The sequence below is a fragment of the Alcanivorax sp. REN37 genome (genome assembly GCF_041102775.1).
Taxonomy (GTDB): Bacteria; Pseudomonadota; Gammaproteobacteria; order Pseudomonadales; family Alcanivoracaceae; genus Isoalcanivorax; species Isoalcanivorax beigongshangi.
In genome coordinates this window covers 2,345,752-2,458,180 of record NZ_JBGCUO010000001.1, presented here as the reverse complement: position 1 = coordinate 2,458,180, position 112,429 = coordinate 2,345,752, and the positions used below count along the sequence as shown (strand labels likewise).

Annotated in this window: 101 protein-coding genes and 1 other RNA gene (2 of these 102 running past the window's edge); 60 read left to right on the top strand and 42 right to left on the bottom strand. The window is 64.4% G+C overall.

Annotated elements, in window-relative coordinates; all coding sequences use genetic code 11:
• Positions 1-225, top strand: partial view of a class I SAM-dependent methyltransferase gene (locus tag AB5I84_RS11135; RefSeq protein ID WP_369455932.1) — the end only. Its footprint begins 441 nt before the window's first position; 225 of the gene's 666 nt are visible here — the last part of the coding sequence; the start codon falls outside the window, past its left edge; it ends in the stop codon at positions 223-225.
• Between the two features lie 719 nt (positions 226-944).
• Here AB5I84_RS11135 and AB5I84_RS11130 read toward each other — a convergent pair.
• Positions 945-2,072, bottom strand: a complete 1,128-nt coding sequence (locus tag AB5I84_RS11130) for a DUF3047 domain-containing protein (protein ID WP_369455931.1) — start codon at positions 2,070-2,072, stop codon at positions 945-947.
• 363 nt (positions 2,073-2,435) lie between these two features.
• Here AB5I84_RS11130 and AB5I84_RS11125 point away from each other — a divergent pair, with 363 nt between their 5' ends.
• A complete protein-coding gene (locus AB5I84_RS11125; RefSeq protein ID WP_369455930.1) occupies positions 2,436-2,777 on the top strand; it encodes a hypothetical protein in 342 nt (113 codons plus the stop codon).
• A 148-nt stretch (positions 2,778-2,925) separates the two neighbouring features.
• On the opposite strand, the gene nhaA is transcribed toward AB5I84_RS11125, so the two are convergent.
• Complete coding sequence (gene nhaA, locus AB5I84_RS11120) at positions 2,926-4,224, bottom strand: Na+/H+ antiporter NhaA (protein ID WP_369455929.1); 1,299 nt, start codon at positions 4,222-4,224, stop codon at positions 2,926-2,928.
• A 229-nt stretch (positions 4,225-4,453) separates the two neighbouring features.
• On the opposite strand from nhaA, the gene AB5I84_RS11115 reads away from it, so the two are divergent.
• Positions 4,454-5,836 (top strand): Do family serine endopeptidase, encoded by a 1,383-nt coding sequence (locus AB5I84_RS11115; protein ID WP_369455928.1) that lies wholly within the window; start codon positions 4,454-4,456, stop codon positions 5,834-5,836.
• Between the two features lie 55 nt (positions 5,837-5,891).
• Here AB5I84_RS11115 and AB5I84_RS11110 read toward each other — a convergent pair whose 3' ends face one another.
• Positions 5,892-6,269 carry a GFA family protein gene (locus AB5I84_RS11110; RefSeq protein ID WP_369455927.1) on the bottom strand — a complete coding sequence of 126 codons (378 nt, stop codon included), beginning with the start codon at positions 6,267-6,269 and terminating at the stop codon, positions 5,892-5,894.
• 1 nt (position 6,270) lies between these two features.
• Positions 6,271-7,860 (bottom strand): GMC family oxidoreductase, encoded by a 1,590-nt coding sequence (locus AB5I84_RS11105; protein ID WP_369455926.1) that lies wholly within the window; start codon positions 7,858-7,860, stop codon positions 6,271-6,273.
• A 378-nt stretch (positions 7,861-8,238) separates the two neighbouring features.
• Between AB5I84_RS11105 and AB5I84_RS11100 the strand changes: the two genes are divergently transcribed.
• Positions 8,239-8,832, top strand: a complete 594-nt coding sequence (locus AB5I84_RS11100) for an HNH endonuclease (protein ID WP_369455925.1) — start codon at positions 8,239-8,241, stop codon at positions 8,830-8,832.
• A gap of 5 nt (positions 8,833-8,837) precedes the next feature.
• Here AB5I84_RS11100 and AB5I84_RS11095 read toward each other — a convergent pair whose 3' ends face one another.
• Complete coding sequence (locus AB5I84_RS11095) at positions 8,838-10,145, bottom strand: hypothetical protein (protein WP_369455924.1); 1,308 nt, start codon at positions 10,143-10,145, stop codon at positions 8,838-8,840.
• Positions 10,146-10,376: 231 nt separating this feature from the next.
• Here AB5I84_RS11095 and AB5I84_RS11090 point away from each other — a divergent pair, with 231 nt between their 5' ends.
• Positions 10,377-10,769: a DoxX family protein gene (locus tag AB5I84_RS11090; RefSeq protein ID WP_369455923.1), complete on the top strand. Its 393-nt coding sequence runs from the start codon at positions 10,377-10,379 to the stop codon at positions 10,767-10,769.
• 18 nt (positions 10,770-10,787) lie between these two features.
• Here the strand turns inward: AB5I84_RS11090 and AB5I84_RS11085 are convergent, their stop codons facing one another.
• From AB5I84_RS11085 to AB5I84_RS11065, 5 genes are all read right to left on the bottom strand, one after another.
• Positions 10,788-11,747, bottom strand: coding sequence for a pirin family protein (locus AB5I84_RS11085; protein ID WP_369455922.1), 960 nt, complete (start codon positions 11,745-11,747; stop codon positions 10,788-10,790).
• A 58-nt stretch (positions 11,748-11,805) separates the two neighbouring features.
• Entirely contained in the window at positions 11,806-12,210 is a 405-nt protein-coding gene (locus AB5I84_RS11080) for an OsmC family protein (RefSeq protein WP_369455921.1), read from the bottom strand.
• A 114-nt stretch (positions 12,211-12,324) separates the two neighbouring features.
• Positions 12,325-12,759, bottom strand: a complete 435-nt coding sequence (gene trxC, locus AB5I84_RS11075) for a thioredoxin TrxC (protein WP_369455920.1) — start codon at positions 12,757-12,759, stop codon at positions 12,325-12,327.
• A 23-nt stretch (positions 12,760-12,782) separates the two neighbouring features.
• Positions 12,783-14,237: a succinylglutamate desuccinylase/aspartoacylase family protein gene (locus AB5I84_RS11070; RefSeq protein WP_369455919.1), complete on the bottom strand. Its 1,455-nt coding sequence runs from the start codon at positions 14,235-14,237 to the stop codon at positions 12,783-12,785.
• 65 nt (positions 14,238-14,302) lie between these two features.
• Positions 14,303-16,186 (bottom strand): ATP-binding cassette domain-containing protein, encoded by a 1,884-nt coding sequence (locus tag AB5I84_RS11065; protein WP_369455918.1) that lies wholly within the window; start codon positions 16,184-16,186, stop codon positions 14,303-14,305.
• Between the two features lie 129 nt (positions 16,187-16,315).
• Between AB5I84_RS11065 and AB5I84_RS11060 the strand changes: the two genes are divergently transcribed.
• From AB5I84_RS11060 to AB5I84_RS11050, 3 genes are read left to right on the top strand one after another with little or no spacing between them, the layout of a single operon-like run.
• On the top strand, positions 16,316-21,853 hold the full coding sequence (locus tag AB5I84_RS11060) for an alpha-2-macroglobulin family protein (RefSeq protein ID WP_369455917.1): 5,538 nt from the start codon (positions 16,316-16,318) through the stop codon (positions 21,851-21,853).
• Positions 21,850-24,249 (top strand): penicillin-binding protein 1C, encoded by a 2,400-nt coding sequence (gene pbpC / locus AB5I84_RS11055; RefSeq protein WP_369455916.1) that lies wholly within the window; start codon positions 21,850-21,852, stop codon positions 24,247-24,249. The genes AB5I84_RS11060 and pbpC overlap by 4 nt, the downstream gene beginning before the upstream one ends.
• A gap of 56 nt (positions 24,250-24,305) precedes the next feature.
• Positions 24,306-26,135, top strand: a complete 1,830-nt coding sequence (locus tag AB5I84_RS11050) for an ABC transporter ATP-binding protein (protein WP_369455915.1) — start codon at positions 24,306-24,308, stop codon at positions 26,133-26,135.
• Between the two features lie 51 nt (positions 26,136-26,186).
• On the opposite strand, the gene AB5I84_RS11045 is transcribed toward AB5I84_RS11050, so the two are convergent.
• From AB5I84_RS11045 to gatC, 7 genes are all read right to left on the bottom strand, one after another.
• The gene (locus AB5I84_RS11045; RefSeq protein ID WP_369455914.1) at positions 26,187-26,522 is read right to left on the bottom strand and encodes a DUF7709 family protein; all 336 of its coding nucleotides are present in this window, start codon (positions 26,520-26,522) and stop codon (positions 26,187-26,189) included.
• 54 nt (positions 26,523-26,576) lie between these two features.
• Positions 26,577-29,906, bottom strand: a complete 3,330-nt coding sequence (gene mscK, locus AB5I84_RS11040) for a mechanosensitive channel MscK (RefSeq protein WP_369455913.1) — start codon at positions 29,904-29,906, stop codon at positions 26,577-26,579.
• Positions 29,907-29,957: 51 nt separating this feature from the next.
• Positions 29,958-30,365: a hypothetical protein gene (locus tag AB5I84_RS11035; protein ID WP_369455912.1), complete on the bottom strand. Its 408-nt coding sequence runs from the start codon at positions 30,363-30,365 to the stop codon at positions 29,958-29,960.
• A gap of 170 nt (positions 30,366-30,535) precedes the next feature.
• Positions 30,536-31,351, bottom strand: coding sequence for a crotonase/enoyl-CoA hydratase family protein (locus AB5I84_RS11030; protein ID WP_369455911.1), 816 nt, complete (start codon positions 31,349-31,351; stop codon positions 30,536-30,538).
• Between the two features lie 76 nt (positions 31,352-31,427).
• Positions 31,428-32,873: an Asp-tRNA(Asn)/Glu-tRNA(Gln) amidotransferase subunit GatB gene (gene gatB / locus AB5I84_RS11025; protein ID WP_369455910.1), complete on the bottom strand. Its 1,446-nt coding sequence runs from the start codon at positions 32,871-32,873 to the stop codon at positions 31,428-31,430.
• Positions 32,870-34,336 carry an Asp-tRNA(Asn)/Glu-tRNA(Gln) amidotransferase subunit GatA gene (gene gatA / locus AB5I84_RS11020; RefSeq protein ID WP_369455909.1) on the bottom strand — a complete coding sequence of 489 codons (1,467 nt, stop codon included), beginning with the start codon at positions 34,334-34,336 and terminating at the stop codon, positions 32,870-32,872. Before gatA ends, gatB begins: the two co-directional genes overlap by 4 nt.
• Positions 34,337-34,381: 45 nt before the next feature.
• Positions 34,382-34,669 carry an Asp-tRNA(Asn)/Glu-tRNA(Gln) amidotransferase subunit GatC gene (gene gatC / locus AB5I84_RS11015; RefSeq protein ID WP_369455908.1) on the bottom strand — a complete coding sequence of 96 codons (288 nt, stop codon included), beginning with the start codon at positions 34,667-34,669 and terminating at the stop codon, positions 34,382-34,384.
• A gap of 210 nt (positions 34,670-34,879) precedes the next feature.
• Between gatC and AB5I84_RS11010 the strand changes: the two genes are divergently transcribed.
• The 8 genes from AB5I84_RS11010 to AB5I84_RS10975 all read left to right on the top strand — a co-directional run bounded on the left by AB5I84_RS11010 (position 34,880) and on the right by AB5I84_RS10975 (position 45,391).
• Positions 34,880-35,917 (top strand): rod shape-determining protein, encoded by a 1,038-nt coding sequence (locus AB5I84_RS11010; RefSeq protein ID WP_369456086.1) that lies wholly within the window; start codon positions 34,880-34,882, stop codon positions 35,915-35,917.
• Positions 35,918-35,986: 69 nt separating this feature from the next.
• The gene (gene mreC, locus AB5I84_RS11005) at positions 35,987-36,862 is read left to right on the top strand and encodes a rod shape-determining protein MreC (protein WP_369455907.1); all 876 of its coding nucleotides are present in this window, start codon (positions 35,987-35,989) and stop codon (positions 36,860-36,862) included.
• A complete protein-coding gene (gene mreD, locus AB5I84_RS11000; RefSeq protein WP_369455906.1) occupies positions 36,859-37,353 on the top strand; it encodes a rod shape-determining protein MreD in 495 nt (164 codons plus the stop codon). Before mreC ends, mreD begins: the two co-directional genes overlap by 4 nt.
• Complete coding sequence (locus AB5I84_RS10995) at positions 37,353-37,958, top strand: Maf family protein (protein WP_369455905.1); 606 nt, start codon at positions 37,353-37,355, stop codon at positions 37,956-37,958. The genes mreD and AB5I84_RS10995 overlap by 1 nt, the downstream gene beginning before the upstream one ends.
• 47 nt (positions 37,959-38,005) lie before the next feature.
• Positions 38,006-41,818 carry a YhdP family protein gene (locus tag AB5I84_RS10990; protein ID WP_369455904.1) on the top strand — a complete coding sequence of 1,271 codons (3,813 nt, stop codon included), beginning with the start codon at positions 38,006-38,008 and terminating at the stop codon, positions 41,816-41,818.
• Positions 41,818-42,663, top strand: a complete 846-nt coding sequence (locus AB5I84_RS10985; RefSeq protein ID WP_369455903.1) for a carbon-nitrogen hydrolase family protein — start codon at positions 41,818-41,820, stop codon at positions 42,661-42,663. Before AB5I84_RS10990 ends, AB5I84_RS10985 begins: the two co-directional genes overlap by 1 nt.
• Positions 42,647-44,161 (top strand): metalloprotease TldD, encoded by a 1,515-nt coding sequence (tldD, locus tag AB5I84_RS10980; RefSeq protein ID WP_369455902.1) that lies wholly within the window; start codon positions 42,647-42,649, stop codon positions 44,159-44,161. The genes AB5I84_RS10985 and tldD overlap by 17 nt, the downstream gene beginning before the upstream one ends.
• A gap of 501 nt (positions 44,162-44,662) precedes the next feature.
• Positions 44,663-45,391: a nucleotidyltransferase family protein gene (locus tag AB5I84_RS10975; RefSeq protein ID WP_369455901.1), complete on the top strand. Its 729-nt coding sequence runs from the start codon at positions 44,663-44,665 to the stop codon at positions 45,389-45,391.
• Between the two features lie 56 nt (positions 45,392-45,447).
• Here the strand turns inward: AB5I84_RS10975 and yjgA are convergent, their stop codons facing one another.
• Positions 45,448-45,987 carry a ribosome biogenesis factor YjgA gene (yjgA, locus tag AB5I84_RS10970; protein WP_369455900.1) on the bottom strand — a complete coding sequence of 180 codons (540 nt, stop codon included), beginning with the start codon at positions 45,985-45,987 and terminating at the stop codon, positions 45,448-45,450.
• A 48-nt stretch (positions 45,988-46,035) separates the two neighbouring features.
• On the opposite strand from yjgA, the gene pmbA reads away from it, so the two are divergent.
• Together pmbA and AB5I84_RS10960 are read left to right on the top strand one after the other, a co-directional pair.
• Positions 46,036-47,400: a metalloprotease PmbA gene (gene pmbA, locus AB5I84_RS10965; protein WP_369455899.1), complete on the top strand. Its 1,365-nt coding sequence runs from the start codon at positions 46,036-46,038 to the stop codon at positions 47,398-47,400.
• Between the two features lie 41 nt (positions 47,401-47,441).
• Positions 47,442-48,320: a BPSS1780 family membrane protein gene (locus AB5I84_RS10960; RefSeq protein ID WP_369455898.1), complete on the top strand. Its 879-nt coding sequence runs from the start codon at positions 47,442-47,444 to the stop codon at positions 48,318-48,320.
• 41 nt (positions 48,321-48,361) lie between these two features.
• Here AB5I84_RS10960 and AB5I84_RS10955 read toward each other — a convergent pair whose 3' ends face one another.
• From AB5I84_RS10955 to AB5I84_RS10910, 10 genes are all read right to left on the bottom strand, one after another.
• Positions 48,362-48,655, bottom strand: coding sequence for an HPr family phosphocarrier protein (locus AB5I84_RS10955; RefSeq protein ID WP_369455897.1), 294 nt, complete (start codon positions 48,653-48,655; stop codon positions 48,362-48,364).
• Positions 48,652-49,506, bottom strand: coding sequence for an RNase adapter RapZ (rapZ, locus tag AB5I84_RS10950; protein WP_369455896.1), 855 nt, complete (start codon positions 49,504-49,506; stop codon positions 48,652-48,654). Before rapZ ends, AB5I84_RS10955 begins: the two co-directional genes overlap by 4 nt.
• Before the next feature lie 70 nt (positions 49,507-49,576).
• Positions 49,577-50,050, bottom strand: coding sequence for a PTS IIA-like nitrogen regulatory protein PtsN (ptsN, locus tag AB5I84_RS10945; RefSeq protein WP_369455895.1), 474 nt, complete (start codon positions 50,048-50,050; stop codon positions 49,577-49,579).
• A gap of 20 nt (positions 50,051-50,070) precedes the next feature.
• Complete coding sequence (hpf, locus tag AB5I84_RS10940; protein WP_369455894.1) at positions 50,071-50,370, bottom strand: ribosome hibernation-promoting factor, HPF/YfiA family; 300 nt, start codon at positions 50,368-50,370, stop codon at positions 50,071-50,073.
• 70 nt (positions 50,371-50,440) lie between these two features.
• Positions 50,441-51,889: an RNA polymerase factor sigma-54 gene (locus AB5I84_RS10935; RefSeq protein ID WP_369455893.1), complete on the bottom strand. Its 1,449-nt coding sequence runs from the start codon at positions 51,887-51,889 to the stop codon at positions 50,441-50,443.
• A gap of 134 nt (positions 51,890-52,023) precedes the next feature.
• The gene (lptB, locus tag AB5I84_RS10930) at positions 52,024-52,749 is read right to left on the bottom strand and encodes an LPS export ABC transporter ATP-binding protein (protein ID WP_369455892.1); all 726 of its coding nucleotides are present in this window, start codon (positions 52,747-52,749) and stop codon (positions 52,024-52,026) included.
• Positions 52,746-53,270, bottom strand: a complete 525-nt coding sequence (gene lptA, locus AB5I84_RS10925; RefSeq protein ID WP_369455891.1) for a lipopolysaccharide transport periplasmic protein LptA — start codon at positions 53,268-53,270, stop codon at positions 52,746-52,748. The genes lptB and lptA overlap by 4 nt, the downstream gene beginning before the upstream one ends.
• Positions 53,251-53,808, bottom strand: coding sequence for an LPS export ABC transporter periplasmic protein LptC (gene lptC, locus AB5I84_RS10920; protein ID WP_369455890.1), 558 nt, complete (start codon positions 53,806-53,808; stop codon positions 53,251-53,253). The genes lptA and lptC overlap by 20 nt, the downstream gene beginning before the upstream one ends.
• A complete protein-coding gene (locus tag AB5I84_RS10915) occupies positions 53,805-54,311 on the bottom strand; it encodes a KdsC family phosphatase (protein ID WP_369455889.1) in 507 nt (168 codons plus the stop codon). Before AB5I84_RS10915 ends, lptC begins: the two co-directional genes overlap by 4 nt.
• On the bottom strand, positions 54,308-55,279 hold the full coding sequence (locus AB5I84_RS10910; protein ID WP_369455888.1) for a KpsF/GutQ family sugar-phosphate isomerase: 972 nt from the start codon (positions 55,277-55,279) through the stop codon (positions 54,308-54,310). Before AB5I84_RS10910 ends, AB5I84_RS10915 begins: the two co-directional genes overlap by 4 nt.
• Positions 55,280-55,491: 212 nt before the next feature.
• Here AB5I84_RS10910 and AB5I84_RS10905 point away from each other — a divergent pair, with 212 nt between their 5' ends.
• The 6 genes from AB5I84_RS10905 to hisC all read left to right on the top strand — a co-directional run bounded on the left by AB5I84_RS10905 (position 55,492) and on the right by hisC (position 60,906).
• A complete protein-coding gene (locus AB5I84_RS10905) occupies positions 55,492-56,151 on the top strand; it encodes an MlaC/ttg2D family ABC transporter substrate-binding protein (RefSeq protein ID WP_369455887.1) in 660 nt (219 codons plus the stop codon).
• Between the two features lie 55 nt (positions 56,152-56,206).
• A complete protein-coding gene (locus AB5I84_RS10900) occupies positions 56,207-56,461 on the top strand; it encodes a BolA family protein (RefSeq protein ID WP_369455886.1) in 255 nt (84 codons plus the stop codon).
• Between the two features lie 36 nt (positions 56,462-56,497).
• Positions 56,498-57,760 carry a UDP-N-acetylglucosamine 1-carboxyvinyltransferase gene (murA, locus tag AB5I84_RS10895; protein WP_369455885.1) on the top strand — a complete coding sequence of 421 codons (1,263 nt, stop codon included), beginning with the start codon at positions 56,498-56,500 and terminating at the stop codon, positions 57,758-57,760.
• A 26-nt stretch (positions 57,761-57,786) separates the two neighbouring features.
• On the top strand, positions 57,787-58,446 hold the full coding sequence (gene hisG, locus AB5I84_RS10890) for an ATP phosphoribosyltransferase (RefSeq protein WP_369455884.1): 660 nt from the start codon (positions 57,787-57,789) through the stop codon (positions 58,444-58,446).
• The gene (gene hisD / locus AB5I84_RS10885) at positions 58,443-59,744 is read left to right on the top strand and encodes a histidinol dehydrogenase (RefSeq protein WP_369455883.1); all 1,302 of its coding nucleotides are present in this window, start codon (positions 58,443-58,445) and stop codon (positions 59,742-59,744) included. Before hisG ends, hisD begins: the two co-directional genes overlap by 4 nt.
• 103 nt (positions 59,745-59,847) lie before the next feature.
• The gene (gene hisC, locus AB5I84_RS10880) at positions 59,848-60,906 is read left to right on the top strand and encodes a histidinol-phosphate transaminase (RefSeq protein WP_369455882.1); all 1,059 of its coding nucleotides are present in this window, start codon (positions 59,848-59,850) and stop codon (positions 60,904-60,906) included.
• A gap of 59 nt (positions 60,907-60,965) precedes the next feature.
• On the opposite strand, the gene AB5I84_RS10875 is transcribed toward hisC, so the two are convergent.
• On the bottom strand, positions 60,966-62,069 hold the full coding sequence (locus tag AB5I84_RS10875; protein WP_369455881.1) for a trypsin-like peptidase domain-containing protein: 1,104 nt from the start codon (positions 62,067-62,069) through the stop codon (positions 60,966-60,968).
• Between the two features lie 109 nt (positions 62,070-62,178).
• Between AB5I84_RS10875 and AB5I84_RS10870 the strand changes: the two genes are divergently transcribed.
• Together AB5I84_RS10870 and AB5I84_RS10865 are read left to right on the top strand one after the other, a co-directional pair.
• Positions 62,179-62,934, top strand: coding sequence for a Nif3-like dinuclear metal center hexameric protein (locus AB5I84_RS10870; RefSeq protein WP_369455880.1), 756 nt, complete (start codon positions 62,179-62,181; stop codon positions 62,932-62,934).
• A gap of 63 nt (positions 62,935-62,997) precedes the next feature.
• Complete coding sequence (locus AB5I84_RS10865; protein ID WP_369455879.1) at positions 62,998-63,900, top strand: diacylglycerol/lipid kinase family protein; 903 nt, start codon at positions 62,998-63,000, stop codon at positions 63,898-63,900.
• Positions 63,901-63,967: 67 nt separating this feature from the next.
• On the opposite strand, the gene AB5I84_RS10860 is transcribed toward AB5I84_RS10865, so the two are convergent.
• Together AB5I84_RS10860 and AB5I84_RS10855 are read right to left on the bottom strand one after the other, a co-directional pair.
• Positions 63,968-64,561, bottom strand: coding sequence for a Z-ring associated ZapG family protein (locus AB5I84_RS10860; protein WP_369455878.1), 594 nt, complete (start codon positions 64,559-64,561; stop codon positions 63,968-63,970).
• A 206-nt stretch (positions 64,562-64,767) separates the two neighbouring features.
• Entirely contained in the window at positions 64,768-65,946 is a 1,179-nt protein-coding gene (locus tag AB5I84_RS10855) for a serine hydrolase domain-containing protein (RefSeq protein WP_369455877.1), read from the bottom strand.
• 365 nt (positions 65,947-66,311) lie between these two features.
• On the opposite strand from AB5I84_RS10855, the gene AB5I84_RS10850 reads away from it, so the two are divergent.
• From AB5I84_RS10850 to AB5I84_RS10840, 3 genes are all read left to right on the top strand, one after another.
• Positions 66,312-66,965 (top strand): alpha/beta hydrolase, encoded by a 654-nt coding sequence (locus tag AB5I84_RS10850; RefSeq protein WP_369455876.1) that lies wholly within the window; start codon positions 66,312-66,314, stop codon positions 66,963-66,965.
• Positions 66,966-67,035: 70 nt separating this feature from the next.
• Positions 67,036-68,118 carry a cell division protein ZapE gene (zapE, locus tag AB5I84_RS10845; RefSeq protein ID WP_369455875.1) on the top strand — a complete coding sequence of 361 codons (1,083 nt, stop codon included), beginning with the start codon at positions 67,036-67,038 and terminating at the stop codon, positions 68,116-68,118.
• 57 nt (positions 68,119-68,175) lie between these two features.
• Positions 68,176-69,318 carry an acyl-CoA dehydrogenase family protein gene (locus AB5I84_RS10840; protein ID WP_369455874.1) on the top strand — a complete coding sequence of 381 codons (1,143 nt, stop codon included), beginning with the start codon at positions 68,176-68,178 and terminating at the stop codon, positions 69,316-69,318.
• Positions 69,319-69,389: 71 nt separating this feature from the next.
• Here AB5I84_RS10840 and AB5I84_RS10835 read toward each other — a convergent pair whose 3' ends face one another.
• From AB5I84_RS10835 to AB5I84_RS10825, 3 genes are all read right to left on the bottom strand, one after another.
• Positions 69,390-70,010 (bottom strand): YceI family protein, encoded by a 621-nt coding sequence (locus AB5I84_RS10835; RefSeq protein WP_369455873.1) that lies wholly within the window; start codon positions 70,008-70,010, stop codon positions 69,390-69,392.
• Between the two features lie 115 nt (positions 70,011-70,125).
• A complete protein-coding gene (locus AB5I84_RS10830; RefSeq protein WP_369455872.1) occupies positions 70,126-71,166 on the bottom strand; it encodes an aldo/keto reductase in 1,041 nt (346 codons plus the stop codon).
• Positions 71,167-71,218: 52 nt separating this feature from the next.
• Positions 71,219-71,989 (bottom strand): class I SAM-dependent methyltransferase, encoded by a 771-nt coding sequence (locus AB5I84_RS10825; protein WP_369455871.1) that lies wholly within the window; start codon positions 71,987-71,989, stop codon positions 71,219-71,221.
• Positions 71,990-72,334: 345 nt separating this feature from the next.
• On the opposite strand from AB5I84_RS10825, the gene rplM reads away from it, so the two are divergent.
• The 8 genes from rplM (at position 72,335) to AB5I84_RS10785 (ending at position 79,362) form a co-directional block, all read left to right on the top strand.
• The gene (gene rplM / locus AB5I84_RS10820) at positions 72,335-72,763 is read left to right on the top strand and encodes a 50S ribosomal protein L13 (RefSeq protein ID WP_369455870.1); all 429 of its coding nucleotides are present in this window, start codon (positions 72,335-72,337) and stop codon (positions 72,761-72,763) included.
• A gap of 10 nt (positions 72,764-72,773) precedes the next feature.
• Positions 72,774-73,169: a 30S ribosomal protein S9 gene (gene rpsI / locus AB5I84_RS10815; RefSeq protein WP_369455869.1), complete on the top strand. Its 396-nt coding sequence runs from the start codon at positions 72,774-72,776 to the stop codon at positions 73,167-73,169.
• Positions 73,170-73,425: 256 nt separating this feature from the next.
• On the top strand, positions 73,426-74,016 hold the full coding sequence (gene petA / locus AB5I84_RS10810) for a ubiquinol-cytochrome c reductase iron-sulfur subunit (protein WP_369455868.1): 591 nt from the start codon (positions 73,426-73,428) through the stop codon (positions 74,014-74,016).
• A complete protein-coding gene (locus AB5I84_RS10805) occupies positions 74,013-75,314 on the top strand; it encodes a cytochrome b (protein WP_369455867.1) in 1,302 nt (433 codons plus the stop codon). The genes petA and AB5I84_RS10805 overlap by 4 nt, the downstream gene beginning before the upstream one ends.
• Positions 75,314-75,967 (top strand): cytochrome c1, encoded by a 654-nt coding sequence (locus AB5I84_RS10800; protein WP_369455866.1) that lies wholly within the window; start codon positions 75,314-75,316, stop codon positions 75,965-75,967. The genes AB5I84_RS10805 and AB5I84_RS10800 overlap by 1 nt, the downstream gene beginning before the upstream one ends.
• 166 nt (positions 75,968-76,133) lie before the next feature.
• Positions 76,134-76,772, top strand: coding sequence for a glutathione S-transferase N-terminal domain-containing protein (locus AB5I84_RS10795; RefSeq protein ID WP_369455865.1), 639 nt, complete (start codon positions 76,134-76,136; stop codon positions 76,770-76,772).
• 7 nt (positions 76,773-76,779) lie between these two features.
• Entirely contained in the window at positions 76,780-77,187 is a 408-nt protein-coding gene (locus AB5I84_RS10790) for a ClpXP protease specificity-enhancing factor (RefSeq protein WP_369455864.1), read from the top strand.
• Between the two features lie 159 nt (positions 77,188-77,346).
• Positions 77,347-79,362 carry an LTA synthase family protein gene (locus AB5I84_RS10785; protein WP_369455863.1) on the top strand — a complete coding sequence of 672 codons (2,016 nt, stop codon included), beginning with the start codon at positions 77,347-77,349 and terminating at the stop codon, positions 79,360-79,362.
• A gap of 635 nt (positions 79,363-79,997) precedes the next feature.
• On the opposite strand, the gene AB5I84_RS10780 is transcribed toward AB5I84_RS10785, so the two are convergent.
• From AB5I84_RS10780 to AB5I84_RS10765, 4 genes are read right to left on the bottom strand one after another with little or no spacing between them, the layout of a single operon-like run.
• The gene (locus tag AB5I84_RS10780; protein WP_369455862.1) at positions 79,998-80,579 is read right to left on the bottom strand and encodes a BON domain-containing protein; all 582 of its coding nucleotides are present in this window, start codon (positions 80,577-80,579) and stop codon (positions 79,998-80,000) included.
• Positions 80,579-81,166 carry a phosphoheptose isomerase gene (locus AB5I84_RS10775; RefSeq protein WP_439650201.1) on the bottom strand — a complete coding sequence of 196 codons (588 nt, stop codon included), beginning with the start codon at positions 81,164-81,166 and terminating at the stop codon, positions 80,579-80,581. Before AB5I84_RS10775 ends, AB5I84_RS10780 begins: the two co-directional genes overlap by 1 nt.
• Entirely contained in the window at positions 81,163-81,594 is a 432-nt protein-coding gene (locus tag AB5I84_RS10770) for a YraN family protein (RefSeq protein WP_369455860.1), read from the bottom strand. Before AB5I84_RS10770 ends, AB5I84_RS10775 begins: the two co-directional genes overlap by 4 nt.
• Positions 81,557-83,344 carry a penicillin-binding protein activator gene (locus tag AB5I84_RS10765; RefSeq protein ID WP_369456085.1) on the bottom strand — a complete coding sequence of 596 codons (1,788 nt, stop codon included), beginning with the start codon at positions 83,342-83,344 and terminating at the stop codon, positions 81,557-81,559. Before AB5I84_RS10765 ends, AB5I84_RS10770 begins: the two co-directional genes overlap by 38 nt.
• 114 nt (positions 83,345-83,458) lie before the next feature.
• Here AB5I84_RS10765 and rsmI point away from each other — a divergent pair, with 114 nt between their 5' ends.
• From rsmI to lpxC, 19 genes are all read left to right on the top strand, one after another.
• Positions 83,459-84,289: a 16S rRNA (cytidine(1402)-2'-O)-methyltransferase gene (gene rsmI, locus AB5I84_RS10760; RefSeq protein WP_369455859.1), complete on the top strand. Its 831-nt coding sequence runs from the start codon at positions 83,459-83,461 to the stop codon at positions 84,287-84,289.
• Between the two features lie 50 nt (positions 84,290-84,339).
• Positions 84,340-84,698: RNase P RNA component class A (rnpB, locus tag AB5I84_RS10755), an RNA gene on the top strand.
• Between the two features lie 123 nt (positions 84,699-84,821).
• Positions 84,822-85,589: a class I SAM-dependent DNA methyltransferase gene (locus AB5I84_RS10750; RefSeq protein WP_369455858.1), complete on the top strand. Its 768-nt coding sequence runs from the start codon at positions 84,822-84,824 to the stop codon at positions 85,587-85,589.
• Positions 85,590-85,970: 381 nt separating this feature from the next.
• Positions 85,971-86,450, top strand: coding sequence for a division/cell wall cluster transcriptional repressor MraZ (gene mraZ, locus AB5I84_RS10745; protein WP_369455857.1), 480 nt, complete (start codon positions 85,971-85,973; stop codon positions 86,448-86,450).
• 27 nt (positions 86,451-86,477) lie between these two features.
• Positions 86,478-87,404, top strand: coding sequence for a 16S rRNA (cytosine(1402)-N(4))-methyltransferase RsmH (rsmH, locus tag AB5I84_RS10740; RefSeq protein ID WP_369455856.1), 927 nt, complete (start codon positions 86,478-86,480; stop codon positions 87,402-87,404).
• Entirely contained in the window at positions 87,404-87,694 is a 291-nt protein-coding gene (ftsL, locus tag AB5I84_RS10735) for a cell division protein FtsL (protein ID WP_369455855.1), read from the top strand. Before rsmH ends, ftsL begins: the two co-directional genes overlap by 1 nt.
• Positions 87,691-89,421 carry a peptidoglycan D,D-transpeptidase FtsI family protein gene (locus AB5I84_RS10730; RefSeq protein ID WP_369455854.1) on the top strand — a complete coding sequence of 577 codons (1,731 nt, stop codon included), beginning with the start codon at positions 87,691-87,693 and terminating at the stop codon, positions 89,419-89,421. The genes ftsL and AB5I84_RS10730 overlap by 4 nt, the downstream gene beginning before the upstream one ends.
• A 2-nt stretch (positions 89,422-89,423) precedes the next feature.
• Positions 89,424-90,893 carry a UDP-N-acetylmuramoyl-L-alanyl-D-glutamate--2,6-diaminopimelate ligase gene (locus AB5I84_RS10725; protein ID WP_369456084.1) on the top strand — a complete coding sequence of 490 codons (1,470 nt, stop codon included), beginning with the start codon at positions 89,424-89,426 and terminating at the stop codon, positions 90,891-90,893.
• On the top strand, positions 90,890-92,239 hold the full coding sequence (locus AB5I84_RS10720) for a UDP-N-acetylmuramoyl-tripeptide--D-alanyl-D-alanine ligase (protein ID WP_369455853.1): 1,350 nt from the start codon (positions 90,890-90,892) through the stop codon (positions 92,237-92,239). Before AB5I84_RS10725 ends, AB5I84_RS10720 begins: the two co-directional genes overlap by 4 nt.
• Positions 92,239-93,321, top strand: coding sequence for a phospho-N-acetylmuramoyl-pentapeptide-transferase (gene mraY, locus AB5I84_RS10715; RefSeq protein ID WP_369455852.1), 1,083 nt, complete (start codon positions 92,239-92,241; stop codon positions 93,319-93,321). Before AB5I84_RS10720 ends, mraY begins: the two co-directional genes overlap by 1 nt.
• A gap of 17 nt (positions 93,322-93,338) precedes the next feature.
• Positions 93,339-94,670: a UDP-N-acetylmuramoyl-L-alanine--D-glutamate ligase gene (gene murD, locus AB5I84_RS10710; protein WP_369455851.1), complete on the top strand. Its 1,332-nt coding sequence runs from the start codon at positions 93,339-93,341 to the stop codon at positions 94,668-94,670.
• Positions 94,660-95,826 carry a putative lipid II flippase FtsW gene (gene ftsW, locus AB5I84_RS10705; protein ID WP_369455850.1) on the top strand — a complete coding sequence of 389 codons (1,167 nt, stop codon included), beginning with the start codon at positions 94,660-94,662 and terminating at the stop codon, positions 95,824-95,826. Before murD ends, ftsW begins: the two co-directional genes overlap by 11 nt.
• The gene (gene murG / locus AB5I84_RS10700) at positions 95,823-96,899 is read left to right on the top strand and encodes an undecaprenyldiphospho-muramoylpentapeptide beta-N-acetylglucosaminyltransferase (protein WP_369455849.1); all 1,077 of its coding nucleotides are present in this window, start codon (positions 95,823-95,825) and stop codon (positions 96,897-96,899) included. Before ftsW ends, murG begins: the two co-directional genes overlap by 4 nt.
• 13 nt (positions 96,900-96,912) lie before the next feature.
• Entirely contained in the window at positions 96,913-98,331 is a 1,419-nt protein-coding gene (gene murC / locus AB5I84_RS10695) for a UDP-N-acetylmuramate--L-alanine ligase (protein ID WP_369456083.1), read from the top strand.
• A gap of 20 nt (positions 98,332-98,351) precedes the next feature.
• A complete protein-coding gene (locus AB5I84_RS10690; RefSeq protein WP_369456082.1) occupies positions 98,352-99,251 on the top strand; it encodes a D-alanine--D-alanine ligase in 900 nt (299 codons plus the stop codon).
• The gene (locus tag AB5I84_RS10685) at positions 99,244-100,074 is read left to right on the top strand and encodes a cell division protein FtsQ/DivIB (RefSeq protein ID WP_369455848.1); all 831 of its coding nucleotides are present in this window, start codon (positions 99,244-99,246) and stop codon (positions 100,072-100,074) included. Before AB5I84_RS10690 ends, AB5I84_RS10685 begins: the two co-directional genes overlap by 8 nt.
• Positions 100,075-100,076: 2 nt before the next feature.
• Positions 100,077-101,312, top strand: a complete 1,236-nt coding sequence (gene ftsA, locus AB5I84_RS10680) for a cell division protein FtsA (protein WP_369455847.1) — start codon at positions 100,077-100,079, stop codon at positions 101,310-101,312.
• Between the two features lie 115 nt (positions 101,313-101,427).
• Positions 101,428-102,609 (top strand): cell division protein FtsZ, encoded by a 1,182-nt coding sequence (ftsZ, locus tag AB5I84_RS10675; protein WP_369455846.1) that lies wholly within the window; start codon positions 101,428-101,430, stop codon positions 102,607-102,609.
• A gap of 191 nt (positions 102,610-102,800) precedes the next feature.
• The gene (gene lpxC / locus AB5I84_RS10670) at positions 102,801-103,715 is read left to right on the top strand and encodes a UDP-3-O-acyl-N-acetylglucosamine deacetylase (RefSeq protein WP_369455845.1); all 915 of its coding nucleotides are present in this window, start codon (positions 102,801-102,803) and stop codon (positions 103,713-103,715) included.
• Positions 103,716-103,860: 145 nt separating this feature from the next.
• Here lpxC and AB5I84_RS10665 read toward each other — a convergent pair whose 3' ends face one another.
• Positions 103,861-104,295 carry a hypothetical protein gene (locus tag AB5I84_RS10665; RefSeq protein ID WP_369455844.1) on the bottom strand — a complete coding sequence of 145 codons (435 nt, stop codon included), beginning with the start codon at positions 104,293-104,295 and terminating at the stop codon, positions 103,861-103,863.
• Positions 104,296-104,396: 101 nt separating this feature from the next.
• On the opposite strand from AB5I84_RS10665, the gene AB5I84_RS10660 reads away from it, so the two are divergent.
• The 4 genes from AB5I84_RS10660 (at position 104,397) to AB5I84_RS10645 (ending at position 110,465) form a co-directional block, all read left to right on the top strand.
• Entirely contained in the window at positions 104,397-105,329 is a 933-nt protein-coding gene (locus AB5I84_RS10660) for a M23 family metallopeptidase (protein ID WP_369455843.1), read from the top strand.
• Between the two features lie 201 nt (positions 105,330-105,530).
• Positions 105,531-108,257, top strand: a complete 2,727-nt coding sequence (gene secA, locus AB5I84_RS10655; protein ID WP_369455842.1) for a preprotein translocase subunit SecA — start codon at positions 105,531-105,533, stop codon at positions 108,255-108,257.
• Between the two features lie 98 nt (positions 108,258-108,355).
• Positions 108,356-109,552: a bifunctional glutamate N-acetyltransferase/amino-acid acetyltransferase ArgJ gene (argJ, locus tag AB5I84_RS10650; RefSeq protein ID WP_369455841.1), complete on the top strand. Its 1,197-nt coding sequence runs from the start codon at positions 108,356-108,358 to the stop codon at positions 109,550-109,552.
• On the top strand, positions 109,533-110,465 hold the full coding sequence (locus AB5I84_RS10645; RefSeq protein ID WP_369455840.1) for a Nudix family hydrolase: 933 nt from the start codon (positions 109,533-109,535) through the stop codon (positions 110,463-110,465). Before argJ ends, AB5I84_RS10645 begins: the two co-directional genes overlap by 20 nt.
• Positions 110,466-110,937: 472 nt before the next feature.
• Here the strand turns inward: AB5I84_RS10645 and yacG are convergent, their stop codons facing one another.
• The 3 genes in view from yacG to AB5I84_RS10630 are tightly spaced (at most 40 nt apart) and all read right to left on the bottom strand, a layout consistent with a single transcriptional unit that may run on beyond the window.
• On the bottom strand, positions 110,938-111,117 hold the full coding sequence (gene yacG / locus AB5I84_RS10640; RefSeq protein ID WP_369455839.1) for a DNA gyrase inhibitor YacG: 180 nt from the start codon (positions 111,115-111,117) through the stop codon (positions 110,938-110,940).
• A 12-nt stretch (positions 111,118-111,129) separates the two neighbouring features.
• On the bottom strand, positions 111,130-111,729 hold the full coding sequence (coaE, locus tag AB5I84_RS10635) for a dephospho-CoA kinase (RefSeq protein ID WP_369455838.1): 600 nt from the start codon (positions 111,727-111,729) through the stop codon (positions 111,130-111,132).
• Positions 111,730-111,769: 40 nt separating this feature from the next.
• On the bottom strand, positions 111,770-112,429 hold the 3' portion of the coding sequence (locus tag AB5I84_RS10630; RefSeq protein WP_369455837.1) for a prepilin peptidase. The gene runs 216 nt beyond the window's last position; only the last 660 of its 876 coding nucleotides appear in the window; the start codon falls outside the window, past its right edge — the gene reads right to left on this strand; it ends in the stop codon at positions 111,770-111,772.

Genomic DNA, 112,429 nt, shown 5'->3' with positions numbered 1-112,429 from the left:
GATTGCGTCACCGCTGCAGACATCCTCTACGACCGCGACAATCTTGGCCTACTGGCGCGCTTTCGCGCCGGCGCACGTAAGCCGGCAGTGATGCTGGCGGATTCGCGCATCCCCGATCTGAACCCGGACGGTTATACCCGGCTCGGCCAGCAACAGGCGCTGACTTGGCCAGATCTGGGCGAATCACGCGAGTTCAACCAGGTGCGGCTGTTCCAGGCCGGGTGATGCTGTCTCGTAGCAGCCTAATTTTGGCGGTTTGGCAGCGGCGGTTTGCACTGGCCCACCAACTGAACCGGCGCAGACGGGGTTGATCCGGCTTGAACCCGGCAGAATGCGATGGATCGAGCTGAGTTGGACCCGGCCGGGGTGAAGGTGGGGAGCAGCGTCGATCATGCTGCCAGCCTGAGCTGAGCGCTGGAGCGAGCGATCTGCATCGACCCGAACCGCGCGGACTCAGGCCGAGCTGACCCGGCTCGGGCCGCGTTGGACGCAGTTGGTTCAGTTACGGTGGATGGGTCATGTGGAATGGCGCCTACGCAAAACCGATACTGCTGCTGGCGCTAACCCTGAGCTGGATTGCGTTCGTGTGCGATCCCAACTGAATCAGTCCAGACCAGACCAGACCAGACCAGACCAGACCAGACCAAGTCCAAGTCCAAGCCAAGTCCAAGCCAAGTCCAAGTCCAAGCCCAAGCCCAAGCCCAAGCCCAAGCCCAAGCCCCAGCCCAAGCCCAAGCCCAAGCCCAAGCCCAAGCCCAAGCCCGAACGCGACACCACGCCACGCCACGCTGAAGCCAATGGCACCCTGTCTCGATCCACACACTGCATTCCATCGAACAGGACTGGTTTCGACCTACCGACGTCACACCAGCTAAGAACCGCTGCAACCGCATCGCGCTCGTTCTTTTTCGGCATCCGTCCCCACGACCGCCCAAGCGCGGTGTTTACTCCCCATCCTCCAACAGACCAGTACTGCCGTCGGCATCCTCCAGCGTGATGGCGCGGTACTGGCAGCGTCCCGGATTGTTTTGGAACACCGAGTTGGCAATCAGCCAGACCCGCACGATGCGTGCCGGCAGCGGGCCGCCGATGGCGCGGCGGTAATCCTCCAACAGCGGGCGTGATTCGCTGTGCCATTGATGCAGGGCGTGCAGGGCCGGATTGCGCAATACCCAATGGGTTTCGCGCTGGTCCCAATAGGGCAGCGGGCACTGGAAAATGGTGTCCGGCGCCAGCTGGCTGCTCCACATGTAGGTCAGATCAAGGCCGTTATCGAACTCCACCGCAATCGACAGGTAATCGTGGGTGGGCTGGATGTGTTCCGGCAGCGTCGACGGCAGTGCGTCCACCAGCCAGTCCCAGCTCAATCGGCTGCTGTCGGTAAGCGGTCGGTCGATGTCGTACTGCAGGATGCCCACATCGCCATGGGTGTGGCAGCAGATGGTGCCGTCGCACTGATCGAAAATCGCCGCCTCGCCCAGCCGCCACAAATACTGCCAGCCTTGCGGCGCTGTCGCGGTGGGCAGCTCCTGCGGTTGGCGGCTGACGCTGACCTGCAAGCTGCCGGTGATGTGCGGCGGCGCCGGTTCCGTGGCGAGGGTGCCGGCGGGACTGTCGAAGGCGCCCGGCAGCGCGGCTTGTAGATACAGCGGCCCATCGGCATCGGCAATGAAACTGTGGCGTTCGCTGATGCAGCGATTGATGTGGCCGGAACCGATGCGGTACCAAAGGCAGGTTTTGGCGCCGACGCTCACTTCCAGCGCTTTGTTGAGGAACAGGCGGCCGCTGGCGCTGATCAAGATGGGTTCGCCTTTGCTGACGTTAATGCCGGCGTCATGCCAGCGCTGGTCGGCGCCCAGCGACAGCGTGCCGGCGCCGTGTTCTGGGTGCAGTGCGCTGGCGGCGAGGCGGCGCTGCTGGCGCCGTTTGCGTTGGCGGATGAACGGCAGAAACACCCGCAGCGGTGCCGGCGCATTGCGCTGCGGTAGACCGTGATGGTCCTGGGGCTGGCCTTGGTCACCGACCAGTTCCAGGGCTTGGGCAAGACGCAGATGGAGGGCAGGCTTGGGCACGATTTGTCCTTTTTATAATAGGGTGCGCGGCGGCACCGCGGCCGCTCGGAATTCTGAAAGTAGTGCTGCCGCGAAGCTGCCGGCAATGCAACTTTGGTACCTGCCGGTGCCTGCGGCAAGCGCCGGGTCTTTGCAAAAGATCTGAATGTCGGCGCCACTGGCGATCACTTTCGGCGTTTCCGGCAACGCGGCCGACGGCCCGGTCATGCGGCGGTCACCGCCGCACTTCTAGCATGGATGGTCATGGCCCGGTATCGGCGTAGCGGGGGCCGGGCGGCAACGTCATCTAGCCGGCGGGCCGGGTGAGCGGCACCGGCGCCCCTTCATCAATGTTGAGAGGATTGTGCGGTGACAAGACGCCCATTGAAGCGAGCTGCCGGGTTGCTGCTCGGCTTGGGCTTGCCGCTGCTGGCGGCGGCCACCGCGCTGGCTGGTTGCGCGCAGGAGCCGGCACCGGGCACCGCCACAGCGCCGCAATGGGTGCAGAGCCGGGGAGCGTCGGTGGATGAACTGAAGGCGATTTTCCCGACTTTGCAGGGGCGTCATGTCGACCCGGCCACCGGTCAGGTGGTGCTCGACATTCTGGCCGCGGATACTGCTGACAAGGCGCTCAGCGACAACAAGAAAGCGGCGGGAAAACTGCTCGGGGCGCCGGTGCGGTTGTCGGTACTGCCGGCACCGTTGCAGCCGCAGGCCACGCCCTGATCCCTGACGGCAAGGTATTGGAGTGCGCGCCTGCCGAGAGCAGAAAAGCGCACCAAAAGGTGCGGTTCTGTTCCGCCTCAAGCAGCCCAGCCGAGACCAAAAAACGGCGGTGCCAGCAGGCACCGCCGTTTTCCATTATCGCTGCTGATCAGGCGCTGCGCGGACGCGCCAGTCGTCCCCACAGCAACCCCAGCAGCGCCGCAGTCACCGAGGCCACCAGTACGCCGAGCTTGGCGCCGGCCAGCAACCCAGCATCGGCGAAGGCCAGGTTGGCAATGAAGATCGACATGGTGAAGCCGATCCCGGCCAGCAGGCCCACCAGCCACACTGCACGCCAGCTCATGCCCGGCGGCATCTGGCCGAGACCGAGGCGCAAGAACAGCGCGGTGACCAGCACAATGCCAATTGGCTTGCCGACCACCAGTGCCAGCACGATGCCGAGCATCAGGCCGTTGACCTGCGCATCGCCGTGCGGCACCTCGGTCAGTGACACGCCGGCATTGGCCAATGCGAACAGCGGCATCACTAGGTAGGCCACCCACGGGTGCAGTCGTTGCTGAACGCGGATCGCCGGCGGCAGCAAGTCCTGCTGCGCGCGGTGAGCACGGTCCAGACGCGGTAATTCGGGTGCTTCGCCTTGATCCCAGCGGCTCACCTGCTCACGCAGCTGCGTCAGGCGCACGGCATTGGGTTTGCGCACCTGCATCGGTGTCATCAGGCCGAGTACCACGCCGGCCAGCGTCGGGTGGGCGCCTGCCCACAGGATGCCGAGCCACACCAGCGCGCCGGGCACCAGATACGGCCAGGGACTGAGCACGCCGCTGCGCTGCATCCACAGCACTCCAACGATGCCGGCGCCGGCCAGCAGGAAGCCCAGCGGCTCCAGCCCGCCGGAATAAAACAGCGCGATAATCAGCACCGCTAAGATGTCGTCAATGATCGCCAGTGACAGCAGGAAGATGCGCACGCTCGGCGGCCAATGGCGACCCAACAGCGCCAGCACGCCCACCGCAAAAGCGATGTCAGTGGCGGTGGGCACCGCCCAGCCCTCGATAGTGCCGGGGGTATGGTTGAGCGCTAGGTAGACCAGCGCCGGGGCCAGTACGCCGCCGAGAGCAGCGCCCACCGGCAACATCGCTTGGCGCCGATCAGACAGCGCGCCTTGGTGCATTTCACGGCGGATTTCCATACCAACGGCGAGGAAGAAGAACGTCATCACGCCGTCGTTGATCCAGAACGCCAGCGATTGCTCCACCGCCCACGGGCCGAGGCGCACGCCAATCTGGCTGCCCCACAGCGCGGTGTAGCTGGCCGCCCAGGGCGAGTTGGCCCATAGCATCGCTACCAGCGCGGTGAACATCAGCAGGGCGCCGCTGAACGATTCCTGGTGTAGCAAAGCGGTCAGGCGCGCACGAAAAGAGTGGGGAGGGGCATGAATAGAGGTCATGGGCACGGTTTCTCCTGCGTGGCGGCCCGACCTCGCATACAACGGATTAACCTGTCCGACCACCAGCATGACAGTGCGGACACCCGCCGCGAAGTATAGAAAAATTCAGCGCTTGGTTGAACCGCTGCGGCGCTGACCAACGGCTGGAACCCGGGTACGGCCGCCGCGGTCGAAGTCCGGTACTGCACACTGGCAGTGCCTTATTTTGTGGTGTGAAGGAGGAGATCCGGTGTCCGATACAGCCCGTCTGCGCCGTCCTTGGCTGGCGCTTATCTTGTTGCTCCCTTGGCTTGCAGTGCCCGCCACTGCAGCACTTCCGACCGCGGTGGCCGATGGCACACCGCTGCCCTCACTGGCGCCGACGTTAGAGAAAGTCACGCCGGCGGTGGTCAACATTTCGGTGATGGCGCGGGTGCGCTCGCATCAGAATCCACTGATGCAGGACCCGTTTTTCCGTCGCTTTTTTAACATTCCAGATGGCCCGATGCCGTCCCAACGCACCGCCAGTGCCGGCAGTGGCGTGATCGTCGATGCCCGCAACGGCTATGTGCTCACCAATGCTCATGTGGTACGCAACGCCGAAGCGGTGGAGGTGACGCTGGTGGATGGCCGGGTGCTGAAGGCCGAGCTGAAGGGCATCGATACTGGCGTCGATTTGGCGGTGCTGAAGGTGGAGGCCAAGGACTTGGTGGAAATCAGCATTGCTGATTCATCCAACCTGCGCGTCGGCGACTTTGTGGTGGCGATCGGCAACCCGTTCGGGCTCGGCCAGACGGTGACGTCCGGCATTGTCTCGGCACTGGGTCGTTCCGGGCTGCGCATCGATGGCTATGAAAACTTCATTCAGACCGATGCCTCCATCAACCCCGGCAACTCCGGCGGCGCGCTGGTCAACCTGCGCGGCGAATTGGTGGGCATCAACACCGCCATCATTGCGCCGGCCGGTGGTAACGTCGGCATCGGCTTTGCTATTCCCACGTCGATTGCCACCAACATCATGACCCAGCTGATCGAGCACGGTGAGGTGCGTCGTGGCGTGTTGGGGGTGACAGTGCAGGATCTCGACACCGAGTTGGCGGAGGCATTCAAGGTACAGCAGCGCACCGGTGTGGTGATCAGCCAGGTGCTGGAAGACAGCGCTGCCCAGGATGCCGGACTGCGCCCCGGTGACGTGGTCACCCAGGTCGACGGCATCGCGGTGAAGAACGCGGTGGATCTGCGCAATCGCGTCGGGCTGGCGCCGGTGGGCGATGAAATCCGCCTCGACATCGTGCGTGACGGCAAGCGCCACGCGGTGGTGGCGGTGATCCGCGAAACCGGTGGCAAGGCGGCGGACGGCGCGGCTATTTCCAACCACATCAAGGGCGCCCAGTTGCGCGATCTGCGCGATGGCGAGATCGATCACGCCAGCAGCGGCGTGCTGGTGGAAGGGGTGGAGCGTGGCAGCGCCGCCGCCCATTCCGGCCTGCTGCCGGGCGATGTCATCATCAGCGTCAACCGCAAGGATGTGCGCAACATGGACCAGCTGCGGGCGGCAGTGACCGATCCCAAGGCAGCACTGTTGCTGCGTCTCAATCGCCAGGGCGGCAGCTTCTTTGTGGTGATTCGCTGACTATGCATGGCGCACAAAAAAGCCCGCATCACGCGGGCTTTTTTGTGGTTGATTATCAGTTTTCATGGGTGAGAAATGGCGGCTTCTGCGCGCTGTAAAAGCACTCCTGCGGCGCGGGCAGCGGGCCATCGGTTACGCTCCCAAGCCGTAACCGCAGCACGCCGGGCAGATCGTCGCGGTAGGAGTACAGCGGCGTGCCGCAATGGCGGCAGAACACCCGTGCTTTGCCGGCGGTGTGGCGGTATTCGGCCAGCGCGTCGGCGCCATCGTCGAGCTGGAACAGCGCTGCATCCAGCGGACTGTTCCAGGCTCCAAGGCCGCCTTGCGCCTGCCGGCAGTGGCTGCAGAAGTAGACAATGCTGTGGTCGATGCGACCGACAACACGGTAGCGCACGGCACCACACAAACATTGGCCGCGGATCGGCGTCGCCATCTCAGGCCAGGATCTGATCAGCCGCTTTCTCGGCGATCATCACCGTCGGCGCGTTGGTGTTGCCGCCGATCAAGGTCGGCATCACCGATGCATCCACCACTCGCACGCCGTCGAGGCCGTGTACCCGCAGCGAATCCGGTGCCACCACCGCTTGGTCGTCGATACCCATTTTGCAGGTGCCCACCGGGTGGTAAATGTTGTCGCATTTCTCGCGCAGGAATTGGCGGTATTCCTCGTCCGTTTGCGGTGCGTTGGTGGGGAACACCTCGGCGCCGCGCCAGTCGTCCAGCGCCTTCTGGGCGAGGATTTTGCGCACCTGTTTCACCGCCCGCACCATGCGCTCCATGTCGTCGGGATGCGCCAGCAGGGCCGGGTCGATCACCGCATCCTCGCGCGGATCGGCGCTCTGTAGGGTGATGCTGCCGCGGCTCTGCGGCCGCAGAATGCAGACGTGGGCGGAATAGCCCCAGCCCATGGCGAACAGCCGGTTGAGACCGTGGTTGTCCAGCATTGCCGCGGTCAAATGCAGCTGCAGGTCGGGAATGTCTTCATCCGGCGACGATTTGATGAAGCCACCGGCCTCCGCCACGTTGGAGGTCAGTGGACCCTGGCGTTCGCTGAAGTACTGCCACAGTGATTTGAGGTGCTGCGGCAGCGCCAGCGGTGACAGGCTGAGGGTGTCGTGCTTGAGCGAGCGGTGCACCACCAGCGCATCCGGGTGGTCTTGCAGGTTCTGGCCGACGCCCGGCAGCGCATGCTGCACCCGGATGTCATGGCGCATCAGCTCGGCTTGTGGACCGATGCCAGACAGCATCAATACCTGCGGCGAGTTGATGGCGCCGCCGGACAGCAGCGTTTCGCCGGCTTCCACGCGCTCGGCGCGGCCACGACGGCTGTACTCGGCGCCGATCACCCGTTTGCCGTCGAGGATCAGGCGGTTGACCCGTGCTTCAGTGATCACCGTCAGGTTCGGGCGCTCCAGCACCGGGTGCAGGTAGCCGCGCGCCACACCGCAGCGCTCGCCGTCCTTTTGCGTCACCTGGTAGAAGCCGCAGCCTTCCTGCACGTCGTTGTTGAAGTCGTCAGACAGCGGGAAGCCCGCTTCGCCGCAGGCATCGATGAAGGCTTGGCTGACCGGATGCCGGTAACGCAGGTCGGCGACGTTGAGCGGGCCGCCGACACCGTGGAAGCTGTTTTCGCCGCGCTCCTGATTCTGCGAACGGCGGAAGATCGGCAACACCTCATCCCAGCTCCAGCCCTGGTTGCCCAGTGCGGCCCAGTGGTCGTAGTCCCACTGGTGGCCACGGGTGTAGATCATGGCATTGACGGCGCTGGAGCCGCCCAGCGTCTTGCCGCGCGGAATATAGACCTGCCGGTGGTTGAGCGCAGTTTGCGGCGCCGTGGTGTAGCGCCAGTTGCGTCGCCGCGATCCCATCAGTGCAATGATGCCGGCGGGCATGCGCACCATCAGGTTGTCATCGCTGGGACCAGCTTCCAGCAAGCAAACGCGGTGGTTGGGGTTCTCGGACAGCCGGTTGGCCAACACACAGCCGGCAGAACCGGCACCGATAATGAGGAAGTCATAGGACATGGGAACGGGTCCTGTCACACGGAAGAAAAGAGGCGCCGGCACTATGGCCCCTGGAGCAGGCTCCGGCATGGCGGGGCGGTCGTGCCGCTCCTTCGGAGGGTCACGTTAATCGCAAAGCGCGGACGAGGAAAGACCGCGCCGGCAGCAGTGTGCGCTTGTGGAGCCAGTGATCGGCTGGGTATGATCGATCATCTTTTGAGCGCTGCCGTGTTACCCGGGCAGCGCCAGCTCCTCTTTATAGCGGCGGCATCCATCACCTTGCCGCCGCTCGACAGGGCCGCTTCCCGATCGGAGGTGGCCACGTTTGCACGCGGCCTGGGCCGCGCGCGTTGCCGTCGGCCCCACCGGTGCCGGCGGCACCACTGTGAGGACGCTTGGATGGGGGCACGCATTTTGCGGCTGGATATTGCCGGCAAGCCAATGGAGTGGCTGCATTGGCAAGACGCCGCCACGCTCTACGCTCGCGGTCTGGTCACCTGGACGCTGGGCGATGTGATCTACCACGTGCAGGGCGGCTGGTCACGCCGTACCGGCGAACGTTCGCAGCTGTCGCTGCACGCCATCATTGCCTGCGACGGCCGGCTCAACCCGTCACCGCGCCAGGTGCCGCCGCTGACCAACCGCGCACTGTTCCGCCGCGACCAGAACCTGTGTCTGTATTGCGGCCAGCATTTCAACGACGACGCGCTCACCCGCGACCATATCTTGCCCACCTCCAGGGGCGGCAAAGACCGCTGGCTGAATGTGGTGTCCGCCTGTCGCCGCTGTAACCAGCACAAGGGCGACCGGCTGTTGGAGCATTGCGGTATGGAACTGCTGGCGCTGCCGTACGTGCCGAACATGGCCGAGTACCTGGCGCTGATTAACAGCCACCGTATCCGCGGCGACCAAATGGCGTTCCTGCGCAGCCAGTTTTCCCGCAACAGCCGCTGGCTGCGGGACGACGCGCCACGGGTGCGCGCCTCCGCCTGAACCGCTCAGCGGCCCTGTTGCAGGATCTCCAGGAAGATCTCGGCGAATGCCCAAGCGCTGTCGGAATCGAACTGCTGCAACGGATAACGGAAACACAGATGCAGCTGGCCGCCGAGGGTGGCGGTGCCCAACGACAGTCCCTGCGGCGGACGGCACGGTGGCGAGAACCACAGCTCGCGGATGCCCAAACTTTCCAAGGTGGCGGCATCATCCGGCGGTGCCGCGCCCAGGTTGCTCAGCACCGTGGTGGCGGTCAGCCGCTGGCTAGTGAGTGGCAGCAACGCATCCAACCCGCCTCCACGCAGCCACTGCGGCAAGCCATGCAGCTCGTGCATCACCGTCGCCAGCGTGGTCAGGTTGGTGCGCTCCTTCAGCTGGCGGGTCTGCGCCGCCACTGCCGCCAGCAACGTGTCGAAATCGACCCGTTCGCTATCGCGGCTGTTCACGTTCACCCACAGCGACAAATTGCTGGCCACTTGGGCGCGTTCATCTTCGGCGCGCGTGTTCATTGGCATGATCATGTCGATGCGGCCGGTGCTGCTTTGGTGATCGTCGTTCCAACGCTGGATTGCCAGATGCAGGGCGGTGATCAACACATCATTGATGGTGGCGCCATGGCGACGCAGCTGTTGCAGGTTGCGGGTGTGCTCGCTGTTGAAGCGTACCGGCATGAAGCCGAAGCCAGGCAGCTCCTCGCCGCCGGAGGCGGCAATGCGCGCGGGCGGCTTGAAGGTGCTGCCGAGCACCTGCATCAGCCCGCCGAGGCGTTGCAAACCGTCGTCCGGCGGGGTTTGGATGGCCGCCGCGCGGGTCAGCGCCAGATCCGGTTCCGGCAAGTCGCGGGCGGCGTCGCTGTAGAGCCGCAGCGTGCTCATCAGGAAGCTGTACAGGCCGACGCCATCGGTGACCACATTGCTCATGTTCAGCAGCAACAGGTCGTTGTCGTCGCCTTGCGCCAGCAGCGCCCGGAACGGTAGGCCGTCCAGCAGTGGCAGGGGCTGGCTATGGAAACGGTTGCGTTGGCTGGCGAGTTCTTCGTCGTCCTGCACCGGCACCACTTTTAGCGCCACCCGCTCCGGCAATGGCGCGATCTGCCAACGGAAGGTGGCGTCATCACCACTCACCAGCCGTGCGCGGCTCATCGGATGCTTGGCGGTGGCGCCCAGCAGCGCTTGCTGCAGGCGCTCGGCATCGAAGTGGCCGTCCTTGCGCACTTCCAGCTGCAACCCGAGCGGATGACTGGGCTGGTCGAGCCGCAGCAACAGCTCGTCATAGATGTTGAGGTCGAACTGGGTGTCTGACCGGGTTGTCATCGGCATCCCTCCGGTGGCCGCGGCGTCATCATGACGCAGATGGCGCCTAGCTTAGCCGATTGGCTGACTGCGGTGGCAGGTCCAACCGGGCTGGAACGACCGCTCGGGAGGATTTAGAAATTTTGAACAATTGGAACAGTTCCGTGCGCTGTTTCGGTCATCAGCGGCGGCGTAGAGTGCTTCCCGGAACCGACCGGTAGTGTGCCGGCGGTGCAGTGTGCGGGAGCGGCCATGGAACCGATCAGGCAGGCGTTGATGTTGGCAGGACGGGTGTTGCTGGCGGCGCTGTTTGTGCTGGCCGGCTTCGATCACCTCGGCGATTACGCCAGCACCCAACAGTGGCTGTTAGAGCACGGGCTGGCGGCTGGCTGGCTACCATTGGTGATCGCGCTGGAGTTGGGCGCCGGGATCGCGCTGGGGGTCGGGTGGCAGACGCGACGTGCGGCAGTTTTGCTGGCGACGCTGTCGCTGATGGTGGGACTGCGAGTGCACGGCCTCGACGACCCGCTGCAGGAACTGCTGCTGATGCACAACCTGGCCATCGCCGGCGGGCTGCTGATTCTCGGCGCCCAAGGGCCGGGTCGTTTCAGCGTTGATGCCGCGCGCGAGCGGGCGCTGGCCTGAGCCGGCGCCCGTCGAACATCACTTCTGTTTCAGCCGCACATTATCAGCCAGCGGCGGCGCTTTCAGTGAGGCACCCTCGAACCCGACCACGGTGCCGAACTGATCACCTTGTTCCCACTGCTCGATAAAGCCGCGCACCTCGTCGGCGTTGCGGGCGACAAAGTTCCAGTACAGCAGGATGTCCTCGCCGAACGGTTCGCCGCCGATGAGGATGATCTGGCTGGCCTCCTTGATCTCCAGCGTGAAGCCGCTGCGGTCCTTGCCCAAGTACAGCAGGGTGCCCGGTTCCAGCGCGTGCTCGTCCACCTGGGCGGAACCGGTCAGTACCGCAATGCCGTACTCAAAGCCCGGCTCCAGCGGCAGCGTCAGCGTGGTCGCTCCTTGGCTGGTGAGGTCAGCGCCCAGCAGCGGCGTGTGCACCGCCACCGGCGACTGTTGTCCCAGCCAATCGCCCACCAACAAGGTGATGGTGGCGCCGTCCTGCTCCCACTTCGGCAGCGTGGCGTAATGCTCGAACGCCGGCTCGATGAAGCGCTTGTCATCCGGCAGCGCGATCCAGAACTGCGCCAGTTGCAGGGTGGCGGAGCGGGCACTGATTTCCGGTGATTCCTCGGAGTGGGAAATGCCCTTGCCGGCGGTCATCAGATTGACCTGGCCCTGGGTCAGCAGCTGTTTGTAGCCAAGGCTGTCGCGGTGCAGGATCTCGCCATCCACCATCCAGCTGAAGGTTTGCAGACCGGTGTGCGGATGCGGGCCAACGCGCACGCCGGGGCCGTCACTGACGTCCACTGGGCCGGCGTGGTCGAAGAAGCACCAAGCGCCAATCATGCGTTTGTCCGTGTGCGGCAGCAGCCGGCGAATGCGCATGCCCTCACCGAGAATGGACTGGCGCGCGGCCAGCGGAATGGCGCAATGCTGGCGCGGGGCATTGGGGCACTGGGCGTACTCGCCCGGGGTCATGGCCAGATCGGTGCTCATGGTGGTCTCCCTGGTGGCGTCGCCCGGCGGTGGTCAGGCCGCCGGCGACGGTAGTGAATCAGTCGCTACGGCGTTCGGTGGTGATGCTGCTGCCTTGCGCCAGCGTCAGCGTCACCGGTGTTTTGGCGCAGATTTCCAGCAGTCGTTGCCATTGTTCGTCGCTGAGCGGCGCGCTGCATTGCAGGCTGCGGTGGATGTGGGTGCGCTTGTCGGCGTCCTTGGCGAGGCTGATGTCCAGGTCCAACTGGCCCAGCTCCCAGCCCTTGCGCTCGGCATACATGCGCAGCGTCATCAGCGTGCAGGCGGCGAGGCCGGCGAGAATGTAATCGTAGGGCGCCGGGCCGGCATCCTGGCCGCCGGCGCTGACCGGCTCGTCAGCCACCAGAGTAAAACGGCCGCTGTGGATGTCGGTGCGGTAAGCAGTGCTGCCCAGCTGGGCGCGGGCCTGGGTGAGGGTACGCATGACCTGTCTCCGTCAAGTCGGGGGGCCGGGCGGCAAAGCACCCGGGGGTGCTGGCAGCCTTGCACAGGTGCACGGCCATTGGCCACCGCGGTGGCAGCTTTTTGCAATTGCGGCTCAGCCGAGCTGTTCACGCACCCATTGCTGGAACGCCGCCGCCGGCAACGCGCCGGATAGCCGCTGCTGTTCGCGGCCGTGGCGGAACAAGATCAGCGTCGGGATCGAGCGGATCGCAAACCGGCCGGCCAGCGCTGGCTCCGCTTCGGTGTCGACCTTCGCCAACCGCACTTGGGGTTCCAGCGCGGCACAGGCCTGTTCGAACACCGGCGCGAACTGGCGGCAGGGGCCACACCACGGCGCCCAGAAATCCACCACCAGCGGCAGATCCGATTGCAGGTGGGCCTCAAAGTTGCCGGCGTTGAGCACCACCGGCTGCGCGTTGAACAGTGCTTGCTTGCACTGGCCGCAGCGGCCGCCATCGGCCAGCCGCGTGGCCGGCAGCCGGTTGCGTTGGTGGCAATGGGGGCAGGTGATCAGCATCGATTCGCTCATGGCAGCATCCTCAAGCGGGGCAGTCAGGGGGCTTCGGTGTCCACGTCCGCCGGCGCACTGCCGGACATCGACGGGCCGTCGTCGTCAGAGGGTGGCGTCGGGCTTTGTTGCTCCTCGCGGCGGGCATCTTCCTGTACGTCCTCGACGCGCTTCTCGACGCCAAGGTGATAGGCGGCAAAGCCGGTGTGCACCACCTGGTTCTCCGCCATGCCCAGCAGCCGGCCATCGAACGGCGCGATGATGGCACTGCCGGTATTGCTGACCGGGTCGGTGACGGTGCCGAGCACTTCGCCGGCGCGCACCGCTTGGTTCAGCCGCACGTTAGACAGCAGGATGCCGCCCTGCGGGGCACGCAGCCAGCGCGACTCATAGAACACCGGCTGCGGCGTGCGCCACAGCCGTTTGGCTTTGCGCACGCCGAGGTTGTCGAGCAGCGTTTCCAGCGCTTTCACGCCGGCCTCCACCGCATCGTCCTCAAGCCGGTGTGGCCCGCCGGCTTCTAGGGTCACCGCCGGGATGCCGGCGGCCACCGCAGCGTCACGCAGGGTGCCGCTGGCGGCCTTGCCGTGCAGCACGGTGATGCCGCCGAACTGGCGCGCGAAGGCGACAATGTTCTCGTGGCGCAGGTCGCCACGGATTTGGGCATGGTTGATGCGGCGCTGGGAGCCGGTGTGTAGGTCGGCGAGGTAATCGCAGTGGCGGATCACCTGGTCGAACAGGCTGTAGGCAATGCGCCCGGCGGAGCTGCCGTCCTCGGTGCCGGGGAAGTGGCGATTCAAGTCGCGGCGGTCGGTCAGGTAGCGCTCGCCACGGCGAAAACCTTCCAAATTCACGATTGGCACGCCGATCACGGTGCCGGCCAGCTCGCGCGGTTCCAGTTCGAACATCAGCCGCCGCACCATCTCGATGCCGTTCAGCTCGTCGCCATGGATGGCGGCGGTGAGGCACAGCGTCGGCCCCGGTTGGGCGCCGCGCGCCACCAGCACCGGCACCGGGGTGGCGATCGAGGTGAACGACTGCGGCGGGTGCCAGTGCAGGGTGTTGAACTCGCCGGGCGCAATCGTGCCACCAAGCAGCTGCAGTGGGCCGACGGAGGCCGGTGCGTCGCTGTCGGGGGCCGCGTTGTCGGTAGCGCCCGAGTGGTCAGCGGCGGCGGAGGTGCCGAGGCCGGCGTCCGCGATCGAGCGGGAATCCGCGGCAGGCGTTGTGCGGGGTGCGGCATCGCCGTGGGAGGCATTCGCCACCGGGATAATGGGGCCGGCCGGTGTCGCCACTGGGGCGGCGCGATCGCCATCAACCGGCGCCGCCACTGCCACCGGGCCCGCCGGCGCCGCCTCTGGGGCGATGACATCGTTGTCGACCGCGGGCGCCACCACCGCTACCGGCGTGCCTTGGTCAGCAGCGGGGGGCGTGGCGAACGCCAGCGCTGGGCTTAACAGCAGCGGGCACAACCAGGGCAACAGACGCGGGTGGGGCATCGACACAGCTCTCCTGTCAGGGGCGATGGGCGCTTGGAACCTTGCCGCGCGCCAGTGTTCCCCAGTTACTGCCCGTCCAGTTGCTCCCAGCGCTGATAGCGCTCGGCGAGGGCCGCTTCCAGCGTCGCCAATTCGGCGTTGGTGGCCTTGACCAGGTCGGCGTCTTGGTAGAAATCCGGCTCGGCCATGCGGGCGTGCAGCGCTTGTTGCTGGGTTTCCAGAGTTTCAATTTCGGCCGGCAGTTTTTCCAACTCCAGCCGTTCGGCGTAGGACAGCTTGCGCGCCGGGGCGGCCGGCGCGGCGGCTGGGCTGGTGGCCGGTTGCGGTGCTGCCGTCGCTGGCGCTGCGGCGGCCGGCGCGGCGCTGGGGCGTTGGCGCAGCCAATCTTGGTAGCCGCCGACGTACTGATTGATCTGGCCGTGTTCGAACACCAGCGTGCTGGTGACCACGTTGTCGATGAATTCCCGGTCGTGGCTCACCAGCAGCAGGGTGCCGTTGAACGCCAACAGCTGCTCTTCCAGCAGGTCGAGCGTCTCGGCGTCCAGGTCGTTAGTCGGTTCGTCCAGTACCAGCAGGTTGAACGGCCGGGTGAACAGCTTGGCCAGCAGCAGCCGGTTGCGTTCGCCGCCGGACAACGCTTTCACCGGCTGCCGGGCGCGTGCCGGCTCGAACAGGAATTCCTGCAGGTAGCCGATGGCATGCTTGGGCTGGCCGTTGATGGTGAGGATATCGCTGCCTTCGGTGACGTTTTCCAGCACCGTGCGTTCTTCGTCGAGGCTGCCACGCAACTGGTCGAAGTAGGCCACGTCGAGCTGGGTGCCGAGCGTTACGGTGCCGGCGTCCGGCGTCAGTTGGCCGAGCAGAATACGCAGCAGCGTGGACTTGCCGCAGCCGTTGGCGCCGATGATGCCGATGCGGTCACCGCGCAGCAGCGTCAGGTCGAGGCCGTCGATCAGCTGGCTGTCGCCGTAACGGTGCGACAGCCCTTCGGCCTCCAACACCAGCCGGCCGGAGCGCTGGGCATCTTGCATGGTGAGGCTGGCGGTGCCTTGGCGGTTGCGGCGCTCGGAGTACTCCTGACGCAGCGCTTTCAAGGCGCGCACTCGGCCTTCGTTGCGGGTGCGGCGGGCCTTGATGCCTTGGCGGATCCAGGCTTCCTCGCGCGCCAGCTTCTTGTCGAATTCGGCTTGCGCGCGCTCTTCCGCTTCCAGCGCCGCCTGCTTGCCGTCCAGGTACTTCTGATAGTCGCCTGGCCAACTGGTCAGACGGCCGCGATCGAGCTCGACGATGCGGGTGGCCAGCGTGCGCACGAAGGCGCGGTCGTGGGTGATAAACACCAAGGTGGCGTTGAAACTGAGCAGGAATTCTTCCAGCCAGCGGATGGCGTCGATGTCGAGGTGGTTGGTGGGTTCGTCCAGCAGCAGAATATCCGGCGCCTGAACCAGCGCCCGCGCCAGCAGCACGCGGCGCTTCATGCCGCCGGACAGGCCGGCGAACGGCAGGTTGCCGTCCAGCGTCAGCCGTGACAGCACAGTGTCGACCCGTTGCGCCAGATCCCAGGCGCCGCGTTGGTCGATGTCCTGCTGCACCTGCTGGAATTCGTCGAGCACGTCCTCGCCGTGTTCCAGTGCCAGCGTCAGTTGCTGGTAGCGCGACAGCAGCGTGCCTTCGGCACCGAGGCCGCTGGCCACCACCTCGAACACCGAGCCGGTGGCGTCGTGGGGCACCTCCTGCTCCAGCCGCGCCACACGCAGCCCTTGTTGGCGTTCGATATGGCCGTCGTCGGGAATGATCTCACCGGCAATGATCTTCATCAGCGTCGATTTGCCGGCGCCGTTGCGGCCCACCAGACACAGCCGCTCGCCCTTGTCGATCGCCAGCGACACTTGGTCCAGCAGCGGTGCGGCACCGAAGCTGAGTTGCAGTTGGCGGAGGGTCATCAGAGCCATGGTGGGGCACTCACAGTCGGGTGGTGGACGGGGCGCGCAAGTGTAGCAGGATGCGTGATCGGCAGCAGTGCGGCGATTCTGAGCGCTGTGGTATTGTCGGCGCCATTGCCCGCGCAAGGATGATTCCCGATGAAACTGCTCACACTGGCGCTGCTCAGCGCCGTGCTGCTGGCCGGCTGCGACCAGCGCAACGACCCCACTTCGCCTGCCGCCGGGGCGTTGCCAACGCCGCAGGTACAGCCTGCCAGTCTGCCGGTGCCGGAGGGGTGGCAGCAGTGGGTGGCCAGCCACACCAGCGCGTGGGTGCCGGCATCATCGACCTGGACCGTGCGCTTCCAGCGGCCGGTGGTGACCGCGCAGCAGCTCGGCCAGCCGCAGCCGGGACTGGTCACGGTGACGCCGGCGCTGGCGGTGGAAGCCAGCTTCATTTCTGACACTGAATTGCGCATCCGACCGTTGACGCCGCTGGCGGCGGACACCCGTTACCGGGTCAGCCTGCACCCGCAAGCGCTGGCGCTGGAGGGCGTCACCGAGCCGTTCGCGTTTGAGCTGGTGGCGCTGCCGCAGCAACTGGATGTGCAGCTGGACCCGCTGGCGCCGGACGGCGACCAATACCGCTTGGCCGGTCGCGTGACCTTGGTGGACAGCCGCAGCGAGGAGGCGGTCAAACAGGTGGTGTCAGTGCAGTTGGAAGGCCAGCCGTTGACGCTGACCTGGCGGCAGGACGACCCGCGCAATTTCAGCTTCTCCACCTTGGTGCCCAGCGCGCCGCAGGCACGGGCGCTGGTGGTGGACTGGGCCGGCCGCACGGTGGGCGTGGACCAACGCGGCCAGCACAGCATCTCGGTGCCGGCGCAGCAGAGCTTCCAGGTCACTGACGTGCGCGTTGGCACCCAATCCGAGCCGCAGCTGGTGGTCAGCTTCAGCCGCCGGCTGGATCCGCGTGCCAACCGCGCCGGTTTGGTGCGCATCAATGACAACGAAGTGCGTAGCCAGGTGGATGGCCACCAACTGCGCGTGTTCCCACCGGAATTTGCCAGCGGCCAGGTGACGCTGCGGCTGGAGCCGGGGCTGCGGGCCGAGGACGGCAGCCGGCTCGGTAAGCGGTTGGAGCAGAGCGTGACGCTGGTCAGCCTGGCGCCGGCGGTGCGCTTTGTCGGCACTGGCGTGGTGCTGCCGCAACATGAGCGGCTCACGGTGCCGTTCGAAGCGGTGAACCTGCGCGCGGTGACGGTCACCGCCACCCAAGTATTCCGCAACAACCTTGGCCAGTTCCTGCAGCAAAATAACCTCGATGGCGAGGTATGGCTGGAGAACGTCGGCCGGGTGCTGTGGCGCCGCGACATCACCCTGGATGAACTGCCGCAGGACCGCTGGCAGCGTTATCTGCTGGATGTGTCAGAACTGGTGCAGCAGCAGCCGGGGGCGCTCTACCGACTGACACTCAGCATCGACCGCGATCAGGTGCTGTTGGCCTGCGCCGGCGATGGCCCGGTCAATGATCCGCAGCGCCCGCTGGGCAACTGGGATGGCCCGCAAGGCAGTGAAACCAGCGGTTGGGACGGCATCGATTACTGGTACCAGAACAACGGTTATGTGGCCTACAGCGAGCGCCACGATCCCTGCTCGCCGGCTTATTACCTGTACGGCACCGGCAGCAATAAACCGGGCCGCAACCTGCTGGCATCTGACCTCGGGCTGCTGGCCAAGCAGGGCCGTGATGAGGTCATGCACCTGGCCACCACTACCCTCAGCAGCGGCAGTCCGCGCGCCGGCGTTAAAGTGGAGGTGTTCAACTTCCAGCACCAACGCATCGGCCAGGGCACCAGCGACAGTGAGGGGCTGTTGGGGCTGACGCTGGACGGCACGCCGTTTTATGCCATTGCCAGCGACGGCGCTCAGCGCGGTTACCTGCGGCTGGCGCGCACCAGTGCGCTGTCCACCAGCCAGTTCGATGTCGGCGGTGAAACGCTCGATCAGGCCGTGAAAGGCATGCTCTATGGTGAGCGCGATGTGTGGCGTCCCGGCGATGACATCTTCCTGACGCTGGTGCTGGAAGACCGTCACCGCAGTCTGCCGAGCGATCACCCGGCCACGCTGGAACTGTACGACCCGCGCGGCAACAAGGTGCAAACTCGGACCCAGAGCCAGCCAGTGGGCCCGTTCTACACCTTCACGCTGCGCACCGAAGAAGATGCGCCCACTGGCACTTGGCGGGTGCGCGCCCAGGTCGGTGGGCTTAGTTTCACCCGTACCCTGCGCGTGGAAACGGTGGTGCCCAACCGTCTCAGCGTCAGCCTCGGTGACGGCGATGAAGTGTTCTCGGTCGCCCAGATGCCGCAGTTGATCACGCTTGCCAGCCAGTGGCTGAGCGGTGCGCCGGCGGCCGGCTTCCGCGCCGATGTGAACGCGCAACTGCTGGCCCAGCCGACCCGCTTCGCCACCCACGGCGACTTTCTGTTCGATGACCCGGTGCGGCGGTTCCGCGCCGAGCCGGTGACGGTGTTCGAAGGCCAGCTGGACCAAAACGGCGCAGTGCGGTTCCCGCTGCAATTGCCGGCCGAGCCGAATGCGCCGGGCATGTTGCGCGCCATGCTCACCACCCGGGTGTTCGAGCCCGGCGGCCAATTCAGCATTGATACCCAGGCACGCGACTACCATCCGTGGCCGGCGTATGTGGGGCTGCGGCGGCCGGCCGGCGATGCCGCCCGCGACATGCTGTTGACCGACACCGACCACCGTATCGACGTCCTTACGCTCGACACCGACGGCAAACCACTGGCGCGCAAGGCGGTGGAAGTGTCGCTGTTTAAAATTGACTGGCGCTGGTGGTGGGATCAGGGCGGCGAAGACCTGGCCCGTTACGCCCAAGGTGCCGGCCACACCGCGCTGGCGCGCGCCACCATTGCCACCGATGAGCACGGCAAAGGCGAATGGACGCTGCGCCGCGACTACCCGGAATGGGGGCGCTACCTGCTGCGCGCCTGTGATACCGAAGGCGGCCATTGCACCGGCACTATTTTGTTCATGGATTGGCCGGGCTGGGCCGGCCGCGCCAACGAAAACCGCGGCGACGGCGCCAGCCGGCTGACGCTGTACACCGACCAAGAGCGCTATCAGGTCGGTGACACCGCCACCGTGCGATTGCCGCAAGCGCAGCGTGGTCGGGCGCTGGTGAGCATTGAAAATGGCAGCCGCGTGCTGAGCAATTATTGGCTGGAACTGGGCCCGGATCAGACCGAATTCCAGCTGCCGGTGACGGCCGCCATGGCGCCCAACGTCTATGTCAGCGTGACGCTATTGCAGCCGCACCAGCAGCTCGACAACGATCGCCCGTTGCGGCTGTTCGGCATCGTGCCATTGCAGGTGGACAACCCCGATACTCGCTTGCAGCCGCAGCTGAAGGTGGCCGACGAAGTGCGGCCGCAGCAGCCGTTCACCATCACCGTGGCCGAGCAGCAGGGGCGCGCCATGGCCTACACCCTGGCGGTGGTGGATGAAGGGCTGCTGGGCCTGACCGGCTTCAAGACCCCGGATCTGCACGCCCGCTTCTATCGCCGTGAAGCACTCGGTGTGCGCACCTGGGACCTGTTCGACCAAGTGGTGGGCGCCTACGCCGGCCAGTTGGAACGGCTGATTGCACTCGGTGGCAGTGATGCCCTCGGCGAGATGGATGCGGAGGCCGAGCGCCGCCGCCGGTTCCCGCCGGTGGTGAAATTCCTTGGCGCCTTCACCTTGGAGCCGGGCGCCAGCCGCGAGCATCAAGTGACCCTGCCGGCCTACATGGGGGCGGTGCGCGTGATGGTGGTGGCCGCTGACGACGGCCGCTACGGCCGCGCCGACCAAAAAGTGGTAGTGCGTGAGCCGTTGGCGGTGCTGAGCACACTGCCGCGGGTGCTGGGGCCGGGCGAGACGCTGTCGGTGCCGGTGAGCGTGTTCCTGCAAGATGCGTCGGTGTCGGAAGTCGAGGTGGCACTGAGTAGCGACTCGGCGTTGTTCGACGTCACCCAGCCGCAGCAGACGCTCAGCTTTGCCCGGCCCGGCGAGGCGCTGGCGCAGCTGCAACTGTCGGTGAACCAAGGGCTCGGCCAGGGCACGCTGTGTGTGGACGCGCGCGGCGGCCCGCTGACCACGAGGGAAACCACCCACCTCACGGTGCGCAGCCCCAATGCGCCGTCGGTGGTGACCTGGCATGCGCGGCTGGCCCCGGGTGAGCGCTGGCAGCAACAGCTGGCGCTGCACGGTATGGATGGCACCAACATGGCGGAGCTGGAACTGAGCAGCTTGCCGCCGGTGAATCTGGCGGAGCGGCTCGGTTACCTGATCAGCTATCCGCACGGCTGTGTTGAGCAGGTCACCTCCACCGCCTTCCCGCAGCTGTACCTGTCGGGGCTGATGCCGCTGAGCGAGGCGCAGCGCGATGAAACCGCCGCCAACGTGCAGCGTGCCATCGACCGACTGGGCAGCTACCAGCTCAGCGATGGCGGTTTCAGTTACTGGCCGGGCGGTCATCAAGCCGAAGACTGGTCCAGCTCCTACGTCGGCCACTTCTTGGTGGCCGCGCAGCAGCGCGGTTTCAACGTCTCGACTACGCTGCTGAACAACTGGCGCGATTACCAGCAGCAACGGGCGCGCAGCTTTGTCGTCGGTGACAGCGAAGCGTTGCACGCCCAGGCCTATCGGCTGTTCACGCTGGCGTTGGCCGGCGCCGCCGACACTGGTGCCATGAACCGGCTGCGCGAAGCACGGGGGCTGACGGGCATGGCCCGTTGGCATCTGGCGGCGGCATACCTGACGCAGGGGCTCAAGGACGCCGCCCGCGAACTGGTACAGAACGCCGACCTGACGCCGGCGGATTACCAACGCCCGGGCGCCACCTTCGGCTCACCGCTGCGTGATCAGGCGGTGATGTTGCCGGTGCTAATGGGACTGGGCCGTCACCGCGATGCCGACCAGCTGGCAGACCGGGTTGCCGATGGCCTGTCCGCCGACCAGTGGCACAGCACCCAGACGCTGGCGTGGTCGCTGTACGCCATGGCCGCCTATTACCACACCCAAGACGCTGCGCCGCTGCGTGCGCAATGGCAGCAGGGTGATCAGCCGGCGCAGCTGCTGACCAGCGACGCCGCTTTGGTGCGTCAGCCGCTGGCCGCCCGTGCCGGGCCGGTGACGGTGGAAAACCGCAGTGAGGGGCGCCTCTATGTGGTGCTCAGCAATCGCGGCACCCCGGCCGCCGGCCATGAACCGGTGCTGGCAGAAGGGCTGCAACTGAAAGTGGCGTTCGAGGGTCGCGACGGCCAGCCATTGAACGTGGCGACGCTGGCGCAGGGCACCGATGTGCTGGCGCGGGTGACAGTCACCAACCTCACCCAGCGCCGCCAGGATCAGGTGGCGCTGAGTCAGTTGCTGCCCAGCGGTTGGCAGGTGAATCCAGAGCAGCGCACCGACGCCGAGTTGAGCGAGGAACTGGATTACCAGGACATCCGCGACGACCGCGTATACAGCTACTTCAGCCTCGAGCCGGGCGCCAGCCGCCGCTTCACGGTGTCGCTCAACGCCTCCTTCGCCGGCCGCTTCTACCTGCCGGGCTGGCAGGTGGAGAACATGTATGACGGCAAAGTGCGTGGCACCACCGCCGGCCGCTGGGTGACCGTGGAGGCGCGGTGAGCCGAAGCTGGCGCTGGCTGACGCCGGCACTGCTGCTGGGTGCGGCGGTGCTGGCGCTGGCGTGGCCGCTGCCCCAACCGCTGCTGGCGCCGCCCTATGCGCGCGCCTTGCTCGATCGTGACGGACACCTGCTGGCGGCCACCATCGCCGCTGATGGCCAGTGGCGCTTTGCGCCGCTGGCGGAAGTGCCGGAGCGCTTTGCCACGGCGCTGGTGACGTTCGAGGACCAGCGTTTCTTCGTCCATCCCGGCATTGATCCGCTGGCGCTGGCGCGTGCGCTGCGCGACAACCTCAGCCAGCGGCGCGTGGTCAGCGGCGCCAGCACCCTCACCATGCAATTGGCGCGGCAGGTGCATGGCCAGCGGCCGCGCACGCTCACCAACAAGATCATCGAAGCTTGGTTGGCGCTGCGGTTGGAGTTGCGTTACAGCAAGGCCGAACTGTTGGCGCTGTATGCCAGCCACGCCCCGTTTGGCGGCAATGTGGTCGGCCTCAATGCGGCGGCGTGGCGCTATTACGATCGTCCGCCGCAGCAGTTGAGCTGGGCTGAAGCCGCTACCCTGGCGGTGCTGCCCAACAGCCCGGCATTGATCCACCCCGGCCGCCGCCGTGACGCGCTGGCGGCGCGTCGTGATGCGTTGTTGCAGACGCTGCACCAGCGCGGCGTGCTGACCGATCTGGATTTGGCAGTGGCGCTGGCGGAACCGTTGCCGCAGGCGCCGCAGCCGCTGCCGCGTTGGGGGGAACATCTGCTGTTCACGCTGCAACAGCAGCAGCCGCAGCCGCTCTACCACAGCACCTTGGCGCTGCCGCTGCAGCGTCGCATCAGCCAGCTGGCCGCCGAGCATGGCGGGCGTTTGATGGGCGAGGGCATCCAGGATCTGGCGGTACTGGTGGTGGATCACCAGCTCGGCGAGGTGGTGGCCTATGTCGGCAACCACGACGGCGCCGACCGCCAACGGGCCGGCGGCATGCTTGATGTGATTCAGCGCCCGCGCAGCAATGGCAGCCTGCTGAAACCGTTGCTGTACGGGTTGATGTTGGATCAAGGCGAGCTGCTGCCGGGGCAGTTGGTGGCCGACGTGCCGACCCATTTCGCCGGCTATAGCCCGATGAATTACGACCGTGATTTCCGTGGCGCGGTGCGCGCCAACGAGGCGCTGGCGCGCTCGCTCAACGTGCCCTTCGTGCGCCTGCTGCGCCAGCACGGGGTGGAGCCGTTCCACCGCCGACTGCGCGAGCTGGGGCTCACCGATCTGTTCCGGCCGGCGGGGGAGTACGGGTTAGCGCTGATCCTCGGCGGCAGCGAATCAACGCTGTGGGACCTGGTGACCGTCTACAGCCAGCTGATGGTGGCCGCCCGTGATGGCGAGCAGGGCGATTATCGCCGTCCGCGTCTGTTGCAGGATGAGGTGCCGTCACCGCTGCCAGCGCGGCTGTCACAGGGCGCGGCTTGGCTGACGCTGGAAGCATTGCTGGAAGTGGTGCGCCCGGGTGATGACATGCGCTGGCGGCGGTTCAGTTCCAGCCAGCCGATTGCTTGGAAAACCGGCACCAGTTTTGGCCTGCGCGATGCTTGGGCAATTGGCAGTAACGGCCGCTACACGGTGGGGGTGTGGGCCGGCAATGCCGAAGGGCAGGGCGTGGCGACGCTGGCCGGCACTGCTACCGCCGGCCCGGTGATGCTGGATGTGTTCGCCGCCCTCGGTCGTGCCGCCTGGCCAGCGCGGCCGGCAGCGGCGCTGATGGCGGTGGAGGTATGCCGCGATGACGGTTTCCTGTCGGACGGCCTGTGTGAGCGCAGCACCGATTGGGCGCCGCGCGGCAGCCACTATCAGCAGGTGTCGCCGCACCATGTGCGCGTGCACCGTGATGCCGCCGGTGCGCGTGTGCATGCCGGCTGTGAAAACCCGCTCAACATGATCACCGAGGCGTATTTCCAGCTGCCGCCGGTGCAGGAACATTACTGGCGCCGCCAGCACAGTGGACGCCGGATTCCCGCTTGGCGGGCCGACTGTCTGGCCGGGTTGGCGGAGTACACCGATGAGCAGCCGATGGCGCTGGTGTATCCGCAGGATGGCACCCGGGTGTTGCTGCCGGTGGAGCTGGATGGCCGCCTCGGCGCGGTGTTGTTTCGCGCCGTGCACCGCGATCCGCAGGCACGGCTGCAATGGCATCTGGATCGCCGCTACCAGGGCGAAACGCGGGTGTTCCATGACATGGCGCTGCGGCTAGAGCCGGGTTGGCACCGCATCCGGCTGGTGGACCAGCATGGGCGTGCGGTGGAGCAATGGGTGAAAGCGCTGGCGCGCGAGCGCATGCCGCAGGCGGCCATCGAGACGCGGGTGCCGCAGCTCGGTGGACAGGACGCTGGCGGTGGCCCGGCAGCGCGGTAGAATGACCGGCTCCCGCTGCCGTTGTCCGCGACGGCCCATTGCCTGCAAGGTGCCCGATGTTTCGCTGGTTTGAACGCCGTCTTGATCCCTTCCCTGAGCTACCGGTGGAGGCGCCGCCGGCTACGCTGGTGGCGTTCTGCCGCTACTACGCCCGTGGTGCTTGGGGTTGGTTGCTGCTGGCGGCGATGCTGATGGCGGTCACCGCGCTGATCGAAGTGAAGCTGTTCGACTTCCTCGGCCACATCGTCGATTGGCTGTCGGCGCAGCCGGCGGAGGGTTTCTTTGCCCGCGAGAGTCAGCAGCTGCTGGTGATGGCCGGCGTGGTGCTGGTGCTGCTGCCGGCCACCGTGATCCTGCACGGCTTGGTGCAGAGTCAGGTGCTGATGGGCAACCTGCCGATGCGTATCCGCTGGCAGGCGCACCGTTATCTGCTCAGCCAATCGATGCATTTCTACCAAGACGAATTTGCCGGCCGGCTGGCCACCAAGGTGCTGCAAACGGCGTTGGCGGTGCGCGAAACACTGATCAAACTGATCGGGCTGGTGAACTACGTCTGCGTTTATTTTGTCGGCACCGTGCTGATCGTGGCCCAGGCTGACACTCGGCTGGCGCTGCCGCTGCTGGTTTGGCTGCTGGGCTATCTGATGTTCCTGCGGGTGTTTGTGCCGCGCATGGGCCGCATCGCCGCCCGCCAAGCCGATGCGCGCTCGGTGATGACCGGCCGCATCGTCGATAGCTACACCAATATCCAGACTGTGAAACTGTTTTCCCATGCCCAGCGCGAGGCCGATTACGCCCGTGATGGCATGGGTCAGTTCATGGACACCGTGTACCCGCAGATGCGCTTGGTGACCTGGCTGGAAGGGGCACTGTATGGCCTCAATGCGCTGCTGTTGGTGGGCATCGGCGGCCTGTCGCTGTGGCTGTGGCAGCAGGGCGCGGTGACTGTCGGTGCGGTGGCAGTGGCGGTGGGTCTGGTGCTGCGGATCTGGAATATGTCGCAGTGGGTGATGTGGGAAGTGGCGGCGCTGTTCGAGAACATCGGCACCGTGCAGGACGGCATGAAAACCCTCACCCAGCCGCGCCGCATTGAAGACCAGCCGAGTGCGCCGACCTTGGCGTTGACCCGTGGCGCCATCGATTTCCGCCAGCTGCGGTTCCGCTATGACGGCGCGGCCACGCAGCTGTTCGACGGTCTTGACCTGCAGATTGCCGCCGGTGAAAAGGTCGGCATTGTCGGCCGTTCTGGCGCCGGCAAGTCGACGCTGGTGAGCTTGCTGTTGCGCTTCCACGAATTGGAACGCGGCCAGATCTGCCTGGACGGCCAAGATATTGCCACTGTCACCCAAGATTCACTGCGGGCGGCGATCGGCATGGTCACCCAGGACACGTCGCTGCTGCACCGCTCGGTGCGTGAAAACATCAGTTACGGGCATCCGCAGACGGACGATCAGCAGGTGATTGACGCCGCCAAGCGCGCCCACGCGTGGGAGTTCATCCCGGCGCTGTGTGACAACCACGGCCGCCAGGGGCTGGATGCCCATGTTGGTGAACGTGGCGTGAAGCTGTCCGGCGGCCAGCGCCAGCGGGTGGCGATCGCGCGGGTGATCCTCAAGGACGCACCGATTCTGGTGCTGGACGAGGCCACCTCGGCATTGGATTCCGAGGTCGAAGAAGCGATTCAGGAAAACCTGTACGCGCTGATGGAAGGCAAGACCGTGATCGCCATTGCCCACCGGCTGTCCACCATCGCCGCCATGGACCGTCTGGTGGTGATGGACCAAGGCCGCATTGTGGAACAGGGTACCCACGCCGAGCTGGTGGCGCGCGGCGGCCTCTATGCCAGCCTGTGGCAGCGCCAATCCGGTGGTTTCATCGGCGAGTGAGCGCCGCTGGCTCCGCCGGCGCCCTCGTAGGGGCAGGCCTGAACGTTGGCGTCAGTGCTCGCCGTCACCTTGATCGCGGTGCCACTGCAGCGCCAGCTCGCCCAGCTTGCGGCGGCCGGGATTGTCGCCGGCAATCCATTCTTCCGGAGCGAACAGGTCGAACAGCCCGACCTTGAACAGCGTCGGGATTGCCAGCGCCAGCGCTTGCTCCACGCCCTCCCGTTCGCCTCGGTTCCACGCATCAATGTGCTGCAGCATGGCGGCTACGGTGCCGGTCTGTACCCGGCTGCCGTCGCGCAGGGTCACCGCCGGCAGCGTTTCGCCGTCCGCCACAATGCGGCGGTTGAGCTGGCCGAGCGCATCGGTGTTGAGCGGGTCGTCGGTCATGCTGTGCTCCAATCGGACACCGGCGGCACCGCGGGGGTGCGCCGGTGCCACGGGTCAAGGTGCCGGGGCCGGCGGTGTGCCGCGCAGCGCGATTTCGTCGCCGGCACTGTTTTTCAGAATCACATCCAACTGGTTGAAGGCGATGTCGAGTCCAGCCTCCTGCGCCAGTAGATCGATGCGGCGGTTGATCTCATCCAACGCCGGGGTGCGATCGCCCAACTCCTTGACGAAGAAACGCAGCTCGTGATCAAGAGTGCTGGCGCCGAATGCGGTGAACAACGCCACCGGCGCCGGGTCTTTCATCACGCGTGCGTTACTGCTGGCGGCTTTCAGCAGCACCTTACGCGCCAGTTCGAGATCCGAGCCGTAGGCAAAGCCGATGCCGATCACGATGCGGGTGACGCTGTCGGTCAGTGACCAGTTCACCAGTTGGCCGGTGATGAACGACTTGTTGGGGATGATCACTTCCTTGCGGTCGGCGTCGCGCACGGTGGTGGCGCGGATGCGGATGCGGGTGACGGTGCCGGTTTGGCCGTTGACGGTGATGGTGTCACCGATGCGGATCGGCTGTTCGAACAACAGGATCAGGCCGGAGATAAAGTTGGCGAAAATCTCCTGCAAACCGAAGCCGAGACCGACGCCCAACGCCGCCACCAGCCATTGCAGCTTGGCCCACGAAATGCCCAGCGCCGACAGCGTCAGCACCGCGCCGGTGCCGACGATCAGATAGGTGAGCAGGGCAGTGACGGCATAGCCGCTGCCTTGGCGCAGCCGCAGCCGCGACAGCACCATGACCTCCAGTAACCCCGGCAGGTTGCGCGCCAGCACCAGCGTCAGCACCACGATCAGCAGCCCGGTGAACACATCCCCCAGCGAGGTGTTCACCGCCGCGCCACCGTCCTGCGGCTGCTGCCACAGGGTGATCTGGTTGAAGTAGGAGAAGGCGCCAATGATGTCGGCCCACAACCAGTAGATCGCCACCGCGAACAGCGCGCCGATCGCCAGCCGCGATAGTCGCAGCGACTGGGCGTTGACCTTGGCCATGTCCAGCGGCGGTTCCTCCACCACCTCGATCAGCTCGCCGCTGTCATCGCTTTGCGCGCGCTGGGCGCGCAGTTCTTCGCGCCGCGCCAGCGCCCGCTGGTAGGCCAGCCGCCGGGCGGCCAGCACCAGACTGCGGCGGGCGCTGGCGCTGACCAGCAGCCACAGCATCAGCAGGTAGAAAGTGTCGATGGTGAGCCCGAATAGCCGCAGCGCGGTGTAGTAGTAGCCGAGCGCCGCCACCAGCGCCAACGCTAACGGCGTTAACAACAGCACGGTGAGGATCCAGCGCCGCACCGGGCGCCGTTCGGACTCACCTTGCAGGTCACGCGCCACCTGCCAGCCAAGCAGGCTCACCAGCGGTGCGCACACCAGCACCAGCAGCAGGCCGAAACCGTTTTCTGACAGCATTTCCGGCAACCGCTCGGCCACCGCCACCAGCACCAACAGCGGCGCCAGCAGCAGGCCGCCGAGGCTGACCAGCCGACGCAGTGCCGGGGTCGACTCCGCCGGCCAGCGGAAGTGTTTTTCTGCCACTTGCAGTGGCGCCAGCAGTTGACGGGCCAGCGCCACTACCAGCCACAGTAGCGCCAGCTTCTGCAGGGTGACGCCGACCAGTTGTACGTCGGCCAGTTCGTCATAGCGCAGCAGCAGCCCCAGCAGGGCCAGCAGCAGCGGCACCGGTGCAGCCAGCAAGCCGCTCAGCAGCAAGGCTTCCGGCGTGTGGCGCTGGGCATCGCGGCGCAGAATGCCGACGCGCTTGTTGATGTCCTCCAGCCGCCGCCGGTAACGCGGCCGGAACGCGGCCAACGCCAGTGCCAGCAGCACGCTCAAGACCACGGCCGGGGTTTTCTCCACCAGTGTCGTCAGTACCGCCGACCAAGTGCGCGCATCGCGCAGGCCTTGCAGTTGCTGGATCACTTGGCCGGGCATATCACGCAGTGCCGTCAGCGTTAGCGGCCGCGCACTGGGCATCCACAGCAGGTGTTCCTGGATGGTGCTGCGGGTGGTTTCGCTGGCGGTCACTAACTGCCGGTAGGCGCTGTCGCTGCTCAGCGCCAAACTCAGCAGCCGCGCCACTTCCGGGCCCAATTGTTCAAGCAGGCTGCGGCGTGCGCGCAGCAAGCTGACCAGCGCTTCTCGCACTTCCGGGGTATCCAGCTCCGGGTGGCGCGCCAGCTTGCGTGCCGCTTCATCGGGGGCGCTCAGCAGCGCCTCACGGGCCTGGGACAGATCAAATTGCTCCTGACGCAGGGCGGTGATGTCGAGCGGCTGTTGCAGCGACGGGTCCGGTTGCGGCAGCAACCGTTGCTGCTGGTACAGCAACCGCGATAGCAACAGGCTGCCTTGCAGTGAGCGCACTTGCTCGTTCAGAGAACGTTCCAGCTGGCGCGCTTGGTCGAGCCGTTGGCGCAGCGTCAGGTTCAGTTGCAGCAACTGACTGATGTCGCGACTGACGCCCATCAAACGCTCGGCATAGTGCTGATTCTGCTGCAGGGCTTCGTTCAGCACCGCGTTGTCGGGCAGCGCCTTCACTTGGGCGGTGGCGCGTTCAATCGCCTCGCGGGTGTCCTGTTCCCGGCGTTGGTCCAGTTGCTGCTGGATGTGACCCATGCGCGCCACCAGCACTTGGCTGTTGCGCTCCAGTAGGCGGCGCTGCTGGGTGGCGAAATCGAGCATGTCGGCGTTGCTTTCCAGCTGCTTCTGTTCCAGATCCAACTGCGCAGCGGTGACCGCCACCGCCAGTCGCAGCCGTTGCACCGCTTCATCTTGGTCGCCGCTGTCATCGACGCTGCGTCGCATCAATTCGCTGCGCAGACTTTCCTGCTGGGTGAGCAGTTCGCTGATGCGGCGCTGGGCGCGGTCCGGCAGCACCTGCCCTTGGGTGACGGTATTGGTGACCTCCGCCAGCTGTTCCTGCAGCGCCTCCTGCTGCTGCAGGTTGTCGAGCAGGCGCGCGGTGAGTTGGCTGCTGTTAAGCGATGCCAGCTGCGCTAGCAGTCCTTCCTGCGCCAGATCCACCGGCTGCTCCAACTGGTTGGATACCTCGTGCATCTGGCGCGGCAGCGCCGCTTCGCGCTCGCTGAGATTGCGCAGCTGGGTAGTCAGTTGGGTGAGCTCCTGACGCAGAGCCAGCGCGCTTTCCATCTCCTGCTTGGCGGCGTCCGCCTGTGGCGCCGGCAAGGAGCGGGCCGGCAGCTGGTCGAGCTGCCGTTGCAGGCTGCGTTCGGTGGGCAGGTTAGTGGTGGCGGCAAGCGCGGGCAGGGCAGCGGCAACCAGCGCCAGCACCAGCAGTGCGCGCCACGGCGCAGTCAAACAAGCAAAGCTCGGCAGTACCGGCATGGGGCCTCCGCAGACAACCGGTGAACGCAAATAACAAGCAGGACGGCTACCTTAACGCGGCGGCGTCGGCAGTGCAGCAGGGCGGCGTTTGTCGCTGTGGCGGCGTACCAGCGGACTGCGCCGCGAGCGAGACAGCAGCGAGCGGAAAAAGCGCCGCAATTGGGGGTAGAAGCGCAGCATCCAGTAACTGCATTGGATCACCAGCAGGAAGATCAGCACTGACAGGTAAGGGTCGGACGGTGGCTGGCCGCTGTCCGGATTCAGGCGGAAGCTGCTTGGTAGGGCCTGGCGGTGATTCTGCACCGGCACATTGGGAATCGAGGTGTGGGCCCCGGCGGCTACTTCTGGTGGCGGTTCGGAGCTGACTGCAGTTTGCGGCACTAGCGCGCTGCTCCCGCCTGCTTGAGCCAACGGGGCCCAGGCCAGCAAGGCAATCAGCAGCAGTCGTACCACAGTCATCGGCCACATCCTGTCCGGTTGCACGGGCACCGGTGAAGGGCCCGGTGCGATTCAGGCACAGGGTACGGTGGTGACCCGGCAGGGTGTGTAAAGAAAGGCAACATCGCCGTGTTGGCGCGGCGGTACGCAATCACGGCCCCGGCCGCTGTCGAGGCTGGGGCCATGACGGTTTAGCGCAGGCGGCGCGGCAGGAATTGCGGGGTTTCTTTGTTGGTGGCTGCTTTCAGCGCCCGGCGCTGGTTGGGTGCCATCAGGATGCGCGCCTGGATGCGGCGTTCGGCGGAAAAGGCCACTTCCTCGCTGCTTTGCCAAGCGGTGGCAAACAGCTGCTTGGCGCCGGCCAGCGCGTCCGGAGAGCGCACCAGCAGTTCGTCCACCAGTGCCTCAGCGGCCGCCATCGGGTCGTCTGCCACCTCGGTCACCAAGCCAATGGCCTTGGCGTCGTTGCCGCTCAGCACGCGGCCGGTCATGGTCAGCAGTTTGGCCATGTCGAGGCCGACTTGGTTGCGCAGACCCATGCTGCCGCTCATGTCCGGAATCAGACCCCATTTCACTTCCAGCACCGACAGCTGGCAGTCCGGGGTGGTGAAGCGGAAGTCGGCGGCCAGCGCCATCTGCATGCCGCCGCCGAAGCAGTGGCCGTGGCTGACGTTAATCACTGGCACCGGCAGTTCGCGGTAGGCCCAGCAGGCGCGTTGGAACACGTTGGTGGCGCGCAGGCCGGGAATAAACGCGCGCAGGATGCCGGCCGGGGTTTTCAGCACCTTGCCGAAGTCGAGTCCGGCGCAGAACGATTTGCCTTCGCCGGAGAAGATTACGGCGCGCAGTGTGCGGTCCTTGCGCAGCGCCTTGGCGGCCTCGGTCAGTGCATGCAGCATGTCCAGGTCGATGGCGTTGTACTTGTCTGGGCGCGCCAGGGTGACATAGGCGACGCCGCGCTCGTCGCGGCGTACGCGCACGCGTTCGCGGTAAAGGATCTCTGACATGGGGCCTCCTCGGCTCAGCGGGGCAGCCCCGCAACGGATGATAAAACGCCGCCCGCAGGCGGCGTAATCGGCAGCATCAGCTGTCCAGTTGCTCTTGTATCAGAGCGTTCAGTTGTTGCGGGTTGGCTTTGCCCTGCGTTTGTTTCATTGCTTGGCCGACAAAGAACCCGAACATTTTCTTGCGTTTGCCGTCATCGGCGGCGCGGTAGTTGGCCACTTGCTCCGGATTGGCCGCGAGGATTTCCGCCACCACTGCCGCCAGTGCGCCGCTGTCCGACACCTGCTTGAGGCCGCGTGCCGTGATGATGTCATCGGCGCTGCCTTCACCGTCGGCCATGGCCTCAAATACCTGTTTGGCGATTTTTGAGGAAATGGTGCCGTCCTTCAGGCGCTGGATCATCTGCGCCAGCTGGGCGGCGCTGACCGGGCAAGCGTCGATGGTCAGCTCGCGGGCGTTGAGCAAGGCGGCGATGTCGCCGATCACCCAGTTGGCCGCCAGCTTGGCATCACCGCTGTCGGTGGCTACCGCTTCGAAGTAGTCCGCCACCAGGCGGTCGCCGGCCAGGATACCGGCGTCGTAGGCAGACAGACCGTAATCGGCGACGAAACGCGCCTCCCGGGCGTCCGGCAGTTCCGGCAGGCTGGCACGCAGGGCGTCCAGATCAGCCTCGCTGAGCACCACCGGCGGCAGGTCCGGGCACGGGAAGTAGCGGTAATCGTTAGCGTCTTCCTTGGTGCGCATGCTGCGCGCGCTGTGAGTGTCGCCGTTGTAGAGGCGGGTTTCCTGAACAATGGTGCCGCCGTCTTCGAGCACGTCGATCTGGCGCGCGATTTCTTGGTTGATGGCTGCTTCCATGAACTTGAACGAGTTCAGGTTCTTGGTTTCAGTGCGGGTGCCGAGCACCTCGCTGCCGCGCTTGCGCACCGACACGTTGACGTCAAAGCGCATCGAACCCTGCGCCATGTGGCCGTCACAGATACCGATGGCAGTGACGATGGCATGCAGCTTGCGCGCGAACGCCACCGCTTCCTCGGCGTTGCGCATATCGGGCTCGGTGACCACTTCGATCAGCGGGGTGCCGGCGCGGTTGAGGTCGATGCCAGACTGCCCATGGAAGCCTTCATGCACCGACTTGCCGGCGTCTTCTTCCAAGTGCGCGTGGTGAATGCGGATGGCTTTGCGGCTACCGTCTTCCAGCTGCACGTCGATCACGCCGGGACCGACGATCGGGGCTGCCAGCTGGGTGGTCTGGTAGCCCTTGGGCAGGTCCGGGTAGAAGTAGTTTTTGCGCTCGAACACCGAGCGGCGCGCCACCTCAGCATTGATGGCAAGGCCAAACAGCGCCGCCTTGCGGATCGCTTCCAGGTTCGCCACCGGCAACGTGCCGGGCATGGCCAAGTCGATCAGGCTAGCGTGGCGGTTGGGCTCGGCACCAAATTCGGTGGCGGAGCCTGAGAAAATCTTGGTGCGGGTGGACAGCTGCACGTGCACTTCCAACCCGATCACGGCTTCCCAGCTCATGCTTCACCTCCGAAGCCAGGGCGCAGTTGATGCCACTCGGTGGCCTGCTGGAACTGGTGCGCCAGGTTGAGAATGCGGCCTTCTTCGAACGGCCGGCCGATTACTTGTACTCCCACTGGCAGGCCCTGATGCAGACCAGCCGGCATCGACAGTGCCGGCAGCCCGGCCAGGTTGGCGCCGATGGTGAACATGTCCGCCATGTACAGCGTCACCGGGTCGTCAGTGCGCGCGCCGAGCGGGAACGCCACGTCCGGGGTGGTGGGGCCGACCAGCACATCGACCTCGGCCAGCGCCGCGTTGAACTCGTTGGCGATTTGGCGCCGTACGCGCTGGGCCTGCAGGTAATAGGCGTCGTAGTAGCCATGGGAGAGCGCATAGGTGCCGACCAGGATGCGGCGTTTCACCTCATCCCCGAAGGCTTCTGAGCGGCTGCGTTTGAACAGGTCTTCGATGTCGCGCGGGTTGTCGCAGCGGTAGCCGTAGCGCACGCCGTCAAAGCGGGCCAGGTTGGAGGACGCTTCCGCCGGCGCGATCACATAGTAGGCCGCCACCGACAGGTCGATGCTGGGCAGCCGTACCGGTACCAACGTGGCGCCAAGCTGTTCCAGCTGCGCCAGTGCCGCGCGGGTGACCTCGGCAATGCCGGCATCGAGCTGGGCCGGGAAGAACTCCTCTGGGACGCCCACGCGCAGACCCGCCAGCGGGGTGCTCAGTGCAGCGCGGTAGTCATCCACCGGCCGCGCCACCGAGGTGGCATCACGGTCATCATGGCCGGCCATGGCGCCGAGCAGCAGTGCGCAGTCTTCGGCACTGCGAGCGAGAATGCCGGCCTGATCGAGGCTGGACGCAAATGCCACCATGCCCCAGCGCGAGACCCGGCCGTAGCTGGGCTTAAAGCCGGTCAGACCGGTCAGCGCCGCCGGCTGGCGGATCGAACCGCCGGTGTCGGAGGCGGTGGCCACCGGTGCCAAGCCCGCGGCCACGGCCGCGGCGGAACCGCCGGAGGAGCCGCCCGGTACCCGGCTCAGGTCCCAGGGATTCTTCACCGGGCCGTAGAAGCTGGTTTCGTTGGAGGAGCCCATGGCGAACTCGTCCATGTTGGTTTTGCCCAGGCAGACCATGCCGGCGCGGCGCAGGCGCGCCACCACTTCGGCATCGTAGGGAGCGGCAAAGTTGTCGAGCATGCGTGAGGCGCAGCTGGTGCGCACGCCGTCGGTGCAGAACAGGTCCTTGTGTGCCAGCGGCAGGCCGGTCAGCGGGCCAGCGTTACCGGCAGCAAGGGCGGCATCAGCGGCGTCGGCTTCGGCCAGCGCTTGCTCGGCGGTGACGGTGATAAAGCTGTTCAGCTCGCCGTCAAAACGCTCGATGCGGTCAAGGAAATGCGCGGTCAGTTCGCGGGCGCTGATGGTGCCGGCGTCCAACTGCCGGCGCAGCTCGGAAAGAGTCTGGAGATGTAGGGTCACAGGCGCTGCCTTATATTCAGAAATCTGCTCGGCGGGCGGGGCCCGTCATTCGATTACCCGCGGAACCAGGTACAAACCGTCGTCCATGGCCGGGGCCAGCGGGGCCACCTGTGCGCGCACGTCCGGCTCGGTAACCTCGTCGGCGCGCAGGGTTTGCACCGCGTCCAGCGGGTGCGCCATGGGTTCCAGATGGGACACATCGGCGTCCTGCAACCGGTCGACCATGGCAAGGATGGTGTTGAGGCGCTCGGTGAGCCCGTTATGGTCATCAGCGCTCAGGTCGAGTCGCGCCAAATGGGCGACCCGGGCCAGGGCCTGGGGGTCAAGCGACATGTTCTGCTCCTGCAAAAAGCGCGTCCGGAAGACCGGAAAAGGGGGCCAAGAAGCTACCATATTTGGCCACTTTGAGGCCACTGGCGCGCGTGGTGACGCGCCGGTTCCAGCCTTGCCGATCCCGGACGCCATTGTTAGAGTTGCGCCACTGATACCTTCCCATGGTATTCCCTTCTCGCCTTACACTTCAGGAAGCTGGCCAGGATGTCCTTGATCAAGCGTGTCCGGGGGATGTTTTCCACCGATCTTTCCATTGACCTCGGAACTGCAAACACTCTGATTTACGTCCGCGGCCGCGGCATTGTCCTGGATGAGCCGTCAGTGGTCGCCATCCGCCATCATGGCGCGCAGAAAAGCGTGGCGGCGGTCGGCTCCGATGCCAAGCGCATGCTGGGACGGACGCCGGGCAACATCACCGCTATCCGCCCGATGAAGGACGGCGTCATCGCCGACTTCGAAGTCACCGAAAAAATGCTGCAGTACTTCATCAAAAAAGTGCACGACGGTGGCCTGTTCCCGCCGGCACCGCGGGTGCTGGTGTGCGTGCCGTGCAAGTCCACTCAAGTGGAGCGCCGCGCGATTCAGGATTCCGCCTACGGCGCCGGCGCGCGCGAGGTATATCTGATCGAAGAGCCGATGGCGGCTGCCATCGGTGCCGGACTGCCGGTGGATGAAGCCAGCGGTTCCATGGTGGTAGATATCGGCGGTGGGACCACCGAAATCGCTATCATCTCGCTGAACGGCATTGTCTACGCCGAATCGGTGCGCGTCGGCGGTGACCGCTTTGACGAAGCCATTGTGTCGTTTGTGCGCAAGGAGTACGGCTCGCTGATCGGTGAATCCACCGCTGAGCGCATCAAGCATGAGATCGGCACCGCCTACCTGGGCACCGAAGTGCTGGAAATCGACGTGCGCGGCCGCAACCTCGCAGAAGGGGTGCCGCGCAGCTTCACTCTCAACAGCGAAGAAATCTACGAAGCCCTCAAAGACCCGCTGAACGCCATCGTCAACGCGGTCAAGAACGCCCTCGAAGCCTCGCCGCCGGAGCTGGCCTCCGACATCGCCGAGCGCGGGCTGGTGGTCACTGGCGGTGGCGCGCTGCTACGCAACATCGACCGGCTGCTGTCGGAAGAAACCGGCCTGCCGGTGATCGTTGCCGACGAGCCGCTCACCTGTGTTGCCCGTGGTGGCGGCAAGGCGCTGGAGCTGATCGACACCCGAGGTCTGGATACACTGGCGCTCAGCTGACGTCCGTGGCCTGATACCCCAGTGGGGCTGCCTGACGGCGGCCCCGGGTTTCCCTGGAGGCCGGTCCCTTTGAAGCTGTTTTCCGCCACCCCCAATCCCGGTTACCGCCTACTGGTGACACTGGTGCTCGGCGTGGCCCTGTTGCTGATGGATCACCACAGCGATCGGGTGGCGCCGGTGCGCCATGCGTTGGCGGTGGCCACCGCACCGGTGCATTTCATCGCCCATGTGCCGGGTTCGTTCGGCCATTTCTTCTCCCGCCTGTTCCAGAGCCGTTCCGATCTTGAAGCCGATAACGCGCGCCTGACCCGCAACGTTTTGGTATTGCAGCAACGGGTGCAGCGGCTGGCGGTGTTGGAGGCGGAGAACGCACGCCTGCGTGAATTGCTCAATTCCTCTGCCGAACTGCCGTCGGAAGTGCTGGCGGCCGAAATTATCGGCGTGGAGCCGGACCCCAGCCGTCAGGAAGTGGTGATCAACAAGGGCAGCCAAGATGGCGTCTATGTCGGCCAAGCGGTGCTCGAAGCCCATGGTCTGCTTGGCCAAGTGGTGCAGGTGGGGCCGTTCACCTCGCGGGTGCTGCTGATTACCGATGCCAGCCATGCGCTGTCGGTGCAGGTGAACCGCAACGGCATTCGCGCGATTCTGGCCGGCGCTGGCAGCAGCCGTCGGCTGCGGCTGATGTATGTACCGGATACCGCCGATATTCAGGAAGGCGATCTGCTGGTGTCCACCGGCCTCGACCAGCGTTTCCCGCGCGGCTACCCGGTGGCCAAAGTGGAGCGCGTTGACCACGATCGCTCGGCCGCCTTTGCGCGGGTCGATGCGCAGCCGCTGGCGGCCATCGACCGTATCAGCCATGTGCTGCTGGTGAAGCAGCCGCCGGCGGTGCCGGAAGTGGAAATGCCTGCCCCCAGTCTGCCGCGTGAGGAGCCCCTGCCATGATGCGACCGGCCCGGCATTCCGGCTCCATTGCCATCGCCCTGACGTTCCTGCTGGCCGCGGTGCTGGAATTACTGCCGCTGCCGGACTGGCTGGCGCTCGGCCGTCCGGAATGGATGACGCTGGTGCTGCTGTATTGGGTGGTGGCGCTGCCGCACCGAGTCGGCGTGTTTGTCGGCTTCGGCGTCGGCCTATTTCAGGACGTGCTGCTCGGCACCGTGCTCGGCCAGCACGCGGTGGCGCTGGCGCTGGTGGCGTACATGGTGCTGGCGCTGCATAAACGCCTGCGGGTGTTCCCGCCGCTGCAACAGTCGGTGGTGATTTTCCTGCTGGTCGGCCTTGGCAGTTTGATCAGCTACATGATTCAGAACGCTGTCGGCCGGGTACTGCTACCGCCGGTGTGGGTGCTCTTGCCGGCGCTGATCTCGGCGTTGATCTGGCGGCCGGTGTTCGCCCTGCTGCGCTGGGTGCGCCACCGTTTCCAGGTGCGCTGATGACACGCCTCTATCTGGCTTCTGCCTCGCCCCGCCGGGCCGACCTGCTGCAGCAGGTGGGCGTGCCGTTCCAGCGTTTGGACTACCCCGGCATTGATGAGCAGGTGCGTCCCGGCGAGCCGCCGCAGGACTACGTGCTGCGCATGGCCGAAGAAAAAGCCCGTGCCGGTTGGGATGCGCTGCCGGCGGCGCGCGCCGCAGCGTTGGTGCTGGGCGCCGACACCACGGTCGTAAGTGCGACCGGCGCCATCCTTGGCAAGCCGGCCGATGTCAGCGAGGCCAGCGCTATGCTGCGCCAGCTGTCCGGCACCCGCCACCGGGTGTTGTCGGCGGTGTCGCTCTGCAGTGGCAGTGCGCAACACAGCTGCGTGGCCACCACCTGGGTGCAGTTTCGCGCGCTGGATGAGGCGCTGATCGCGCGTTATGTGGCCACCGGCGAGCCGTTCGACAAGGCTGGCAGCTACGGCGTGCAAGGCTTTGGCGCGCTGCTGGTGGAGCGGCTGGATGGCAACTTCAGCACCGTGGTCGGCTTACCACTGCTGGAAACCTGCGCCTTACTGGAAGCCGCCGGCGTGCCGGCCTGGCAGTCGCCGGAGGCGCTGTGAGCAGCCGCGCGGCGCCTGCGCGGCGGCGTTTTTCCCTGTCGCGGATAGTGTCCCGCTGTCTCGGCCTACTGACGCTGGTCGGGGTATTGGCGCTGGTGCTCTATGTGCTGCTGGCGCGTCAGCTGATGGTGATGCTGCCGGACTTTAAGGATGTGCTGGAGCAACAGCTCAGCAACCAGTTGCGCACGCCGGTGCGTATTGCCGCCCTGTCCGGGCACATGGACGGCATCACGCCGGTATTTGATCTACAAGGGTTGGCGGTGCAAAGCGCCACCGGCAGCGGTCCGCCGCTGGCGGTGCAGCGTCTGAGCCTGGCGGTGGATGTGCCGCGCTCGTTGTGGGCACGCTCGTTGGCCCTGCGCCAGCTGTGGATCAGCGGCTTGGCGCTGCACTTGGAGCGCGATCCGGAAGGCCATGTGCGGTTGTACGGCGTGGAGGCGCTGGATGGCGGCAGCGGCAACCTCGATACCCTGCTCGACGTGCTTTATCGCCAGCAGCGGGTGGTGCTCGACGATGTGCAGGCACGCCTCGACTGGCCTGGGTTGCCGCCGCTGCGTGCCGATGACCTGTCACTGGCGCTGGTGAAGCACGGCAATCAGCGCCAACTGGCGGTGCGTTTCAGTGCTGTCGACCAACCGTTCAGCGCCGATCTGCGGCTGCGCCTCGACGGCGAGCCGCGTCAGCTGTCGGAGTTGGCCGGTGACGGCTATCTGGAATTATCCGGTGAGCAATTGGAGTACTGGCTGCCGGAGCAGTGGCCGCTGCCGGTGGCGCCGGTGTCCGCAGCCGGCCGAGTCGAGCTGTGGGGGCAACTGCGCGAGGGCCGTCTGTTGGCTGGCAGTGGCCGCTTTTCCACCCATGGCGTGACATTGACCCACACCGATGCCGACGCCGACTGGACGCTGGAACAGCTGGATGCTGAGTTTGATCTGCGCACTCTGGCGCGTGGCGGCTACCAGCTCACGGTGCAGCATTTGTCGGGTCGCACCCGTGAACAGGGCGAGCTCAGTCTCGGCCCGGTGGCGCTGTGGTGGGACGGCCGCGTCGACCAGCAGTTCGGCTGGCAGCTGCGTACCGGCAGCATCAGTGCCACCGCCGTGCGCGACCAGCTGCTAGCGTGGCCGTTCCCGCTGCAAACCCTGGCTGGACTGCGTGATGAGCTGCAAGCGTGGGCGCCCGAGGGCCGCATTGAAGGGCTGTACTTGCGCGGCGAAGGCCGCCACGTGACCGAGTTCAGTGCGCGCGTCACCGAGCTGGGACTGCAGGCCGGGCAGCAACGGCCGGGGGTGCAGGGTGTTACGGGCTGGGTGACCGGCACCCCGGATGGCGGCCACGCGTGGCTCGACAGCAGTGCGCTGCGGCTGACGCTGCCACACCTATACGACGCGCCATTGGAATTGGCGCTGACAGGACCGCTGCATTGGTGGCGGGATCAGTCCGGCACCCTGCAGCTGGACAGCGGCCGGCTGGCGCTGGCCAACGATGATGCACGTGCCCAAGCGCTGTTCAGTGTGCTGCTGCCGCCACAGGGGCTGCCGCAATTACGCCTGCGCGGCGAGGTGTTCGACGGCCGCGCTGCCCGCGCAGCTCACTACATTCCGATGGTTCAGACCAGCCCGGCAGCGCGCCGTTGGTTGCAAGAGGCGTTCGTCGACGGACAGGTTGAGCGCGGTCGCTTCCTTTACGAGGGCCCGATCCGTGTTGACCCGGCACGACCGCAGGACCGCACCTTCCAGATGGTGTTCGCACTGGCCGGGCTGGAACTGCAGTTCTTGCCGGACTGGCCCCGTGCGCGCGACATCAACGGTTCCTTGGTGATCGACAACTTTGATTTCCGTGCCCGTGATCTGAGCGCCGAGATCCTCGACACCCAGATACGTGCGGCGCAGGTGGACTTGATTGACCTGGTGCCGGAGCACGCGCCGCTGCTGGTGGTGCAGGGCGATGTGGATGGTCCCGGCAGTGATTTGCAAACGCTGTTCTGGGCGTCACCGCTGGCGGCGGTATTGCCGGAAGCACTGTCGCAATGGCAATTCGGTGGCGGCCGTATTCAGGGCCGGTTGTTGTTGCAGCAGCCACTCAGTGACCACAGCGCTGGGCGCCAAGAAGTGTTGGTGCAAGGGCGGGTGGAAGGCTTGCGATTGGTCTCGGAACAGTGGCGCTTGACGCTGGATGATCTGCACGGCGACGGCGAGTTCAGTCTCCAACGCGGGCTGCAATTCCCGTCCATCTCCGGGCGCCTGCTGGGCTCGCCGGTCCAGGGGCGGGTGCTGACCCGGCGCGAGGACCTGCTGGTGGAAGCGCGCGGGCCGATGCCGGTGGCCACGGTGCAGCGCTGGCTGCAACAGCCGTGGCTGGCGCCGTTGTCTGGCCAGCTTAATTACCGTGGTCAATTACAGCTGCCACGTCATGGCGGCAGCGCGCCGCGATTCCAGCTCGATACGGACCTCAATGGTGTCAGCTCGCTCTATCCCGCGCCGCTGGGCAAGCCGGCGGCGCACAAGCTACCACTGTCGCTGGTGGTGCGTGGCGCCGAGCAAGGCACCCGCATCAGCGCGGTGCTGGAAGGACTGGGCGCTGCCCATTTGGCATTGGATCAAGACGGCGGCCTGCAACGGGGCGCGGTGCGGTTTGCTGCGCCCGGCGTCAGCCTGCCGGAGCAAGGCTGGGTGATTGACGGTCAGGTGCGCGATCTGGACCTGCCCGGTTGGGTGGCGCTGCTGGCGGCGGACGACAACCCATTCGCCGGTGGCGGTGGTGGGCTGACCTCACTGCGGCTGGCGCTGGATGCAGATGATGTGCAGTTGGCTGCGCAGCGCCTCGGCGCCACCCGGTTGGTGGCACAGAATCGTGGCGGCGGCTGGCTGATGGGGCTGAACAGTGCGCGGCTCGCCGGGGAACTGTACCTGCCGCCGGATTACCGCCAGCGTGGCGACACGCCATTGGTGGCTGATATTGAGCGCTTGGTTTGGCCGTTCTCGGACGTGGTCAGCAGCGATCCGGCGCGTTGGGAGTCGCTGACCCCGGATACGGTGCCGGTGGCCGATCTGAGCGTGCGCAATCTGGTGGTGCACGGCACTGCCTACGGTGATTGGCAGGGCCAACTGCGCCCGCGCGATCACGGCACCGTGTTGCAGGGTCTGCACGGTCAGTGGGGCGCCACCGTGGTGACCGGCGATGTGCAGTGGTGGCAGCAAGAGGGGCTGCAGTACAGTGCCCTCAATGGCCATTTGGCCAGCAAAGACCTGGGCGCATTGCTGCGCAGTGCCGGTGTCGATCATTTTGCTGACAGTCGCAATGCCTCCGCCCACCTTGACCTACGTTGGCAAGGCGGTTTGCTTGATTTTGACCCGCGCGCCTTGCAAGGCACCATGGACGTCACCGTGGAGCAGGCCTCACTCTATGCATCGGACCGCCACGCCTCGGCGTTGAAAGTGCTGGGACTGCTGAATATCGGCAATACCCTGACCCGGCGGCTGCGGTTGGATTTTTCTGACCTGGCCGACGATGGCTTGCTGGCGGACCGGGTGCGCGGCACCTTCCAGTTTGATGGCCCGCGCATCGACACCGACAACCTGCGCATCCGCTCGGCCGCTGCCGAGTTTGAGATTGCCGGCCGGCTCGATGTGGTAGCGCAGACGCTGGATTATCAGATTGACGTCACGCTGCCGCTGTCGAGCAATCTCTACGCCGGTTGTCTGGCGGGGCCGGCGGCCTGTGCCGGCATCTTTGTGGTGGAGCGCCTGTGGGGCGATCGCCTGGAGAAAATGACCAGCATGAAGTACCACGTGGCCGGCCCCTGGGACAGCCCGCGGGTGAATGAAAAGCCCAGTGACTACGCACCGACGGAGGAACATTGATGCGTATCGCCGCTGTCCAGCTGTGTGCTGGAACCGATCTGGGTGCCAACCTGGCCGCTGCCGGCGAAGGCATTGCCCGCGCTGCCGCGGCCGGTGCCGCCTTGGTGGTGCTGCCAGAGAACTTCGCCTGTTACGGTGGTGATTATCGCGCCTTCGCCGCCGAGCAATCGCCGGTGGTGATGGAGTGGCTGGCGGCCCAGGCCCAGCGCCACCGCATCGTGGTGCACGGCGGTACGCTGCCGCTGGCAACGCGCCCGGATGGCAGCCTGATGGCCGATGGTCGGGTGCGCACCAGTTCACTGGTTTGGGGCAGCGATGGTGAACTGCTGGCCCGCTATGACAAGATCCACCTGTTTGACGCCGAAGTGCCGGACGCCCAAGGCCGCTACGCCGAGTCCGACCAGTTCGAACCGGGCGACCAGTTGGTGTGCTTGCAGGTGGGCGGCTGGACGCTAGGGCTGGCGGTTTGTTATGACCTACGCTTCCCGGCGCTGGCGCAAGCATTGGTTGGGCAGGGCGCCGAATTGCTGCTGTACCCGAGCGCCTTCACCCAGGTCACCGGTGAGGCGCATTGGTCGTTGCTACTGCGGGCGCGGGCGGTGGAGACCGGCTGCTATGTGTTGGGCGCCAACCAATGCGGTCAGCACAATCCTAAGCGTGCCAGTTATGGTCATTCGCAATTGATCGATCCATGGGGCCAGATCGTCGCCGAGTGCGATGGGCAGCCCGGCCTGCTACGGGCCGAACTCGACAAATCCTGGCTCAGTACCGTGCGCCAACGGCTACCGGTGCAGAGCCATCAACGTTTGCAACCGGTGTGGCAACAACATGTCCGTGATTCCTGATCCCCGTTCCTTGGCCGTGGCCGACAGCGCCGCGGCGCTGCATGTGGCTGACCGCGTTGAGGGCGACGCGGTGGAGCAAGCCCGCGCTCTGCTGCTGGCGCCGGCGGCGCTGGATGACAGTGCGCTGTCGGCGCTGCTGAGCCAAGCCATGACTGCCGGCGTTGATTACGCCGATGTTTATTTCCAACACTCACGCCACGAAGGCTGGGTGCTGGAAGACGGCGTGGTGCGCGACGCCAGCTACAACCTTGAGCGCGGCGCCGGGGTGCGGGTGGTATCCGGTGAGCGCACCGGTTTTGCCTACAGCGATGACATCCAACTGCCGTCGCTGCGTCAGGCCACCGATGCCGCGCGCGCTATTGCCCGCGCCGGCCAACAGCAGCGGCCGCAGGCGCTGAACGGCCATGGTCGGGTGCAGTTGTATGGCGGCGAAGACCCGATCGGTGGCTGGGATGCGCCGCGCAAAGTGGCGTACCTGACGCGGCTGGACCAGTTGGCACGCCGCTGTGATCCGGCGGTGGTGGAAGTGACGCTGTCGCTGCACGCGGTGCAAGACATCGTGCTGGTGGCCGCCACCGATGGCACCTTGGCCGCCGATGTGCGGCCGTTGGTCCGGCTCAGTGTGTCGGTGTTGGCCGAGCGCAATGGCCGTCGCGAACGCGGCAGTGCTGGCGGCGGTGGCCGCGTGGCGCTGGATTGGTTCGAGGAGGGCCAGCGCGGTGAAGCGTGGGTGCGCGATGCGGTGCGCCAAGCGCTGGTGAATCTGGATGCGCAGCCGGCGCCGGCCGGCACGCTGCCAGTAGTGCTGGGCCCCGGCTGGCCCGGTGTGTTGCTGCATGAAGCGGTGGGCCATGGCTTGGAGGGCGACTTCAACCGCAAGGGCACGTCGATGTTCGCCAAGCGCATGGGTCAGCAAGTGGCGTCGTCGCTGTGCACGGTGGTGGATGACGGCACCCTGCGCGGCCGCCGCGGCTCGCTCAACGTTGATGACGAAGGCACCGCCACTGAATGCACCACGCTGATCGAGAACGGTCGGCTGGTGGGGTACATGCAGGACAAGCTCAATGCGCGCTTGAGCGGCCACCGCGCCACCGGCAACGGCCGCCGCGAATCCTACGCGCACCTGCCGATGCCGCGCATGACCAACACTTACATGCTGCCCGGCCCTCACGATCCGGGTGAAATCGTCGCCTCGCTGGAGCGCGGCATCTACGCCGTCAACTTCGGCGGTGGCCAGGTCGACATCACCTCTGGCCGGTTCGTGTTTTCCACCAGCGAAGCTTACTTGGTGGAAAACGGCCGCATCGTGGCACCGGTGCGCGGCGCCACCTTGATCGGCAGCGGCGCGGAGGTGATGCAGTCGATCACCATGGTTGGCAACGATCTGGCGCTGGATACCGGCATCGGCGTGTGCGGCAAGGAAGGTCAATCGGTGCCGGTGGGCGTCGGCCAGCCCACGCTGCGGGTGGAAGGGCTGACTGTCGGCGGTACTGCCTGATACTGACTTCGATCGACCCCGCGTGAGCGGCAGTCGATCCGTGGCTGGGCACGGTGGCCCCTGCTGCGTTGGGGTGCCCGCGAGAGTAAGTCCGGCAGCGAGGGCGCTGCCGGCTTCGCGGTGGGCCTCGGCTTGGCGGCTTGGACGTGGTGGTGACGGCCATGTTGCTGCCGGGTCTATTTGCCATACCGTTACCGTCCTGGCTCCCGTTCCTGATTCCGACCCCGATACTGGTGCCGGTGCCGGTGCCGGTTTCGGTCCCGATCCCGGTGTCGGTGTCCGTGCTGATGCTGATGCTGATGCTGATCTTGGACCTGACCTCGCTCCTAATATCGCTCCCAATGGTGTCTTCGCTGCTGAGACCGCCCCCGATTTTATGGGTCCTGTTTGCCAAGTGTTTTGCCTCGGCGTCGGTTGTGATCTCCCCAATGATCACTGTGCTTGGCCGGTGCCGTCGGTCCGTCGCATGGCGGCCGTGACACGCCGCTTGGCAGTGCGACTATGATGCCGATGAATGTCGATGCAGAGGGCTGCATCACCACCTTGCCGGCTCGACCGGTGGCGACACCGTTTGCGGCACTGGTGGACGCTGCGCGGGAGGGTCTGGCGGCGACGGGTCTGCTGCATAGCCTGGATCTCTACGGCAGCGTCGCCAGTGGCGCGGGGCTGCCGTTCCGTTCTGATCTGGACCTGTGCCTGATGCTGCGGCAGCCGCCGTCAGCGGCGGTGCGGCAGCGGCTGGAGACGTTGTGCCGGCAGCTGGCGCAGCGTTGGCCGGTGGTGAGCAAGGTGGATCTGGGCTGGTTGGGCGATCTGGAAGGCCGGCAGGGTTTGGCGTGGCGTTACTGGCTGAAACACCATTGCGTGCACCTGGATGGGGTCGATCTGGGGCCGGCGCTGCCGCGCTGCCGGCCATCGCGGGCTCTGGCCTGGGCGGTGAATGGCGATGTGCTGAAGGCATTGGAACAGTACGACCGGCGTTTGCTCGCCGCTGGGGACTGTGCGGAGGTGTTGCGCTGGCAGCGGCAAGCCGCCGGCAAACTGATCCGCTCTATCCATGTACTGCGTAACGACGATGACCGTGATTGGCCGATCAGTTTGGCCCAGCATCGTCAGTGGTTGACGCGGACTTGGCCGCAGCAGACCTTGGCGCTGGATTATTTTATGCAGCAGGCGCAGCAACCGGTAGTGGATGTGGTGCCGTTTCGCCAGCGGCTGGCGGCGCTGTAAACATGGCTGCGCGCGGGGATGGAATCGGCTGCTGCCGATTGAGGCCGCCGCGCCGCTCAATACAGCGGCGCGTGGCGCTCCAACTCGTTCAGGTAGTTGTAGAATTTGCGCCGTTCGCGTTTGAAGCGTTCACGGGTGGCGGCGTCCGGCTCGACACCGTCCGGCGCGCGGGCGGCCAGGTAGTTGCGCAGCAGGTTGCGCAGATGCTGGCGGTCGGCCTCGCTGTATAGGTCGGTGATCTCGTTCAGTACCGGTTGCGCGGCGCGGCTGTCGGCGCAGGCATCAAGGCGTTCCATCCAGTCCAGCAACCGCTTGTGGCGGGTCGGGTCGGTGAGCGCGGCCAGCGCCCGCTCGATGGCCTCGCCATCGGCACCGCGCATCAATTTGCCGATGAACTGGGCATGGCGGCGGCGGGCTTCGTGGGAGGTGATGCGGCGACTTTCGTCAATGGCGCGCAGCAGCGGTTCGGTGAGTGGCAAACGGGCTAATTCACCGGCCTTCAGACTCATCAATTGTTCACCGACATCCTGCAGCGCACTGACCTCTCGCTTGAGTGCCGATTTGCTGGGCAGGAGGTCGTCGTTATACTCGTCCATCTTTATCGAATTTCCGCTGCGGTCTTTGGCCGCCAAGTGTACTTGCCCATGCCCACGAACGAAATGTCTGCTGCCCCCACTGCGCTCGACAGCGAGCAGGAACTGCTGCACCTGCGTGCGCGCGCCGAGGCGGTGCTGGCAGAAGCCGCACGGCTCGGTGCCAGCGCTGCCGAGGTCAGCCTCAGCCTCGGTCAGGGGCTGTCGGTGACGGTACGCCTCGGCGAGGTGGAAACCCTCGAATTCCACCGCGACCAAGGCCTGTCGGTCAGCGTCTACAACGGCCACCGGCGCGGCTCGGCCAGCAGCAGTGACCTGTCCGATGACAGCCTGCGCGAAACGGTGGCAGCGGCTTGGGCGATTGCCCAATACACCGGCGAGGACGCCTGCAATGGTCCCGCCGAGGCCGCCCTGCTGGTGACGGAGGTGCCGGATCTGGACCTTTACCACCCTTGGTCGCTGACGGCTGAAGACGCTATTGCGCTGGCGCGTGAGTGCGAACAGGCCGGCCGCGACGACGCGCGCATCATTAACTCTGAAGGCGCCACCGTCAGCAGTGGCAGCCATGTGCGGGTGTTCGGCACCAGCCAAGGTTTTGTCGAAGGCTATGCCAGTTCCCACCACAGCCTGTCCTGCGTGCTGGTGGCAGAGCAGGAGGACGGCATGCAGCGCGACTACTGGTACGACAGCCAGAGCTGCCCACAGCGGCTGGCGCCAGCGGCGCAGATCGGCGCCAAGGCGGCGGCGCGTACCTTGGCGCGGCTCGGCGCAGGGCGGCCAGCCACCGGCGAATACGGCATCCTGTTGGCGCCGGATGTCGCGCGTGGGTTCATCGGCCACTTTGTCGCCGCCATCAGTGGCGGCGCGCTGTACCGTAAATCGTCGTTCTTGCTCGACCGTCTCAACAGTCAGGTATTCCCTGAGTGGCTGTCACTGCGGGAGTTCCCGCACTTGGCCGGTGGCCTGGCTTCGGCACCCTTCGACAGCGATGGGCTGCCCACCCGTGAGCAGGACTTTGTCCGCGACGGCGTGCTGGTGAGCTATGCACTGGGTCTCTATGCGGCGCGCCGGCTCGGCGCCATGCCCACCGGCAACGGCGGCGGCGTGCGCAACCTGCGCATCACACACGGTGACGCCGATGGTGCGGCGTTGGCGCGTGAGCTGGGCGACGGCATTTTGGTCACCGAGGTGATGGGGCAGGGCGTGAACCTGGTGACCGGCGACTATTCGCGTGGTGCCGCCGGCTTCCGTATCGAAGGCGGCGAGATCGCCGGCCCGTTGGAAGAATTCACGATCGCCGGCAACCTCAACCAACTGTTTGCCGGCTTGGTGGCGGCGGGCAGCGATGTGGATGCGCGCGGCGCTATCCACTGCGGGACCTTGTGGCTGGACCGCGTGAAAGTGGCCGGCGCCTGATTTTTTCTACTACTCAGTGACTCGAAGGGAGCACACGCAGCATGCAGGACAGCAATCCGTATCAACAACCCAGCGAATCAACGCTGCTCGCTGGTGCCGCCACCGGTCTTGAACCGACGCTGGTGGTCGGAGAACCGCAGGCGAGGCCGGCGGCCGCCGGCATCCAATGGCTGGTGGATACCGGCCGCCTGTTCAGCCGCCACTGGGGCGTGCTGCTGCTGTTCGGCCTGCTGCTGATTGGTGTGCAGGCGCTGTCGATCATCCCGTTCCTTGGCATCATTGCGATGTTCCTGCCGTTCTTCCTGATTCCGGGCTTGTTCGTGATGATTGGCGAGGCGGAGAGCCGTGGCACGGCGGCGCAGTTCAGCGATGTGTTCCGGCCGTTCTCCACGCACCTGGGTCCGTTGATCTTGCTGCTATTGCTGCTGGTCTTGGTGATGCTGGGCGTGATGCTGGTGCTGGGCGTGGTGATGTTCATCGGCGTCGGCTCCATGCCGAGCCCGGAAATGCTGATGAATGATCTCAATAATGGCCGGGTCGGTGCCCAAGCGCTGCTGATGCTGCTGGGCGGTTTGCTGGGTGTGGCGTTGTTCATCCTGGTGGGCGCTGCGTTCATGTTTGCGCCGGCGCTGGTGGTGCTGGGTAATCTGTCTGCTGGCGCGGCGGTGGCGGCGAGCATGCGCGGTGTGCTGCGCAATATCCTGCCGTTCTTGGTCAACGGTCTGGTGCTGATGCTGGGTGTCTTGGCAATCAGTGCCGTGCTGGGGGTGGTGGGCTACTTGCTCTACTCGCTGTCACTGCCCGGCGTGGTGCTGATGGTGCCCGCGGTGATCATCGGTGTGGCGCTGATGCTAGTGCTGATGCCGCTGGCGTACGTGTTCCAGTTCGCAATCTTCCGCGATATCTACCGCCGCGCTTGAGGGCTGGGCGGGCGCCATCCGGCGCCCGCCGCATTCCGGTTTTATTCTGCTTCGTCGAAACGCCGTGCGAACAGGTCGGCTAGTTCGGCCATGGCGGCGTCGGCTTCCGCGCCTTCGGCGCATACCTCTACCTCCGTGCCTTGTGCCGCTGCTAGCGTCAACAGCGCCATGATGCTTTTTGCGTCGGCGTGGCGCTGCGCCACGCTCAGGATGATGCGGGCTTCATGGCGGGATGCCACGCTGACCACTTTGGCCGCCGCACGGGCGTGCAGGCCGAGGCGGTTGCGAATTTGCAATGTGGCGTGGCAACGGGGCACCGGAATTCCTTGGTTCATGAGGACAGCTGCAGGTGGCGCACCTGCGGTGCCCAGCCGGATTTTTCCAATCGTCGCGCGAGCTGCTCGACCACGAACACCGAGCGGTGCTGACCGCCGGTGCAGCCCACCGCCACCGTCATGTAGGTGCGATCATTGGCTTCGTAGCGCGGCAGCCAGTCCAACAGCAGCCGTTCAATGTCATCAAGCAGCAGGGCGGTGTTGGACTGCGCGTTGAGGAATTCAATGATCGGCAGATCGCGGCCGTCGAACGGGCGCAGCAGCGGGTCCCAGTGCGGATTGGGCAGCACTCGTGCGTCCATCACCAGGTCGGCATCAGACGGTACGCCGTTCTTGAAGCCGAATGATTCCAACAGCAGAGACAGCCGGCCGCCGCGTTGAGCGACCCGGTCACGGATCAGGTTGCGCAGCGTGTGCGGTTCCAGGTGATCGGTGTCCACCAGCAGGTCGGCTGCGGCTTGAATGCACTCCAGCAGCCGGCCTTCGTGCTCGATCGCCTCGGACAGTGACATGTCTTGGTCGCTGAGCGGGTGGCGCCGGCGGGTGGCGGAAAAACGCTTCAGCAGGGTGTCGTGGTGGGCATCGAGGAAAATGATCTCGGTGGCCACGCCCTGGGATTTCACTTGCTGGAGGATGGCGTCGAACACCGGCAGTTGGCTGCGCAGATTACGGGCATCAATACCCACCGCTACCCGCGCGACGTTGTGGGTCTCTTCCTGCAATTGGCTCGCCAGCGTCGGCAACAGGCCAATTGGCAGGTTGTCCACGCAGTAGTAGCCAAGGTCTTCGAAAGCCTGCAGCGCCGTGGTTTTGCCGGAACCGGAACGGCCGCTGAGAATCACCAACTTCATCCAGCAGTCTCCGTGGGCCACGGCCGCAGCCGTGACCGGAATCATCTCAGGGGTGGGCGCCGGGGCCCGCTTAGGAGGTTATGGCTAACTCGATGTCAGAGTCCACCGCAGCCCGATACAAGGCGTCGCCGGAGTCGGCGGCACGCAGGCCATCGCGATAGGCCTGTTCATTGAACAGCGCCGCCAGGTGGCTGAGGGTTTTCAGGTGTTGTTCGGGGTTGTCTTCTGGCACCAGCAGCACGAACACCAGATCCACCGGGCGACCGTCAACGGCGTCAAAGTCCACCGCTTCTTCAAGGCTGATCAGCATGCCGGTAGCGGTGGTGCAGTGCGGTAACCGGCAGTGGGGAATGGCAATGCCTTCCCCAATGCCGGTACTGCCGAGACGTTCGCGAGCGATCAGGGCATCAAACACCTGTTGCTCATCCAGATCAGGGTTGTCGCGGGACGCCAGCTGGGCGACCTGGTCGAGCAGTCGCTTCTTGCTGCCGCCCTGCAGACGGTAGTGGGTTCGTTCCGGAGTGAGCAGTTCGCGTACGCGCATGGTTGATGCCTAGTTCGGTCTCAGTGTCCCTGGTTGCGGTTGACCGACTTCTCCTTGTGCTTCAGAAGCTGTCGGTCGAGTTTGTCAGTGAGCAAGTCAATGGCAGCGTACATGTCGTTGGCTTCGGCGGCCGCAAACAGCTCGCCCCCGGCTAACCGGATGGTGGACTCGGCTTTGTGGGAGGCGGGTTCCGGCGACAGCGTGACCTTGATGCTGGTGATGTGGTCGAAGTGGCGCTCCAGGCGCTCGAACTTGCCATTGACGTAGTCACGCAGGGCGTCGGTGATTTCCAGGTGATGGCCGCTGATGTTTATTTGCATGGCTGACTCCTGTACAGACTCATGGATCCGACATCCTGCGGGGCCGGAGTGTAGCGGTTTCCGAAAGCCATTACACCAGCCGCTTACGCTCGCTGGATGCCGGAATTTTCATCGCTTCCCGATACTTTGCGATGGTGCGTCGGGCCACCTGGATCCCCTGGTCATTGAGCAGGCTCGCAAGCTTGCTGTCACTTAAGGGTTTCTTTGGATCTTCGGCAGCCACGAGCTTTCTGATAATTGCACGAATCGCAGTACTTGAACACTCGCCGCCGCCGTCGGTGCCGACGTGGCTGGAGAAGAAGAATTTCAGCTCGAACAGACCGCGTGGAGTGAGCATGAATTTTTGTGTGGTGACGCGCGAAATGGTGGATTCGTGCATCTCCACCGCTTGTGCGATGTCGGCCAGTACCAGGGGCTTCATCGCTTCCTCGCCGTAGTTGAAGAAGTCCTGCTGTACTTCGACGATGCGCGCCGCCACTTTCAGCAGCGTCTCGTTGCGGCTTTGCAGACTCTTCAGGAACCAGCGCGCTTCCTGCAACTGGCCACGCAGGTAGCTGCTGTCCTCGTCGCGCTGGGGGCGGTTGGCAGCGGCGCTGTAGTAAGGATTAAGGCGCACCTTGGGCAAGATGTCGGTGTTCAGCTCCACCCGCCAGCGGCGGCCAACGCGGCGCACCACCACATCCGGCACGGTATGCTCCGGCTCGCTCGGTGCGATGGTCTCGCCCGGCGCCGGGTGCAGTTGGCGCAGCAACCCGAGGGCGGCGGCCAGTGCGTCTTCGGACAACCCCAGTTCACGGCGCAGGCGCGGCAGGTCTTGGGCTTCCAGCAGTGCCAGTTGGCCGGTCAGCGCCAGCGCTTCGGTGCGCCATGGTGTACGCGCCGGCAATTGCTGTAACTGCAGCGCCAAGCATTCGGCCAGGTCACGGGCGGCGACGCCGGGGGGGTCGAATTGCTGGACTCGGTGCAGCACCGCCAGTACTTCGTCGGGTTCTGGATAGTCGGCATCCGGCAGCGGCTCGCCCCATTCGCGGCGTGCGGTGGCAGCAATGTCGTCGAGCGCGGCGATCAGGTAGCCGCGCTCATCCAGTGCTTCGATGATGGCGTAGGCGATCAGTCGGTCGCTGTCGCTCATGCGCGCCAGATTCAGTTGCCACAGCAGATGATCTTCGAGACTGGCGTGACTGCCGGTGCGTTGCTCCCAGTCCTGTTCGTCATCCGGCGGGGCGCCGGCGCTGGGGGCTTCGGTGTAGACGTCATCCCAGTCCACATCCACCTGGCTGTCGTAGTCGTCGAGCACGGCGTCGTCCGCGCCGCTCACTTCGCTGACGGCGTCATCATCGTGCTCGGGTGCATCCAGTGGGGCGTCCTCATCCAGCTCCAGCAGCGGATTGGTTTCGATGGCCTCCTGGATTTCTTGGCGCAAGTCCAGCGTCGACAGCTGCAGCAGGCGGATGGCCTGTTGCAGTTGTGGCGTCATGGTCAGCTGTTGGCCAAGTTGTAACTGCAGGCCTGGTTTCATCCCCCGGTACTTCCTTGAAACGCTTGAACCCCCGGAGCATAGCAACAAGCAATTATCGTGCCCATTATTGACAAGCGTGCGGGAGCAGATTTTGTGATGGGTGCCGTGCCCGCCGGGTGGCACGGCACCGGGGATCAGAGACGGAAGTCAGCGCCGAGGTAGACGTCGCGCACTTTCTTGTTGGCGAGGATGTTGTCGGAATTGCCCGAGGCAATAATGTGGCCTTCGCTGACGATGTAGGCGGTGTCGCAAATATCCAGCGTTTCGCGCACGTTGTGGTCGGTGATCAGTACGCCGATGCCGCGGTCGCGCAGGTGCGAAATGATGCCTTTGATGTCGTTCACTGAAATCGGGTCGACCCCGGCGAACGGCTCATCCAGCAGGATGAAGGCCGGATCGGTGGCCAGGCCACGGGCGATCTCGGCGCGGCGCCGTTCACCGCCGGACAGACTCATGCCAAGGCTGTTGCGGATATGGGTGATGTGGAACTCCTGCAGCAGCTGTTCCATGGTCTGCTCGCGCTGGGTGGCGGTCAGGTCCTTGCGGGTTTCCAGGATCGCCATGATGTTGTCGGCCACCGACAGCCGGCGGAAAATGCTGGCTTCTTGCGGCAGGTAGCCGATGCCACGCCGGGCGCGCCCGTGCATCGGCAGCGCGGTGATGTCGTCGCCGTTGATCTCGATGCGGCCGGCATCCGGTGGCACCAGCCCAACAATCATGTAGAAGCAGGTGGTTTTGCCGGCGCCGTTGGGGCCTAGCAGACCGACCACTTGGCCCGCCTGAACTTCCAGCGACACATCTTCGATTACCCGCCGGCCTTTGTAGCTCTTGGCCAGGTTGCGTGCGCACAGCCGGTTCATCGGCGCGCTCCCTCGTTGTTGTTGCCCTGTTGGGTGTCGGCGGCTGGAATCACGATGCGCACCCGGTCCTCTGGGGTGGTGCCACTGGCTTCGACGTTGCGGCTGCGCAGGTCATAGACCACGCGGCCGCCTTCAAAGGAGCGGCCGTTCTGGCGGATGCGGGCGTTGCCGGACAGCACAATGCGCTGGTCGGCGACGTCGTATTCGAGTTTGTCGCCACGGGCTTCCAACTCATCGCCTTCACGCAGCGTGACCGGGCTGCCTTGCGCAATAACGTGGTGCAGCACGTCATTGCGCAAATGCAGCTCGATGCGATCGGCGGTGACCTGACGATTACCCTGGCGCAGTTCGGCATTGCCTTGGTACAGCCCGAAGCCGTCCTGTTGGCGGAACACCGCCTTGTCGGCACTGATCACCACGTCGCCGCCGCTGCTTTCGGTGGCCGCTTGGGCGGGCACGGTCAGTGCCAGGGCCAGCAGCAGCGCGCCAAGCGCCGGACGTTTACTGGGGAAGCTGTTCATAGCGGCTGGTCACTCGTCCGTTCAGTTCCAATTGGCCCTCGCCGAGGGCGGCGCGCATTGCGTCGGCGCGGGTTTCTCCGGAGCGGCCGCTCAGGGTGACCGGGCCCGGGGTGGTGAGCAACTCTTCCTTGGGCTGGTAAACCAGTTCCTCGGTAGTGAGCAGCACGTTTTCGTCGCCATGATGGCGGGCGTTGACCTCGTCACGCAGACGAATATGGTCGCCTTTTTCGGTGACGATGGCTTCCTTGGCGCTGACTTCCCATACCAGTTCTGGGTCGTACAGGCGGAAGTCCGGGTCGCTCAGCAGGGTGCGTTGTTCGCCATCCATCTCTGCCAGTTGGCTGGCGCGCAGGTCGTACTGCAGCCGCCCAGTTTCAGAAAAGCTTTGTGCGGTGACCTGTTCGGCGATCACGAACGGTGCGCTTTCACGGTCGCTGAACAGGTCTGGTACCCGGTCTTCCCATTCGTGCAGCGTCATCATGGCGACCAGGGCCAGCAGCAACACGCCGGTGGCACTGAGGACGCCTTGGCGCTTCATGCTTTACCGCCTTGGCGGGCACTGATAATCAGATCGCACATTTCGCGCACCGCGCCGTCGCCGCCGTTGCGGGTGGTGATGGCATGGGCCGCTTGCTTGGCGCAGTCGTGCGCATTGGGCACTGATAGCGCCAACCCGGCCCAGGCCAGTGCCGGTACGTCGGGCTCGTCGTCGCCGGCGTAGCCCACTTCGTGGGCGGCAAAGTTGAGCTGGTCGGCCAGCGCCTGCAGCGCCACGCCTTTGTCTTCACGGCCTTGGATCACATGCTCAATGCCGAGATCCGCAGCGCGGCGCGCCACCATGGCAGAGTTGCGCCCGGTGATGATCGCCAGCGTTACGCCGCTGCGTGCCAGTTGTTTGAGACCATGGCCGTCGAGGGTGTTGAACACCTTGAACGCTTCGCCGTCGGGACCGTAGTACAGGCCGCCGGCGGTCATGATGCCGTCGACATCGAACGCCATCAGGCGCACCCGGCGGGCGCGCTGCATCAGGTCAGTACTCATGCCACACCCGCCTTGAACAGGTTATGCATATTGAGGGCGCCGATCGGGCGCCGCTCGGCGTCCACCACGATCAGCCCGTTGATCTTGCGCTCGTCCATCACTTTCAGTGCTTCCGCGGCCAGCCGGCCGCTGTGAATCACTACCGGGTTGCGCACCATGACGGCGTCGATGCGCAACTGGCGCAGGTCGCTGAGCGGTTGGTCGAGCACCCGACGCAGGTCACCGTCGGTGAAAATACCGCTGAGTAGACCGTCGGCGTCGACTACCGCGGTCATGCCGAGGCCTTTGCGGCTGATTTCCATCAGGGCGTCGGTGAGCACGGTGTCTTCCGTCACCAGCGGCATGTCGTCACCGCTGTGCATCAGGTCATCCACGGTCAACAGCAAGCGCCGGCCGAGGCTGCCGCCGGGGTGCGATAGGGCAAAGTCCTCCGGCGAGAAGCGGCGGGCTTCCAATAGGGCGATGGCCAGCGCGTCGCCCATTGCCAATGCGGCGGTGGTGCTGGACGTGGGCGCAAGGTTATGCGGGCAAGCTTCTTCCTCCACCGCGACTTCCAGATGCACATCAGCTTGGACCGCCAGTGTTGATTGCGGTTTGCCAGTAATGCTGACCAGTGCGATGCCGCGGCGCTTGAGCACCGGTAAAATCGCCAGCACTTCGGCGGTTTCGCCGGAGTTGGAGAACGCCAGCACCACGTCGCCGCTGGTGATCATGCCGAGGTCGCCGTGGGACGCTTCGGCCGGGTGTACAAAGAACGCCGGCGTACCGGTGCTGGCCAGGGTGGCGGCAACCTTGCTGCCGATGTGGCCGGACTTGCCCATGCCGGTGACAATCACGCGGCCGGGGCTGTCCAGCAGGCGCTGGCAGGCGGCGTCAAACGCCGCGCCGACGGTGGGGATCAGGGCGGCGACAGCGTCGGCCTCCACGCGCAGCACCCGGCGTGCGGTGTCTTGAAAGCGGTTGCTCATGGGGTCTCCTCGGCGCAAGTGCGGCGCATTATACATGGCTCGATGGCGCCGGTGGCCAGCTTCATTAACCGGCGTGCCAGCACTGCCGGCCGGAACTGTTTCCACCTGTGACGGCTCTCAAGGGCACAACGGCGCATTGAGCGCTGGTACCTGGGTGCGAGGCTGCGATAATGGCGCCTTGCAACGCTGACGCCACTTCAAAGGAATCGAACATGACTATGCTTGCTTTGCGCCGCTGGGCCCTGCTGCCGCTGATGTTGTTGGGGATGCTGTCGACCGCGGCAATGGCCGAGGCGCCGGCGCCGGATGAGGTGGTGCGTCAGGCGGTGAACTCACTCACCGCCCGCATCGACCAAGAACGCGAGCGGTTTGACCGCGATCCGGCTTACACCCGCATGGTGGTGACCCAGGAGCTGGAAAAAATCGTCGATTTCCGCCGCATCACTCGACTGGTGATGGGTGAGTACTTCAACGGCGCCACCCGCGAGCAGCGCAACCGCTTCCTGGAGCGCTTCCGCAACAACCTGGTGCAGACCTACGCCGCCGGCATCACGCTCTACAACGGCCAGTCGATCCGGGTGTTGCCGGCGCAAGAAGGCGATGTGCGCGGCGACCGTGCGCGGGTAATGATGGAGTTCGTTACCGACAGCGGCCGGGCAGTGCCGATTGCCTATACGCTGTTCCTCAGCGACGGCAACTGGAAAGTGGACAACGTGATCGTCAGCGGCCTGAACCTGGGGCGCGTGTTCCGCAGCCAGTTCGAGCAGGCGATGGCGCAGCACGGTAACGACATCGAGAAGGTGATCGCGTCCTGGTCCGCCGAGCTCGATGTGGAGCAAGTGAAAGCGGGCGCCGGCGGGGACGGCGCCTGATTTTTGGCTGGAAAGCGCTTATCATGGCGCCCCTTCCTGACCTGTGAGGCGCCTGATGACCCCTGAGCAAGTAGAAGCCCTGATCCGCGGCGGCTGCAACGTGGCCGAAATGGGCGTGCAGAGCAATGGCAACCACTACGATATCGCGGTGGTGTCGGACGACTTCGTTGGGCTCAATGCGGTCAAGCGCCAGCAGCTGCTGTATGCGCTGGTGCGCGAGCCAATTGCAGCCGGCACCATGCACGCGGTGAACTTCAAGACCTACACCCTGGAGGAATGGCAGCAGGCCCAGCGCATGGGACTGGCCTGATTCCTCCCTTCCGAATCCAAACTGGATATTGAGCGCATGGACAAACTGATCATCACCGGCGGCCAGCGGCTGGATGGCGAGATCCGCATTTCCGGATCGAAGAACTCGTCGCTGCCGATCATCGCGGCCACCCTGCTGGCGTCTGAGCCGGTGACGGTGGGCAACTTGCCGCACCTGCAGGACGTCACCACCCTGATCGAACTGCTCGGCCGCATGGGCGTGCGCCTGGTGATTGACGACCGCATGAACGTGGAAGTGGATTGCTCCACCATTTCGGTGTTGGAAGCGCCCTACGAACTGGTGCGGACCATGCGCGCTTCGATTCTGGTGCTGGGCCCGATGCTGGCCCACTTCGGCGAAGCGGTGGTATCGCTGCCCGGTGGCTGTGCCATCGGCAGTCGCCCGGTAGACCTGCACCTGCAGGGCCTGCGCGCGCTCGGCGCCGAGATCGAGGTGATCAACGGCAACGTGCACGCTAAGGTCAATGGCCGCCTCAAGGGCGCTCGACTGGTGCTCGATACCGTCACTGTGACCGGCACTGAAAACTTGCTGATGGCCGCCACCTTGGCCGACGGCACCACGGTGATCGAAAACGCCGCTCGCGAGCCGGAAGTGGTGGATCTGGCCAACTGCCTGATCAAAATGGGCGCGCGCATCACCGGTGCCGGCACCGACACCATCACCATTGAAGGTGTTGAGAAACTCGGCGGCTGCCACCACAACGTGATTCCGGACCGCATTGAAACAGGCACCTACCTGATTGCCGCCGCCATCACCGGTGGCCGCATCAAGGTTAAAGACACTGATCCGACGCTGCTGGAAGCCACGCTGCAGAAGTTGGTGGAGGCGGGCGCCAAGATCGAGGTGGGCGACACCTGGATCAGCCTCGACATGGAAGGCCGACGGCCGAAAGCAGTGTCGCTGCGTACCGCGCCGTATCCGGCCATGCCGACCGACATGCAGGCCCAGTTCTTGGCCATGAACACGGTGGCCGACGGCACCAGCACCACGGTGGAAACGGTGTTCGAAAACCGCTTCATGCACGTGCAGGAAATGAACCGCATGGGCGCGGACATCCGCGTTGAAGGCAACACTGCCATCTGTCAGGGCGTACCGCACCTGTTTGGCGCGCCGGTGATGGCCACTGACTTGCGCGCGTCCGCCTCGTTGGTAATCGCGGCACTGGTGGCAGAAGGCGATACCACGGTAGACCGCATCTATCACATCGACCGCGGTTACGAGTGCATCGAGGAAAAACTGCAATCGCTGGGGGCGCGCATCCGCCGCGTGCCGGGCTGAGGGCCACAGGCCCGAAAAGAGGAACCATGACTGACGACCGCCCGCTCACCATTGCCCTGTCCAAAGGGCGCATCCTCAAGGACACGCTGCCGCTGCTGGAAGCGGCCGGCATTCGCCTGCTTGAGGACCCGGAAAAGTCCCGCAAGCTGATCTTCGAGACCAGCCGTGCGGACGTGCGCATCATCATCATCCGTGCCACCGACGTGCCGCCCTATGTGCAGCACGGCGCTGCGGATATCGGCGTCGCCGGCAAGGATGTGCTGATGGAGCACGGTGCCGAGGGCATGTACGAGCCGTTGGATCTGGATATCGCCAAGTGCAAGCTGATGGTGGCGGCGCCGGTGGATGCGGCGCCAATCGTCGGCCGGGTGCGGGTGGCAACCAAGTTCGTCAATGTGGCGCGGCGCTACTTCGCCGAGCGCGGCCAGCAGGCGGAAGTGATTAAGCTGTACGGCGCCATGGAGCTGGCGCCGATTGTCGGCCTTGCCGACCGCATCGTGGATGTGGTCGACACCGGCAACACGCTGCGTGCCAACGGGCTGGAGCCCACCGAGCTGATTGCCCATGTCAGCAGCCGCTTGGTGGTTAACCGCGCCAGCATGAAAACCCGCCATGCTGCGATCCAAGCCATCATTGATGTGCTGGCGGAGGCGGTGGCCGCCCGTCAAGCGGAGGCGCGTCCATGAATACCCATCGCCTGTCCTCCACCGATGCTGATTTCGACGCCCGCCTTGATGCGCTGACGGCGTGGAGCGAGGAGCGCGACAGCGAAGTGACCGAGCGCGTGCACGCCATCATTCAGGACGTGCGCCGGCGCGGGGACGCGGCGTTGGTGGAATACACCAACCGTTTCGACCGCCGCCAGGCTACCGACATGGCCGAGCTGGTGATTGATGCCGACGCGCTGCAAGCGGCGTTGGCACGTATTCCTGCGGCGCACCGCGAAGCGTTGGAAATCGCCGCCGAGCGGGTGCGCAGCTACCACCGCCGGCAGCTGACGGAGTCCTGGCAGTACCGCGACGAGGACGGCACCTTGCTCGGTCAGCAGGTCACCGCGCTTGATCGCGCCGGCCTCTACGTGCCCGGTGGCAAAGCGGCCTACCCCAGCTCGGTATTGATGAACGCTATTCCCGCCCAAGTGGCCGGGGTTGGCGAAGTGGTGATGGTGTCGCCATCGCCGGACGGTGAACTGAACGATACCGTGCTGGCAGCGGCGGCGATTGCCGGTGTCAGCCGGGTGCTGTCAATTGGTGGCGCGCAAGCGGTGGCGGCACTGGCCTACGGCACCGAAACGGTACCGGCGGTGGACAAGATCGTCGGCCCCGGCAACATCTATGTGGCGGAAGCCAAGCGCCAAGTGTTCGGCAAGGTCGGTATCGACATGATCGCTGGCCCATCGGAAATCGTGGTGGTGTGCGACGGTCACAGTGATCCGGATTGGATCGCCATGGACCTGTTCTCCCAGGCCGAGCACGACGAAGAAGCGCAAGCGATTCTGCTGTGCCCGGACGCCGCGTTCATCGACGCAGTGCAGGCCAGTATGGCGCGGCTGGTGACCACACTGGAGCGGGAAACCATCATCCGCACTTCGATGGCGGACCGGGGTGCGCTGATCCTTACCCGCGATCTGAACGAAGCCATTGAGGTGGTAAACCGGCTGGCGCCGGAACACTTGGAGCTGTCGATGGCAGATGCCGAGCAGTGGGCGAAGAAAGTGCGCCATGCGGGCGCTATCTTTCTCGGCCGTCACACGCCGGAAGCGCTGGGTGATTACTGCGCTGGCCCCAACCACGTGTTGCCGACCTCGGCCACGGCGCGGTTCTCCTCGCCGCTGGGCGTGTATGACTTCCAAAAGCGCAGTTCGCTGATTGGTTGTTCGCCGGCCGGCGCTAGCCGTTTGGCGGCGGTGGCGTCACCGCTGGCGCGCAGCGAAGGGCTCACCGCCCACGCGCGCAGTGCCGAGTACCGACTGATCGAATCCTGACTAGGCTGCCGGAGTGCCGGCGGCCCAGGCTGAAATGCCGCCGGCCCGTCCGGCGGCTCCGTCATCTGAGGCGGCCGGCGGCCGCGTGCTGGGGTGTGTTGTCATGAGTCGTTACTGGAGCGCTTTTGTTCACCAGCTCAAGCCCTATGTGCCCGGCGAACAGCCGAAGCTGAGTCGGCTGGTGAAGCTCAATACCAACGAAAACCCGTATCCACCGTCGCCTAAGGTGCTGGCGGCGCTGCAGGCGGCCAGCGATGAGCGGCTGCGGCTGTACCCGGACCCGGAGTGCAGCGAATTCAAAGCTGCGGTGGCACGTTTCCATCAGGTGCCGGAAGACCAGGTGTTTGTCGGTAACGGCTCCGATGAGGTGCTGGCGCACCTGTTCATGTGTTTCTTCCGCCAGTCCAAGCCGCTGCTGTTCCCGGATATCACCTACAGCTTCTATACGGTCTACTGCGGTCTGTACGACATCGACTACCAAGCGGTGCCGTTGCGTGATGATTTCAGCCTGGTGCTGGACGACTACAGCGGCGATAACGGTGGCATCATTTTCCCCAACCCCAACGCGCCCACTGGTCGTGCGCTGAGCCGCGACCAGATTGCCGAGCTGTTGCGCCGCAACCCGGATTCGGTGGTGGTGGTGGACGAAGCCTATATCGATTTCGGCGGCGAAAGCGCGATCCCGCTGGTGCAGGAATTCCCCAACCTGCTGGTGGTGCAGACGCTGTCGAAGTCACGCTCGTTGGCGGGCGCCCGGATTGGTTTCGCCATTGGTCAGGCACCGCTGATCGACGGGCTGGAACGCATCAAGAACAGCTTCAACTCCTACCCGCTGGACCGCTTGGCGCTGGCCGCCGGTGTGGCGGCGATGGACGACAAGGATTACTTCGAAGCCTGTTGTGCGCGCATCATTGCCGGCCGCGATGGGCTGGCGGCGGCGCTCACTGAGCGCGGCTTCAAGGTGCTGCCGTCGGCGGCCAACTTCGTGTTTGCCCGCCATCCGGCCTGGGAAGGCGCGGCGCTGACCGCGGCGCTGCGCACCCACGGGGTAATCGTGCGCCACTTTGCCAAGCCGGAGCGCATCGCGCCGTTCCTGCGCATTACGGTGGGCACCGACGAACAGAACCAAGCGTTGCTGGATGCGTTGGATGCCGAGCTGTAAGTGTTTGCTGGGAACATAAAAAACGCCGCATGATGCGGCGTTTTTTTATGGCTGGAAACTCAACGTGAGCCTTCCGCCGCCGGCGGCCGGGTGCCGAGTACGACCTTGAAGGCGATCTCTTCGCGCTGGCGCACGATGTTCAGTTCCAGCTCGGTGCCAGGGCGAGTGGCAGTGATGAATTGCATGCCCTCGTAGGCGTCGCGCAGCAAGCGGCCGTTGACGCCTACCAACACATCGCCAGGGCGGATGCCGGCCAGGTGCGCCGGGCTTTGCAACGCCACTTCGCGGATCAAGCCGCCGCGCACATCGCGCAACCCGAAATCGCCGGCCATCGATGGGGTGATGTTGGTCACCGACACGCCCAGCCAGCCGCGAATCACCCGGCCATGCTCGATCAGGTCGTTCATGACCGCTTTGGCGGTGCTGGTGGGGGTGGCGAAACCGATACCCTGCCAGTTGCCGTCGCTGGACAGGATGGCGGTGTTGATGCCCACCAGATGCCCCGCGCTGTCCACCAGTGCGCCGCCGGAATTGCCTTGGTTAATCGCCGCGTCGGTCTGGATGAAATTCTCGAAGGTGGTGATGCCGAGCTGGCTGCGGCCGGTGGCGCCGACGATGCCCATGGACACCGTTTGGCCCATGCCGAGCGGGTTGCCGATCGCCAGCACCACGTCACCGACGCGGACGGTGCTGTCATCGTCGATCTCGATGTAGGGGGCTTGCTCGATGTCCACTTTGAGCAGCGCTAGGTCGGTTTCCGGGTCGGTGCCCACCACCTGTGCCACTGCTTCACGACCGTCCAGCAACGCCACCAGGATTTCGTCTGCGTTGCGGATCACGTGGTGGCTGGTGAGCAGATAGCCCTGTGGCGATACCAGTACCCCGGAGCCGAGGCTGGCGAGAATGCGTTCGCGCTGCGGCGCTTCCGCGTTCGGCGGCAGGAAAGCTTGCGGCGGTGCGCTGCTGTCGGTACGCGCCACCATCTGTGTGGTGTAGATGTTCACCACCGCCGGAATCGCTTTTGTCACGGCGTCGGCGTAACTGGTGGCGTGGGGCTGGTCGGGGCCGCCGGGCAACGGGCTGCGGACGTTGAACAGCAGCAGCAACAAACCGACCACGAGGCCGGTCAGGACCGGTATCAGCAGGAAACGGAAAGCCTTCATCGGCAGCTCCTTGGAGAGTCCTGGGGCGGCGGTGGGGTACACTAGCGCGCAAGTGTAACAGAGACTGCCGCCGGCTCCTGTCCCTGCGGCCCTGATTTCGGAGACAACCATGGTTAAGCGCGACGCGCTGCTGGACGCCCTCAACACCTTGCTCAGCCCGCACAAATTCCGCGATTACTGTCCCAACGGGTTGCAGGTGGAAGGCCGTGAGCAAGTGCGCCGCGTTATTACCGGTGTCACTGCCAGCCAAGCATTGCTGGATGCAGCGGTGGCAGAGCGCGCTGACGTGGTGTTGGTGCACCATGGTCATTTCTGGAAAAACGAAGATCCCTGCGTACGTGGCATCAAGCGGCAGCGCCTGCAGACCCTGATCGGCCACGACCTCAACCTGATTGCTTACCACCTGCCGCTGGACGCCCATCCGGAGTTGGGTAACAACGCCCAGCTTGGGCAACGGTTGGGGCTGACCATCACCGGTTGGATGGGCGAGGGCGCCGATGCGCTCGGCTTGGTGGGCCGATTGCCGGAGCCGATGCCGGCGGAAGAATTTGCCGCCCACGTGGCCCAAGTGCTGGGGCGAGTGCCGCTGCATATCGGTGATGATCAGGACGAGATCGAGACCATTGCTTGGTGCACCGGTGCGGCGCAGGGGTTCATCGAGCAGGCTCAGCGGGCCGGTGTGGATGCCTATTTGAGCGGTGAAATTTCTGAGCCGACGGTGCATTTCGCCCGTGAAACGGGCCTGCATTATTTTGCCGCCGGGCACCATGCCACCGAGCGCTATGGCGTGCAGGCGCTGGGCGATTGGCTGGCGCGGCGGTTCGACATCGAACACCTGTTCATCGACATCGACAACCCGGTCTGAGGCGCACCTGATTTCCCGCCGCCGTGCTACCATCCGCGCCTTCCTGTGACCCGAGAGACATGCATGAAGGTGCTGGTGATCTACAACCCCGCAGCCGGCGGCGGACGCGATGCCTTGCTGCGTCGTTTTGTGCAGGCGCTGCAAGCCCGTGGCGCCGAGGTCGAGACTTATCACACCACCGGTCCTGGTGATGCCACCCGTGCCCTACAAGCTCGCACCGATCAGGGCGACGTGGTGGTGGCGGTGGGCGGCGACGGCACCACCAACGAAGTGCTGAACGGGCTGCAGCCGGAGGTGCCGCTGGGCCTGTTCGCCACCGGTACGGCCAACGTGCTGGCCAAGGAGTTGGCACTGCCGAAGCATCCAGAGCAGGCCGCCGAGGTGGTGGTGAACGGCCGCAACCTGCTGGTCTGGCCGGGGCAGCTCAATGCCCAGCGTTTCTTAATGTGGGTCGGGGTCGGCTACGACGCTTGGGTCGTGCGCGGCGTCAATCTGGCGGTAAAACGAGTGTTCGGCAAACTCGCTTATGTGCAGGCGATGCTCCAGCAAGTGGCCCGCTACGGTCAGGTGCGCTATCGCTTTGTCATTGATGGCCGTGAGCAGCTGGCCTATTCGGCGGTGATAGCCAACGCCAGCCACTACGGCGGTGACTTTATCCTCTCGCGCCAGGCGCGGTTGACCGCGCCCACGCTACAGGTGCTGATGTTCACTCGGCCCGGCCGCTGGCAACTGATCAAATGCTTGGCTGCGCTGCCGTTCGGCTTGATGGAATCGGTGGCGGGGGTGGTGTCGGTCAGTGCCCGTGACGTACAGGTGGAGGTTCTCGGCGGCATTACCGATGAGCCGCTGCAGGCCGATGGTGACCCGGCTGGTCAATTGCCGGCGCGGGTGACAGTGGCAGAACGGCCGGTGCTGGTGCGGGTGGGTCGCACACCGTTGCCACGGGTGGATGGCCCGGCGAACTGAGCCGTCAGCCATGGGCAGAGATGAAAAAGGCCAGCGATTGCTGGCCTTTTTGTTGGGCGAGATCCACTTAGCTGGCGGTGGATTCTGGCTTGCGCTCTTGGTTGGGCGAGCAGCCTTGGTCATCGCAACCGTCGGCGTAATCCCGTGGCGGCATCAGATGCTCGGTGTCGTCGTCATTGGCGCCGCTGCGTAGCGGCGCGTCCAGCGGCAAGTCGTCCACCGGCGCAAACACTGGCGTCGGCTTTTCCTGACGCAGGCCGTAGTCCTCGGCCAGGGTGCCTTGGGCTTCCGGGGCATAGTCCAGCGGCTGGGTGACGGGGCCGAGGGTGTCGCGGGTATCGCCGGGATAACCGGGCAGGCTGTCGAGCGTTTTAGCCATCGCCAGCCGGCGACCTTGTTCGGTGCACAGCGTGCGTGCACCGCCAGACAGATGATCATGCATGGCGCGGTACGACGAGGTGAGCTGGTTCACCAGCTCGGCGGTGTGCAGGAAATGGGCATCCACTTCTTCGCGGTGGTGGGTGAGGGCGGCAGCGGCTTCGTCACGCTCCTTGCGCAGTTGACCTTGTTGGCGACGCGCGGGCAACAGCAGGTACACCGCCAAGCCACCAACTGCGAGGCCGACGAGAAAAGGCACCAGGGCCGCAGAAAGCTGATCCATGTACATCTCCACATCAAGTCAGGGTGCACGCCCTGCACTAAGCCGGCGGACACCTATTGCAGCATAGCCGCTGCGGGGGGCCAAGGTGAGGCGGCAGGAAATTGTTAGATTTCATGGCGCGGTAAGGTTCCATCGTGCACACCCTCTCGCCAACCGCGGGTGGTCCGCGGCGTACGCGGACCGGGTCGCCCCGGTCCGCACACTGTTCAGCGGCTGCGATCCCGGTCCACCGCTGCCTGCACCGCCCGGTAAAAGGCCTGGCGCGGCTCGCCAAGGGTTTCCGCATCGGTGGCTTTCGGCCAGTTGCCGTTGCTGACGATCACCAGTTTGCGGGTCGGATCAATGAAGATGCCTTGGCCGAAGATGCCTTGCGCGGCGTAGCTGCCGTTGTCATAGGTCCACCATTGATAGCCGTAGCCGCGTCCGGCAATGCCAATGTCCGCATGTTTGGCGGTGGCGCGCTGCATCCAGCCTTCCGGCAAGATTGATTGGCCGTTGATGCGACCGCCATCCATCAGGAACTGGCCGAAGCGGGCGTAGTCACGCAGCGAGGCAGAAATGCAGCAGCCGCTGATTTCGTGGTCGGTAGCCCCCAGCAGCCAGATCGCGTCCTGTTCCATGCCGTAAGGCTGCCAGACTTTTTCGGATAGGTAGGCAGACAGCGTTTTGCCGGTGGCGTTGGAGACCAATACCCCAATCAGGTTGGTCTCGCCGGTGTTGTAGCGCCAGCGGGTGCCGGGCTCGGCTTCGCGGGGCAGCGTCTTCATATAGCTAACGGTCAGATCTTCGCCGGCCACCGGGGTTTGGCGGTTGAAGCGCGCCACATCGCTGTCCGGGTCGGCATAGTTCTCGTTCCAGCGCACCCCGGAGGTCATGGTGAGCAACTGTTCAACGGTGACACCGTCGTACCCGGACGACGCCAGCTGCGGAATGTAACGGGTCACCTGATCGTCCAAGGAGCCGATGGCGCCGTCCTTAATGGCGGCGCCCACCAGCGTCGAAGTGAAGCTCTTCGCTACTGAGAAGCTGGTCCAGCGTTTGTCGGGCCCGAAGCCGAGTGCGTAGCGCTCGGTGCGGATCTTGCCATCGACCAGAATTAGCAGCCCGGCGTGGCGCTGGCTGGCCATGTAATCGTCCAGGTCGAGACCGAGGTCGAGCTTCGCGCCCTGCGGCAGTGCCGACGGCGTGCCACCCGCAGCGATCACATTGAAGGATGCGCCGGGCACCCGCTCCATCGACTGGAAGGCGAGGTCGCGCACATCCTGCGACCAGAACAGTACGTTGCTGTCGGCTGGAAGCGTGGTCGCCGGGCTCGCGGCGGTGGCCGGTGCGCTTGCGGCGCCGAGCAAGGCGGCCAAGCCCAAGGCTGCTAGATTCCGTTTCATCGTTGCTCCCCTCATCGGTGTTGTTGTGCTTATCGATTTTCGTTAGCGCCAGCGTCACTTGAAGGCGCGTGGCGCCAGACCGCTGCACCACCGCTTCGGCGGCAGTTTGTTTGGAAAGCAAAATAGCGTTCCAGGTGCGGCGCGGTTCACTATAGGGAGCCGTGAACGCCTTTGTACAGTGCGCCCGACAGGGGGAAGGCTGCCGTCGGCAGCAGTGCTATCGGCGGCCCCACATCGGTGTGCTGGCCAGCGTTGCCGGGTGTGCTGCAGCCCGCTGGTGGCCGCCGCACAGTCGGCTTCTGCAACGGTATCCATGAGCGGCTTGTGGCATGCTGAGCCTCCCGGAAATTGCGTGGAGAATGAACATGGCTGTCCCGGCAGTGGAACGGCTGGTCGTGAGTGGCCCGGCTGGCAATCTGGAAACCGTCATTGAATGCCGCACTGAAACGCCGTCGTTTGTGGCGTTGGTGTGCCATCCCCATCCGCTGTTCAGCGGCACCATGAACAACAAGGTGGTCACCACCTTGGCGCGCAGCGCGCGCGATGCCGGTGGCGTGGCAGTGCGTTTCAACTTCCGCGGCGTCGGCGCCAGCAGCGGCGCCTACGGCGAGGGTTTTGGCGAAACCGAGGACGTGCTGGCGGTGCTGAGCGCGGTGCGTGAGCGTTATCCGCAATTGCCTCTGTGGCTGGCGGGCTTCTCATTCGGCAGTTTTGTAGCGGCGCGCAGCGCCAATGTGCTGGCGGACAATGGCCAGCCGCCGTGCCATTTATTGCTGGTGGCACCGCCGGTGCACAACTTCGATTTCAGCGCTATCGAACAGGCCGGCTGCCCGGTCACCGTTGTTCAGAGCGATGATGACGAGGTGGTGCCGGCGGCGGAGGTCTACCGCTGGGTGGAGCAGACACCGCTGGCGCCGGAGCTGGTGCGGGTCAGTGATGCCGGGCACTTTTTCCACGGTAAGTTGGTGCCGCTGGCGGCGGTGGCCACCAGCCGTATGCCTGGGCAGCCGCTGGCTTGAGTCCATTTGCCAAGCTTTGGTCGCGGCGCTACATTGGCGACCCCGCACCAACCCCATCGGCTGAGGCCCCATGACCCCTTACGAGCGCTATCGTCAGGATCTTCAGCGTCCCGACTTTGTTCACGATCCCGCCCAGGAAATGGCGGTGCGCCGGCTGGATGCCCTGTACCAAAAACTGCTGCAGCCGCCGCGGCGCTCCGGTTTATTCGGACGCCGCCGTGACCGCACCCCGGTTGCCGGGCTGTATATGTGGGGCGGTGTCGGCCGCGGCAAAACCTACCTGATGGACCTGTTCTTTGAGTCGTTGCCGTTTGCGGAGAAACAGCGGCTGCACTTCCACCGATTCATGCAGCATGTCCACCGTGAAATGCGCACCCGTCAAGGACAGAAAAATCCACTGCAGTCGATTGCCCGTGATTTTGCCCACCAGGCACGCGTGCTATGTTTCGACGAATTTTTCGTCACTGACATTACCGACGCCATGATCTTGGCGACGCTGCTGGAGACGTTGCTGGCGGAAGGCGTGACGCTGGTCGCCACCTCCAACATCGAGCCGGATGGCCTTTACCGCGACGGTTTGCAGCGCGCCCGGTTCCTGCCGGCGATTGCGCTGCTGAAGAGCTATACCGAGGTGCTCAACGTTGACGGCGGTACCGACTTCCGTCTGCGTCTGCTGGAACAGGCCGAGCTGTATTTCTGCCCGCTTGGCGCCGATGCCGACGCGTTCCTGGCGGAGCGTTTTGCCACGTTGGATACCGCTCCCGGCGAGCCTCAGAACGCGGTGGCGTTGTCCGTGGAAGGGCGCCCAATCCTGGCCGAGAAAGTGCACGAGGGCGTGGCATGGTTCGAGTTTCGCGCGCTCTGTGACGGCCCGCGCAGCCAGACCGACTACATCGAGCTGGCGCGCCAGTTTGACACCGTGCTGCTCGCTAACGTGGAGCAGATGCACGCCGCCACTGACGACATGGCGCGGCGGTTCATCAACATGGTGGATGAGTTCTACGATCGGGGCGTGAAGCTGATTATGACCGCCGATGCACCGATCGAGGACATCTACGCGGGAGGGCGGTTGGAATTTGAATTCGACCGCACCCGCAGCCGGCTGCTGGAAATGCAGTCCCGCGAGTATCTGGCGCGCGAACACCGCGCCTGATCCGTCGCACTGTGCAGCCGGCTCCTTCTTCTAAAAACGACAGATGGAGTTCTGCACATGCTTCCCCGCACGCTGTTCAGCGCTGAGCACGAAACGTTCCGTAGCACCCTGCGCCGCTTCTTGGAAAACGAGGCGGTTCCGTTCCATGAGCAGTGGGAAGAAGCCGGCCAGGTGCCCGCTGAGTTCTGGCGCAAGGGTGGTGAACAGGGTTTCCTGTGCCCGATGGTGGCCGAGGAATACGGCGGCGTCGGTGCCGACTTCCTTTACAGCGTTATTGTCGATGAGGAAATTGCCCGCGCCAGTCTGACCGGCATCGGGTGGGGGCTGCATACTGACATCGTGGCGCCCTATATCGAGCATTACGGCAGCGAAGAGCAAAAGCAGGCTTACTTGCCGAAGATGGTCACTGGCGAGTTGATCACCGCCATCGCCATGACCGAGCCGGGCGCAGGCTCGGACCTGCAGGGCGTGAAGACCACGGCAGTTAAGGATGGCGACCACTACCTCATCAATGGTTCCAAGACCTTTATCACCAACGGTCAAAATGCTGATCTGGTGATCGTGGTGGCGAAAACCGATCCCAGCAAAGGCGCTCACGGCACTAGCCTATTCCTGATCGAAGCCGGCACGCCGGGGTTCGAGAAGGGCAAAAACCTGAAGAAGATCGGCCTCAAGGCACAGGACACCTCAGAGCTGTTCTTCCAAGACGTGCGGGTGCCGGCCACGGCACTGCTGGGCCAAGAGGGCATGGGCTTCATCTATTTGATGCAGGAGCTGCCGCAGGAGCGCTTGAACATCGCCATCACTGCCATTGCGCAGGCGGAGTCCGCCCTTGAGCAAACCATCGCTTATGTGAAAGAGCGCAAGGCGTTCGGTAAGCCGGTGGCACACTTCCAGAACACCCAGTTCACGCTGGCAGAGTTGTACACCCAGGTGCAAAGCGCACGCGTTTACCTGGACCACTGCATCAGTCTGCACTTGGACAAAAAGCTGGATATCCCCACCGCAGCGGGGCTGAAATTCCTCACCACCGACCTGCAGTGCAAGGTGATTGATGAATGCCTGCAGTTGCATGGCGGCTACGGTTACATGTGGGAATACCCGATTGCGCGCATGTATGCCGATTCGCGCATCCAGCGCATCTACGGCGGTACCAACGAAATCATGAAGACCATCGTCAGCCGCGCGATCCTCAGCTAAGCGTTCGGTGGCCGCGCCCACAAAAAAAGCACGCCTAGTGGCGTGCTTTTTTTGTGGGGCAAAGGACGGGTTTACTTCGCCATCTTGGCCATCTGCTCAGCAAAGGCTTTGGCTTCCACTGCTTCGATAGTGATCTGAATCGGCATCTCATCGCTGACCGCCGGAGCGTAGGCGTCCATCTTGAAGTCGGAGCGTTTGACGGTGGTGCGGGCGTCGAGACCGATTGCCGGCGCGTTGTCCCACATCGGGTGCGGGCCGACTTTGTTCACTTGGGTAGCCAGTACTACTTCTTTCTGGATGCCGTTGACGGTCAGGGTGCCGACCAAATCGAATCGCTGCTGGTCGCGGTCGACGTTGCGGATGCCGGTGCTTTCGAAAGTGATGTCCGGGTGCGCCTTGGCGTCGAAGAAGCCAGGTTGGGTCAGCAGGTGCTCATCCAGCAGCGGAACGTGGGTGTTGACGCTGTCCACTGGAATGCGCACTGACACGGTGGAGCGTTCCGGGTGTTCCTCGTTCACGCGCACGGTGCCGGTGACCTGGTCGAAGTTGGCGCCGGGGGTGGAAAAGCCGAGGTGGCTCCAGCTGAACCGCACTTGGGCGTGGGTCGGGTCCAGCGTGTAATCGGTGATGGTGTCGGCGAAGCTGGCGCCGGACAGGCTGATCAGGGCAGCAAGGGCAATGGCGTGACGCATGGTGATCTCCTTGTGATGGGCACATTCAGTCGATGCGTTGCAGCTTACGTGGGCCAGCGCAGGCGGAGCCAGCGCGCCGGATCACGGCAATTGATCGGATTATTTGATCAACGCCTCAGGGGGCTGGGTAGGTGTGGATGGCGTGGATCGCCTCCAGTGCCTGCTCCAGCTCGTCGTCCATGGTGACCTGTACGCTATCGAGGTTTTCCTGCAATTGTTCGAGGCTGGTGGCGCCGATGATGTTGCTAGTCACAAACGGCCGGGTGGTGACGAACTGCAACGCCAACTGGGTCAGTGATAGTCCCCGTTGCTCGGCCAGCTGGAAGTACTTTTCGGTGGCCTCCATCGCCTGCGGCTGGGAATAGCGTGAAAAATACTTGAACAGTGTGAGCCGGGCTTGTGCGGGCCACTGGCCATTGCGGTACTTGCCGGTGAGCATGCCGAACGCCAAGGGCGAGTAGGCCAACAGGCTCAGCTGTTCGCGCCAGCTTACCTCTGCCAGGCCCACCTCAAAGCTGCGGTTCAGCAACGAATAGGGATTCTGGATCGAAGCCGGGCGCGGCATGCCGAGGCGATCGGCTTCCGCCAGATAGGTCATGGCGCCCCAAGCGGTTTCGTTGGAGATGCCGTAATGGCGGATCTTGCCGGCCTTGACCAGGTCGTTGAGCACCTCCAGCGTTTCCGCGATCGGCGTCATGTCCTCTTCACTGCGCGGCGGGCGGAAGCCGAGGCGACCGAAATAGTTGGTGCTGCGGTCCGGCCAATGCATTTGGTAGAGGTCAATCACATCGGTCTGCAGGCGCCGCAAACTGCCTTCCACCGCCTCGGTGATGTGCGCGCGGTTGAGGCGTGGGCCGTTGCGGATATGGCGCATGTGCTCGCCGGGGCCGGTGGCTTTGGTGGCGAGGATGATGTCCTGGCGCTTGCCGGTGCGAGCAAACCACTCGCCGATGATCGCCTCGGTGGTGTGAGCGGTCTCGGCACTGGAAGGCACCGCGTACATTTCCGCGGTATCGAAAAAGTTGATGCCGTGCGCCACGGCAAGGTCCATCTGCGCGAACCCTTGGTCGCGGTCGTTCTGGTTGCCCCAGGTCATGGTGCCAAGACAGAGCGCGCTGACAGACAGATCGGTGCGCCCAAGGCGACGGTATTCCATGGCGTCTTCCTTCATGCAGTGGATGAGTCGGCCATGATACGGGCACTGCCGCTCAGTCGCACGGTGGCAGCGGTTTGCGCCCCACTAGCAAAGCCAGCGGCCAGCGAAACTCCAATCGCCGCCACGGATCTTCCCAGATTGGCAGCAGTTGTCGCGCCAGCCGCTCCACCGGGTCCTCGCCCTGGGCAGCTTGGTAGCGGGCCGTGGCGGACCAACTGCGCAGGTAGCCGAGCAGTTGTTCCAGCGTCCAGTGGGCGGTGAGCGTGAACGCCGGCGCCAACTCTGCCGGATACGGGAATGGCAGCTGGCGGTAACCGGTTTCCACATGCTGCCGCTCCGGTGGCCAGTAAGGCCCCACCACCTGGTAATGAAAGTGGTGCAGGGCGCCGGCCACCGCGGTGTCACCGCTGCGCAAGTTGCCGTAACTCCACACTGCCAACACGCCGCCGGGATGCAGTACCCGGTGCGCCTCGGCGTAGAACGAGGGCAGATCGAACCAATGCAAGGCTTGCGCCACCGTCACCAGATCAACGCAAGCGTTAGCGAGGCCGCTGGCCGCGGGGCTGGCAGTGCGGTAGTTGATGCGCTCATGGGGCGGTGCCTGCGCGAGTTGTTCGGCACTGGCGTCGGTGGCCAGCACTTTATCGAAGTATTCGGCGAGGCCGACACTGGCCTGACCGCTGCCGGCGCCGCAGTCCCACACCAATTGCTGGCGTTCGCATTGCTGCGCCAGCCAGGCAAACAAGGCGTCGGGGTAGTGCGGCCGGTAATCGCGGTAGGCGGCGGCGACGGGCGCAAAGTGATTGGTGAAACCGGAACTCATGGGGCCATCCTGTGTGCCACGAGACTGAGGGGTGAGCATGCCATGGATGATGCCTGAGTATCCGTGACAGTCTTGGGACGTAAACAAAGAGTGCCAGCCGCAGGCAGTTGCTTTATCATCGCCGGCTGGATCGGCCCGAGTTCCGGGGCCTCTGCGCGCGACGCTTCTCGTTATCGGAAGCGGCCCTCCGACACGTTGTGACACGGCATGCTGGCTCCCTTTGGCCGGCGTGCGGTGCTTGTGTTACCTGAGGTGCTTCGGTAGAATTCGCGCTCTCTTGCCCGGCGGAAGCGCCGTCGGTGGGTCGAATTTACCCGTAAACTCCTGAATTTGGGAAAGAATTACATGAAAACCTTCAGCGCCAAACCGGACAGCGTAAAGCGCGACTGGTATGTGGTAGACGCCTCCGGCAAAACGCTGGGCCGCCTGGCCAGTGAGATTGCGACGCGCCTGCGCGGCAAGCACAAGCCGGAATTCACCCCGCACATGGATACCGGCGACTACATCGTCGTGATCAACGCGGAAAAGATCGCGGTGACCGGCAATAAAGCCCAGGACAAGATGTACTACCGCCATACCGGTTTTCCGGGCGGCCTGAAAGAAGCCAACTTCGATAAAATGATCGAAGTGAAGCCGGAAGCCGTTCTGCAGCTGGCCGTTAAAGGCATGATGCCGCGTGGTCCGCTGTCGCGCGCCATGATGAGCAAGCTGAAGATCTACGCTGGCACCGAACATCCGCACGCTGCGCAGCAGCCGCAAGCACTGGAAATCTGAGAGGTATTTGATGGCTACTGCAGCTCCCAACTACGGCACCGGTCGCCGCAAAACGTCTTCAGCACGCGTGTTCATCCGTGCAGGCAGCGGCAAGATCTCCGTTAATGGCCGTCCGCTGGACGAGTACTTCGGCCGTGAAACCGCCCGCATGGTGGTACGTCAGCCGCTGGAGCTGGTCGAAATGAACGACCGCTTCGACATCCAGGTCACCGTGCGCGGTGGCGGCACCACCGGTCAGGCCGGTGCTATCCGTCACGGCATTACTCGCGCCCTGATCGAGTACGACGAAGCGCTGCGCTCGCCGCTGCGCCGCGCCGGCTTCGTGACCCGTGACGCCCGTGAAGTTGAGCGTAAGAAAGTGGGTCTGCATAAGGCGCGTCGTCGTCCGCAGTTCTCCAAGCGCTGATCTTCATGTGGTGCTCAGAAAGCCCGGCCTTCGCCGGGCTTTCTGCATTCTGAAATGCCGTCGCGAAGGCCATGAAACCGCTATTTGGCGGACATTTTTCGCCTTCTTCGGTGCGCTTTTTGCCGGGCGGCAAGTCGGTTGTCACTTTGCTGCTTTTTCTCTACCATTTGCGGCGCTTATTCCGCCCGGAACGTGGGGGCATTTCCCGCGTTGACCTAACCACCAAAGAGCGTGGGATCCAGGGGAGATCATCTCGATGAGTAAAGACGGCGTAAACACCAGCCGGCGTACCTTTTTAATTGGCCTGACGTCCGCCGTCGGCGCCGTAGGTGCAGTGGGTGTTGCAGTTCCTTTTGTGAAGTCCTGGCAGCCCAGTGCCCGTGCCGAGAACGCCGGTGCGCCGGTGGAAATCGACATCAGCAAGCTGGAGCAGGGGCAGCGCGTGGTGCGCGAGTGGCGCGGTCAGCCGGTCTGGGTGGTGCGCCGCTCTGACGAGATGCTGCGCGGCCTCGATGCCTTGGCCCAATCCGGCGATCTGGTCGACCCGCAGTCCGAAGTGCAACAGCAGCCGGACTATGCCACCAACGCTTACCGCTCGATCAAACCGGAAGTGCTGGTGCTGATCGGTACCTGCACCCACCTGGGTTGCTCCCCGACCTTTACCCCGCAACCGACGGTGCAGCTGGCTCACGGTGGCTTCTTCTGCCCCTGCCACGGCTCCAAGTTCGACTTCGCCGGGCGTGTGTACCGCAGTGTGCCGGCACCGAAGAATCTGCTGGTGCCGCCGCATTCATACCTGAGCGAACAGGTCGTCATCATTGGTTCTGAAGAAGGAGCAACCGCATGATGGGACTGCTTCAGAAAGGCATCGACTGGGTAGACGCACGTCTGCCGGTGACCGACGCCTATAAGAAACACATGTCCGAGTACTACGCCCCGAAGAACTTCAACTTCTGGTACTACTTCGGCGTGCTGTCCTTGGTGGTGCTGGTCAACCAGCTACTGACCGGGATCTGGTTGACCATGTTCTACTCCCCGAGCGATGCGTTCGCGTCGGTGGAATACATCATGCGCGACGTGCAGATGGGCTGGCTGATCCGCTATATGCATGCGGTCGGCGCCTCCGCCTTCTTCGCGGTGGTCTACATCCACATGTTCCGTGGCCTGATGTACGGCTCGTTCAAGCCGCCGCGTGAGCTGGTATGGATCTTCGGCATGCTGATCTACCTGGCACTGATGGCCGAAGGCTTCCTCGGCTACGTGCTGCCGTGGGGCAACATGTCCTACTGGGGCGCCCAGGTGATCATTTCCCTGGCTGAAGCCATTCCGTTCCAAGTGCTGCCGTTCGTTGACGCCAACGAAGCGGCGCAGATGGGCCAGGCCCTGACCACTTGGGTGCGTGGTGACTACCTGCTGTCTGAAGCCACCGTGAACAAGTTCTTCGCCCTGCACGTGGTGGCGATCCCGTTGGTGCTGGTGGCGCTGGTGGTACTGCACCTGCTGGCACTGCACGAAGTGGGTTCCAACAACCCAGATGGCGTCGACATCAAGAAACACAAAGACGAAAACGGCATCCCGCTGGACGGCATCCCGTTCCACCCGTACTACACCGTGAAAGACCTGGTCGGTGTGGTGGTGTTCCTGATGGTGTTCTGCACCGTGCTGTTCTTCTTCCCGGACGGCGGCGGCTACTTCCTCGAAGCGCCTAACTTTGAGCCGGCCAACGCACTGAAGACCCCGGACCACATTGCGCCGGTGTGGTACTACGGCCCGTACTACGCAATGCTGCGTGCCACCACCATCAGCTTCCTGTTTGACGCTAAAACCTGGGGCATGATCGTAATGGGCGGCGCTATTGCCATCCTGTTCGTGCTGCCGTGGCTGGACCGTCATCCGGTGCGCTCGATCCGCTACAAAGGCCTGTGGAGCCGCATCAACCTCGGTATTTTCGTGGTGGCGTTCCTCGGTCTGGGCTTCCTCGGTACCCAGCCGGCGGATAACGACTTCCTCGGCCTCAGCTTCACGGCCTGGGCACAGATCGGCACCGTGTACTACTTCTTCTACTTCCTGGCTGTGCTGCCGTTCGCGCACCGCTTTGAGAAGTCCAAGCCGGTTCCGGAACGCGTCACGGGAGGTCGTCACTGATGAAAAAGCTCGTTGCTGTACTGCTGAGCTGCCTGCCGCTGATTGCCTTTGCTGCCGGTGGCGCTAATGAACACGTGGTGCGTGCGCCGCTGAACCTGCAGGACCAAGTGTCCAAGCAGCGTGGCGCTCAGCTGTTCGTCAACAACTGCATGGGCTGCCACAGCCTGCAGTACCAGCGCTACTCGCGCATGGCTGACGATCTCGGCATTCCGCGTGAAATGATGATGGAGCACCTGAACTTCACCACCGAACAGGCCGGTGATCAGATGCTCAACGCCATGTCCAAGAAAGAGGCCGCGGCTTGGTTTGGGACCGCGCCGCCGGACCTGACCATGGTCACGCGTCTGCGTTCACCGGATTGGCTGTACTCCTATTTGCTCGGTTTCTACAAGGACGAATCGCGGCCGTTCGGTTACAACAACCATGTGTTCCCGTCAGTGGGTATGCCCCACGTCATGGCGCGAATGCAGGAAAGCGTGTCCGAGGACGAGTTCAAGCAGGCAATGCTGGATATCACCCACTTCCTGGCTTACACCGCCGAACCGGCGCGCCAGGACCGTGAGCAGCTGGGTATTTATGTCCTGCTGTTCCTGGCGATCCTGTTGATCCCGGTGTACCTGCTGAAAAAGGAATACTGGAAAGACGTCAAATAAGCGTGCTCCAGTTCCAGGCAGCGCTAGACGCTGCATGATGCCGGCGCCCGGCGGTCCTTTGGACCGGCCGGGCGTTGTGCCTACGGCGGGCAGTGAACCTGCCGGCCAGAGCGGCTGAGGATGGCCGCTTCCCCAGACCCACCCTTGTTGCGGGAGATGATTCAGCATGGGCGTTGTAGCCAAGCGTTCTTCAATGATTTTCTTTTCCAATCCGCGAGACCATTACAGCCACCGCGTGCGCATCGTGCTGGCTGAAAAGGGGGTCACCGTCGACATCATCGACGTCGATGCCAATAACAAGCCGGCCGAGCTGGCCGACCTGAACCCGTACAACGAAGTGCCGACGTTGGTGGACCGTGAGCTGACGCTCTACGAGCCCAACGTGATCATGGAGTACCTCGACGAGCGCTTCCCGCACCCGCCGTTGCTGCCGGTGTACCCGGTGGCCCGTGCCCAAAGCCGGCTGCTGATCCACCGCATCGAGCGCGATTGGGCGCCGCATGTGGACGCGCTGCTGGCCGGTGACGAGAAAGAGTCTGAGCTGAACAAGCGCCGCAAGGAGCTGCGTGACAGCCTGACCACCATCGTGCCGGTGTTCATCGAAAAGCCGTTCTTTATGAACGACGAGTTCACGCTGGTGGATTGCACCCTGGCACCGATCCTGTGGCGTCTCGGTGCCATGGGCATCGAACTGCCGGCCAAACAGTGCAAACCGCTGCTTGAGTACGCCGAGCGCATGTTCTCCCGTGACAGCTTCCAGGCCAGCCTGTCGGAGCCGGAGCGCGAACTGCGCAGCCTGCTGTGAGTCGGTCATGAGCCAACTGCAGGTACCTCCGATGACGCCGAACAAGCCGTACCTGATTCGCGCCATCCACGAATGGATCTGCGACAACGGCCTGACCACGCACCTGATGGTGGATGCCCACTATCCAGGTGTGCTGGTGCCGCAGGAGTTTGTCCAGGACGGGCAGATCGTGCTCAATATCTCGCCGTCAGCAGTGGGTCACTTTGCTGCTGACAACGAGATGATTGCGTTCTCGGCGCGCTTTGGTGGCCGGCCGATGACCATCGAAGTGCCCGTCGGGGCGGTACTGGCGGTGTTCGCCCGCGAGAACGGTGAGGGCATGGCGTTTGAAGCCACGCCACCACCGCAGGACCCGGCGCCGACACCGCCTGCGCCGCCGGCTGGCGGGCGTCCTGCCTTGAAAGTCGTGAAGTAAGTCCTCATCGCGGTCGATCAGCAGATCGGCGGCGATGGCTTTCTACTGTTCGTTTCCGCGCTTTGTGAGTATTGTTTGCGCCTCGCCGGGTGACGCACGCAGGTGCCGGTTTACCCGTCCTGCTGCAGGCTGTGCCTGCGTATACCGGAGCCCCACTCAATGTTTGCCACGCTGACGCCGCGCGTACGCCTGTTGTTGACCTTCACCCTGTCCCTGCTCGCCGTACTGGTGGCGCTGCGACTCGGCTTCATGGCCTATTTCCTCGGCCATCATCTGGAAAAATACCCGGCCGCGGTGCTGAAGGCGCTCGGCATTGGCGTGCGCTTCGACCTGCGCATCTCCCTGCTGGCGATGTTGCCACTGGCGGTACTCAGTTTCCTGCCCGGGCCGCTGCGGCTGCGCGACCGGCGCTGGGTGCAAGCGATCGCGGTGCTCTACGGCACGCTGCTGAGTGTGTTCCTGGCGCTGTTCTACATTGCCGACTTCGCCCACTTCTCCTACCTCGGTGAGCGCCTCAACGTCACGGTGCTGGAATTCATGAAAGACCAGCGCGATTCACTGGCGATGGTGTGGCAAACCTATCCGGTGCTGCGTCTGTTGCTGGCCGTAGCGGTGGCCGGCTACCTGGGTTACCGCGCCATGCGTGCGCTGATCTGTCGCTACGCCACCGCCAGTTGGCCGGCGCGGCGCTGGCAGGGCCGGGTGGTGGTAACGGCGGTGTGCGTAGCGCTGTTCTGCGTCGGCATCCTCGGCAAGGTCACCAGTGTGGTGCCGCTACGCTGGAGCAACGCATTTTTCTCCGGTGATTTGCAGATCGCGGCGCTGGGGCTGAACCCGGTGGCGTACTTCTTCGAAACCCAGGCCAACCAGGGCCAGCGCTATGACCTGGAGGCCGTGCGTGCACACTACCCGCAGGTGGCCGAGTACCTTGGCGTTACCGAACCGGACCTGGCGACGCTGAACTTCTCTCGCCAGGTGGCGGGCCGCGACAGCACGCGGCGGCCGAACGTGGTGTTTATCCATCTTGAGTCACTGGGTGCCAACCGCATGGGGCTGTACGGCAATCCGTACGGTGCGACCCCCTACATCGACCAAATTGCCCGTGAGTCCAGTTATTTCTTCCCGCGTTTTATGGTGCCGGCCAGTGGTACTGCGCGCACTGTGTTCGGGCTGGTCACCGGTATTCCGGACGTCACCTGGGGCGGCAGCACCGCGTCGCGTAACCCGTTGATCATCGACCAGTACACGTTGGTCAATGCGTTCGAGGACTACCACAAGCTGTATCTGATCGGCGGCGACGCTGGTTGGGCCAACATCCGCGGCTTACTGCAGCACAACATTGACGCCTTGGAGCTGTGGGAGCAGTCGGATTACAACGTGCCGACCGTGGACGTGTGGGGCATCTCCGACCGGGACCTGTTCAAACAAGCTCATGCCCGCGCCAATGCGTTGGCGGAAGAGGGCAAGCCGTTCGTGATGTTCGTGCAGACCGCCGGCAACCACCGCCCCTACACCATCCCCAAGGACGATGCCGACTTCCAAGTGGAAACGCCGCCGATGGAAGAGCTGTCCAAATACACTTGGCAGGACCACGCCCAATACAACGCGGCGCGGCTGCTTGATTACAACATCCGCTTCTATCTGGAAGAACTGGTGAAAGGCTCAGCCTACGAGAACAACACCCTGTTCGTGATGTATGGCGACCACAACACCCGTGGCACCTTTGGCCAGCACATGGGTTGGTCAGAGAACCTGGCGCTGAATGATTACCACGTGCCGGCGCTGATCCATGGCCCAGGTGTGATCGACGGAGCCCACGAACTGCCAGTGAATGCCAGCTTGCCGGATCTGATGCCGACGGTGTTGTCGTTGATCGGCTTGCCCTATGAAAACCGCACCTTGGGCCGCGACCTGCTCAGCATCGATCCGCAGTGGGATTACAACACCATCTTCGGCGGTAACCGCACCGTGGCGCCTACCATTGGCCTAACTGGTCCGGACCACAGTCTGCAGATGGACTACAACGGCGAAAACCTGCGTCTCTATCGCCTTGATGAGCCGTCATTGGACGCGGAAATGTCGCAGCAGGATCCGGCTAAAGCCGCTGAAATGAAGTTTCTGCTGGAAGGTTTGCAGGAGACGTTCCGCTACATCATGTTCCATAACAGCAAGTGATCAGTGGCTGATCGTTGTTGGAAAAAAGACCGCCTTTGAGGCGGTCTTTTTTTGTCTTCGAGAAAGGCAGGGCAGAGCGGGGTCTTCGCTCTCCCATACGATAACGGTTGGCACTGACGACTGGCCGCTTGCGTCGTTGCCGTTTCGCTATGGATGAGATGGAGCGCGATCCGTAATTCATGCGACACATTGCGGTCTCGATTGCGGAGCAAAGATTGTGGCGCCTTGCCTGAGCTGTGTTTGGCGGAGTGCTGGGTGGGGCGTCGCTGTGTTGACCGCCGGCGCGCTCTGAAAAATTCCCAATACCTTGGGTGCGGCAAAGCACGCCGATGCGGCGGGCAGCAGGAGGTGCTCGGCATTCAAGGCCGGGCGCTGAACGCTGAGGCCCGTCGTAGACCCGTAGCAGTCTGAGGTGGGGGGCGCGCGCTACGCCAGGCGTGTCACCACCAATGTGTGGTGGTCGAGATGCCAATCTTCAGCCCTCCGTCAGCGGTTTGGCGGTCTGGTTTCTACTTTCCAAGGCAGGGACCGTCCACCGCTGACGGGCTATCGTCCGCACGAGCACTAGGCTCCCGCATGCATAACGGCACACAAAAAAGCCGCCCGTAGGCGGCTTTTTTATCGACACAGCGATCTCAGTCGATGTACTCAATGATCTTCACGATCTTCTGCACTCCGTACACCTTCTGCACCTGTGCCACCGTCGCTTCGGCTTCCGCCTGGGTCAGTAGGCCCATTAGGTAAACCACACCATTGGCCGTCACTACCTTGGTGCGGCGGCCAGGCGCTTCGCTACTGACCAGCAGGCGGCTCTTGATCTTCGAGGTGATCCAGCCATCGCTGACACCGGACAGCGTGGCCGGTGGCGGGCCGACTAGGATTTCGTTGTGCACTTGGCGCACATGGCGAATGCCTTCGGCAATGCCGCCGGCGGTGGCTTTGAGGTCGTCACTGTCCACATGGCCCACCAGCAATACGGTGCCGTTGTAACTGGTCACATCAATGTCGGCACTGCGGTAACGCTCATCGGTGCGCATCAGGTTGATGCGGACTTTACGCTCAATGCTGCCGTCCTCGATGCGTGCGCCAAAAGTGCGCTTGCCGTGGTTGCGGTCCGCCGGCTGATCGGAGAACGAAGCCACCATGCGGGTGCAACCACCCAGTGCCAGCACCAACGTCAGCAGCAAGACGATGGCGGCGCGTGGGTGGAGCGCCATCATTCGCCTCCGAACAGCTGCTGGTCGATGTAGTCGCACAGCGCGTGGATTACCACCAAATGCACTTCCTGGATGCGTGCAGTCACTGGTGACGGCACGCGGATTTCCACGTCGTTGGCGGTGTAGAGGTTAGCCATCTCGCCGCCTTCACGACCGGTCATGGCGACCACAATCATGTCGCGGTCGTGGGCAGCCTGTACGGCCTGAATCACGTTGGCAGAGTTGCCGCTGGTGGAAATCGCCAGCAGGATGTCGCCAGCGTTGCCGAGCGCGCGGATCTGCTTGGAGAACACTTCGTTGTAGCTGTAGTCGTTGGCGATCGAAGTCAGCGTAGACGAGTCGGTGGTCAGCGCGATGGCCGGCAGCGCCGGGCGTTCACGCTCAAAGCGGTTGAGCAACTCGGAAGAGAAGTGCTGGGCGTCGCCGGCGGAGCCGCCGTTACCACAGGTCAGGATCTTGCCGCCGTTGAGCAGTGATTCCACCATCCGCTGGCCCGCGGCCTGGATCAGTTCCGGCAACAACTCGGCAGCCTGGACTTTGGTTTCGATGCTGTCGACAAACATTTGCCGGATACGGTCTAAGCTCATGTCCACTCTCTCTTCGGGTCTGGGATGCAGGTGTCGAAGGCGGCCTGCAGCCACTGGATACGACGGTGGCCCCGATGATCTTCATCCAGGGCCACCAGGTCAAAGCGGCAGGGTCGTTCGGCCAGCGTCGGGTGGGCGGCCAGGTACTGCCGTGCGGCGCCAATGATGCGCCGTTGCTTGGTGACTGTCACGGAACCGATGGCGCCGCCGAAGCGGCTGCCGCGGCGTAACCGCACTTCCACGAATACCAAGTTGTCACCGTGTTCCATCACCAGGTCGAGCTCGCCCTGACGGTAAAGGACATTCTGCGCCAACAGCACTAGCCCGTGCTGTTGCAGATAGTGCGCCGCGCAGCGTTCTGCGTCCGCGCCTCGGTTCGGCGCCGGCGGCTTAGAAGCCGTCGGTGCTGAGGGTCGGGAGCGGCACATGGGCAGCGGGGCGGCCACGAGTGAACACTGCCCAGTCCAGTTCGCGCACCAACCGTTGACCCTCAAGGGTGAGCCGACCGGTGACACCCGGCAGCGGGCTGTCCGGGTTGGCGCGCAGCAGCGCCAGGCGCTCCTGCAAGCTGTAGGCATCGACGCCAAGCGCGAACAGCCGCTCGAAGCGTCCATGCCCTTGTGGCCAAGTGCGGGCCACAGTTTGGTGCAGTGGCTGTTGGGTGGCGGCCAGTATCCAGGGCGCATCGACGAACAGAATGTTATTGAGGTCGGCATCGCGGCGAGCGTCCACCTGACCGGTGAAGATCAGCGAGGTGGCGTACACCGGCAGATCAGTGGCGAAGTGGAAGTTCAATGCTGGCTTCAGTTGGCGGCCTTGGGCGGCATTTGCCACCAGGAACACCATGTCCATGCGATCAAGCCGGTGGGCGCGACCGCCACGCGCATCGAGGAACTGTCGTGCGGCCTGGCTGGCGTCGTCACCGTAGACGCCTTGGGTGGCGATAGTGCCGCCCAGCTGCTGCCACTCTTGTACGAAGGCTGCCGTCAGCCGCTGGCCGAGATCGTTGTCCGGGTACAGGAGGCCAGCGCGGCGGGCGCCATCGGCGAATGCTTGGCGTGCCACTTGGCGCGCTTCGTCCTCCGGTGCCAGTCCGAATTGGAATAGCTGCGTAGTGGAGGCGCCATCTTCGGCGTAGTTGAGAGCCAGCACCGGCACCGGCAGCTCGTCGGCCTGCGCCAAGGCGGTCACTTGGTCCTTGTCGAGCGGTCCGATTACCACTTGCGCCCCTTGGCTGACAGCCTGTTGATAGAGCGCTACAGCATCCTGCTCATAGCTGTCGAAGAACATCAGCTCCGGCACCGGTTGATTGTCAGCCAATGCTGCGTAATAGGCGGCGATCAGGCCGTCACGTACGGCTTGCCCCGCACCCGCCAGGCTGCCGCGCTCCGGCAGCAGTACCGCCACCTGCTGTGGGCGTTCACGCAAACTGTGCTGTAGCGCTGCGATGTCGGCTGGCGGCTGCAGGTGTGCCGGGTGCTGCGGATGGCGGGCATGCCAATCTTCCAGTGCGGCAACTTGATTGCCGAGGCTGCCGACGCCGCGGTAAATCTGCGCCAGTTCGGCCCAGCCGCGCAGCGCCGGGGAAGCGCCGCTGTCAGCGGCCAGTGACGCCAGTGCGGGCGGTGGCATCTGGTTGAGGCTGACCCAGATCAGCTCACGGTTGTACGCCTGCGGCTCATCCTTCAATTGCGGGTCGAGTTTCATGCGCAGCTCAAGGCTGCTGCGGAACTCGCCGTCCAGCGCCAGCGCATCGGCACGCAGCAGCTCAAACTGTTGGCGTTGGCGAGGGGCGGCGCGTTGGCTCCATTGGCGGCTATCGCCTTGTTCCAGCAGCGTCAGCGCGTCGGCGGTGTTGCCAGCGGCAAGCGCGAGCCGAGCGCGTAGCGTCAGCCACTCCAGGCCGTGGTCGGCGCTTAAGCGGTTGCTATCGAGTCCCGCCAGCAAGGCTTCGGCATCCTCGGCACGGTCCAGTTCCAGATAGCTGCGGGCCCAGGCCAAGGTGACGGCGGTGCGTTCCGCCGGTGGTAGATTAGCCAGCTCAGCTTCGGCTTCGGCGCGTTGCGCCGGCGCCGCCATGATCGGGCCTTCAACAGAAGACGCATCCGGCGTCATCGAGGTACAGGCGCCGAGCGCGAGAGACAGGCCCAGCATGGCCAGCAGCAGACGGTAAGGCATGGTCACCAGCGGTCGTATTGTCCAAACGAAGCCGCTATTGTAGGCGCTTCATCACGCCCCCACCACCAAGCCCCTGCGGGGCCGGTCACCATTTCACAAAGCAGGCGCAGTTCCATGTCTGGCACCCTTTATGTGGTTAGCACTCCGATTGGTCATCTCGAAGACATCACCCAGCGCGCGCTGCGGATCCTCGGCGAGGTGGCGGTGGTGGCAGCGGAAGATACCCGGCGCAGCGGCCAGCTGCTGGACAGTCTTGGCATATCGGCGCGGCTGCTGAGTTGCCATGACCATAATGAAGGCGAGCGGGTCGGTCAGTTCCTTAACCTGCTTGGTGAGGGCCAATCGATCGCCTTGGTATCGGATGCCGGTACCCCGTTGGTGTCCGATCCCGGTTACCGGCTAGTGCGTGCCTGCCAAGATGCCGGTGTGCCGGTGGTACCGGTGCCGGGTGCCAGTGCGGTGCTGGCGGCATTGGCGGTCGCTGGGCAGCCCACCGACCGATTTCTGTTCGAAGGCTTCCTGCCTTCCAAGGGCGCAGCGCGTGAGCAAGCCGTGCGCGCGGTACTGGCCCAGACCGCCACCACCGTGCTGTTCGAGGCTCCGCACCGGCTATTGGCCCTGCTCGAGGCGTTGGAGCGTGCCGGCGGCGGTGAGCGTGAAATTACTCTCTGCCGTGAACTCACCAAGCATTTCGAGACAGTGCTGCGCATGACGGTGTCGGCATTGCGTGCACGAGTGGCCGAGGATGCCGACCAACAGCGCGGTGAAGTGGTGCTGGTGCTGTCTGGCGCTCCAGCAGCTGACGTCGATGATGCTGATTTGGCGCGGCTGGCTCCGCTGCTGTTGGCGGAGATGCCGGTGTCGCGCGTGGCCAAGTTGCTCGCTGCTTACAGCGGTCGTAAGCGCCAGGAACTGTATGCGTGGCTGGAAACGCTGACACCTTAATGCTGACAAAGGCGCTGGGCGTCAGCGCTGCAAGCGTCTACACTGCGCCGCGAACCAACCAGACAGTCGCTGGCCCGTATGGGCTGGAGGAAAGTCCGGGCTCCACAGGGCAGGGTGCCAGGTAACGCCTGGGGGCCGTTCTGGTGACGGAACGGCTACGGAAAGTGCCGCAGAGAACATACCGCCGATGGCCTTCGGGCACAGGTAAGGGTGAAAAGGTGCGGTAAGAGCGCACCGCGCGGCTGGCAACAGTCGTGGCAGGGTAAACCCCACCCGGAGCAAGACCAAATAGGGTTCCAATGGCGCGGCCCGCGCTGGAACCGGGTAGGTCGCTAGAGGCCTGCGGCGACGCAGGTCCCAGATGAATGACTGTCCACGACAGAACCCGGCTTATCGGTTGGTTCACCTTCTTCCTAACGCCGCGCAACAGTGCCGACACCGGCGCTGTCGCGGGGTGAGTCTCGGCAGGCGCTTTTGCACCGAGGCTGGCGTACCATGCGCGCCCCGTTGCGCACCGCCGAGTCCGCCTGCCATGCCCAGCCCTCTCTATGCCGACCTGTCCGGCTATTACGATCTGATGTGTGATGGCATCGACTATGCCGCTCAGTGCGCGCAGGCGCTGCGGGTGCTATCAGTATTCGGCGAATCTGGCGGGCACGCATGCCTGGATCTGGCCTGCGGCACCGGCCGCCATCTGGCGCTGTTGCATCAGGCTGGCATGGCCTGCAGCGGGCTCGATTACAGCGCTGCGATGTTGGCGCAAGCTGCGCAACGCTGCCCAGAGGCGCGGCTATTATGTGCTGATTTCAGCGGCTTGCAGGCTGATACCGAGTACGACCTGATTACCTGTTTTCTCTACTCCCTGCACTACAGCCATCCGGTCAGCGCGCTGCGTGACACCTTGGCGCGGCTCTATCGGGCGCTGCGCCCGGGCGGCGTGCTGCTATTCGACTGCGTCGATATGCGTGGCATCGATGGGCGCGATGCTGTGAGTGAGGCCCGCTGCGCGGAGGGCGAGTTGCGCTTCCGCTCCGGTTGGCGCTATGGCGGCAGCGGCGAAACCTTGACCTTGGCCGTGCAGATCGAGCTGCAGTCCGCACGGCAGCCGCTGCAGCAGTGGCAGGAGGCGCATGCCATGACCGCACTGACCTTCCCGCAGTTGGCGTTGTGGCTAGCTGCCGTCGGCTTCGAGGTGGAGTGGCTGGAGCGGGATTTTGAGGTGCTGCTGCCGCTGCGGGCCAACCGCTACAACGCGCTGTGTGTGGCGCGCCGACCGTCGACCGACATTCACAGCAAGTGAGGTCTCACTAACGCTGTGATGAAGGTCAAAAGTCGGTGTCCGCTGGGGGTTATATTCCCTAGTGGTCTGTTTTACAAATTGTTAATTCCAAATAAGTCTAATAGTTAAAGTGATCCCTGAGCTGAGCCGCTCAGCCGCCTGATTCCCCTGTGTCGGGGCTGGCGATAGCCCTCGATAGCGCCCCGGTTTATCCCCTAAATCACTGATTCATAAACCCTTTCTTTTACATTGGCACTACATGCTCTGCTTGACTTTGAAATTGCCAGAGCCCTAGAGTGTCGCAAAGTGGAGAAAAGTGGGGTCAAGTGGGAAATCTGGCGCGTTAGGGCCCAAAAACGCGACGGATGTACCTGACCGATACGTTCTCCACCGGCCGAGTGGATGGATCCAGTACAAGCGGGGTATTTCATCGTGTTCAGCGGGCGCACCGCCCTCAATGTCGACGCCAAGGGGCGTCTGGCGATTCCTACCCGTCACCGCGACGCACTCATGCGTTCCTGCGGCGGACAGGTGGTGCTGACACATCACCCCTACGACTCCTGCTTGTCCCTTTACCCCGAACAACAGTGGCAGGACGTGGCACGTCAAGTGGCGTCCTTGTCCGACGCTGAGCCGGTGGTGCGCTATCTGAAGCGGCGCTTCCTCGGTCAGGCGGTGGAGCTGGAGCTGGACGGCAGTGGCCGCATCCTGATTCCCACTGAACTGCGTGAACTGGTGGCGTTGGATAAGCGCGCCATGTTGGTGGGCCAAATCCACCGTTTCGAAATCTGGAGTGACACCGCTTGGCAGGCGGAGCAGGAGCAGTACAGCCAGATCGATCTCACAGCGATGCCCGAAAGTGTGCAGAAGCTGTCGTTTTAACTGGCCTGCAGCGACCTGGAAGCAGAGATGACGCAACCCGAGCAGTACGTGCACCAGCCGGTAATGCTGGATGAGGTGATGCAGATGTGGCCCACCGAACGTGATGGCTTCTACATCGATGGCACCTTCGGCCGCGGCGGCCACAGCCGGGCGCTGCTGGCGTGGCTGGGCCCTCAGGGCCGGCTGGCCGGCATTGATCGCGACCCGCAGGCGGTCGCCACCGCAGAAGCGCTCGCCGCCGAGGACGAGCGCTTTTCGATTCATGCGGGCCGGTTTGATTGCCTGCCTGACGTGGTGGCGGCGGTGGGCCGGCCACTAACCGGCATCCTGCTCGATCTGGGCGTGTCGTCGCCGCAGTTGGACGACCCGGCGCGCGGCTTCAGTTTCCTGCGCGATGGGCCGCTGGACATGCGCATGGACCCGAGCCGTGGCGAGAGCGCAGCCGAGTGGCTGGCGCGAGCCGAAGAGCACGACATCGCCAACGTGCTCTACCGCTACGGCGAAGAGAAACGCTCGCGGGCGATTGCCCGCCGCATCGTGGCTGAACGTGAGCGCCAGCCGCTGGACACCACCTTGGCGCTGGCTGGCCTGATTGAATCAGTGCTGGGCCGCGGGCAGCCGGGTAAGCACCCAGCTACCCGCAGCTTCCAAGCCATCCGCATCCACGTGAACCAAGAACTGGAGGCGTTGGAGCAGGTGCTGGAGCAGGCGCAGGCCTGCCTTGCGCCCGGTGGCCGACTGGCGGTGATCAGCTTCCATTCGCTGGAAGACCGCCAAGTGAAGTTGTTCCTGCGCGATGCCGAAGGCCGGCGGCCGCAGCCGCGCGGCCTGCCGTTGCCGCCACAGCCGGTGTTGATGCGCAGTCTTGGCAAGGCGCGGTTGGCAGGTGCCGATGAAATTGCCCGCAACCCACGCTCCCGCAGTGCGGTGTTGCGGGTGGCGGAGAAAGTGTAATGGCAGCCCCCGGCCGCAGTGCTGGCCCCAGCCTGTTGGTCTGGCTGGTGGTGGTGGCGGCACTGGTGGTGTCGGCGCTGTGGGTGAGCTACAGCGTGCATCGCGTGCGCAGCCTCACCAATGCCTCCCAGGAATTGCAGCGCGAGCGTGACCGCCTGCATACCGAGTGGGGGCAATTGCTGTTGGAGCAAAGCACCTGGGGGTCATTCACCCGGGTTGAGCGTCTGGCCCGTGAGCGGCTGGACATGAAGCAACCGAGCGCAGCAGAGAGAGTGGTGGTGCATCCATGAGTGGCGCCCGTCGAGTCAGCAAGAAACAGCCGCAGCCGGGGTTCAGCCCGCGGCGGCTGTATGTTGTGCTCGCGTTACTGGGGCTGTGCGGCCTCGGCCTGGCTGCCCGGGCGGTGGATTTGCAAGTGCTCGATCACAGTTTCTTGGCGCGGCAGGGCGACCTGCGCAACCTCCGCATCGAGCCGCTGGCCGCCCATCGTGGCGTCATCACTGACCGCGCCGGCCGGCCGCTGGCGGTGAGTACGCCGGTGCGCACGCTGTGGGCCAACCCGCGCGAAGTGCTGGCGTCACCAGACGCTTGGAACCGTCTCGCCAACAACCCGGTGCTCAATACCCGCACGCTGTCGCAACGGGTCAATGCCCACCCGGAACGTGAATTCATTTATCTGGCGCGCCATTTGCCGCCGGAGCAGGCGCAGCAGGTGCTGGATCAGAAAGTGCCGGGCATCTACGCGCTGACCGAATACCGCCGGTACTACCCGGCGGCGGAAGTGGTCAGCCATTTGGTCGGCTTCACCAACATCGATGACGTCGGCCAGGAAGGCATGGAGCTGTCCATGGAGCGCCGCCTGCGTGGCGAACCGGGCCGCAAGCGCGTGGTGCGTGATCTGCACAACCGCGTGATCCAAGACATCGAGGTGCTTGACGAGGCCCGTCCCGGCGAAGACCTGGCGCTGAGCATCGACCTGCGGCTGCAGTACATCGCTTACCGCGAACTGTTGTCAGCAGTGCAGGAATACAATGCCGCCGGCGGCAGTGCCGTGGTGCTGGACGCCCACACCGGCGAAGTGCTGGCGATGGTCAACCAGCCGTCGTTCAACCCTAACAACCGCGCCGGTGTGCGGTTGTCGGCGCTGCGTAACCGTGCCATCACTGATGTGTTCGAACCGGCCTCCACCATCAAGCCAATTACGGTGGCGGCGGCGCTGGAATCTGGTTTGGTGCAAGCCGATGCCAGGGTGAACACCCATCCCGGCACGTTGCGAGTGGCCAACAAGACCATCCGTGATCACCGTGACTACGGCATCATCGACATCACCACCATCCTCACCAAATCCTCCAACGTGGGTGTGGCCAAGTTGGCGCTGGAGATGGATCAGCAATTGCTGCCGGGCTACATGTCCGAGTTTGGTTTTGGCGAGCCCACCGGTATCCCATTCCCCGGCGAGAGCAGCGGCTTGCTGCCGATCCGTCAGCGCTGGCGCGATATCGAAACCGCTACCTTGTCCTACGGTTACGGCGTGTCGGTGACGGCGCTGCAGCTGGCGCGTGCCTACGGTGTGCTGGCCAACGGCGGTGTGCGGCTACCGGTGTCGTTGGAGCGTCTCGACAGCGCGCCGGAAGGCGTGCGCGTGATCAGCGAGCACAACGCCAACCAGCTGGTGACAATGCTGGAAACAGTGATTTCCGAAGTCGGCACCGCGCGCCGCGCCAAGGTGGCCGGCTACCGCGTGGCGGGCAAAACCGGCACCGCGCACAAGCTCACTGCGGCGGGCTACGCCGAAGACCGTTATGTGGCGGTGTTTGCCGGGCTGGCGCCGGCCGATAACCCGCGCGTGGTGACGGTGGTGGTGGTGGATGATCCCCAGGGTGCCTACTACGGCGGCTTGGTGGCGGCGCCGGTGTTCGGCCGCATCATGGAAGGGGTGCTGCGCACCCTGAACGTAGAGCCGGATCAGCCGGCGGGCCAGTACGCCAGCATGGTGCTGAGCGGGGAGGCGCGCTGATGGTGCTGCGACTCGATGCCCTATTGCCCCATTACCCGCTGCCGGCCTCATTGGCCGGCATGCGCGTGGCGCGGCTCTGCCTCGACAGCCGCCAGGTACAAGCCGGCGATGTCTTCGTGGCGCTGCAAGGCACCCGTGAAGATGGTCGTCGTTATGTGGCGGATGCCATCGCCAACGGCGCGGCACTGGTGTTGACCGATGCCGAGCGTGATCACTGGCGCCAGCAGGATGGTGTGCCGATGGTTGGCGTGCGTGCGCTGCGCGCCCAGTTGGGTGAACTGGCCGCACGGCTGTACGGCCATCCGGGCAGTGAACTGCAGGTGATCGGTATCACCGGCACTAACGGTAAGACCAGCTGCAGCTGGTTCCTCGCCGATGCCCTCAATGCCCTTGGCCGCCGTGCGGCGCTGATGGGCACCCTCGGCGTGCGCTATGACGGCGAGCTGGTGGACCTCGGCCACACCACCCCCGATCCGATCACCTTGCAGGCCGCGTTGGGCCGCTGCCGTGAGCAGGGCGCCAAGACAGTGGTGATGGAAGTGTCTTCCCACGCATTGGACCAGCACCGGCTGGCGGGCACCCCGGTATCGGTGGCGGTGTTCACCAATCTCACCCGTGATCACTTGGACTACCACGGCGACATGGCCAGTTATCTGGCGGCCAAGCGCCGGCTGTTCGAGCGCCCGGAACTGCAACTGGCGGTATTCAACGACGACGACCCGGCCAGCGCCGAACTGCGCGGCGCGCTGCTGCCGGGCTGCAAGGTAGTGAGCTTTGGCCACGGCGTCGGCGCTGATCTGCGTGTGGCGCAGGTCACCCGTGACACCCAGGGTTTGCGTGGCGAACTGCAGTGCGGCGAACGCCGCTGGCGGTTCGCGCTGCCGCTGTTCGGCGGCTTCAACCTCGACAATTTGATGGCGGTGGCGGCGGTGCTGGTCGGGCTTGGCGCCACCGATGAAGAACTGATGACCGCGCTGGCCGCGGTGACGCCGGTGCCCGGCCGTATGGAGCCGGTGGGTTCGCAGCCGCAGGTGCTGGTGGACTATGCCCATACTCCAGATGGCCTTGAGAAAGCGCTCACCGCCGCACGCCAACATTTCAGCGGTCGGCTGTGGTGTGTGGTGGGCTGCGGCGGCAACCGCGATCACGGCAAGCGTCCGCTGATGGCCGCGGTGGCGGAGCGCCTCGCTGATTGCGTGGTGTTGACCAGTGACAACCCGCGCGATGAAGCGCCGGCCGCCATTCTGCAGGACATGGCGCAGGGCTTGGCAACGGCCGAGCGCGCCTGGGTGATTGAAGACCGTGCCGAGGCCATTGCGCGGGTGATCGCCGAAGCCACCGTGGACGACGTGGTGCTGATCGCCGGCAAAGGCCACGAGCGCTGGCAAGAGGTGGCCGGCCAACGGCTGCCGTTTGACGATCGCGAGCACGCCCGCGCAGCGCTGCAGCAGCGCGCCGGAGGTGCCGCATGATGACCTTGGCGCAAGTAGCGACTTGGACTGGCGGCACCTTGTTGGGCGGCGATTGCCTGCTCAATGGCGTCAGCACTGACACCCGCACCTTGCAACCGGGAGAGCTGTTCGTGGCGTTGCGCGGCGAACGCTTTGACGGCCACAGCATGTTGGCCGCAGCCCGTGCCGCCGGAGCCCGCGCGGTGTTGGTGGAGCAGGAACAAACCGAATTCGAACACGCGGTGTGGGTCAGCGACAGCCGCCAAGGGCTGGGCCGACTGGCCGCCGGCTGGGCCGCCCAGTTCGCGCCGCCGACGGTGGCGGTCACCGGCAATGCCGGCAAAACCACGGTGAAAGAAATGATCGCCTGCATGCTCGGCGACGACACCTTGGCCACCCAAGGCAACCTCAACAACGACATCGGTGTGCCGCTGACCTTGCTGCGTATGGGGCCGCGTCATCGCGCGGCGGTGATTGAACTGGGCGCCAGCGGCCCTGGTGAGATCGCTTGGACCAGCGCACTGGTGCGGCCACAGGTGGCGCTGATCACCAACGTCACCGGCGCCCATCTGGCCGGCTTTGGTTCGATGGATGGCATCGCCGCCGCGAAAGCTGAAATCTTCAGCGGCATGGCCGCCGGCGGCCATGCAGTGATCAACCTTGATGACGGCTACGCCGACCGTTTCAGCCGTGCAGCTCAGGATGCCAGTTTGCACTGCAGCACGGTGTCGGTCAGCGATACTGCGGCCGATTTCTACGCCAGCGACGTTAACGTCGACGAACACGGCGTGGCGTTCGTGCTGCACCACCAGGGCGACGCGTTGCCGGTGCAGTTGCCGCTGCAAGGCGCGCACCAGGTCAGCAACGCGCTGATGGCCGCCGCTGCCGTGGTGGCACTGGATCGGCCACTGGCTGCAGCACTGGCGCGCTTGCGCCAACTGGCGCCGGTGCCGGGTCGGGTGCAGCGACAACGCTGCCTCGGCGGCACGCTGATTGATGACAGCTACAACGCTAACCCCGGTTCGGTGCGAGCAGCGATGGCGCTGCTGATGCAGTGCCCGGCGCCACGTGCGCTGGTACTGGGCGCCATCGGTGAGCTTGGCGAGCAGTCCGACGCACTGCATCGCGCGCTCGGCGAAGACGCCCGCGCATTGGGCATCGACCAGTGCATCGCGGTGCATCCGGGCGCCCGTCCAGTGGCAGCCGGCTTTGGCGGCACGGCGGTGGCGACTGATCAACACCAGCAGGCGGCGGATCTCGCCGCTGCTGTATTGCGGGACGGGGGAAGCGTCCTGGTCAAAGGATCTCGCAGCGCGCGTATGGACGTGGTGACCGCGCTGCTTCAAGGCATGGGAGAAACCCGCTGATGTTGCTGTGGCTGGCCGAGTACCTGACCCAGTTTCACCCCGGCTTCCTGGTGGTGCAGTACATCACCTTGCGCGCCATTTTCAGTGTGCTCACGGCGCTGGTGTTCTGCTTCGTGGTGGGTCCGGTAATGATCGACCGGCTGCGTTTCTATCAAGTGGGGCAGGCGATCCGCAGCGACGGCCCGCAGAGCCATCTGAGCAAAGCCGGCACGCCGACCATGGGTGGCGTGATGATCTTGGTGGCGATTGGCATTGCCACCTTGCTGTGGGCTGACCTGGAAAACCGTTTCGTGTGGATCACGCTCGGCGTGATGGTGGTGTTCGGCGCGGTGGGCTGGGTCGACGACTGGCGCAAGGTGGTGGAAAAGAATCCGCGCGGGCTGCCGGCACGTTGGAAGTACTTCTGGCAATCAGTGGGCGCCATTGCGGCGGCGTTGGCGTTGTACTACACCGCGCAAAGCCCGGCCGAAACCCAGTTGATCGTGCCATTCTTCAAGAATGTGGCGATCAACCTCGGCCTGTTCTATCTGGTGCTGACTTATTTCGTCATCAACGGCACCAGTAACGCGGTCAACCTGACTGACGGCCTCGATGGCCTCGCCATCATGCCCACCGTGTTGGTGGCCGGCGCGCTGGGGGTATTCGCCTATGTGAGCGGTCACACCCAGTTTGCTACCTACCTGCATATCCCCTATGTGGCCGGCAGCGGTGAGCTGGTGGTGATTGCCGCCGCCATTTGCGGCGCTGGTCTTGGTTTCCTGTGGTTTAACGCCTACCCGGCACAGGTGTTCATGGGCGATGTCGGCGCGCTGGCACTGGGTGCAGTGCTGGGCGTCATGGCGGTGATCGTCCGTCAGGAGATTGTGCTGTTCATCATGGGCGGTGTGTTCGTGATGGAAACCGTTTCGGTGATGTTGCAGGTGGGCTCGTTCAAGCTCACCGGGCGACGCATTTTCCGCATGGCGCCGATTCACCACCACTTCGAACTGAAGGGCTGGCCGGAGCCGAAGATCATTGTGCGGTTTTGGATCATCACTTTGATCCTGGTTCTGGTGGGTCTGGCGACCCTCAAAATTCGGTAACAGTAGGACAACGCGGCGTGGCGAAAGAAGCCTTCGATCTGGTCATCGGCCTGGGAGTCAGCGGGCAAAGCGTAGTGCGCTATCTCAGCGCGCAGCGCATGCCGGTGCGTGCGCTGGACACCCGCGCTGCGCCGCCGTCGCTGGCCGACTGGCGCGACCAGTATCCGCGTGTGCCGCTGCACCTCGGCAGCTTGCGTGAGGACTGGTTGGAGCAAGCCAGCCGCTTGATCGTCAGCCCGGGTGTCGCGCTGGCGACGCCCGCCATTGCCCGCCACGCGGCGGCCGGCAAAGAAGTGATTGGCGACATCGAGTTGTTTGCCCGTGCCGCCAACGCACCGATTGCTGCCATCACGGGTTCCAATGCCAAGAGCACGGTGACGACGCTGCTGGGTGAAATGGCGCGCGCCGCCGGTGTCAGCATGGGCGTCGGCGGTAACCTCGGCACCCCGGCGCTGGATCTGCTGTTGGACGCGCCGTCGCTGTACGCGCTGGAGCTGTCCAGTTTCCAACTGGAAACCACCTACAGCCTCAACGCTCAGGTGGCGGTGATTTTGAATATTTCTGAAGACCACATGGACCGCTACCGCACGCTGGCCGATTACATTGCCGCCAAGCAACGCGTGTATGACGGCTGTGATCTGGCGGTATGGAACCGCGATGACGACGCCACCCGGCCGCAGCGCTCGGTGCGCCGTCAGTTGTCGTTCGGTTTCCATCCGCAGGCGGATTACCGCATTGATCTCGACGCCGGCGTACTGCGGGTGCGTGGCGAACCGGTGCTGGAGCTGGCATCACTGGCACTGCGCGGCCACCACAATGCCCTCAACGTGGCGGCGGCGTTGGCGCTGGCGGAAGGGCTGGGGCTTGATCTAGCCGCGGCAATCAGCGCTGCGCGTCTGTTCCGTGGCCTGCCGCACCGCTGCGAGCTGGTAGCCGAGCAGGGCGGCGTGCAGTGGTTCAACGATTCCAAGGGCACCAACGTCGGCGCCACGCTGGCGGCTTTGAACGGGATCGGCCCGGCGCTTGACGGCAAGGTGATCCTGATCGCCGGTGGCCAAGGCAAGGGCCAGGATTTCGCGCCGCTGGCGGCGGTGGCTGAGCGCCATGTGCGCCATGCGTTGCTGCTCGGTGAAGACCGCGTACAGGTGGCCGCCGGCCTCGGCGCGGTGAGTCATTCCGAGGTGGCCGACATGGCCGCTGCGGTGCGTGCTGCGGCGGCACTAGCTCAGCCGGGCGATGCCGTGCTGCTGTCGCCAGCTTGCGCCAGTTTTGATTTGTATCCGGGCGGCTATGTGGCCCGCGGCGAGGATTTTGTGCGTCAGGTGCAGGAGGTGCTGCATGCGCGCTGATGCCCAGCTGCTGCGTCCGCAGCCCCGCCAGATCGATATGCCGCTGCTGTGCGCAGTGCTGGCGTTGGCGCTGCTCGGCTTCGTGATGGTGTCGTCGGCCTCGCTGCAAATCGCCGAAACCCGGCTCGGCTCACCGTTCCACTATGCACTCCGCCATGGCTTCTACCTGGCAGCGGCGGCGTTGACCGGTGTGCTGGTGTACCTGCTGGTGCCGGTGGACCGGCTGGAAAAAGTGCGCGTGTTCGCGCTGCCCTGTGCAGTGTTCGTGCTGCTGCTGGTATTCATTCCTGGCCTCGGTCGTTCGGTGAATGGCTCGCTGCGCTGGATTGCACTGCCGGGCATGACAGTACAGACCTCGGAAATCGCCAAGATCTGTTTTGTGGTGTACCTGGCCGGCTATGTATCGCTGCGCCGTCAGGAATTGCTCGGCACCTGGAAAGGATTCCTGATCCCGCTCGGCGTGCTCGGCGCCATGGCGCTGCTGCTGCTAGCGCAGCCGGACTTCGGCGCCACCGTGGTGATGGGCACCGCGTGCATGGGCATGCTGTTCCTCGCCGGGGTGCCGGCACGACGCTTCTTCCTGTTGGCGGGTGGTGTGCTGGCGCTCGGGGCGCTGATTGCGGTGGCGCAGCCTTACCGGGTGGCGCGACTGATGTCGTTCCTTGATCCGTGGGCCGACCAGTACGGTAGCGGCTACCAGCTCACCCAGAGTCTGATCGCGTTCGGCCGCGGCCACTGGTTCGGCGTCGGCCTCGGCAACAGCGTGCAGAAACTGTTCTACCTGCCGGAAGCACACACCGACTTTGTTTACGCCGTGATGGCGGAAGAACTCGGTTTGCTCGGCAACCTGACCATGATGGCGCTGTTCGCGCTGGTGATTTACCGGGTGTTCCGCATCGGTGGCCGGCTGGAACATCGTGGTTGGTTCTTCCAGGCGCAGGTGGTGTATGGCATCGGCTTCATTGTCGCCACCCAAGCGTTGATCAACCTCGGTGTGAACATGGGCGTGCTGCCCACCAAAGGGCTGACGCTGCCGTTCATCAGCTATGGCGGCAGCAGCTTGCTGGTGTCCGCAGCGATGGTGGCGTTGGTGCTGCGTGCCGGCAGCGATCTGCAGCGCTATGAAGGGCGTGAGCGCGGGAGGATGCGGGCATGAGCGCGAAAACGGTGCTGATGATGGCCGGTGGTACCGGCGGCCATGTGTTCCCGGCGCTGAGCGTGGCGGAGCTGCTGCAGGCGCGTGGCTACAAGGTGGAATGGTTGGGCGCTGAGCAGGGCATCGAAAACCGCTTGGTGCCGGCCGCCGGTTTGACGCTGCATGCGTTGAAGGTGCGTGGTGTGCGTGGCGGTGGCCTGGTGCGCAAGTTGGCGATGCCGCTGCAGCTGCTGCGTGCCGTGCTCGCCGCGCGTCAGGTGCTGCGCAGCACTGACGCCAAGCTGGCTGTCGGCTTCGGCGGTTTTGCCAGCGGCCCGGGTGGCCTTGCCGCCCGCCTCAGCGGAGTGCCGCTGCTGATTCACGAGCAGAACGCGGTGCCGGGGCTGACCAACCGGGTGCTGGCGCGCGCTGCCACCCAGGTGTTGGAAGCCTTCGATGGTGCTTTCCCGGCTGGCGCGGCCACTGCGGTCGGCAACCCGGTGCGACAGAGCATTGCCAGCCTGCCGGTGCCGGCCCAACGCTATGGTGAGCGCGACGGCGCCCTGCGTGTGCTAGTGCTGGGCGGTAGCCAAGGCGCTTTGGCGCTCAACCGACAGCTGCCGGCGGTGTTGGCGCAGTTGTTCGAGCGCGAGCCGGTGATCATTCGTCACCAAGCCGGGCGTGGGCGCCGCGAAGAAGCCGAGCGCGCTTACCAAACCGCCGGGCTGCATGCCGCGGTGGATGAATTTATTGATGACATGGCGGCCGCCTACGGCTGGGCGGATCTGGTGATCTGCCGCGCTGGCGCCTCCACCGTGTCGGAAGTGGCGGCTGCGGGTGTGGCCGCCGTATTCGTACCGCTGCCGTCGGCAGTGGACGACCACCAGACTCACAACGCCCGTTGGCTGGTGTCCCGTGACGCGGCCGTGATGGTGGCGCAGCAGGACCTCAGTGCTGCCACCTTGCAGCAGCGCCTCGCTGGGCGATTGCAGCGTACGGCATTGGCTGAACTGGCCACCGCTGCCCGCGCCCAAGCGCAGGCGCACAGCGCCGAGCGGGTGGCGGACCTCTGCGAGGAGGTGCTGCGTGACTGAACAGGAATTGGACATGACCACCGAACAAGATTGCAGCGCCAACGGCGTGCCGGCCATGCGGCGCATCCGTCGTATTCATTTCGTCGGCATCGGCGGTGCCGGCATGTGCGGCATTGCTGAAGTGCTCAGCAACCAAGGTTACTGCGTGAGCGGGTCTGACCTGCGTGACTCGCCGGTGGTGCAACGGCTGCGCGATATCGGCGCACGCGTTGATATCGGTCATGCCGCCGAAAATATCCAAGACGCAGATGTGGTGGTGATTTCGTCCGCTGTCAGCGCCGATAACGCCGAAGTGGTGGCTGCTAAGGCACAGCGCATTCCAGTGGTGCCGCGTGCGCAGATGCTGGCGGAGCTGATGCGTTTCCGCCACGGCATTGCCGTGGCCGGTACCCATGGCAAAACCACCACCACCTCGATGATTGCTTCGATCATGGCGGAGGCGGGCATGGACCCGACCTTCGTCATCGGCGGCAAGCTGACCAGCGCCGGCACCAATGCCCAGCTCGGCCAGAGCCGCTACTTGATTGCCGAAGCGGACGAATCCGACGCCTCGTTCCTGCATTTGCAGCCGATGGCGGCCATCGTCACCAACATCGACGCCGATCACATGCACACCTACGGCGGCGATTTCAGTTTGCTGGAAAATACCTTCGTCGATTTCTTACACAACCTGCCGTTCTACGGACTGGCGGTGATGTGCATCGACGATCCGGTGGTGCGCCGGCTGCTGCCGCGCGTGCACCGCCAGGTGGTGTGCTACGGCTTCTCCAAAGACGCCGACATTCGCGCCGAGATCCTGCACCAGGAAGGCATGCACACCCGCTTCCGCGTGCTGCGCAGCGGTGCGGCGCCGCTGGACATCACCATCGGCCTGCCGGGTCGCCATAACGTGCTTAACGCGCTGGCGGCGCTGGCGGTGTGTGCGGACGAAGGCGCCTCCGATGAAGCCATCGTGCGTGGGCTGGAAAGCTTCCGTGGCGTCGGGCGCCGCTTCGATGTGCTGGGTGATTACCGTGGCGCGATGCTGGTGGATGACTACGGCCACCATCCGCGCGAAGTGAAAGCCACGGTGGAAGCGATCCGTGCCGGCTGGCCGGAGCGGCGCATCGTGATGCTGTTCCAACCGCACCGTTACACCCGCACCCGCGATCTGTACGACGACTTCGTAGAGGTGCTGTCCGGCGTCGATGCGCTGCTGATGCTGGAGGTCTACAGCGCCGGTGAAGAACCGATCCCGGGCGCTGACAGCCGTGCGCTGTGCCGCAGCATCCGCCAGCGCGGTGATGTAGATCCGATCCTCGTTGACGACGCCGCCAAATTGCCGGCGTTGCTGGAAAAAATGATTCAAGACGGTGACCTGCTGCTGACCCAGGGCGCCGGCAATATCAGCACTATTGCGCGCCAGTTGGCGTCGGAAGGAGAACAAGCGTGACCCAAGCCCGTGAGTCCTTGATGCAACGCCTGGCCACGGTGGGCCGGGTGGCGGTATTGGCCGGGGGCCATTCCGCTGAGCGTCCAGTGTCGCTGAAAAGCGGCGCGGCGGTGCTCAACGCATTGCAGGAGCTGGGTTTAGACGCGCATGGATTCGATCCGGCCGAGCAAGACGTGCAGGGTCTAGCGCAGTTCGACCGCGTGTTCATCGCCCTGCATGGCCGTGGCGGTGAAGACGGTGTGATCCAGGGCGTGCTCGAGTACCTCAAAGTGCCCTACACCGGCAGCGGCGTGATGGCCTCCGCGCTGGCGATGGACAAGGTGCGCACCAAACTGCTGTGGCGCGCGCTCGGCCTGCCGACCCCGGAATTTGCCGTCGCCGGTGAGGACATCGGCCGGCTGCCGTTCCCGCTGATGGTGAAACCGGCGCGGGAAGGATCGTCGATCGGCATGTGCAAAGTGGACGACGCTGCCGGTCTGGCCGCCGCCATCGAAGCGGCGCAGTCCTTTGATACCGATGTGCTGGTGGAAACTTGGATGTCTGGTGCCGAGTTCACCGTGGGCATTCTGGGTGATCAAGTGCTGCCGTCGATCCGCTTGGAAACGCCGAACAGTTTTTATGACTACGACGCCAAGTACCGGCTGGAAACCACCCGCTACCACTGCCCGAGCGGTCTGCCGGCGCAGCAGGAACAAGCGCTGCAGGCATTGGCACTGCGTGCATTCCAAGTGGTGGGCTGCCAGGGCTGGGGCCGCGTCGACGTGATGCAGGACGCCGACGGCAACTTCCAGTTGCTGGAAGTGAACACGGCGCCGGGCATGACCGACCACTCGCTGGTGCCGATGGCGGCGAAAGCAGTGGGGCTCGGTTTTGCAGAGCTGGTGGGCGAAATCCTGCTCACCGCCAGCTGCCATGGCTAAGGCGCCGGCGCGGCGTCCGGCCCGCGGTGCGGTTCCGCGCCGTGCGCCGAAACCGCCGCGCACGCTGAAACTGCCGAAGCTGTCGCTGGCAGTGTGGTTGCAGCGGCTGCGCCGAGCACTGCCCTGGCTGCTGATGAGCGCCGCAGTGGTGGCGGTGATGGGGTTAGTGATCTACCTGCCGCGCACGCTGGATTTCTTCCCGCTGCAGCAGGTGCGGGTCGACGGTGTGCAAGATGAACGGCGATTGCAGGAGGTGCGCATGGCAGTGACCTCGGAAGTCAGCGGCGACAACTTCTTCTCGGTGTCGCTCAGTGACCTGCACGACGAAATTCGCGCGCTGACCTGGGTGTCCCGGGTGGAAGTGCAGCGCCAATGGCCGGGCCGTATCGAGATTCGCGTCAGTGAGCGGGTGCCGGTGGCGGTGTGGAATGACGATCAACTGGTGGCGAGCAATGGCGAGCCGTTCACCGGCATGGACAAATACGATGTGGAGCCGTTGCCGCGTTTGACCGGCCCCCATCAGCGGCTCACCGATGTAATGGAGTACTACCACTCCATGAGCCGCATTCTCCAGGACGCCGGCCTGGCAGTGCGCAGCATCCGCGTGGATGCACGGCTGACCGCGCGGTTGGAACTGGATAATGGCGTGATCCTGGTGGTGGATCGCGACCACTACGCACAGAAGCTGCGGCGCTTCGTGCAGTTGTATCAGAACGTGCTGGAGGCGGATTCACGCACTCTGGCCAAAGTGGACCTCCGCTATGCCGATGGCATGGCGGTGACCTGGGCCGGCAGCGGCCCGGATCGCAACAAGAGAGTTTGACCATGGCGAGTACAGCACAAGAACGCATGATCGTTGGCCTGGATATTGGTACCTCCAAGGTGGTGGCCATTGTCGGCCAGGTGAATGCCGATGGCGCCATGGAGATCATCGGCATCGGTTCGCAGCCGTCGCGCGGTATGAAGAAAGGCGTGGTGGTGGATATCGAGGCCACCGTGCGCTCGATCCAGCGCGCGGTGGAAGAAGCCGAGTTGATGTCCGGCTCCCACGTGCACTCGGTCTACGTCGGCATTGCCGGCAGCCATGTGCGCAGCCTCAACAGCCACGGCATCGTTGCCATTCGCGATCGTGAAGTGCTGCACGCCGACATTGACCGCGTGATCGACGCAGCGCAGGCGGTCGCGATCCCGGCCGACCAGAAAACGTTGCACGTGCTGCCGCAGGAATACGTGGTCGACGCGCAAGAAGGAGTGCGCGAGCCGGTGGGCATGAGTGGCGTGCGCCTGGAAGCAAAAGTGCATTTGGTCACCTGCGCGGTAAATGCCGCGCAAAACATCGAAAAGTGCGTGCGACGCTGCGGCTTGGAAGTGGACGACATCATTCTCGAGCAGCTGGCGTCGGCCTATTCGGTGCTGACCGAAGATGAGCGCGAGCTGGGCGTGTGCATGGTGGACATCGGCGGCGGCACCACCGACATCGCCATTTTCACCGAAGGCGCCATCCGCCATACCGCCAACATTCCGATTGCCGGCGATCAGGTGACCAACGACATCGCTATGGCGCTGCGCACGCCGAAGCAGTACGCCGAAGAGATCAAGATCAAGTACGCCTGCGCGTTGACCCAGCTGGCCGGCGCCGAAGAAACCATCAAGGTGCCGTCGGTGGGCGAACGGCCGCCACGTACCCTCAGCCGCCAGAACTTGGCGGAAGTGGTGGAGCCGCGTTACGACGAATTGTTCACGCTGATCCAGGCCGAACTGCGCCGCAGCGGTTTTGAAGACCTGATCCCGGGCGGCATCGTGTTGACCGGCGGTTCTTCAAAGATCGAAGGGGCGGTGGACTTGGCCGAAGAAATTTTCCACATGCCGGTACGGCTCGGTTCGCCGCAAGGCGTGGCCGGGCTGACCGACGTGGTGCGTAACCCGGTGTATGCCACCGCGGTGGGCCTGCTGTTGTACGGCCAGCGCATGGAGCAAGACGGTCGCGCCGCGCGCAAAGAACAGGGCGGTGATGTGGATCTAATGAGCCGCTTGAAGAGCTGGTTCAAAGGCAATTTCTGATCGCAGTGGCGATCGGCTGACCGGCAGCGGTCAGCACACAGCGTTTCGTGCGGAGCAGGGCGCTGCGCAGAAACATTTTCAACGACACAGGGAAGCAACAAACGGGAGATCTGCCATGCAATTCAAACTCGAAGACAGCGTACCTCATGGTGCCGTCATTAAAGTGGTGGGCGTCGGTGGTGGTGGCGGCAACGCCGTGGACCACATGGTGCACTCCAATGTAGAAGGCGTGGATTTCATTTGCGCCAACACGGATGCGCAAGCACTGCGTAATTCCATGGCCAAAGCGGTGATCCAGCTGGGCAACCAGGTCACCAAGGGCCTTGGCGCCGGCGCCAACCCGGAAGTGGGTCGTCAGTCTGCCATCGAAGATCGTGATCGCATTGCCGAGCTGCTCGACGGTGCCGACATGGTGTTCGTGACGGCGGGCATGGGCGGTGGCACCGGCACCGGTGCGGCACCGATCGTGGCCGAAGTGGCGCGTGAAATGGGCATTCTGACGGTGGCGGTGGTGACCAAACCGTTCCCGTTCGAAGGCCGCAAGCGCATGAAAATTGCGGAAGAGGGCATCAAGCAGCTGCGTGAACACGTGGATTCCTTGATCACCATTCCGAACGAAAAACTGCAAGCGGTACTGGGCGGCAACACCAGCCTGCTGGACGCCTTCAAGGCGGCCAACGACGTACTGCAAGGCGCGGTGAAGGGCATCGCTGACCTGATCGTCAAGCCGGGCATGATCAACGTCGACTTCGCCGACGTGCGTACCGTGATGTCGGAAATGGGCATGGCGATGATGGGCTCCGGCACCGCTCGTGGTGACGGCCGCGCTGAAACTGCCGCTCAGGCTGCGATTTCCAGCCCGCTGCTGGAAGACATCGACCTGCGCGGTGCCCGTGGTCTGCTGGTGAACATCACCGCCAGCGAGTCCATCTCGCTGCATGAGTTCACCACCGTCGGTGACGTGATCCAAGAGCTGGCCTCTGACGATGCCAACGTCATCATCGGCACCGCTATTAACCCGGATATGGGCGATGAGCTGACCGTCACCGTGGTGGCCACCGGTCTGGGCGCCATGGAAGAAATCAAGCCGGTGCGTCCGGTAGCGGTACCGAAACAAGCCGACGGTCGCCCCAACTATGGCGAACTGGAGCGTCCTGCTTACGGCCGCGCCAACCGTGGCGCCGCGCAAGCGCAAAGCAGCGAAATCCGCCGCAACGCGCAGACTGCGGTCAATGCGGCAGCGGAAGATCTGGATTACATCGATATCCCGACTTTCCTGCGTCGCCAGGCGGACTGAGCATTCCCGGCTCCCGTTCCTGTGTCGCGGCGCCGGGCTGAGGCCCGGCGCCGATAGGCGCCTTGTATGGGACGGATGGAGAGTGGCCGCATGGTGCGGCAGAGGCAGCTCTGCTAGCATCGCGCCCAGATGAATTGTTCAGCCCCCGGTGCCTGCTTCGCGCAGGTGCTGTTGCAAAAGCGATCCGATCGATGATCAAACAGCGCACGCTAAAAAACGTTATCCGGGCCACCGGCATCGGCCTGCACACCGGTGAAAAGGTTTACCTCACCGTGCGTCCGGCGCCGATCGACACCGGCATTATCTTCCGCCGCGTCGACCTCGACCCGGTGGTGGAAATCGAAGCGGATGCGGAAAACGTCGGCGAAACCACGCTTTCTTCCACGCTGGTCAAAGATGGCGTGAAAGTCGGCACAGTGGAGCATTTCCTGTCGGCCATGGCGGGCCTCGGCATCGACAACGCCTACGTGGAACTGTCCGCGCCGGAGTTGCCGATCATGGATGGCAGCGCCGGTCCGTTTGTGTTTCTGCTCCAATCTGCCGGCATTGAAGAACAGCCGGCGGCGAAGAAATTTATTCGCATCAAAAAGCCGGTGACCATTACCGATGGCGACAAGAGCGCCACCTTCCTGCCGTTCGACGGCTTCAAGGTGACCTTCAGCATTGAGTTCGACCATCCGGTGTTTGCCAACCGTACCCAGCACGCCAGCATCGATTTTTCCTCTACCTCGTTTGTGAAGGAAGTAGCGCGGGCACGCACTTTCGGTTTCATGCGTGACATCGAATACCTGCGTTCGCAGAACTTGGCTCTGGGCGGCAGCGTCGATAACGCCATCGTGGTGGACGAGCATCGCATCCTCAACGAAGACGGCCTGCGCTACGAAGACGAGTTCGTGAAGCACAAAATGCTGGATGCCATCGGCGACTTGTACCTGCTCGGCAGCAGTTTGGTGGGCGAGTTTGTTGGCCACAAGTCCGGCCACGCCCTGAACAACCAATTGCTGCGCAAGTTGCGTCAGGAAACCGACGCTTGGGAAGTGGTGACGTTTGAGGACGCGTCCACCGCACCGATTTCATATATGAAGCCGGTGTTGGCAGCGGAATAATGCTGTTGTCCTTGCGTGTGCGGGTGGTGCCCTGACCCCTGCGCGCGGTGTCGTTGAAACGCCGCTTGGTCTCCCGCCGAGCGGCGCTCTTTTTTTATTTTTCCTGTTCAGCGGCGAGCAGGGGAACCCGGTGTAAACAACGGGGTCACTGAGAGGCGCGGCTGGCCAAGCGCCGTAAGGCGGCACTGAGATCCGGGTCGCTGACGGCGTCGGCAGTGGCACTGAGCATGGACGCAGCATCCGCGCTCAGCACCCGCTCCACCGTGGCCTCGGCGGCGGGAAGTGGGCGCGGGGTTTCGATGCGGGCCACCCGCACTTTCCATTCCTGCGCACCCTGTTCACGAGCCAGGCGCGGGGCATGGAATCGCAACATCTGCGCCACGGCATTATTTTCGGCCAGCAACAGCAGCACGCCGTCTTCTATCAGCGCATGCGTGCGCGCGGACAGCGCCGGTGGCAATGACAGCACCGGGGTGGCGGCCGGTTCATCAAACCGATGGGCCCGATCCTTGATCTGGCGCAGGTTCTGATGCCGGGAGAAAAATAGACTGATCGACGCAGGGCCGATTGCCTTGCTCATGATTGTTACCTACCATTGGCCGACCGCTAATGTAATAAACTATAAAAACAAAATTTAGTTGTTGTAATTCAATGGGTTAATAAAAGAGAGCCGGCGGAAACATGAACATCATAGTGCTCAACGGACGCGGTCACCAGTCGCGTCTGCTCCGTATTCCGCGTTATCTGCCTGTTGCCTTGTTGTCGTTGCTGCTAGTAGTGCCGGTGCTGTTGGGCGCCGGAACCTACTACGCCATGTACCACTGGGGCGAACCAGTGCTGGATCAGCGCATGACCGCACGGTGGCAGGACGAACTGGAAGCGCAACGCGGAACCTTGTCAGAAATCAATCAGCGCGCAGAAGAAGAGCTGCGTGCGTTCACCCTGCGGCTGGCGGACATGCAAGCCCGGGTGCTGCGCCTGGATGCCCTGGGCGAGCGGCTGGTCGATGTGGCCGGCATCCATTCCGATGAATTCGATTTCAGCACCCCAGCCGCCGTGGGTGGCCCGGAACTGCCTGATGAGCGCTCGGTGGCTTACACCGCGCCCACTTTCGCTGAAGCCCTGACCGATCTGGCGGTCACCCTCGATCGCCGTGAGCAACAGTTGTCGATCCTCGAGCGCTTGATGGACAGCAAGCGCCTTGCTGAGCGTACCGAGTTGTCCGGCCGACCGATCACCATGGGTTGGTTGTCATCCCGCTTTGGCCAGCGCACCGACCCGTTCAGTGGCCGGCTGACCACCCACCGTGGGGTCGATTTTGCGGCTAAGGAAGGGTCCGATGTGGTCGCCACTGGCGGCGGCGTGGTCACCTACGCCGGCCAGCGTTGGGGCTACGGCAACCTGATCGAGATCAACCACGGCAATGGCTTTGCCACCCGCTACGCCCATATCAAAGACATCCATGTCACCAACGGCGATATCGTGCGCGCCGGTGATGTGATTGCCACGGTCGGCTCCACCGGCCGCTCCACCGGGCCCCATGTGCACTATGAAGTGCTCAAGAACGGCCAACAGGTCAATCCTGCGCCCTATATCGCCCGCGCACGGCGCTGATGCCGTGGCTGCGGGGCTGCCGCCGCTGATCGCGGCAGCAGTCCGCCGGGCCGAAAGTGTGCCATCGCTTGGCACCACAGGCCTTGAACCGTACTCTTATGGCCCCATGATCGACGGAGCGCCTCACCCGGATGGGGTGATGGCCGACGCGGAGCCGTACCCTCGGTACGCCTCCCCACTTGAAAACACAGCGGAAGTTCCATGCTCTCAGCCCTCGTAAAGTCTGTCTTCGGCAGCAAGAATGATCGTGAACTTAAGCGCATGAAGCGCATCGTTGATGACATCAACGCCCTCGGAGACGATCTCAAAGGCCTCGACGACGCCACCCTCCAAGCCCGCACCGGACAGCTCAAAGAGGCGTTCCAGAAGGGCCGCTCGTTGGACGAGCTGCTGCCGGAAGCCTTTGCCGTGGCACGCGAAGCGGCCACCCGGGTGATGGGCATGCGCCATTTCGATGTGCAGTTGATGGGGGGCATTGCACTGCACGAGGGCCGCATCGCCGAGATGCGTACCGGTGAGGGTAAAACCCTGACTGCAACGCTGCCGGTATACCTGAATGCGCTGTCCGGCGCCGGGGTGCACGTGGTGACGGTGAACGACTACCTCGCCGAGCGGGATGCCAACTGGATGCGGCCGCTGTACGAATTTCTCGGCATGTCGGTGGGCGTGATCCTGTCGCAGCAGCCGCCGGAGACCAAGCGCGCCGCTTACCTCGCCGACATCACTTACGGCACCAACAACGAATACGGCTTCGACTACCTGCGCGACAACATGGCGTTCCGCCTGGAAGACCGGGTGCAGCGCGAGCGCAACTACGCGCTGGTGGACGAAGTGGACTCGATCCTCATCGATGAGGCACGTACGCCGCTGATCATCTCCGGGCCGTCTTCCGACAGCTCTGAGATGTACCGCCGCATCAACCAATTGATGCCGCGCCTGAAGCCACAGCTTGAGGAGCAGGAAGGCGACTTCGTGGTGGACGAGAAGACCCGCCAGGTAGAGCTGACCGAACAAGGCCACGAGCTGGTGGAGCAGCTGCTCACCGAGAGCGGCCTGCTGCCGGAAGGTGACAGCCTCTATTCCGCCCAGAGTCTGATGCTGCTGCACCACGTGCACGCGGCGTTGAAGGCCCATGCACTGTTCCGCAAGGACCGTGACTACATCATCCAGGACGGCCAGATCGTCATTGTCGATGAGCACACCGGTCGTACCATGCCGGGGCGCCGCTGGTCCGACGGCATCCACCAGGCGGTGGAGGCCAAAGAAGGCGTGGATATCCAGCAGGAGAACCAGACGCTGGCGTCCACCACCTTCCAGAATTACTTCCGTCTCTACAACAAGCTGGCCGGCATGACCGGTACCGCAGACACCGAGGCGCCGGAATTCCGCCAGATCTACGGCCTGGATGTGGTGGTGATGCCGACCCACCGCAAGGTGCAGCGGATCGACGCCGAGGACGTGGTCTACCTGACCGTGGAAGATAAGTTCGCCGCCATCGTGGAGTCGGTGAAGGAAGCGGTAGAGAAGGGCGCGCCGGTGCTGGTTGGTACCGCCACCATCGCGGCCTCTGAGATTTTGTCGGCGGCACTGAACAAAGCCGGTATCCGCCACAAGGTGCTGAACGCCAAGTTCCACGAACAGGAAGCGCAGATCATCGCCCAGGCGGGCCAGCCTGGCTCGGTGACCATCGCCACCAACATGGCCGGTCGTGGTACCGACATCGTGCTCGGCGGCAACCCGGAACCAGAAATCCAGGCGCTGGAGAATCCTACCGAGGCTGAGATTGCCGCTATCCGTGCTCGCTGGCAGCAGGTGCACGACCAGGTGCTGGCCGCCGGCGGCCTGCACATCATTGGCACCGAGCGCCACGAGTCACGCCGGATCGACAACCAGCTGCGCGGGCGTGCTGGCCGTCAGGGCGACCCGGGTTACACCCGTTTCTTCCTGTCGCTGGAAGACGACCTGATGCGCCTGTTCGCGTCCGACCGGCTGCGCAACACCATGCGCACGTTGGGCATGAAAGATGGTGAGGCGATTGAACACCGCTTGCTCACCCGCGTCATTGAAGGCGCGCAGCGCAAGGTTGAGGCGCGCAACTTTGATATCCGCAAAAACTTGCTCGAATACGACGACGTGGCCAACGATCAGCGCCGCGTGGTGTATCAGCAGCGCGATGAGATCCTTGCCGCCGAGGACCTGTCCGAGAACATCCGCGCCATGCGTCGCGACGTGGTGGTGGAAGTGGTGCACGCCCACATGCCGCCGGGGGCCATGGAGGAACAGTGGGACGTGGACGGGTTGGAGCGCACCTTCACCAACGATTTCCATGTGCCGGTGCCGGTGAGTCAGTGGTTGGCTGAAGACCAAGGGCTGCACATCGATGGCGTCATCGAGCGCGCCTTGGACACCATGGAAGCCGACTACGCCCGCAAAGAGCAGGACGTAGAAGCCATGGGCGTGTCGCTGCGTAAGATCGAGAAGCACCTGCTGCTGCAAGTGCTCGATCGCCATTGGAAAGATCACCTTGCTAGCATGGATCACCTGCGCCAGGGCATTCACCTGCGCGGCTATGCGCAGAAGAATCCCAAGCAGGAGTACAAGCGCGAAGCGTTCGAGCTGTTCCAAGCCATGATGGGCGAGATCGAGCACGAACTGGTGCGCGCGGTGAGTGCCTTGGAGCTGCGCCGCGATGACGCGGTCGAGCGTCTCGAAGCCCAGCGTGAGGAAGAAGCCCGTCGCGTCAACGAACGTATGCGCACCGACACTCCGCAAGTGGGCGAAGATGGTATGCCGGAAGCACCGGCGGCCGACGCGCCGACGCCGGCGCGGCCGTTCACTCGCGAAGGTCGCAAGGTGGGCCGCAACGACCCGTGCTACTGCGGCTCGGGCAAGAAATTCAAGCACTGCCACGGTCGCCTCGACAGCTGAGCCGCGGCTACGCAAGCCGGCAGGCTTGCTTTATGCTTGTCACCCCATTGCCCGGCCCACTTTGTGGGCCGGGTTTCTTTTGTCTGTGAGGAGATGACATGACGGCGGAGATTCATCCGGTCCCAGGTGTACGGTTGGCAGCGGTGGAAGCGGGCATCAAAAAAGCCCACCGACGCGATCTGGTGCTGCTGGAGCTGGCGCCGGGCAGCCGCGTGGCGGGCGTGTTCACGCTCAACCGTTTCTGCGCGGCACCGGTGCAGTTGGCTAAAGCCCATTTGGCGGCCAACACGCCCCGTTATTTCCTCATCAATACCGGTTACGCCAATGCCGGCACCGGCGAGCAGGGTTACCGCAATGCGCTGGGCACCTGCGCGTTGCTGGCGCAGGCCGCCGGCATCGACGCCGAACAGGTGCTGCCGTTCTCCACCGGCGTAATCGGTGAGCAGTTCCCGATGGCGGCGTTCGAACGCGGCATTCCCATGGCGCTGGCGGCTCTGGCAGACGATCAGTGGGCGGCCGCCGCTGAAGGCATCATGACCACCGACACGCGGCCGAAGACCGCCACTGCTCAAGTGTTGTTGAGTGGTGGCACGGTGACGCTGTCTGGCATCTCCAAAGGTGCTGGCATGATTAAACCGAACATGGCCACCATGCTCGGCTTCATAGCCACCGACGCGGCGGTGCCGCAGGCGCTGTTGGACCGCTGGATGCAGCAACTGGCTGACGCGTCCTTCAACCGCATCACCATTGACGGTGACACCTCCACCAATGACTGCTGCATGCTGGTGGCCACCGGCCAATCCGGTTGTGAGGTGGCTGACGGCAGCGCCGACGCACAGCTGCTGTACGCCGCGTTGGAGCAGTTGATGGTATCGCTGGCCCACCAGATCGTGCGCGACGGCGAGGGGGCGACCAAATTCGTCGAAGTACGCGTAGAGCAAGCGGCTAACGCCGCCGATGCACGTGCGGTGGCAGAAACCGTCGCCCATTCTCCGCTGGTGAAAACAGCGCTGTTTGCCTCCGACCCGAACTGGGGCCGGATCCTGGCGGCGGTGGGTCGGGCGCCGATCAGTGCCTTGGCGGTGGAAAAAGTGAACATCTGGCTGGGCGATGTGCAGATCGTGGCCGACGGCGGTGTGGCACCCGGCTACCGCGAAGCAGACGGCGCCGCAGAAATGGCCAAGGGTGACATCGTCATCCGCATCGACCTGGGTGCCGGTGACGGCAGCAGCGTGCTGTGGACCTGCGATTTCAGCTATGACTACGTCAGGATCAATGCCGAATACCGCAGCTGAGGAACTGCCGCCGCTGGATGTGGTGGCGGCCATCCTGTGGCAAGCCGATGGCCGATTACTGCTGAGCCAGCGACCGGCCCACAAGCATCAGGGTGGTCGCTGGGAGTTTCCCGGCGGCAAGGTGGAGGCCGGCGAGAGCCACCATCAGGCTCTGGCGCGTGAGCTGCAGGAAGAGCTGGGTATCGCCATCACCGACAGCGAGCCCTTTATGTGCATCGAGCATCGCTACCCGGAATTGCGGGTGCGGTTGTGGTTTCGCACGGTGCGCAGTTTTGTCGGCGTGGCCCACGGGCGTGAAGGGCAGCCGCTTGGTGCTTATCAACTCGATGAACTGGCGCAGCTGTCGTTCCCGGCTGCCAACCGACCGGTGGTGCGGGCGCTTATGCTGCCGGATCGGCTGCTGGTCCTGCCATCGCCGCTGCCCAGCGTCGCCCAACTGGATGCCACGCTGGCCGCCCATCCTGGCAGCTGGGTGTATCTGCGCGGTCTCCATGACGCGGCGGCGTTGTCGCCTTGGGTGTCGCGTTGCCACGCCGCCGGTGTCCGGGTGTTGGTGGCGGATGACGCGGCACTGATGGCCGCGGTGGGCGCCGATGGCCTGCACCTGCGCGCTGCGGCCGCCGCACGGCTGGACCAGCGCCCGCCGGTGCCGTGGCTGAGCGTCGCCTGTCACGATGCCGCGCAGCTGGATCACGCGCAGGTGCTGGGGGCCGACTTGGCGCTGTTGTCGCCGCTGCGCGCGACGCCCACCCATCCGCAACAGCCGGGCATGGGGTGGGAGCAGTTCCAGGCGTTGGCGCAGGGACGCCCGCTGAGCATTTATGCATTGGGAGGCGTGACGCCGGAGGATTTGCCGCAAGCTCGTCAGGCTGGCGCGCGCGGCGTCGCTGGAATCCGCGGCTTTTGGCAATGACAGCTGGCTGCCGGGGCTTGTAGGACGGCACGCCCGGCGCTCATCCTGATAGACCGAGACCGAGACCGAGACCGAGACCGAGACCGAGACCGGTCGTGATTCGGGAGCAGGAATAAGGCCGAGCCCGCATTAGGAATGGGAAAACAGGGGCGGTACCGCTGGGGTGGGGCTGGGTTAGCTCAATCCCCAAATAGCGTCACTCGAGTTACCGTTGCTGGGTGCCCCTCCTTGGAGTCTGGGCACGTGTGACGGCAAGGTCGGTAAGGCTGCGAGTCAGCAGGCAAAGCGTCTTTCATCCAGTGTTGCGAGCACCACCATTTGGTGAGCCAAATGAGTGCATCCCTCGCGCAGTCGTGCGGCATATTCCTAGCGCAGCCACACCGCGCAAAGGGGGCGCTTCTGCCTGCTGTCGAGCCAACAGCGCTGAATAGGGTGCAACGCAAACCTTTGCATGCGCCGGGGCGCTGTCGGTTCAGAAATTGTCGTCAAAATCATCCGGCGTTTCGGCCGGAATCGCATGGCGCTCTGCCGCCCAATCACCCAGATCAATCAATTTGCAGCGCTCCGAACAGAACGGCCGGAACGGGCTTTGCGGGCCCCACGGCACTTGGGTGTGGCAGTGCGGGCATTCCACGACAGTGGCATCAGACATGGGATTCTCTCGTCACTGGGCGCCGGCAAGGCGCAGGTATTGTTGGTGCAGCTCGTCAAGCTGGCGGTGCAGGGCGTCCAAGGGACCGTCGTTAATCACCACGTCATGGGCGCGGGACTGGCGCTCACCGCGTGCCATCTGGGCGGCGATGATCGCTTGCACCTGACTGGCCGGCACTTGATCGCGTAGCTCGGTGCGCTGCTGCTGCAGCTGCTCTGGCGCGTCGATCAACAGGATGCGGTGGGTCAGCTGATGCTGACTCGACTCCAGCAGCAGTGGCGAAACCAGCAGCGTGTAAGGCGAGCGCGAGGCTTGTAGCTGGCGCAGAATCTCGGCGCCGATGGCGGGATGGGTGATCTGTTCCAACACGTTGCGCTGGGCGGGGTCGGCAAACACAATCTCGCGCAGGGCGCGGCGGTCCAGTCGGCCTTCGGCATCCAGCACGCCGGCGCCGAAGTGGGCGGCGATGGCGGCCAACGCCGGTTGGCCCGGCTCTACCACTTGGCGTGACACCAGGTCGGCATCCACCACGGTAATGCCAAGCCCGGCCAGATAATCCGAGGCGGCGGTCTTACCGCTACCGATACCGCCGGTTAATCCAACTACAAACATGGAAGCTCCCGCTGTCACCACGGCGTCGATCGCCGTGCGCTCAGGGCAGCATTATACGCAGATACTGCTGCACTAGGGTGGGGCCCCACAGCAGCGCGATGAGACCGGCGCCGGCCAGGTAAGGGCCGAACGGAATGCCCTGACCACGCTTCACCGCGCCGGTGGTCATCAGCAGGCCGCCGACCACCACGCCCACTAACGACGACAGCAAAATCACCAGCGGCAGCATCTGCCAGCCGAGCCAAGCGCCAAGCGCGGCCAGCAGCTTAAAATCGCCGTGGCCCATGCCTTCCTTGCCGGTGAGCAGTTTGAACACCCAGTACAAACTCCACAGCGACAAGTAGCCGATGGCGGCGCCGAGGACCGCATCCGGTAGCAGCACCGGAGAAATGCCGGCCCATGCCAGCAGCAGGCCGCCCCACAGCAGCGGATAGTTGATGCTGTCTGGCAACAGCGTGGTATCGAAATCGATCAGCGCCAGCGTCAGCAGCGTCCAGAGCGCTGCGATCACCGGCAGCAGCCAAGGGCCGTAGCCGATCTGCCAAGCGGCCAGCGCCGCGAGAATCCCGGCGCTCAACTCCACCAGCGGATAGCGGCAGGAAATTGCTGCTTTGCAGTGGCGACAGCGGCCGCGCAGCAATAGCCAGCTAAGCACGGGAATGTTGTCAAAACTGTGTACTGCACCGTCACAATGCGGGCA

Excerpts from the sequence above, each read along its gene's own strand:
- nhaA (WP_369455929.1), bottom strand. The coding sequence starts at position 4,224 with ATGACCTCTATTCATGCCCCTCCCCACTCTTTTCGTGCGCGCCTGACC.
- AB5I84_RS11110 (WP_369455927.1), bottom strand. The coding sequence starts at position 6,269 with ATGGCGACGCCGATCCGCGGCCAATGTTTGTGTGGTGCCGTGCGCTAC.
- AB5I84_RS11105 (WP_369455926.1), bottom strand. The coding sequence starts at position 7,860 with ATGTCCTATGACTTCCTCATTATCGGTGCCGGTTCTGCCGGCTGTGTG.
- AB5I84_RS11100 (WP_369455925.1), top strand. The coding sequence starts at position 8,239 with ATGGGGGCACGCATTTTGCGGCTGGATATTGCCGGCAAGCCAATGGAG.
- AB5I84_RS11095 (WP_369455924.1), bottom strand. The coding sequence starts at position 10,145 with ATGACAACCCGGTCAGACACCCAGTTCGACCTCAACATCTATGACGAG.
- AB5I84_RS11090 (WP_369455923.1), top strand. The coding sequence starts at position 10,377 with ATGGAACCGATCAGGCAGGCGTTGATGTTGGCAGGACGGGTGTTGCTG.
- AB5I84_RS11085 (WP_369455922.1), bottom strand. The coding sequence starts at position 11,747 with ATGAGCACCGATCTGGCCATGACCCCGGGCGAGTACGCCCAGTGCCCC.
- AB5I84_RS11080 (WP_369455921.1), bottom strand. The coding sequence starts at position 12,210 with ATGCGTACCCTCACCCAGGCCCGCGCCCAGCTGGGCAGCACTGCTTAC.
- trxC (WP_369455920.1), bottom strand. The coding sequence starts at position 12,759 with ATGAGCGAATCGATGCTGATCACCTGCCCCCATTGCCACCAACGCAAC.
- AB5I84_RS11070 (WP_369455919.1), bottom strand. The coding sequence starts at position 14,237 with ATGCCCCACCCGCGTCTGTTGCCCTGGTTGTGCCCGCTGCTGTTAAGC.
- AB5I84_RS11065 (WP_369455918.1), bottom strand. The coding sequence starts at position 16,186 with ATGGCTCTGATGACCCTCCGCCAACTGCAACTCAGCTTCGGTGCCGCA.
- AB5I84_RS11060 (WP_369455917.1), top strand. The coding sequence starts at position 16,316 with ATGAAACTGCTCACACTGGCGCTGCTCAGCGCCGTGCTGCTGGCCGGC.
- AB5I84_RS11050 (WP_369455915.1), top strand. The coding sequence starts at position 24,306 with ATGTTTCGCTGGTTTGAACGCCGTCTTGATCCCTTCCCTGAGCTACCG.
- AB5I84_RS11045 (WP_369455914.1), bottom strand. The coding sequence starts at position 26,522 with ATGACCGACGACCCGCTCAACACCGATGCGCTCGGCCAGCTCAACCGC.
- mscK (WP_369455913.1), bottom strand. The coding sequence starts at position 29,906 with ATGCCGGTACTGCCGAGCTTTGCTTGTTTGACTGCGCCGTGGCGCGCA.
- AB5I84_RS11035 (WP_369455912.1), bottom strand. The coding sequence starts at position 30,365 with ATGACTGTGGTACGACTGCTGCTGATTGCCTTGCTGGCCTGGGCCCCG.
- AB5I84_RS11030 (WP_369455911.1), bottom strand. The coding sequence starts at position 31,351 with ATGTCAGAGATCCTTTACCGCGAACGCGTGCGCGTACGCCGCGACGAG.
- gatB (WP_369455910.1), bottom strand. The coding sequence starts at position 32,873 with ATGAGCTGGGAAGCCGTGATCGGGTTGGAAGTGCACGTGCAGCTGTCC.
- gatC (WP_369455908.1), bottom strand. The coding sequence starts at position 34,669 with ATGTCGCTTGACCCCCAGGCCCTGGCCCGGGTCGCCCATTTGGCGCGA.
- mreD (WP_369455906.1), top strand. The coding sequence starts at position 36,859 with ATGATGCGACCGGCCCGGCATTCCGGCTCCATTGCCATCGCCCTGACG.
- AB5I84_RS10995 (WP_369455905.1), top strand. The coding sequence starts at position 37,353 with ATGACACGCCTCTATCTGGCTTCTGCCTCGCCCCGCCGGGCCGACCTG.
- AB5I84_RS10985 (WP_369455903.1), top strand. The coding sequence starts at position 41,818 with ATGCGTATCGCCGCTGTCCAGCTGTGTGCTGGAACCGATCTGGGTGCC.
- tldD (WP_369455902.1), top strand. The coding sequence starts at position 42,647 with ATGTCCGTGATTCCTGATCCCCGTTCCTTGGCCGTGGCCGACAGCGCC.
- AB5I84_RS10975 (WP_369455901.1), top strand. The coding sequence starts at position 44,663 with ATGATGCCGATGAATGTCGATGCAGAGGGCTGCATCACCACCTTGCCG.
- yjgA (WP_369455900.1), bottom strand. The coding sequence starts at position 45,987 with ATGGACGAGTATAACGACGACCTCCTGCCCAGCAAATCGGCACTCAAG.
- pmbA (WP_369455899.1), top strand. The coding sequence starts at position 46,036 with ATGCCCACGAACGAAATGTCTGCTGCCCCCACTGCGCTCGACAGCGAG.
- AB5I84_RS10960 (WP_369455898.1), top strand. The coding sequence starts at position 47,442 with ATGCAGGACAGCAATCCGTATCAACAACCCAGCGAATCAACGCTGCTC.
- AB5I84_RS10955 (WP_369455897.1), bottom strand. The coding sequence starts at position 48,655 with ATGAACCAAGGAATTCCGGTGCCCCGTTGCCACGCCACATTGCAAATT.
- rapZ (WP_369455896.1), bottom strand. The coding sequence starts at position 49,506 with ATGAAGTTGGTGATTCTCAGCGGCCGTTCCGGTTCCGGCAAAACCACG.
- ptsN (WP_369455895.1), bottom strand. The coding sequence starts at position 50,050 with ATGCGCGTACGCGAACTGCTCACTCCGGAACGAACCCACTACCGTCTG.
- hpf (WP_369455894.1), bottom strand. The coding sequence starts at position 50,370 with ATGCAAATAAACATCAGCGGCCATCACCTGGAAATCACCGACGCCCTG.
- AB5I84_RS10935 (WP_369455893.1), bottom strand. The coding sequence starts at position 51,889 with ATGAAACCAGGCCTGCAGTTACAACTTGGCCAACAGCTGACCATGACG.
- lptB (WP_369455892.1), bottom strand. The coding sequence starts at position 52,749 with ATGAACCGGCTGTGCGCACGCAACCTGGCCAAGAGCTACAAAGGCCGG.
- lptA (WP_369455891.1), bottom strand. The coding sequence starts at position 53,270 with ATGAACAGCTTCCCCAGTAAACGTCCGGCGCTTGGCGCGCTGCTGCTG.
- lptC (WP_369455890.1), bottom strand. The coding sequence starts at position 53,808 with ATGAAGCGCCAAGGCGTCCTCAGTGCCACCGGCGTGTTGCTGCTGGCC.
- AB5I84_RS10915 (WP_369455889.1), bottom strand. The coding sequence starts at position 54,311 with ATGAGTACTGACCTGATGCAGCGCGCCCGCCGGGTGCGCCTGATGGCG.
- AB5I84_RS10910 (WP_369455888.1), bottom strand. The coding sequence starts at position 55,279 with ATGAGCAACCGCTTTCAAGACACCGCACGCCGGGTGCTGCGCGTGGAG.
- AB5I84_RS10905 (WP_369455887.1), top strand. The coding sequence starts at position 55,492 with ATGACTATGCTTGCTTTGCGCCGCTGGGCCCTGCTGCCGCTGATGTTG.
- AB5I84_RS10900 (WP_369455886.1), top strand. The coding sequence starts at position 56,207 with ATGACCCCTGAGCAAGTAGAAGCCCTGATCCGCGGCGGCTGCAACGTG.
- murA (WP_369455885.1), top strand. The coding sequence starts at position 56,498 with ATGGACAAACTGATCATCACCGGCGGCCAGCGGCTGGATGGCGAGATC.
- hisG (WP_369455884.1), top strand. The coding sequence starts at position 57,787 with ATGACTGACGACCGCCCGCTCACCATTGCCCTGTCCAAAGGGCGCATC.
- hisD (WP_369455883.1), top strand. The coding sequence starts at position 58,443 with ATGAATACCCATCGCCTGTCCTCCACCGATGCTGATTTCGACGCCCGC.
- hisC (WP_369455882.1), top strand. The coding sequence starts at position 59,848 with ATGAGTCGTTACTGGAGCGCTTTTGTTCACCAGCTCAAGCCCTATGTG.
- AB5I84_RS10875 (WP_369455881.1), bottom strand. The coding sequence starts at position 62,069 with ATGAAGGCTTTCCGTTTCCTGCTGATACCGGTCCTGACCGGCCTCGTG.
- AB5I84_RS10870 (WP_369455880.1), top strand. The coding sequence starts at position 62,179 with ATGGTTAAGCGCGACGCGCTGCTGGACGCCCTCAACACCTTGCTCAGC.
- AB5I84_RS10865 (WP_369455879.1), top strand. The coding sequence starts at position 62,998 with ATGAAGGTGCTGGTGATCTACAACCCCGCAGCCGGCGGCGGACGCGAT.
- AB5I84_RS10860 (WP_369455878.1), bottom strand. The coding sequence starts at position 64,561 with ATGGATCAGCTTTCTGCGGCCCTGGTGCCTTTTCTCGTCGGCCTCGCA.
- AB5I84_RS10855 (WP_369455877.1), bottom strand. The coding sequence starts at position 65,946 with ATGAAACGGAATCTAGCAGCCTTGGGCTTGGCCGCCTTGCTCGGCGCC.
- AB5I84_RS10850 (WP_369455876.1), top strand. The coding sequence starts at position 66,312 with ATGGCTGTCCCGGCAGTGGAACGGCTGGTCGTGAGTGGCCCGGCTGGC.
- zapE (WP_369455875.1), top strand. The coding sequence starts at position 67,036 with ATGACCCCTTACGAGCGCTATCGTCAGGATCTTCAGCGTCCCGACTTT.
- AB5I84_RS10840 (WP_369455874.1), top strand. The coding sequence starts at position 68,176 with ATGCTTCCCCGCACGCTGTTCAGCGCTGAGCACGAAACGTTCCGTAGC.
- AB5I84_RS10835 (WP_369455873.1), bottom strand. The coding sequence starts at position 70,010 with ATGCGTCACGCCATTGCCCTTGCTGCCCTGATCAGCCTGTCCGGCGCC.
- AB5I84_RS10830 (WP_369455872.1), bottom strand. The coding sequence starts at position 71,166 with ATGGAATACCGTCGCCTTGGGCGCACCGATCTGTCTGTCAGCGCGCTC.
- AB5I84_RS10825 (WP_369455871.1), bottom strand. The coding sequence starts at position 71,989 with ATGAGTTCCGGTTTCACCAATCACTTTGCGCCCGTCGCCGCCGCCTAC.
- rplM (WP_369455870.1), top strand. The coding sequence starts at position 72,335 with ATGAAAACCTTCAGCGCCAAACCGGACAGCGTAAAGCGCGACTGGTAT.
- rpsI (WP_369455869.1), top strand. The coding sequence starts at position 72,774 with ATGGCTACTGCAGCTCCCAACTACGGCACCGGTCGCCGCAAAACGTCT.
- petA (WP_369455868.1), top strand. The coding sequence starts at position 73,426 with ATGAGTAAAGACGGCGTAAACACCAGCCGGCGTACCTTTTTAATTGGC.
- AB5I84_RS10805 (WP_369455867.1), top strand. The coding sequence starts at position 74,013 with ATGATGGGACTGCTTCAGAAAGGCATCGACTGGGTAGACGCACGTCTG.
- AB5I84_RS10800 (WP_369455866.1), top strand. The coding sequence starts at position 75,314 with ATGAAAAAGCTCGTTGCTGTACTGCTGAGCTGCCTGCCGCTGATTGCC.
- AB5I84_RS10795 (WP_369455865.1), top strand. The coding sequence starts at position 76,134 with ATGGGCGTTGTAGCCAAGCGTTCTTCAATGATTTTCTTTTCCAATCCG.
- AB5I84_RS10790 (WP_369455864.1), top strand. The coding sequence starts at position 76,780 with ATGAGCCAACTGCAGGTACCTCCGATGACGCCGAACAAGCCGTACCTG.
- AB5I84_RS10785 (WP_369455863.1), top strand. The coding sequence starts at position 77,347 with ATGTTTGCCACGCTGACGCCGCGCGTACGCCTGTTGTTGACCTTCACC.
- AB5I84_RS10780 (WP_369455862.1), bottom strand. The coding sequence starts at position 80,579 with ATGGCGCTCCACCCACGCGCCGCCATCGTCTTGCTGCTGACGTTGGTG.
- AB5I84_RS10775 (WP_439650201.1), bottom strand. The coding sequence starts at position 81,166 with ATGAGCTTAGACCGTATCCGGCAAATGTTTGTCGACAGCATCGAAACC.
- AB5I84_RS10770 (WP_369455860.1), bottom strand. The coding sequence starts at position 81,594 with ATGTGCCGCTCCCGACCCTCAGCACCGACGGCTTCTAAGCCGCCGGCG.
- AB5I84_RS10765 (WP_369456085.1), bottom strand. The coding sequence starts at position 83,344 with ATGCCTTACCGTCTGCTGCTGGCCATGCTGGGCCTGTCTCTCGCGCTC.
- rsmI (WP_369455859.1), top strand. The coding sequence starts at position 83,459 with ATGTCTGGCACCCTTTATGTGGTTAGCACTCCGATTGGTCATCTCGAA.
- AB5I84_RS10750 (WP_369455858.1), top strand. The coding sequence starts at position 84,822 with ATGCCCAGCCCTCTCTATGCCGACCTGTCCGGCTATTACGATCTGATG.
- mraZ (WP_369455857.1), top strand. The coding sequence starts at position 85,971 with ATGGATCCAGTACAAGCGGGGTATTTCATCGTGTTCAGCGGGCGCACC.
- rsmH (WP_369455856.1), top strand. The coding sequence starts at position 86,478 with ATGACGCAACCCGAGCAGTACGTGCACCAGCCGGTAATGCTGGATGAG.
- ftsL (WP_369455855.1), top strand. The coding sequence starts at position 87,404 with ATGGCAGCCCCCGGCCGCAGTGCTGGCCCCAGCCTGTTGGTCTGGCTG.
- AB5I84_RS10730 (WP_369455854.1), top strand. The coding sequence starts at position 87,691 with ATGAGTGGCGCCCGTCGAGTCAGCAAGAAACAGCCGCAGCCGGGGTTC.
- AB5I84_RS10720 (WP_369455853.1), top strand. The coding sequence starts at position 90,890 with ATGATGACCTTGGCGCAAGTAGCGACTTGGACTGGCGGCACCTTGTTG.
- mraY (WP_369455852.1), top strand. The coding sequence starts at position 92,239 with ATGTTGCTGTGGCTGGCCGAGTACCTGACCCAGTTTCACCCCGGCTTC.
- ftsW (WP_369455850.1), top strand. The coding sequence starts at position 94,660 with ATGCGCGCTGATGCCCAGCTGCTGCGTCCGCAGCCCCGCCAGATCGAT.
- murG (WP_369455849.1), top strand. The coding sequence starts at position 95,823 with ATGAGCGCGAAAACGGTGCTGATGATGGCCGGTGGTACCGGCGGCCAT.
- murC (WP_369456083.1), top strand. The coding sequence starts at position 96,913 with ATGACCACCGAACAAGATTGCAGCGCCAACGGCGTGCCGGCCATGCGG.
- AB5I84_RS10690 (WP_369456082.1), top strand. The coding sequence starts at position 98,352 with ATGCAACGCCTGGCCACGGTGGGCCGGGTGGCGGTATTGGCCGGGGGC.
- AB5I84_RS10685 (WP_369455848.1), top strand. The coding sequence starts at position 99,244 with ATGGCTAAGGCGCCGGCGCGGCGTCCGGCCCGCGGTGCGGTTCCGCGC.
- ftsA (WP_369455847.1), top strand. The coding sequence starts at position 100,077 with ATGGCGAGTACAGCACAAGAACGCATGATCGTTGGCCTGGATATTGGT.
- ftsZ (WP_369455846.1), top strand. The coding sequence starts at position 101,428 with ATGCAATTCAAACTCGAAGACAGCGTACCTCATGGTGCCGTCATTAAA.
- lpxC (WP_369455845.1), top strand. The coding sequence starts at position 102,801 with ATGATCAAACAGCGCACGCTAAAAAACGTTATCCGGGCCACCGGCATC.
- AB5I84_RS10665 (WP_369455844.1), bottom strand. The coding sequence starts at position 104,295 with ATGAGCAAGGCAATCGGCCCTGCGTCGATCAGTCTATTTTTCTCCCGG.
- AB5I84_RS10660 (WP_369455843.1), top strand. The coding sequence starts at position 104,397 with ATGAACATCATAGTGCTCAACGGACGCGGTCACCAGTCGCGTCTGCTC.
- secA (WP_369455842.1), top strand. The coding sequence starts at position 105,531 with ATGCTCTCAGCCCTCGTAAAGTCTGTCTTCGGCAGCAAGAATGATCGT.
- argJ (WP_369455841.1), top strand. The coding sequence starts at position 108,356 with ATGACGGCGGAGATTCATCCGGTCCCAGGTGTACGGTTGGCAGCGGTG.
- AB5I84_RS10645 (WP_369455840.1), top strand. The coding sequence starts at position 109,533 with ATGCCGAATACCGCAGCTGAGGAACTGCCGCCGCTGGATGTGGTGGCG.
- yacG (WP_369455839.1), bottom strand. The coding sequence starts at position 111,117 with ATGTCTGATGCCACTGTCGTGGAATGCCCGCACTGCCACACCCAAGTG.
- coaE (WP_369455838.1), bottom strand. The coding sequence starts at position 111,729 with ATGTTTGTAGTTGGATTAACCGGCGGTATCGGTAGCGGTAAGACCGCC.